At 61.1% G+C, this 113813-nt stretch carries 103 protein-coding genes (1 of these 103 cut by a window edge); 42 read left to right on the forward strand and 61 right to left on the reverse strand.

Annotated features, from left to right (window positions below):
- Positions 1–135: 135 nt before the first annotated feature.
- The 3 genes from clpB to rluD all read right to left on the reverse strand — a co-directional run bounded on the left by clpB (position 136) and on the right by rluD (position 4515).
- Positions 136–2700, reverse strand: coding sequence for an ATP-dependent chaperone ClpB (gene clpB, locus J3P79_RS22690; protein WP_434605770.1), 2565 nt, complete (start codon positions 2698–2700; stop codon positions 136–138).
- A 130-nt stretch (positions 2701–2830) separates the two neighbouring features.
- Entirely contained in the window at positions 2831–3556 is a 726-nt protein-coding gene (gene pgeF / locus J3P79_RS22695) for a peptidoglycan editing factor PgeF (protein WP_434605772.1), read from the reverse strand.
- On the reverse strand, positions 3553–4515 hold the full coding sequence (gene rluD / locus J3P79_RS22700) for a 23S rRNA pseudouridine(1911/1915/1917) synthase RluD (protein WP_434605774.1): 963 nt from the start codon (positions 4513–4515) through the stop codon (positions 3553–3555). The genes pgeF and rluD overlap by 4 nt, the downstream gene beginning before the upstream one ends.
- A gap of 151 nt (positions 4516–4666) precedes the next feature.
- Between rluD and J3P79_RS22705 the strand changes: the two genes are divergently transcribed.
- From J3P79_RS22705 to J3P79_RS22720, 4 genes are all read left to right on the forward strand, one after another.
- On the forward strand, positions 4667–5683 hold the full coding sequence (locus tag J3P79_RS22705; RefSeq protein WP_434605776.1) for an outer membrane protein assembly factor BamD: 1017 nt from the start codon (positions 4667–4669) through the stop codon (positions 5681–5683).
- 124 nt (positions 5684–5807) lie between these two features.
- The gene (locus J3P79_RS22710) at positions 5808–6041 is read left to right on the forward strand and encodes a PP0621 family protein (protein ID WP_434605777.1); all 234 of its coding nucleotides are present in this window, start codon (positions 5808–5810) and stop codon (positions 6039–6041) included.
- On the forward strand, positions 6031–7617 hold the full coding sequence (locus tag J3P79_RS22715) for a two-component system sensor histidine kinase NtrB (RefSeq protein WP_434605779.1): 1587 nt from the start codon (positions 6031–6033) through the stop codon (positions 7615–7617). Before J3P79_RS22710 ends, J3P79_RS22715 begins: the two co-directional genes overlap by 11 nt.
- 65 nt (positions 7618–7682) lie before the next feature.
- Entirely contained in the window at positions 7683–8960 is a 1278-nt protein-coding gene (locus J3P79_RS22720; RefSeq protein ID WP_434611583.1) for a sigma-54-dependent transcriptional regulator, read from the forward strand.
- Positions 8961–9144: 184 nt separating this feature from the next.
- Here the strand turns inward: J3P79_RS22720 and J3P79_RS22725 are convergent, their stop codons facing one another.
- From J3P79_RS22725 to J3P79_RS22760, 8 genes are all read right to left on the reverse strand, one after another.
- A complete protein-coding gene (locus J3P79_RS22725; protein WP_434605781.1) occupies positions 9145–9510 on the reverse strand; it encodes a DUF6124 family protein in 366 nt (121 codons plus the stop codon).
- Positions 9511–10928: 1418 nt separating this feature from the next.
- The gene (gene thiO, locus J3P79_RS22730) at positions 10929–12029 is read right to left on the reverse strand and encodes a glycine oxidase ThiO (protein WP_434605783.1); all 1101 of its coding nucleotides are present in this window, start codon (positions 12027–12029) and stop codon (positions 10929–10931) included.
- A 57-nt stretch (positions 12030–12086) separates the two neighbouring features.
- Positions 12087–12488 carry a type IV pilin protein gene (locus J3P79_RS22735; RefSeq protein WP_434605784.1) on the reverse strand — a complete coding sequence of 134 codons (402 nt, stop codon included), beginning with the start codon at positions 12486–12488 and terminating at the stop codon, positions 12087–12089.
- 10 nt (positions 12489–12498) lie between these two features.
- The gene (locus tag J3P79_RS22740; RefSeq protein WP_434605786.1) at positions 12499–15597 is read right to left on the reverse strand and encodes a pilus assembly protein; all 3099 of its coding nucleotides are present in this window, start codon (positions 15595–15597) and stop codon (positions 12499–12501) included.
- Positions 15584–16078, reverse strand: coding sequence for a pilus assembly PilX family protein (locus tag J3P79_RS22745; protein WP_434605788.1), 495 nt, complete (start codon positions 16076–16078; stop codon positions 15584–15586). Before J3P79_RS22745 ends, J3P79_RS22740 begins: the two co-directional genes overlap by 14 nt.
- Positions 16075–16788, reverse strand: coding sequence for a PilW family protein (locus J3P79_RS22750; RefSeq protein WP_434605790.1), 714 nt, complete (start codon positions 16786–16788; stop codon positions 16075–16077). Before J3P79_RS22750 ends, J3P79_RS22745 begins: the two co-directional genes overlap by 4 nt.
- Positions 16785–17246 carry a type IV pilus modification protein PilV gene (gene pilV / locus J3P79_RS22755; protein WP_434605792.1) on the reverse strand — a complete coding sequence of 154 codons (462 nt, stop codon included), beginning with the start codon at positions 17244–17246 and terminating at the stop codon, positions 16785–16787. Before pilV ends, J3P79_RS22750 begins: the two co-directional genes overlap by 4 nt.
- On the reverse strand, positions 17243–17725 hold the full coding sequence (locus tag J3P79_RS22760; protein WP_434605794.1) for a GspH/FimT family pseudopilin: 483 nt from the start codon (positions 17723–17725) through the stop codon (positions 17243–17245). Before J3P79_RS22760 ends, pilV begins: the two co-directional genes overlap by 4 nt.
- Positions 17726–17849: 124 nt before the next feature.
- Between J3P79_RS22760 and J3P79_RS22765 the strand changes: the two genes are divergently transcribed.
- Positions 17850–18389, forward strand: coding sequence for a GspH/FimT family pseudopilin (locus tag J3P79_RS22765; RefSeq protein ID WP_434605796.1), 540 nt, complete (start codon positions 17850–17852; stop codon positions 18387–18389).
- Here the strand turns inward: J3P79_RS22765 and ispH are convergent.
- From ispH to murJ, 6 genes are all read right to left on the reverse strand, one after another.
- Positions 18343–19290 carry a 4-hydroxy-3-methylbut-2-enyl diphosphate reductase gene (gene ispH / locus J3P79_RS22770; protein WP_045156987.1) on the reverse strand — a complete coding sequence of 316 codons (948 nt, stop codon included), beginning with the start codon at positions 19288–19290 and terminating at the stop codon, positions 18343–18345. The genes J3P79_RS22765 and ispH overlap by 47 nt on opposite strands.
- 192 nt (positions 19291–19482) lie before the next feature.
- Positions 19483–19920: an FKBP-type peptidyl-prolyl cis-trans isomerase gene (gene fkpB / locus J3P79_RS22775; RefSeq protein WP_434605799.1), complete on the reverse strand. Its 438-nt coding sequence runs from the start codon at positions 19918–19920 to the stop codon at positions 19483–19485.
- Entirely contained in the window at positions 19913–20425 is a 513-nt protein-coding gene (gene lspA / locus J3P79_RS22780; protein WP_039593896.1) for a signal peptidase II, read from the reverse strand. The genes fkpB and lspA overlap by 8 nt, the downstream gene beginning before the upstream one ends.
- Positions 20418–23249 carry an isoleucine--tRNA ligase gene (gene ileS / locus J3P79_RS22785; RefSeq protein ID WP_434605801.1) on the reverse strand — a complete coding sequence of 944 codons (2832 nt, stop codon included), beginning with the start codon at positions 23247–23249 and terminating at the stop codon, positions 20418–20420. Before ileS ends, lspA begins: the two co-directional genes overlap by 8 nt.
- 13 nt (positions 23250–23262) lie before the next feature.
- Positions 23263–24201: a bifunctional riboflavin kinase/FAD synthetase gene (ribF, locus tag J3P79_RS22790; protein WP_434605803.1), complete on the reverse strand. Its 939-nt coding sequence runs from the start codon at positions 24199–24201 to the stop codon at positions 23263–23265.
- A 130-nt stretch (positions 24202–24331) separates the two neighbouring features.
- Positions 24332–25870: a murein biosynthesis integral membrane protein MurJ gene (gene murJ / locus J3P79_RS22795; RefSeq protein WP_039593899.1), complete on the reverse strand. Its 1539-nt coding sequence runs from the start codon at positions 25868–25870 to the stop codon at positions 24332–24334.
- A gap of 254 nt (positions 25871–26124) precedes the next feature.
- Here murJ and rpsT point away from each other — a divergent pair, with 254 nt between their 5' ends.
- The gene (rpsT, locus tag J3P79_RS22800; protein WP_003185593.1) at positions 26125–26403 is read left to right on the forward strand and encodes a 30S ribosomal protein S20; all 279 of its coding nucleotides are present in this window, start codon (positions 26125–26127) and stop codon (positions 26401–26403) included.
- A gap of 118 nt (positions 26404–26521) precedes the next feature.
- On the opposite strand, the gene J3P79_RS22805 is transcribed toward rpsT, so the two are convergent.
- The 5 genes from J3P79_RS22805 to rplU all read right to left on the reverse strand — a co-directional run bounded on the left by J3P79_RS22805 (position 26522) and on the right by rplU (position 30333).
- On the reverse strand, positions 26522–26986 hold the full coding sequence (locus J3P79_RS22805; RefSeq protein ID WP_434605805.1) for a CreA family protein: 465 nt from the start codon (positions 26984–26986) through the stop codon (positions 26522–26524).
- A gap of 9 nt (positions 26987–26995) precedes the next feature.
- A complete protein-coding gene (gene proB / locus J3P79_RS22810; RefSeq protein WP_039593901.1) occupies positions 26996–28114 on the reverse strand; it encodes a glutamate 5-kinase in 1119 nt (372 codons plus the stop codon).
- Positions 28115–28311: 197 nt separating this feature from the next.
- Positions 28312–29535, reverse strand: coding sequence for an Obg family GTPase CgtA (gene cgtA, locus J3P79_RS22815; protein ID WP_039593902.1), 1224 nt, complete (start codon positions 29533–29535; stop codon positions 28312–28314).
- Positions 29536–29725: 190 nt separating this feature from the next.
- Positions 29726–29983 carry a 50S ribosomal protein L27 gene (rpmA, locus tag J3P79_RS22820; RefSeq protein WP_003176049.1) on the reverse strand — a complete coding sequence of 86 codons (258 nt, stop codon included), beginning with the start codon at positions 29981–29983 and terminating at the stop codon, positions 29726–29728.
- A 35-nt stretch (positions 29984–30018) separates the two neighbouring features.
- Positions 30019–30333, reverse strand: coding sequence for a 50S ribosomal protein L21 (rplU, locus tag J3P79_RS22825; protein ID WP_003176051.1), 315 nt, complete (start codon positions 30331–30333; stop codon positions 30019–30021).
- A gap of 239 nt (positions 30334–30572) precedes the next feature.
- Between rplU and J3P79_RS22830 the strand changes: the two genes are divergently transcribed.
- The 4 genes from J3P79_RS22830 (at position 30573) to J3P79_RS22845 (ending at position 33712) form a co-directional block, all read left to right on the forward strand.
- Complete coding sequence (locus J3P79_RS22830) at positions 30573–31541, forward strand: polyprenyl synthetase family protein (protein ID WP_045156989.1); 969 nt, start codon at positions 30573–30575, stop codon at positions 31539–31541.
- A gap of 121 nt (positions 31542–31662) precedes the next feature.
- Complete coding sequence (locus J3P79_RS22835; RefSeq protein WP_039593904.1) at positions 31663–32004, forward strand: zinc ribbon domain-containing protein YjdM; 342 nt, start codon at positions 31663–31665, stop codon at positions 32002–32004.
- A gap of 205 nt (positions 32005–32209) precedes the next feature.
- Positions 32210–32467 (forward strand): PA4570 family protein, encoded by a 258-nt coding sequence (locus tag J3P79_RS22840; protein ID WP_434605808.1) that lies wholly within the window; start codon positions 32210–32212, stop codon positions 32465–32467.
- Between the two features lie 297 nt (positions 32468–32764).
- Positions 32765–33712 (forward strand): IS110 family transposase, encoded by a 948-nt coding sequence (locus J3P79_RS22845; RefSeq protein ID WP_434604829.1) that lies wholly within the window; start codon positions 32765–32767, stop codon positions 33710–33712.
- A gap of 62 nt (positions 33713–33774) precedes the next feature.
- On the opposite strand, the gene J3P79_RS22850 is transcribed toward J3P79_RS22845, so the two are convergent.
- From J3P79_RS22850 to J3P79_RS22865, 4 genes are all read right to left on the reverse strand, one after another.
- Positions 33775–34392: an FKBP-type peptidyl-prolyl cis-trans isomerase gene (locus J3P79_RS22850; protein ID WP_003205746.1), complete on the reverse strand. Its 618-nt coding sequence runs from the start codon at positions 34390–34392 to the stop codon at positions 33775–33777.
- 120 nt (positions 34393–34512) lie between these two features.
- On the reverse strand, positions 34513–35001 hold the full coding sequence (locus tag J3P79_RS22855) for a TIGR00645 family protein (protein WP_039593906.1): 489 nt from the start codon (positions 34999–35001) through the stop codon (positions 34513–34515).
- Positions 35002–35110: 109 nt separating this feature from the next.
- Complete coding sequence (locus tag J3P79_RS22860; RefSeq protein WP_039593919.1) at positions 35111–35452, reverse strand: hypothetical protein; 342 nt, start codon at positions 35450–35452, stop codon at positions 35111–35113.
- A 245-nt stretch (positions 35453–35697) separates the two neighbouring features.
- Positions 35698–38136, reverse strand: a complete 2439-nt coding sequence (locus tag J3P79_RS22865; protein WP_434605810.1) for a Lon protease family protein — start codon at positions 38134–38136, stop codon at positions 35698–35700.
- Positions 38137–38410: 274 nt separating this feature from the next.
- On the opposite strand from J3P79_RS22865, the gene J3P79_RS22870 reads away from it, so the two are divergent.
- The 4 genes from J3P79_RS22870 (at position 38411) to J3P79_RS22885 (ending at position 41845) form a co-directional block, all read left to right on the forward strand.
- Complete coding sequence (locus J3P79_RS22870; RefSeq protein WP_030140293.1) at positions 38411–38899, forward strand: DUF3015 domain-containing protein; 489 nt, start codon at positions 38411–38413, stop codon at positions 38897–38899.
- Positions 38900–38987: 88 nt separating this feature from the next.
- On the forward strand, positions 38988–40841 hold the full coding sequence (locus tag J3P79_RS22875) for an Lnb N-terminal periplasmic domain-containing protein (protein ID WP_434605812.1): 1854 nt from the start codon (positions 38988–38990) through the stop codon (positions 40839–40841).
- An 86-nt stretch (positions 40842–40927) separates the two neighbouring features.
- The gene (locus J3P79_RS22880) at positions 40928–41284 is read left to right on the forward strand and encodes a hypothetical protein (RefSeq protein ID WP_434605814.1); all 357 of its coding nucleotides are present in this window, start codon (positions 40928–40930) and stop codon (positions 41282–41284) included.
- A gap of 69 nt (positions 41285–41353) precedes the next feature.
- Positions 41354–41845 (forward strand): GreA/GreB family elongation factor, encoded by a 492-nt coding sequence (locus J3P79_RS22885; RefSeq protein WP_434605816.1) that lies wholly within the window; start codon positions 41354–41356, stop codon positions 41843–41845.
- A 196-nt stretch (positions 41846–42041) separates the two neighbouring features.
- Here J3P79_RS22885 and ettA read toward each other — a convergent pair whose 3' ends face one another.
- The gene (gene ettA / locus J3P79_RS22890) at positions 42042–43706 is read right to left on the reverse strand and encodes an energy-dependent translational throttle protein EttA (protein WP_039593912.1); all 1665 of its coding nucleotides are present in this window, start codon (positions 43704–43706) and stop codon (positions 42042–42044) included.
- A 271-nt stretch (positions 43707–43977) separates the two neighbouring features.
- Here ettA and J3P79_RS22895 point away from each other — a divergent pair, with 271 nt between their 5' ends.
- From J3P79_RS22895 to J3P79_RS22905, 3 genes are all read left to right on the forward strand, one after another.
- Positions 43978–47826, forward strand: a complete 3849-nt coding sequence (locus tag J3P79_RS22895) for a sensor domain-containing protein (RefSeq protein WP_434605819.1) — start codon at positions 43978–43980, stop codon at positions 47824–47826.
- A 135-nt stretch (positions 47827–47961) separates the two neighbouring features.
- Positions 47962–49215, forward strand: coding sequence for a serine hydroxymethyltransferase (gene glyA, locus J3P79_RS22900; protein WP_039593914.1), 1254 nt, complete (start codon positions 47962–47964; stop codon positions 49213–49215).
- 199 nt (positions 49216–49414) lie between these two features.
- Complete coding sequence (locus J3P79_RS22905) at positions 49415–49942, forward strand: hypothetical protein (RefSeq protein ID WP_434605821.1); 528 nt, start codon at positions 49415–49417, stop codon at positions 49940–49942.
- A gap of 16 nt (positions 49943–49958) precedes the next feature.
- Here J3P79_RS22905 and yjiA read toward each other — a convergent pair whose 3' ends face one another.
- The 3 genes from yjiA to J3P79_RS22920 form a co-directional block, all read right to left on the reverse strand.
- Entirely contained in the window at positions 49959–50927 is a 969-nt protein-coding gene (gene yjiA, locus J3P79_RS22910; RefSeq protein ID WP_434605823.1) for a GTPase, read from the reverse strand.
- 148 nt (positions 50928–51075) lie between these two features.
- A complete protein-coding gene (locus J3P79_RS22915) occupies positions 51076–51273 on the reverse strand; it encodes a YbdD/YjiX family protein (protein WP_434605825.1) in 198 nt (65 codons plus the stop codon).
- A gap of 15 nt (positions 51274–51288) precedes the next feature.
- Complete coding sequence (locus J3P79_RS22920; protein WP_434605826.1) at positions 51289–53355, reverse strand: carbon starvation CstA family protein; 2067 nt, start codon at positions 53353–53355, stop codon at positions 51289–51291.
- 159 nt (positions 53356–53514) lie between these two features.
- Here J3P79_RS22920 and J3P79_RS22925 point away from each other — a divergent pair, with 159 nt between their 5' ends.
- Positions 53515–53871, forward strand: coding sequence for a PilZ domain-containing protein (locus tag J3P79_RS22925; protein ID WP_434605828.1), 357 nt, complete (start codon positions 53515–53517; stop codon positions 53869–53871).
- A gap of 68 nt (positions 53872–53939) precedes the next feature.
- Here J3P79_RS22925 and radA read toward each other — a convergent pair whose 3' ends face one another.
- The 3 genes from radA to katB all read right to left on the reverse strand — a co-directional run bounded on the left by radA (position 53940) and on the right by katB (position 57499).
- The gene (gene radA, locus J3P79_RS22930; protein ID WP_030140305.1) at positions 53940–55307 is read right to left on the reverse strand and encodes a DNA repair protein RadA; all 1368 of its coding nucleotides are present in this window, start codon (positions 55305–55307) and stop codon (positions 53940–53942) included.
- Between the two features lie 40 nt (positions 55308–55347).
- Positions 55348–55896 (reverse strand): ankyrin repeat domain-containing protein, encoded by a 549-nt coding sequence (locus J3P79_RS22935; RefSeq protein ID WP_434605829.1) that lies wholly within the window; start codon positions 55894–55896, stop codon positions 55348–55350.
- Between the two features lie 61 nt (positions 55897–55957).
- On the reverse strand, positions 55958–57499 hold the full coding sequence (gene katB, locus J3P79_RS22940; protein ID WP_434605831.1) for a catalase KatB: 1542 nt from the start codon (positions 57497–57499) through the stop codon (positions 55958–55960).
- A gap of 283 nt (positions 57500–57782) precedes the next feature.
- On the opposite strand from katB, the gene mscL reads away from it, so the two are divergent.
- A complete protein-coding gene (gene mscL, locus J3P79_RS22945; RefSeq protein ID WP_434605833.1) occupies positions 57783–58196 on the forward strand; it encodes a large-conductance mechanosensitive channel protein MscL in 414 nt (137 codons plus the stop codon).
- 42 nt (positions 58197–58238) lie between these two features.
- Here the strand turns inward: mscL and J3P79_RS22950 are convergent, their stop codons facing one another.
- The gene (locus J3P79_RS22950) at positions 58239–59015 is read right to left on the reverse strand and encodes a ferredoxin--NADP reductase (RefSeq protein WP_434605835.1); all 777 of its coding nucleotides are present in this window, start codon (positions 59013–59015) and stop codon (positions 58239–58241) included.
- 283 nt (positions 59016–59298) lie between these two features.
- Between J3P79_RS22950 and J3P79_RS22955 the strand changes: the two genes are divergently transcribed.
- Entirely contained in the window at positions 59299–60012 is a 714-nt protein-coding gene (locus J3P79_RS22955; protein WP_434605837.1) for an autoinducer binding domain-containing protein, read from the forward strand.
- A 175-nt stretch (positions 60013–60187) separates the two neighbouring features.
- Positions 60188–61312: a methyltransferase gene (locus tag J3P79_RS22960; protein WP_434605839.1), complete on the forward strand. Its 1125-nt coding sequence runs from the start codon at positions 60188–60190 to the stop codon at positions 61310–61312.
- 5 nt (positions 61313–61317) lie between these two features.
- On the opposite strand, the gene J3P79_RS22965 is transcribed toward J3P79_RS22960, so the two are convergent.
- From J3P79_RS22965 to J3P79_RS22975, 3 genes are read right to left on the reverse strand one after another with little or no spacing between them, the layout of a single operon-like run.
- The gene (locus tag J3P79_RS22965; RefSeq protein WP_434605841.1) at positions 61318–61482 is read right to left on the reverse strand and encodes a DUF2474 domain-containing protein; all 165 of its coding nucleotides are present in this window, start codon (positions 61480–61482) and stop codon (positions 61318–61320) included.
- A 17-nt stretch (positions 61483–61499) separates the two neighbouring features.
- Positions 61500–62507 (reverse strand): cytochrome d ubiquinol oxidase subunit II, encoded by a 1008-nt coding sequence (gene cydB, locus J3P79_RS22970; protein ID WP_039594118.1) that lies wholly within the window; start codon positions 62505–62507, stop codon positions 61500–61502.
- A 3-nt stretch (positions 62508–62510) separates the two neighbouring features.
- Positions 62511–63950 (reverse strand): cytochrome ubiquinol oxidase subunit I, encoded by a 1440-nt coding sequence (locus J3P79_RS22975; protein WP_434605843.1) that lies wholly within the window; start codon positions 63948–63950, stop codon positions 62511–62513.
- A gap of 430 nt (positions 63951–64380) precedes the next feature.
- Between J3P79_RS22975 and J3P79_RS22980 the strand changes: the two genes are divergently transcribed.
- Positions 64381–65619, forward strand: a complete 1239-nt coding sequence (locus J3P79_RS22980; RefSeq protein ID WP_434605845.1) for an MFS transporter — start codon at positions 64381–64383, stop codon at positions 65617–65619.
- On the opposite strand, the gene J3P79_RS22985 is transcribed toward J3P79_RS22980, so the two are convergent.
- The 5 genes from J3P79_RS22985 to J3P79_RS23005 all read right to left on the reverse strand — a co-directional run bounded on the left by J3P79_RS22985 (position 65616) and on the right by J3P79_RS23005 (position 70590).
- Positions 65616–67817, reverse strand: a complete 2202-nt coding sequence (locus J3P79_RS22985) for a xanthine dehydrogenase family protein molybdopterin-binding subunit (protein WP_434605847.1) — start codon at positions 67815–67817, stop codon at positions 65616–65618. The genes J3P79_RS22980 and J3P79_RS22985 overlap by 4 nt on opposite strands.
- Entirely contained in the window at positions 67814–68806 is a 993-nt protein-coding gene (locus J3P79_RS22990; protein ID WP_039594114.1) for an FAD binding domain-containing protein, read from the reverse strand. The genes J3P79_RS22985 and J3P79_RS22990 overlap by 4 nt, the downstream gene beginning before the upstream one ends.
- Positions 68803–69327, reverse strand: a complete 525-nt coding sequence (locus J3P79_RS22995; RefSeq protein ID WP_434605849.1) for a (2Fe-2S)-binding protein — start codon at positions 69325–69327, stop codon at positions 68803–68805. Before J3P79_RS22995 ends, J3P79_RS22990 begins: the two co-directional genes overlap by 4 nt.
- A gap of 178 nt (positions 69328–69505) precedes the next feature.
- Positions 69506–70072 (reverse strand): DJ-1 family glyoxalase III, encoded by a 567-nt coding sequence (locus J3P79_RS23000; RefSeq protein ID WP_434605851.1) that lies wholly within the window; start codon positions 70070–70072, stop codon positions 69506–69508.
- A gap of 77 nt (positions 70073–70149) precedes the next feature.
- The gene (locus tag J3P79_RS23005; RefSeq protein ID WP_434611585.1) at positions 70150–70590 is read right to left on the reverse strand and encodes a DUF4879 domain-containing protein; all 441 of its coding nucleotides are present in this window, start codon (positions 70588–70590) and stop codon (positions 70150–70152) included.
- Between the two features lie 218 nt (positions 70591–70808).
- Between J3P79_RS23005 and J3P79_RS23010 the strand changes: the two genes are divergently transcribed.
- The 4 genes from J3P79_RS23010 to J3P79_RS23025 all read left to right on the forward strand — a co-directional run bounded on the left by J3P79_RS23010 (position 70809) and on the right by J3P79_RS23025 (position 74690).
- On the forward strand, positions 70809–72104 hold the full coding sequence (locus J3P79_RS23010; protein ID WP_434605853.1) for an NCS2 family permease: 1296 nt from the start codon (positions 70809–70811) through the stop codon (positions 72102–72104).
- Positions 72101–73180: a tRNA (uridine(54)-C5)-methyltransferase TrmA gene (trmA, locus tag J3P79_RS23015; RefSeq protein WP_434605855.1), complete on the forward strand. Its 1080-nt coding sequence runs from the start codon at positions 72101–72103 to the stop codon at positions 73178–73180. The genes J3P79_RS23010 and trmA overlap by 4 nt, the downstream gene beginning before the upstream one ends.
- A 212-nt stretch (positions 73181–73392) precedes the next feature.
- Positions 73393–73833: a type II 3-dehydroquinate dehydratase gene (aroQ, locus tag J3P79_RS23020; RefSeq protein WP_434605857.1), complete on the forward strand. Its 441-nt coding sequence runs from the start codon at positions 73393–73395 to the stop codon at positions 73831–73833.
- 5 nt (positions 73834–73838) lie between these two features.
- Positions 73839–74690 carry a shikimate dehydrogenase gene (locus J3P79_RS23025; protein ID WP_434605858.1) on the forward strand — a complete coding sequence of 284 codons (852 nt, stop codon included), beginning with the start codon at positions 73839–73841 and terminating at the stop codon, positions 74688–74690.
- A 118-nt stretch (positions 74691–74808) separates the two neighbouring features.
- On the opposite strand, the gene J3P79_RS23030 is transcribed toward J3P79_RS23025, so the two are convergent.
- Complete coding sequence (locus J3P79_RS23030; protein ID WP_039594106.1) at positions 74809–75486, reverse strand: TetR/AcrR family transcriptional regulator; 678 nt, start codon at positions 75484–75486, stop codon at positions 74809–74811.
- Between the two features lie 103 nt (positions 75487–75589).
- On the reverse strand, positions 75590–77488 hold the full coding sequence (quiC, locus tag J3P79_RS23035; protein WP_434605860.1) for a 3-dehydroshikimate dehydratase QuiC: 1899 nt from the start codon (positions 77486–77488) through the stop codon (positions 75590–75592).
- Between the two features lie 264 nt (positions 77489–77752).
- On the opposite strand from quiC, the gene J3P79_RS23040 reads away from it, so the two are divergent.
- Positions 77753–79090, forward strand: coding sequence for an MFS transporter (locus J3P79_RS23040; RefSeq protein ID WP_434605862.1), 1338 nt, complete (start codon positions 77753–77755; stop codon positions 79088–79090).
- Between the two features lie 57 nt (positions 79091–79147).
- Here J3P79_RS23040 and J3P79_RS23045 read toward each other — a convergent pair whose 3' ends face one another.
- Positions 79148–80026, reverse strand: coding sequence for a DMT family transporter (locus tag J3P79_RS23045; protein WP_434605864.1), 879 nt, complete (start codon positions 80024–80026; stop codon positions 79148–79150).
- A gap of 253 nt (positions 80027–80279) precedes the next feature.
- On the opposite strand from J3P79_RS23045, the gene ypfJ reads away from it, so the two are divergent.
- Together ypfJ and J3P79_RS23055 are read left to right on the forward strand one after the other, a co-directional pair.
- Complete coding sequence (ypfJ, locus tag J3P79_RS23050) at positions 80280–81167, forward strand: KPN_02809 family neutral zinc metallopeptidase (RefSeq protein ID WP_434605865.1); 888 nt, start codon at positions 80280–80282, stop codon at positions 81165–81167.
- The gene (locus J3P79_RS23055; protein WP_434605867.1) at positions 81168–82115 is read left to right on the forward strand and encodes an alpha/beta hydrolase; all 948 of its coding nucleotides are present in this window, start codon (positions 81168–81170) and stop codon (positions 82113–82115) included.
- A 125-nt stretch (positions 82116–82240) separates the two neighbouring features.
- Here J3P79_RS23055 and J3P79_RS23060 read toward each other — a convergent pair whose 3' ends face one another.
- The 3 genes from J3P79_RS23060 to J3P79_RS23070 form a co-directional block, all read right to left on the reverse strand.
- The gene (locus J3P79_RS23060; protein ID WP_434605869.1) at positions 82241–82834 is read right to left on the reverse strand and encodes an HAD family hydrolase; all 594 of its coding nucleotides are present in this window, start codon (positions 82832–82834) and stop codon (positions 82241–82243) included.
- A complete protein-coding gene (gene tesB, locus J3P79_RS23065; protein WP_039594097.1) occupies positions 82831–83700 on the reverse strand; it encodes an acyl-CoA thioesterase II in 870 nt (289 codons plus the stop codon). Before tesB ends, J3P79_RS23060 begins: the two co-directional genes overlap by 4 nt.
- A 101-nt stretch (positions 83701–83801) precedes the next feature.
- Positions 83802–84371 carry a GNAT family N-acetyltransferase gene (locus J3P79_RS23070; RefSeq protein WP_434605871.1) on the reverse strand — a complete coding sequence of 190 codons (570 nt, stop codon included), beginning with the start codon at positions 84369–84371 and terminating at the stop codon, positions 83802–83804.
- 72 nt (positions 84372–84443) lie between these two features.
- On the opposite strand from J3P79_RS23070, the gene J3P79_RS23075 reads away from it, so the two are divergent.
- Together J3P79_RS23075 and J3P79_RS23080 are read left to right on the forward strand one after the other, a co-directional pair.
- Complete coding sequence (locus tag J3P79_RS23075) at positions 84444–85364, forward strand: histone deacetylase family protein (protein WP_434605874.1); 921 nt, start codon at positions 84444–84446, stop codon at positions 85362–85364.
- A 203-nt stretch (positions 85365–85567) separates the two neighbouring features.
- A complete protein-coding gene (locus J3P79_RS23080) occupies positions 85568–86809 on the forward strand; it encodes a TIGR03862 family flavoprotein (RefSeq protein ID WP_434605876.1) in 1242 nt (413 codons plus the stop codon).
- A gap of 20 nt (positions 86810–86829) precedes the next feature.
- On the opposite strand, the gene J3P79_RS23085 is transcribed toward J3P79_RS23080, so the two are convergent.
- The 5 genes from J3P79_RS23085 to J3P79_RS23105 form a co-directional block, all read right to left on the reverse strand.
- Positions 86830–88167: a DEAD/DEAH box helicase gene (locus tag J3P79_RS23085; RefSeq protein WP_434605878.1), complete on the reverse strand. Its 1338-nt coding sequence runs from the start codon at positions 88165–88167 to the stop codon at positions 86830–86832.
- A 58-nt stretch (positions 88168–88225) separates the two neighbouring features.
- Positions 88226–89128, reverse strand: coding sequence for a drug/metabolite exporter YedA (gene yedA, locus J3P79_RS23090; RefSeq protein WP_434605880.1), 903 nt, complete (start codon positions 89126–89128; stop codon positions 88226–88228).
- A gap of 144 nt (positions 89129–89272) precedes the next feature.
- A complete protein-coding gene (locus J3P79_RS23095) occupies positions 89273–89884 on the reverse strand; it encodes a 3'-5' exonuclease (protein WP_434605882.1) in 612 nt (203 codons plus the stop codon).
- Positions 89885–89905: 21 nt separating this feature from the next.
- Entirely contained in the window at positions 89906–90385 is a 480-nt protein-coding gene (locus J3P79_RS23100; RefSeq protein ID WP_030140338.1) for an NYN domain-containing protein, read from the reverse strand.
- A gap of 128 nt (positions 90386–90513) precedes the next feature.
- Positions 90514–91269: a DUF2076 domain-containing protein gene (locus J3P79_RS23105; RefSeq protein WP_434605884.1), complete on the reverse strand. Its 756-nt coding sequence runs from the start codon at positions 91267–91269 to the stop codon at positions 90514–90516.
- Positions 91270–91447: 178 nt separating this feature from the next.
- Here J3P79_RS23105 and J3P79_RS23110 point away from each other — a divergent pair, with 178 nt between their 5' ends.
- Positions 91448–92107 carry a YciC family protein gene (locus J3P79_RS23110; RefSeq protein WP_434605886.1) on the forward strand — a complete coding sequence of 220 codons (660 nt, stop codon included), beginning with the start codon at positions 91448–91450 and terminating at the stop codon, positions 92105–92107.
- Complete coding sequence (locus J3P79_RS23115; RefSeq protein WP_434605887.1) at positions 92104–93183, forward strand: endonuclease/exonuclease/phosphatase family protein; 1080 nt, start codon at positions 92104–92106, stop codon at positions 93181–93183. The genes J3P79_RS23110 and J3P79_RS23115 overlap by 4 nt, the downstream gene beginning before the upstream one ends.
- Positions 93184–93217: 34 nt before the next feature.
- Here the strand turns inward: J3P79_RS23115 and hrpB are convergent, their stop codons facing one another.
- Entirely contained in the window at positions 93218–95734 is a 2517-nt protein-coding gene (gene hrpB / locus J3P79_RS23120; RefSeq protein WP_434605889.1) for an ATP-dependent helicase HrpB, read from the reverse strand.
- 95 nt (positions 95735–95829) lie between these two features.
- Between hrpB and J3P79_RS23125 the strand changes: the two genes are divergently transcribed.
- A complete protein-coding gene (locus tag J3P79_RS23125; RefSeq protein ID WP_434605891.1) occupies positions 95830–96249 on the forward strand; it encodes a polyribonucleotide nucleotidyltransferase in 420 nt (139 codons plus the stop codon).
- 27 nt (positions 96250–96276) lie between these two features.
- Positions 96277–97170, forward strand: coding sequence for a cation diffusion facilitator family transporter (locus tag J3P79_RS23130; RefSeq protein WP_434605893.1), 894 nt, complete (start codon positions 96277–96279; stop codon positions 97168–97170).
- A 30-nt stretch (positions 97171–97200) separates the two neighbouring features.
- On the opposite strand, the gene J3P79_RS23135 is transcribed toward J3P79_RS23130, so the two are convergent.
- Entirely contained in the window at positions 97201–98208 is a 1008-nt protein-coding gene (locus J3P79_RS23135) for a DUF6515 family protein (RefSeq protein ID WP_434605894.1), read from the reverse strand.
- A gap of 413 nt (positions 98209–98621) precedes the next feature.
- On the opposite strand from J3P79_RS23135, the gene J3P79_RS23140 reads away from it, so the two are divergent.
- Together J3P79_RS23140 and J3P79_RS23145 are read left to right on the forward strand one after the other, a co-directional pair.
- Entirely contained in the window at positions 98622–99101 is a 480-nt protein-coding gene (locus J3P79_RS23140) for an Lrp/AsnC family transcriptional regulator (RefSeq protein WP_039594083.1), read from the forward strand.
- A gap of 218 nt (positions 99102–99319) precedes the next feature.
- Positions 99320–99529: a DUF2788 domain-containing protein gene (locus J3P79_RS23145; RefSeq protein WP_039594082.1), complete on the forward strand. Its 210-nt coding sequence runs from the start codon at positions 99320–99322 to the stop codon at positions 99527–99529.
- On the opposite strand, the gene J3P79_RS23150 is transcribed toward J3P79_RS23145, so the two are convergent.
- From J3P79_RS23150 to J3P79_RS23165, 4 genes are all read right to left on the reverse strand, one after another.
- On the reverse strand, positions 99524–100090 hold the full coding sequence (locus J3P79_RS23150; RefSeq protein WP_434611587.1) for a pseudouridine synthase: 567 nt from the start codon (positions 100088–100090) through the stop codon (positions 99524–99526). The genes J3P79_RS23145 and J3P79_RS23150 overlap by 6 nt on opposite strands.
- Positions 100091–100229: 139 nt before the next feature.
- On the reverse strand, positions 100230–101729 hold the full coding sequence (amn, locus tag J3P79_RS23155) for an AMP nucleosidase (RefSeq protein ID WP_434611589.1): 1500 nt from the start codon (positions 101727–101729) through the stop codon (positions 100230–100232).
- A gap of 73 nt (positions 101730–101802) precedes the next feature.
- Positions 101803–103452: an acyl-CoA dehydrogenase family protein gene (locus J3P79_RS23160; protein WP_434605896.1), complete on the reverse strand. Its 1650-nt coding sequence runs from the start codon at positions 103450–103452 to the stop codon at positions 101803–101805.
- 74 nt (positions 103453–103526) lie between these two features.
- Complete coding sequence (locus tag J3P79_RS23165) at positions 103527–105911, reverse strand: 7TM diverse intracellular signaling domain-containing protein (RefSeq protein WP_434605898.1); 2385 nt, start codon at positions 105909–105911, stop codon at positions 103527–103529.
- A 299-nt stretch (positions 105912–106210) separates the two neighbouring features.
- Between J3P79_RS23165 and J3P79_RS23170 the strand changes: the two genes are divergently transcribed.
- Genes J3P79_RS23170 through hemL form a run of 3 tightly spaced genes read left to right on the forward strand, consistent with a single transcriptional unit; the run spans position 106211 to position 108962 of the window.
- A complete protein-coding gene (locus tag J3P79_RS23170; protein WP_045157019.1) occupies positions 106211–107008 on the forward strand; it encodes a hydroxymethylpyrimidine/phosphomethylpyrimidine kinase in 798 nt (265 codons plus the stop codon).
- Positions 107009–107023: 15 nt separating this feature from the next.
- The gene (gene thiE, locus J3P79_RS23175) at positions 107024–107650 is read left to right on the forward strand and encodes a thiamine phosphate synthase (RefSeq protein ID WP_434605900.1); all 627 of its coding nucleotides are present in this window, start codon (positions 107024–107026) and stop codon (positions 107648–107650) included.
- A 28-nt stretch (positions 107651–107678) separates the two neighbouring features.
- Entirely contained in the window at positions 107679–108962 is a 1284-nt protein-coding gene (gene hemL, locus J3P79_RS23180; RefSeq protein WP_434605902.1) for a glutamate-1-semialdehyde 2,1-aminomutase, read from the forward strand.
- A gap of 210 nt (positions 108963–109172) precedes the next feature.
- Here the strand turns inward: hemL and J3P79_RS23185 are convergent, their stop codons facing one another.
- On the reverse strand, positions 109173–111956 hold the full coding sequence (locus J3P79_RS23185; protein ID WP_434605904.1) for an RHS repeat-associated core domain-containing protein: 2784 nt from the start codon (positions 111954–111956) through the stop codon (positions 109173–109175).
- 600 nt (positions 111957–112556) lie between these two features.
- On the opposite strand from J3P79_RS23185, the gene J3P79_RS23190 reads away from it, so the two are divergent.
- Positions 112557–113111, forward strand: coding sequence for a tetratricopeptide repeat protein (locus tag J3P79_RS23190; RefSeq protein WP_039594075.1), 555 nt, complete (start codon positions 112557–112559; stop codon positions 113109–113111).
- A 68-nt stretch (positions 113112–113179) separates the two neighbouring features.
- Here J3P79_RS23190 and J3P79_RS23195 read toward each other — a convergent pair whose 3' ends face one another.
- Positions 113180–113509 carry a DUF1820 family protein gene (locus J3P79_RS23195; RefSeq protein ID WP_003185742.1) on the reverse strand — a complete coding sequence of 110 codons (330 nt, stop codon included), beginning with the start codon at positions 113507–113509 and terminating at the stop codon, positions 113180–113182.
- 133 nt (positions 113510–113642) lie between these two features.
- On the opposite strand from J3P79_RS23195, the gene miaB reads away from it, so the two are divergent.
- Positions 113643–113813, forward strand: partial view of a tRNA (N6-isopentenyl adenosine(37)-C2)-methylthiotransferase MiaB gene (gene miaB / locus J3P79_RS23200; protein WP_434605906.1) — the 5' end (the start) only. 1158 nt of this gene lie beyond the right edge of the window; 171 of the gene's 1329 nt are visible here — the first part of the coding sequence; the start codon lies at positions 113643–113645; its stop codon lies beyond the right edge, outside the window.

Consider the following 113813-nt stretch of genomic DNA (forward strand, 5'->3'; position numbering starts at 1 on the left):
TCCCGGAGAGAAGTCGCCCTTGGGGTGACGTACTGCGGGGCGCACTTTACAAGTCTTTTCCTTTGAGTTCAACGGCCTGATGAAAAAAATGGCCTCGCAAGGCGAGGCCATTCCAATATCCGGCTGTGCCGGCCTTCAGTTGAAGACGATTTCGTCGTTCTCCACCGTACCGGTCACGGTTTCGCCCGGCATGAAGCGACCCGACAGAATCAACTGCGCCAACGGGTTTTCGATCCAGCGCTGGATCGCTCGTTTAAGCGGCCGTGCGCCATAGACAGGGTCGTAACCCACCGCGATCAGCTTGTCCAATGCCTCGTCGCTCAGTTGCAGCTTCAGTTCGCGCTCGGTGAGGCGGCTGCGCAGGCGACCCAGCTGGATCTCGGTAATGCCAGCGATCTGATCGCGAGCCAGCGGCTCGAAGATCACCACTTCGTCGACGCGGTTGATGAATTCCGGCCGGAAGTGCGTTGAGATCGCGTCCATGACCGCAGCACGTTGCGCCTCACGGTCTCCCACCAACTCCTGGATCTGCGTCGAGCCCAGGTTGGAGGTCATCACGATCACCGTGTTGCGGAAGTCCACCGTGCGCCCGTGGCTGTCGGTCAGGCGACCGTCCTCCAGCACCTGCAGCAGGATGTTGAACACGTCAGGGTGCGCCTTCTCGACCTCATCGAGCAGGATCACCGAATACGGCTTGCGACGCACGGCCTCGGTCAGGTAGCCGCCCTCTTCATAGCCGACATAGCCCGGCGGTGCGCCGATCAAGCGAGCCACGGAATGCTTCTCCATGAACTCGGACATGTCGATGCGCACCATTGCCTCCTCGGTATCGAAGAGGAATTCGGCCAGTGCCTTGCACAATTCGGTCTTACCCACACCGGTCGGGCCGAGAAACATGAACGAGCCGCTCGGACGGTTAGGGTCCGACAAACCGGCGCGGGACCGGCGCACGGCGTTGGACACCGCCACCACTGCTTCTTCCTGGCCAATCACACGCTGGTGCAACAGGCTTTCCATTTTCAGCAGCTTGTCACGCTCGCCCTCGAGCATCTTCGAGACCGGAATGCCGGTCCACTTGGACACCACTTCGGCAATTTCTTCCTCGGTAACCTTGCTGCGCAGCAACTGGTTTTCGCTCTTGCCGTGCTGGTCGACCATTTGCAGGCTGCGCTCCAGGTCCGGGATCACCCCGTACTGCAGCTCGGCCATGCGGTTGAGGTCGCCTTTACGACGGGCCGCTTCCAGTTCCTGGCGGGACTGTTCGATCTTCTGCTGGATCTGCGCCGAGCCCTGGACTTCGGCTTTTTCCGAGTTCCAGATTTCCTCGAGGTCGGAATACTCACGCTCGTGACGAACGATTTCTTCCTGCAACCTTTCCAGACGCTTCTTCGCCGCTTCGTCGCTTTCTTTCTTCAGGGCCTGGGACTCGACCTTGAGTTGAATCAGGCGCCGCTCCAACCGATCCAGCACTTCAGGCTTGGAGTCGATTTCCATGCGGATGCGGCTTGCGGCCTCGTCGATCAGGTCGATGGCCTTGTCCGGCAATTGACGGTCGGTGATGTAGCGATGGCTAAGCTTGGCCGCCGCGATGATCGCGCCATCGGTGATCGCCACTTTGTGGTGAACCTCGTAGCGCTCCTTCAGGCCGCGCAAGATGGCGATGGTGTCTTCTTCACTCGGCTCATCCACCAGCACTTTCTGGAAGCGCCGCTCAAGGGCAGCGTCCTTCTCGATGTACTGGCGATATTCATTGAGCGTGGTCGCACCGACACAATGGAGCTCGCCGCGGGCCAGCGCGGGCTTGAGCATGTTGCCGGCGTCCATCGAGCCCTCGCCCTTGCCGGCGCCGACCATGGTGTGCAGTTCGTCGATGAACAGGATGATCTGCCCTTCCTGCTTCGACAGTTCATTGAGCAGGGCCTTGAGCCGTTCTTCGAACTCGCCGCGATACTTGGCGCCGGCAATCAGCGCCCCCATGTCCAGGGACAACAGGCGTTTGCCCCGCAGACCATCGGGCACTTCACCGTTGATGATGCGCTGGGCCAAGCCTTCGGCAATGGCAGTCTTACCCACGCCGGGCTCGCCGATCAGTACCGGGTTGTTCTTCGTGCGCCGTTGCAAGACCTGGATGGTGCGACGGATCTCATCGTCACGGCCGATCACCGGGTCGAGCTTGCCTTCCTCGGCGCGTTTGGTCAGGTCGACCGTATATTTATCCAGGGCCTGACGGGCTTCCTCGTGGTTAGGGTCGTTGACCGCATCGCCGCCACGCAGGTTATTGATTGCATTTTCCAGGGCTTTCTTGCTCACGCCCTGGCCGAGCAACAATTTGCCGAGCTTGCTGTTTTCATCCATCGCAGCAAGCAGCACCAGCTCGCTGGAAATGAACTGGTCGCCCTTCTGCTGGGCCAGGCGGTCGGCCTGGTTGAGCAGCCGCGCCAAGTCCTGGGACATGTTCACGTCACCGGTCGGATTCTGGATTTTAGGGAGCTGGTCAAGTTCCTTGGCCAACTCTTTGCGCAGGCTGTTGACGTCAAAGCCCACTTGCATGAGCAGCGGCTTGATGGAGCCGCCCTGCTGTTCGAGCATGGCTTGCATCAAGTGCGCTGGCTCGATACTGGGATGATCCAGGCCGACGGCCAGGGACTGGGCGTCGGACAAGGCCAACTGTAATTTGCTGGTTAAACGATCAATACGCATGGGTCACCTTCCTAATAAGCAGGCCGGACCTAAAGAAACATCCTGAATGAAGAAACCTGCCAGATACCGTTATAGATGTGGTCGATTCTGGAAGATTCAAGCAGCGCGCTGTTGATACAGATCAGGGAGTCTAGCGTTCGAGCCAGATCAAGGAAGCGAAGCGACCGGTGCGGGCGTTGCGGCGGTAGGAAAAGAAGCGTGGGTCGTTCACTGTGCACAAGCCGCCACCGTACACGGCGGTAACGCCCCGTGCCGCCAGGCGCAGGCGCGCCAGCGCGTAGATATCGGCCAGGAACTTGCCGTCGTTATGGCTGGGCAGGAAGGCCCGTTCTGCGTCGGTGTGCTGCGCGATAAAGGCTTCGCGCACTTCCGGCCCGACTTCGAACGCTTGCGGACCGATGGCCGGGCCGAGCCAGGCAAGGATTTCATCCGCAGGCACTGCAAGGCTATCGAGGGTGGCTTCCAACACGCCGTTCGCCAACCCGCGCCAACCGGCGTGAGCCGCCGCGACGTGGGTTCCGGCGCGGTTGCAGAACAATACCGGCAAGCAATCCGCCGTCATTGCCGTGCAAGCGATGCCCGGCGTGGTGCTCCAGCTCGCATCGGCGGTGGCGACCCGAGCAGGATCTGCCTCGACCACGTCAATGCCGTGGACTTGCTGCAGCCAAGCCGGAGTGATCGAGAAATGATCGGTGAGGCGGCGACGGTTTTCGGCCACGGCCGCAGGGTCGTCGCCGACATGGTCGCCCAGGTTGAGGCTGTCGAACGGCGCCAGGCTGACGCCGCCCTCGCGGGTGGTGACGCAGGCCTTGACCCGGGCTGGCGCGGGCCAGTCGGGTATCAGCCAGTCATTCATCCGATGAACGCCTCGCGGTCCTGCTTGAGCAACGTCAGCAGCCAGACGAAATCATCCGGCAACGGCGATTCCCAACTCATGCGCTTGCCGGTCGTCGGGTGATCCAGCTCCAGGAAACGCGCGTGCAGCGCCTGGCGCGGGAAATTCTTCAGCGATTCGACCATGGTCTGGCTGGCGGCCGGCGGAATGCGGAAACGACCGCCGTAGGCCGGGTCGCCCACCAATGGGAAATTGATGTGGGCCATGTGCACACGGATCTGGTGGGTCCGCCCGGTTTCCAGCTTGACTCGCACGTGGGTGTGGGAACGGAAGCGTTCAAGCACGCGGTAATGGCTGACCGCCTGCTTGCCACCTTCCATCACCGCCATGCGCTGGCGTTGCTGGCCGTGACGGCCGATCGGTGCGTTGATCTTGCCGCCGGCGGTGACCACGCCGATCACGATGCACTCATAGATGCGGCTGACGCTGCGGCTTTGCAGCTGTGTGACCAACTGTGTCTGCGCCTGGATGGTCTTGGCGACCACCATCAGGCCGGTGGTGTCCTTGTCCAGACGATGCACGATACCGGCGCGTGGCACATTGATGATGCCGGGCACATGGTGCAACAAGGCGTTGAGCAAGGTCCCGTCGGCATGACCGGCCGCCGGGTGGACCACCAGGCCCGCAGGCTTGTTGATCACCAGGATGTCGTCGTCTTCATAGACGATGTCCAGGGCAATGTCCTGGGCGACCCATTCTCCCTGGGCCTCCTGTTCGGCGGTCAGCTCGAGGATGGCGCCGCCATGGACGATGTCGCGCGGACGGATCACCGCCCCGTCCACTGTCAGGCGACCGTCCTTGATCCAGGCGGAAAGGCGCGAGCGCGAGTGCTCGGCGAAGAGTTGGGCGGCGACTTGATCGAGGCGTTGGCCGCCCAAATCGGACGGCACCTCTGCGCGAAGTTCTATTTTATCGGACATGCTCGGACTGGGCGTCGGCACAGCCTTTGGTTTCGGCTGCGCGCTTGTGGTTAAATACGGCGTCTTTTGCCCCGAGGCTTTTCAACGGGGCGCTCATCATAACAGGACGGCCCCGCCCAAGACAGCGGCCGTCATAGGGACGCAAGCCGCCATGCAAGTGAAACACCTGCTGCTGATCGCCATCCTCGCATTGACTGCTGCTTGCTCGTCGAAGGAAGTCGTAGACGAAAACCTGAGCGAAGTCGAACTGTACCAACAGGCGCAGAACGACCTGGACAACAACAGCTATACCAGCGCCACCGCCAAGCTCAAGGCGCTGGAGTCGCGGTATCCGTTCGGTCGCTACGCCGACCAGGCCCAGCTGGAGTTGATCTACGCCAACTACAAGAACGCCGAGCCGGAAGCTGCCAAGTCCGCCGCCGAGCGCTTCATTCGTCTGCATCCGCAGCACCCGAACGTCGATTACGCCTACTACCTCAAGGGCCTGACCTCCTTCGACCAGGACGTCGGCCTGCTGGCGCGCTTCCTGCCGCTGGACATGACCAAGCGTGACCCGGGCGCCGCGCGCGACTCCTACAACGAGTTCGCCCAGCTGACCAGCCGCTTCCCCAACAGCCGTTATTCGCCGGATGCCAAGCAGCGCATGATCTACCTGCGTAACCTGCTGGCTTCCTACGAAATCCACGTGGCTGATTACTACCTGACTCGCCAGGCCTACGTCGCCGCCGCCAACCGTGGCCGCTACGTGGTGGAAAACTTCCAGGAAACCCCATCGGTGGGCGACGGCCTGGCGGTGATGACCGAAGCCTACCAGCGCCTGCACCTGGACGACCTCGCGGCCACCAGCCTGGAAACCCTGAAGCTGAACTACCCTGACCACCCTTCCCTGGTCGACGGCCAATTCACGCCACGCGTCGCCGAAGCCGACAACCGTTCGTGGCTGAGCAAGGCGACCCTGGGCCTGATCGAGTCCCGTCCTCCGCTGCCGCCGGGCGAAACCCGCGCCAACCAGGATGTACAGCGTCAGTTCCAGGACGCGAAGGAAGCCATCCCGGACGAGCTCAAGCCAAAAGATGAAAATGGCGACGCGATCGAGGAAGAAGAACCTGAAAGCGAGTCCAGCGACCGCTCCTGGTTCAGCTACATGACCTTCGGCGTGTTCGACTGAGACGCGGTCCGATGTAAAGAAGGAGACTTGCGAGTCTCCTTTTTTGTGCCTGGGTTTTATTGCGCTGTGCGCCGTTCCTGTCCTTGGCTAAACTGCCTGATCTCTAGCCAAAAAGCCGCCCACCATGCTTCGTCTATTGTTCTGGATCGTATTGATTGCCGCCGCGATATGGCTGTGGCGCAAGTTCAAGGGCGCCTCTTCCGCGCCCAACTCGCCCCGGGAGCAGGATGCCCCGCCGATGGTGCGCTGCGCCCATTGCGGCGTGCACCTGCCGCGGGACCGGGCGCTGGCGCTCCAGCAACAATGGTATTGCAGCCAGGCTCATCTCGAGCAAGGCCCGGGCACTCGTGATCGCTGAGGAAGAACGCCCTCGCGTCAAACAGGCGCAGCGCCTGCTGCGTCTTTATCACCTGTACCGCCTCAGCATCGGCATCACGCTGGTGCTGTTGATTTCCAGCAACATGGACAACCGCCTGCTGGAGTTCGCCAAGGACGATCTGCTGCGCAGCGGCAGCTGGTTGTACCTGATCCTGAACATCCTGTTGGTCGTATTCCTCGAGAACACTCGCCACCCCGCCCGACTGTTTGGCCTGGCACTGACCGACATCTTGCTGCTGTCTTGGTTGTTCTTCGTCGCGGGCGGCGCTCCCAGCGCCATCGGTAATTTGATCATTGTCTCGGTGGCGATCGGCAATACCTTGCTGCGAGGCCGAATCGGCCTGTTACTCGCTGCCGTGGCCACCCTCGGCATCGTCGGCTCGACCTTCGTGCTCGGACTCAGTGACTCGAGCCGGCCCAGCAGTTATCTGCAGGCGGGAACCCTGGGCGCCTTGTGCTTTGCCGCTGCCTTGCTGGTGCAACGCCTGACCCGAAGACTGGAAGCCAGCGAAACCCTCGCCGAGCAACGGGCCAGCGAAGTGCTCAGCCTCGAAGCGCTCAACGCACTTATCCTGCAACGCATGCGCACCGGCATCCTGGTCCTGGACCGCCAACGCAGGGTACAACTGGCCAACGAAAGCGCCCTGAACCTGCTGGGTATGCATGACCTGATCGGCCAGCGGATCGATGACTCAAGCGCCTTGGTCGAACGGCTGCAATTGTGGCTGAACAACCCCAGCCTGCGACCACAAAGCCTGACCATCAGCGGCAGCGGCCTGACGCTGCAGCCCAGCTTCATCGCCCTGGGATCGCAGGACCAGCAGCAGATCCTGGTATTCCTCGAAGACCTGGCCCAGGTGGCCCAACACGCCCAGCAACTGAAACTCGCCTCCCTCGGGCGCCTGACCGCCGGTATTGCACATGAAATCCGCAATCCACTGGGGGCAATCAGCCACGCCGCGCAATTGCTGCGTGAGTCCGAGGAACTGAACGACGCAGACCGGCGTCTGACGCAGATTATTCAAGATCACTCCCAACGTATGAACCGCGTCATCGAGAATGTCCTGCAGCTGTCCCGCCGCCAGCAAACCGCGCCGCAACGCCTGGATCTACGTGCCTGGTTGGAGCAATTTGTCCAACAGACCCGGGAAAGCGCCGCGCAACATCAACAACTGCACCTGGACATCGCCCCGGGTGACTACATCACCCTGATGGACCCCGACCAATTGGCCCAAGTGCTGGACAACCTGCTACGCAACGCCTGGCGCCACAGCGCGATGGCCCATGAACGGGCCGAAGCCTGGCTGGAGCTATTCTTCGACCCGCACAGCCAATTGGCGACACTGGACATCCGCGACAACGGCCCCGGCGTGACGCCCGGCCAGCAGGCGCACTTGTTCGAACCTTTTTTCACCACCAGCAACCAGGGCACCGGCCTTGGACTCTATCTGTCCCGTGAGCTGTGCGAAAGCAACCAGGCCCGCCTAGACTTCAAACCACGCCAAGGCGGCGGCTGCTTTCGCATCACCTTTGCTCACGGACGGAAACAGATTTGAATACACGCTCACGGCAACGAATCCTGATCGTCGATGACGAGCCGGACATCCGCGAACTCCTGGAAATGACCCTGGGACGGATGAAACTCGACACCCGCAGCGCCAAGAACCTGGCCGAGGCGCAATCCACGCTGGCAGACGAAACCTTCGATCTGTGCCTGACCGACATGCGCCTGCCCGATGGCACCGGCCTGGAACTGGTGAAACACATCCAACACTGTTATCCCCAACTGCCCGTGGCAATGATCACCGCCTACGGCAGCCTGGAAGTCGCCATCGATGCCCTCAAGGCCGGCGCCTTCGATTTCCTGACCAAGCCCGTCGACCTGACCCGCCTGCGCGAACTCGTCGGCAGCGCCCTGCGCTTGTCACCGGGCACCACGCCCACCGCGACCGTAGAGCGCTGCCTGCTGGGCGACTCGCCACCGATGCGCAGCGTGCGCAATCACATCGAGAAACTGGCCCGCAGCCAGGCACCGGTGTACATCAGCGGCGAGTCTGGATGCGGCAAGGAGCTGGTCGCGCGCCTGATCCACGAGCAAGGCCCCCGTGCCAGCCAGCATTTTGTGCCGGTCAACTGCGGGGCGATTCCCATGGAACTGATGGAAAGCGAGTTTTTCGGCCACCGCAAAGGCAGTTTTACCGGTGCCATCGAAGACAAACCCGGACTGTTCCAGGCCGCTCACGGCGGAACGCTGTTTCTCGACGAAGTGGCCGACCTGCCGCTGACGATGCAGGTCAAGCTCTTGCGGGCCATTCAGGAAAAAGCAGTGCGCGCCGTTGGGGGGCAGCAGGAAGAAGTGGTGGACGTACGAATTCTCTGCGCCACCCATAAAGACCTGGACGCCGAAGTCGCCGCTGGGCGCTTTCGCCAGGATCTCTATTACCGACTGAACGTCATCGAACTGCGCGTCCCGCCCCTGCGCGAACGCCGGGAAGACATTGAGCCGCTGGCTAACTACATGCTTCAGCGCCTGGCCGCCACCACTGGCAACCCGGCGGCAAAGCTGCATCCCGCCGCACTGGACGCCCTGCGCAATTACCGTTTCCCCGGCAATGTGCGTGAGTTGGAGAACATGCTGGAACGGGCCTACACCCTATGCGAACACCATCAGATCGAGGCCGATGACCTGCGCCTTGCCGAAAGCAATGGTGCTGGCGACGCGGCCAATCCCGATCTGGTACGGGTCGATAACCTGGAGGATTATCTGGAAGACGTCGAGCGCAAGGTTATTCTCCAGGCATTGGAGGAGACCCGTTGGAATCGCACGGCGGCGGCACAGCGGTTGAAGTTGTCGTTTCGGTCGATGCGGTATCGGTTGAAGAAGTTGGGGTTGGATTAGCTCATACGTGGGATCCATGCTGCCCCCGTGGCGAGGGAGCTTGCTCCCGCTGGGCTGCAACGCAGCCCTAATCTGGCAACTCGGTGTATCAGGCGGATCGAGTCGTTGCTGTTGGGGCTGCTGCGCAGCCCAGCGGGAGCAAGCTCCCTCGCCACATGGGTTGTGATTACCGCAGAGGCGTCTTCTACCGTCCGGCCACCGGCACCTGCTCGTCCAGCACTCGATTGGCGAGCAATTCACCCAGTTCAATCAGTTGCTGTACGCCCAGGGCGATTTGTCGTCGTGAGCCTTCAAGGTCGAAGGCCAGGTCGCTGATGGTGGCGTTGGCTGAGGCCAGGGTTTCGCTGAGGTTGGTGAGGAGGGATTCGGTGTCGATGCCATCCGCGACGGTGAATAGCTGGTTCGGAGCTGGTTTCTTTTTGATTTCAGGTTTCGGATCAAGGTAAGAGTCGATGGTGCGTTTGGTGGCTTCATCGAGCTGGGGGTGGTCAGGATCGCCCTGGGTTGATGAATGATCTTTTTCGGGGGGATTGGGTGTAACTTTGGCCATTTTGCATCTCCAAGTTTTGGAGCTGTCACCGGTCGCCGCGACGCGATTGGAGGTGGCAGCTGTACGCAGGTTCGCGGACCGAACTTGGAGCTTCGGCATACCCGAAGGTATCCCACGCACAGCCAGCCATGACAGAACGACAAATACCGAAGCACTGTCGTCGGCTGGAATTATGCACCAAGTTAGCGGGCCGCGACGCCCGGACGCTGAATTGGCAGCGACGGAAATAGGTTAGCGAGAGTTCTTCCCACCCGGCAACCGCCTGACCTTGTCGGATAATTCGGCTTGATTGAGGACGCTGTCCGACCATTCCCACAAATTTTGGCCAGCTGTTTAGGCCTCCATCGCTGGGGTGTATATCCGTTTCTGCGGTAACGGCTGCTGGCGGTTCCGCTCTTACAGCGGGTCACTTTTGGAAAAGCGCCAAAAGTAACCAAAAGCGCTTTGCCCCACCACTCGGCACCTCGCCTCGGCTCGGTGTGCCCTCTCTCCGGCATTGCTCCGTGCGCCCGCCGCGAAGGGCCATCCATGGCCCAGCGCGGCTATCCCGGCATCCATGCCGGGATGCCCACTACACAATGCCTGCGTTCGGCCAGCGTGGTTTAACGGGGCGTATAGATCAAAATCAAAAGCAGAGGAACAGCAACAGCAACAGCAACAGCAACAGCAACAGCAACAGCAACAGCAACAGCAACAGCGGACGGGCCAACATTAGCTCGGAAAGGTTTACAGATTTGTAGTCACCTAAACCCCTGTGGGAGCGGGCTTGCTCGCGATGGCGGTGGGTCAGCTTGCATCAACGCTGAATGTGCCGCTGTCTTCGCGAGCAAGCTCGCTCCCACCATTGAACCAAGTCGGCTAAAAGACCGCCTCGCTTTGCTCTTGCTCTTGCTCTTGCTCTTGCTCTTGCTCTTGCTCTTGCTTTTGCTTTTGATCTTGGGCGCCCCGTCAACCACGATGGCCGAACGCAGGCATTGCGCAGTGGGCATCCCGGCATGGATGCCGGGATAGCCGCGCCGGGCCATGGATGGCCCATCGCGGCGGGCCCACGGAGCAATGCCGGAGTGAGGGCACACCGAGCCTAGGCGAGGTGACGAGTGGTGGGGCGAAGCCTTTTTTGCTTACTTTTTTTGGCGTCTGAAAAAAAGTGAGCCGCCGTAAGGGCGGAACCGCCAGCGGCCGTTACCGCAGCAATGGATATGTACCCAGCCAATAAAAGCAGGGCCGACCGTCAGGCCGCCATCGCGAGCAAGCTCGCTCCCACAGGAGGTTGGCGTTCAACCGAAACCAGATCGGCAGTCCAGATCCTCGAAAACCGACCCTGCCCGTTAAAAACTGTCACCTATGTGAGTGAACTGATTTGTAACCCATGTGGGTGAGTCATACCGAAACCAAAATGGATATGTACACGACCACAACTACAACCGCCCAGCCGGCGCATAAGGCACAGGATCAACCACCGGCTCCCGCCCCAACATCAAGTCGACAAACAACCGACACGAAGCCGGCGCCAGCACCAACCCATTGCGATAATGCCCGCAGTTCAACCAAAGCCCCGCAAGCCCCAGCACTTCGCCAATATAGGGAATCCCCTCCGGCGACCCTGGCCGCAACCCCGCCCAATGCCCGACGACCTCGGCATCCGCAAGCTCAGGAATAAGCGCCACCGCCGAAGCCTTGAGACTCTCCAGCGCCGCATCGGTAGGCGTCTTGTCAAAGCCCTCGCGCTCCAGCGTACTGCCAACCAGGATGTGCCCGTCACGACGTGGAATCGCGTAGCGCCCCTTGGCCAGGACCATGCTCGGCAAAAAATCCTCCGCGCATTTGTACAGGATCATCTGCCCCTTCACGGGCTCGACCGGCAGCTTCAAGCCTAGCGTCTTGAGCAAATCACCACTCCAGGCGCCAGCGGCCAATACCACATGATCGCCACGAATCTCACCGGCAGAGCTGTCCACCCCCACCACCCGCTCGCCATCACGAATGAACCCGCTGACCTCGCAGCGCTCATGAAGCGTGACATCGGGCATCGCCAGTAAAGCCGCCTTGAGGGATTTCACCAGCCGTGGATTTCGCACGTTGGCCACGTCAGCCATGTAGATCGCCCGGGAAAATCCAGAACCCAGTACCGGCACAGCATCGTGGACCTCGGAGATATCCACAGCCCGCAGCGGACGCCCTTCCCGCTCGGCCCAGGCCAGCGCTTCGTCCTGGTCGTCGAGGTCCAGCCAATACAGCCCGGTGACATGCACCTGCGGATCAATTCCGGTAGCGGCAAACAAGCGCTCGCCCAGCTGTGGATAAAAATCCTGCGACCAATGGGCCAGCGCCGTGACCGCCGGGCTATAACGCCAGGGGTACAACGGCGAAACGATACCACCGCCGGCCCAGGACGACTCCTGGCCAACGCCGGAACGGTCCAGCAGGACCACGCGCTGCCCTTCGGAGGCGAGATTGAATGCGGTCAGCAGGCCAATGACTCCGCCGCCGACGATCACCACTTGCTGTTGCTTGGTCATGTTCTGTTTCGGCTCACAAGACAGAGGGCGCGAGACAGCGCCCGAAAAAAGAAAAACTCAGCGCCCCCAGCAATCCTTGGCGGTCACGTCGGCGGCGGCGTTGACTATGTCCCGCTTGCCGGTGTTGTTGATGGTGAAATCACCGCATTTGTCCGTCGCCATGGACGACCCGCTCCTGCGTACAGCGGTCAGAATGAAGCTCTGGTCCGTCGGTACCAGGTTAATGGTGTAGAAATCATTGCCGGAGCTCAGGCCGGTCGCGTTGGTGTAGGCGTTACTCTTCGAGTAATGACGCTCGAGGATCTGCGCCTGCTCCGATAACAGCGAGGCGATCTCGGTACGCCGGGCCTTTTTCATGTACTCGGTCAGGCTCGGATAGCCGATGGTGATCACGATACCGATGATCGCAATGACGATCATGATTTCGATCAAGGTGAAACCACGGTTGGATCTGTGCATGCCTTGCCTCTCACTGTATTTGTCGCCACATGATGCGGCGGCTGCCGCCGACGGCTTTGCCCAGCAGGTCGGTGATACCGCCACCGGAGTCGTTCACGATCATATTAGTTGCCCCATTGGCACTGACGACGGCGCTCAGGGTCGGGATACCGCCCGTGAACACCACACCGGCGGAAATCGTGTCGAGGCTGTTGAGCGAACCATCATTGTTGGTATCGAGCACCGCATAGTTGAGCATCTTACCGTTGAACGCATCCACTTCGATCAGTTTGCCGGTACCGAAGCTGGCGCAAGGGTCGGTGGTGTCCACGGCGGCGGTGGTAAAGACAACGCGTCCAAGCACCAGGTTGGCCGGGTTGATCACCCGTTCACCAGTCAACGCGTTGTTGTATATCAGCGGCAGATACCAGCCCTTTTGCGTGGGATAAGCCACGTTGTTCTGGCTCGTGGTCACGAATTGCCCAGTGGTACCGGAAAAGATACTGGTAATCGACTGGGCTTGCAGGTTCGCGACGGTCATCTGCCCCGTGCCGCCGGCAGCGTCCCAGATCGAATAAAACCCCTGCAGATCCTTGTTGAGTTTGTCGACGGACTCGTTGAACTTGCCCGTGCCGAAAAAAACCTGGATGCCGCCCTGGGGGTTCTCCGCCAGCAGGGGTTGCGCGGTGATCGGTTGCGTTGCTCCACCAGGCGCAGTGAATAACGGCTGGCCGGCAAATGCCAGGCCCCAGGTATTCGGAGAGGTACCACTGAGGTCGAATTTCCACATCCGTCCTCTCAAGTCACCACCGTAGGCGGCCTGCACCACGTTCTGCGAGTTGACCCGAAGCTTGACCGAGGACAGGCCGTTATTGGTTTCGCTGCTGTTGACGACGATTTTCCGGATCAGCGAACCGTCGCGAATATCCACCACGTACAGCGCCGCCACACCGGTGTTGCTGCCGTAACCATTGGAGATGAACGCGGCCCAGCGGCCATCCGCCAACCGTGCAACTTCGGGACGTGCGTAGGCGTAGCCCAGGTCATTGAAGGGATGTGCTGTGTTGGCGATCGTCGGCGCGCTGATTTCCCACAACGCCCGTATCGCGTTGCCCGCCGACGCGTCGAACAGTTGTACCGCATAGAACGCCCTACCACCGGCGCCGGTTCCTCCCAGGGCAAGGGTTTTCCAGACGCTGCCCAGTTGCGCATCAAAGACGCCGACCTGCCCGTCCACCAGGAATTTATGGCTCACGCCGTTGATGTAGCTGGGATCAGCGATGAACTGCAATGAGGGCAGGACGCTCGATGGCATATAAGCGTAACGCCGGGTTCCGTTCGTACTGTTGATGACGCTGAAGAAACCGTCGTTGGCGTTCACCACCAGGCTGGCGTTCATGTTCGCGGCCTTGGTCGTCAGGTAGGTGCTGTAGCTGGTGTCATTCACCAGGTCCGAAGCGGTCTGGTCGTTGGGTGAAGCCAGCACCAGCGGAGAATTGATGATGTCCCCGAGCAATACGCTGCGCACCTTCAACCCGGTCCTGTTGACACCCTTGCTCCACTCCACCAGGTCGTTGCCGGTGACACCCGTTGGCAGGCCTTGGCCCAAACTGGTCTGCTGGGCCGGCGAGAAGTTCCCGTAGGCCAGGGTTACCGGCACGTTGGTCGCGGTGTTCCAGGACTGATAGATCGGCGCCGTTGCGCCGGGCACGATGGCCGTGTCGGTGGTCCATTGTGCCGCCGCCGTGTTGACCGTTCCGGTGGAATTGAAGCCGAACGCTCTGATGGTGCCGCGCCAATCCTTGGGGTCATAGGTGGTCTGGTAGAAGCTTGAGGTGCTGGACAGCGTGGCGCCATTGCTGGTGCCGCCGCCTCCGGAACCGGCCTTGGAGGTGATGTCGCTGAGGGCCGCTGACAGCGCCGAGCTCAGGCCCTCGCTGTCGGTGGCCGGATAATATTTGCCCGCGCCATAACGAGCAGCGTCGGAGAGCATCTGGTTGGTAACGGCAAACCCTACGGTGTAGGTATTGAGATATTGCCGGCCAAATTCGGCCCCATCCCAACTTTTCCCCGTGACGTCGGTACCGGTGGAGCGCATGTCGATGTCGAAGGCGAACTTGGCGATGTCGTCCAGGTAAAGCGTGTCGCCCTCCGCATTGCCGAACGGATCGGCTCCGTCGTTGCTGCTGATACCGTCCCAATTAGGCAGGCGGGATCCGCCCTGTGGATCATTGGTCGGAAACGTTCGGTCATAAGTGGGCAGCCCGTCAGTGATCACGACACCGAAGTTCTTCTGGCAGCGGTACTGGATCGGGCTGGTGTAGGTGTTGGGGGTGCCGTTGTAATACGGCGCCATGCCGCGGAAATAGCGGGTGACTTCGTAGTAACTTTCGGCCAACGGGGTGTTTGCGACGGCGCCCAGGCCGTTGATGGCATTGATCAGGGCGCTGTAGTTGCTGTTGGCCTGGGTCTGGGTGACGCTGCCACTCACTGGCGATAGATCGCTGATGGCCCGGGCTATGTAGCCTCCCGGGCCCGAATTGCTGCTGTTGGGCGGGTTGAAGGTGGCCAGGCCGATGCGCAGGGCGCGGTTGTTGGCAACCAGGTCGGTCGAGACATTTCTTGCTACGTTTATTCGATAGTCTCTCGGTATCGAGCCGTTGGTGAAGTCCCGGCTTGAACCGTTGGCAAGGGTGACTAAGTAAGATAAATATTTAGCTGTGTAGCGAGTATTCTCGCCGCCAACCGGATCGGGTAACCGCAGGCAAACCTGACCAAAGCCAGTTCGGTAGAAGCCATACCAGCCATTTAAACAATCGCCGCGAAACAGACTCGCAAGCAAGACGTTCCCGTCATTTGCCGCAAGCAGCTCTCTGTTGTTGCTGTTACAGCTTCTGTCGTCAGTGCATATATATACCGGTGGTTGCGTCGCCGCCGGATCAAACCCCGCCGCCCAGATAATGTTGTTCATGCTCCCCGAATCATCGATCAGCAGCATCACGTTGGGCGTCACCGCCGCCGCACTCAACAAGGGGGATTCCGAAGGCGTGAAACCGTAGACCGGCGCCGTCAGGTAAAGGCTGAGCAATACTCCCCACAACCAGCCCCGCAGCGTCCTAGTACTTCGCATAGATGCTCTCCACCACGCTGCGCTGGTTGTTGCCCACCACAGCCACTGCGGTGATCCGGTACAGCGTCGCCGAGGTATTGATCGGCACGTTGACTGCCGTAACCGTCGTGCCGATGTTCTGCACGCCATAAAACCCGCCCGCGGCAGCCACCCAGAGCACGCCCGACGACGAATTGCGCCCCGCCGCGTTCACCGTCGCAGATTCGGCCGGTGGGGCACATTGGGCCGTGGTGGTGCAGACCGGCAATGAATACGTCTCGACCTGCACCGCGCTCTCCCCCACTCTCAGCGCTGCCTCGGCCAACTGGAACGACTGGTTGCGCTGCATGACGCTGCTGGTCATTTTTTCCTGGAGCGTGGCGCTCTGCATCGACGACAGGCCGATCAGCGTCAGCAGCAGCAAAAAGACCAGGCTCACCAGCAACGCCATGCCGCGCTGGCCATGCTTGAGGCTTGTCGAGTTCATCGATTGCCTCCTCATAGCAGCCGGTTGCGCAAGGCGGCAACCACGTTGAAGGTCTGGTCGCGCACGCTGTTCTTCGGATCGAACAGCGTCAGCGTCAGGCGCACGCTGCGGATCAGCGCCGGGTCGGTCGGGTTGGCGCTGTAGCTGCTGGCGGCGATGTCCGTTGCGCTGCCGGCCACGCCAAACGTCACGTCGAACGCCCGCACGTTGTCCACCAGCACCGCCATGGTCGGGTTACCTCGGCCACTGCCCAGGAGCAGTTGATTGTTGTTGAAGCCGTAGACCAGCCGACGGATCGGAAAGGCCAGTTGCCCGCTCGCCGGGATTCGTGCGTCGGTGTAGGCGGTCGCCGTGTTACGGCAATCGGAAATGATGGTCCAGGCCGGCGTGCCGCCGCTGTTGCCGATGTCGGCCGTCACCAGGGTCAACCTGCGGTTGGCGTTGTCCCAGCGAATCGGCGTGATCTGGCTGGCGGCGAAATCATTGTTCGAAGAGGCATCGGTAATGGTCGCCAGGCAGCCAAACATGCCCACCATGCGAATCTCCTGAACCATCTTGCTCAAGGCAAACCGTGCGTCTTCCTGCATCACCGCCGCAGCGTTCTGGCTGACATAGGTGTTCTTGGCCGCGATGAAAATCTGCACGACGCCCAACACGACGACCAGGCTGATCACCAGCGCGATCATCAATTCGATCAGACCGAAGCCCCGGCTGCGTCTGTTCATGGTGGCGTCGCCACCGGATCGACGGCGACGCGGCTGGTCAATACGAAGCTGCGCCGTGCTTCGGCCGCATCGGTCGTGTTGGCGGCCCGGGAGTCGTCCCAGGAAATGGTGATGGTGTAGACCCGCTGGTTCAGCGCGACAGTGCCGGTTGCCGTGGCGCCACCGAAGGCGACAATGTTGGTCTTGAAGTCATACAGGTCCTGGTCCCGGGTCACGCTGAGATTGGGCGAGCTGGGCGGTGTGATGGTGTAGTCGGCGGCGGAATTGGCGCGGATGCGATCCAGCAGGTCATAGGCTATGAAACTGGCCTGGCTGGTCATGCGCGAGCTGTCGGTGTACTTGAGCGCATTGAGCTGGACCATCGCCGCCCCCAGCAAGCCCACGCTCAGGATCAGCACCGCCACCAGCACCTCGATCAGCGTCATGCCTTCCTGTGCTCTTCTACTGCAACCCTTCATCCGCAACTTCCATCCAATACAATGCGTCCATTGAGGCAAACATTGAGCGTCCTGCTCTGCGCCCCCCGTACGTAGTTGAAGCCCACCGGCGTGGCCGGTGCCGATAATCCGCCCAGGTTGTTGAAATCGATACCGGTCACCTCTGAGGTTAGCGTCAGAGTCACGCCGCTGCCCATCGCTGGAACAACCCGCAACACATCGGTCGGGTTGGCCGGATTGCCTGTGTTGTCGTACACGATCAATTCACCGCTCCAGGCACCGCCCTGCGTCGTCGGGCGAATGCGCGTGGTAATGCCACGATTGATCGCTTCCATTCGCGCGAAGTTCAAGGCGCGGCGCAGGTCGTTGATCTCCGTATCGGCCTTGCTGCTTTGCAGCGAACCGGTGAACGACGGCACCGCCATGGTGATCAGGATCAGCAGCACGCCAAGGGCCACCAGCAGCTCGATCAGCGTGAAACCTTTTGTACGAAGATCCATCGATGCCCTCCGTTGCCGTCGGCTATACCTGCTTCTACACGCTAGAACAAACCACCGCCCTACGTGCGGTAGTTTCGGTTTATGACGCAGGATCGCGTCGTTCGTACTCCAGGGAGGAGACGTCATGTACCAACAAGGCTTCAGCCTGCTCGAACTGCTCATGGGACTGGCAATTGCCGCGATTGTTCTGCCGTGGGCCGGCTCGAGCTACAAAGAGCTGATCGAATCCATCCAGCGCGAGGACGCAGCGCAGTTGCTGCTCAGCGGATTGCGCAGCGCCCGCAGCGAAGCCATCACGCGAAACCGTCGGGTATTGATACAAGGGATAGACAACGATTGGGGCAAAGGCTGGCGGATCATGCTGGACGACAAGGAGAAGACCTTGCTGATCGAGCGCAGCGCACGCGCCCGGGTGATCGGCAACTCGCCGGTCAAACGCAGGGTGAGGTTCGGCAGTCAGGGCGAAGCGCTCCACTCTAATGGCTCGTTCCAGGCCGGCACGCTGCATGTTTGCGCCAAGCGCGGGCCGGTCAGCCATCATCAAGTGATACTGGCGCCCTCCGGCCGCGTCCGCCTGGAAAGTATCGAGGCCGAACAGGCCCTGTGCGCAAAGGGACTCAAAGCAGGGAGCGGACGCGCAGTTCCTTCGGCATCGAAAACGTAATGTTCTCCTCGCGACCGGCCAGCTCGTCAGCCCCCGTTGCCCCCCAAGCCTGCAATTGCTGGATCACACCGCGCACCAGGACTTCCGGGGCGGACGCACCGGCGGTAATGCCGATCCGCTCGACGCCGTCGAACCAACTGCGTTGCATGTCTTCGGCGCCATCGATCAGGTAGGCCGGGGTGGACATGCGCTCAGCCAGCTCGCGCAAGCGGTTGGAGTTGGAGCTGTTCGGGCTGCCGACGACCAGGACCACGTCGCATTCGTTGGCCAGTTGCTTGACCGCGTCCTGGCGGTTCTGGGTGGCGTAGCAGATGTCATCCTTGCGCGGTCCGCCAATGGCCGGGAAGCGCGAACGCAAGGCATCGATGACCCGGCTGGTATCGTCCATGGACAGGGTGGTCTGGGTGACGAAGGCGAGCTTTTCCGGGTTGCGCACCTGCAGGGCCGCCACGTCTTCCTCGTCCTCGACCAGGTAGATCGCGCCGCCGTTGCTGGCATCGTACTGGCCCATGGTGCCTTCGACTTCCGGGTGCCCCTCATGGCCGATCAGGATGCATTCGCGACCGTCGCGGCTGTAGCGCGCGACCTCGATGTGCACCTTGGTCACCAGCGGGCAAGTGGCGTCGAACACTTTCAGGCCACGGCCGGCGGCTTCGGTACGCACCGCCTGGGAGACGCCGTGGGCGCTGAAGATCACGATGACGTCATCCGGCACCTGATCCAGCTCCTCGACGAAAATGGCCCCGCGATTGCGCAGGTCCTCGACGACGAACTTGTTGTGGACCACTTCATGGCGCACGTAGATCGGCGGCCCGAAGACTTCCAGGGCGCGGTTGACGATTTCGATCGCCCGGTCCACGCCGGCGCAGAAGCCACGGGGGTTGGCGAGTTTGATTTGCATGCTGAGCCTCGTGTCTTGCGCGCAAGAAATTGAATCAGTGCTTGTTGATCGAGCAAAGAGCCCGAAAACAATGATAATCCCCTTGTCGGAGCGGGCTTGCTCGCGAAAGCGGAGGATCAGTCAGCACAGATGCTGGATGTGCCGACGCCTTCGCGAGCAAGCCCGCTCCCACACTAAATCGCATCCAGTCAGTTACAACGCCTTCACTTCGAGGATTTCCACCTCAAAACTCAAGGTTTTGCCCGCCAACGGATGGTTGAAGTCCACGGTCACCTGGGCGTCGTCGAAAGCCTTTACCACACCCGGCAATTCGGTATTGGCCGCGTCGTTGAAAATCACCAGCAGTCCCTCGGACAACTCCATGTCCTGGAACTGCGAGCGTGGCATGGTCTGCACGTTTTGCGGGTTGGGCTGACCAAAGGCGTTTTCCGGTGGCACGACCACGGTGCGCTTCTCGCCGGCCTTGAAACCGAAGATTGCCGCCTCGAAGCCCGGCAGCAGGTTGCCGTCGCCGACCTTGAACACCGCCGGTGCCTTGTCAAAGGTGCTGTCGACGGTGTCGCCGTTTTCCAGGTGCAGGGCGAAGTGAAGCTTCACTTCGGTGTTTTGAGCGATACGCTGCTCAGTCATGGACGGCTTCTCCGGTTTTCTTGCTCTTGAACATATCCAGCGCGAGCATCACGGCGCCCACGCTGATGGCGCTGTCGGCAAAGTTGAAGGCCGGGAAGTACCAGCGGTTCTGCCAATGCACCAGGATGAAATCGATCACGTGCCCCAAGGCAACCCGGTCATAGAGATTGCCCAGCGCACCACCCAGGACCAAGGCCAGCGCCACGGCAAGCCAGGTTTCGTCACGCCCCAGGCGCTTGAGCCAGACCACCAGCACGGCGCTGACCACAATGGCGATCAGGGCGAACAGCCAACGCTGCCAGCCCGAACTGTCGGCCAGGAAACTGAACGCCGCGCCGGTGTTGTAGGCCAGGGTCCAGCTGAAGTAGTCGGGAATGACCACGATCTGCTGGTACATCGTCAACGCGTTCTCGAAGTAGTACTTGCTGGCCTGGTCGATGACCAGCACCAGCAAGCTCAACCAGAGCCAGCCCAACCGACCGAAACGGCCCGCTGCATTAGGCATAGTGGCGAACCTCGCCGCTGCCGCTGATGTTGTCGACGCAACGACCGCAGATTTCCGGATGCTCCGGATTCACGCCGACGTCCTCGCGGCAATGCCAGCAACGGGCGCACTTGACGAAGCTCGACTTGACCACCTTGAGCTTCAGGCCACTCACTTCGGTAACCACGGCGTCGGCCGGAGCCTGCGCCAACGGCGCGACACTGGCGGTGGAAGTGATCAGCACGAAGCGCAGTTCGTTGCCCAGCTTGGCCAGGTCGGCGCTCAAGGCGTCTTCGGCATAGAGGGTCACTTCGGCCTGCAGGTTGCCGCCGACGGCCTTGGCCGCCCGCTGGATCTCCATTTCCTTGTTGACCGCAGCCTTGACCGCCATCACCCGATCCCAATACGCACGGTCCAGTTCGAAGCCTTGCGGCAGTTCGGTCAGGCCTTCGTACCAGGTGTTGAGCATCACCGATTCGTTGCGCTCGCCCGGCAGGTATTCCCACAGCTCGTCGGCGGTAAACGCCAGGATCGGCGCGATCCAGCGCACCAGCGCTTCGCTGATGTGGAACAGCGCGGTCTGGCACGAACGGCGCGCCTTGCTGTTGGCGCCGGTGGTGTACTGGCGATCCTTGATGATGTCGAGGTAGAAACCACCCAGTTCCTGGACGCAGAAGTTGTGAATCTTGGAGTAGACGTTCCAGAAGCGGTATTCGCCGTAGTGTTCCTGCAATTCGCGTTGCAGCAGCAGGGTACGGTCCACGGCCCAACGGTCCAGCGCGAGCATGTCTTCGGCCGGCAACAGGTCGGTCGCCGGGTTGAAGCCGGTCAGGTTCGAGAGCAGGAAACGCGCGGTGTTACGGATACGCCGGTAGGCGTCCGCGCTGCGCTGCAGGATCTGCTCGGAAACGGCCATCTCGCCGGAATAGTCGGTAGACGCAACCCACAGGCGCATGATGTCGGCGCCCAGGGTGTCGTTGACTTTCTGCGGCGCGATCACGTTGCCCAGGGACTTGGACATCTTGCGGCCGGACTCATCGACGGTGAAGCCGTGGGTCAGCAGCTCGCGGTACGGCGCGTGGTTGTCGATGGCGCAACCGGTCAGCAAGGACGAGTGGAACCAGCCACGGTGCTGGTCCGAGCCTTCCAGGTACAGATCAGCGCGCGGACCGGTTTCGTGGCCCATCGGGTGCGAACCACGCAGCACGTGCCAGTGGGTAGTGCCGGAGTCGAACCAGACGTCCAGGGTGTCGCTGATCTTGTCGTACTGTGGTGCTTCGTCGCCCAGCAGCTCGGCGGCATCCAGCTTGAACCAGGCTTCGATGCCTTCGGCTTCGACGCGCTTGGCCACTTCTTCCATCAGTTCAACGGTGCGTGGGTGCAACTCGCCGCTTTCCTTGTTCAGGAAGAACGGGATCGGCACGCCCCAGTTGCGCTGGCGGGAAATGCACCAGTCCGGACGGTTGGCGATCATCGAGTGCAGGCGCGCCTGGCCCCAGGCCGGAACGAACTGCGTTTCTTCAATGGCCTTGAGCGAACGCTGGCGCAGGGTGTCGCCGCTGGAGGGCTGCTTGTCCATGCCGATAAACCACTGCGCGGTGGCGCGGTAGATCAGCGGGGTCTTGTGGCGCCAGCAGTGCATGTAGCTGTGTTCGATGACGGTGGTGTGCAGCAGCGCGCCGACTTCGGTCAGCTTGTCGACGATGGCCGGGTTGGCCTTGAAGATGAACTGCCCGCCGAAGAACTCCAGCGACGGCGCGTAAACGCCATTGCTCTGCACCGGGTTGAGGATGTCGTCGTTGACCAGGCCGTATTTCTTGCAGATCACAAAGTCATCTACACCATAGGCAGGCGAACAGTGAACGATGCCTGTGCCGGCGCTCAGCTCAACGTAGTCAGCCAGATAGATCGGCGACAGACGGTCGTAGAACGGATGACGGAAATTGATCAGCTCCAGCGCCGAACCCGGGGCGGTGGCGAGCACCGAACCTTCCAGGTTGTAGCGGGCCAGACAGGACTCGACCAGTTCTTCGGCCAGCACCAGCAGCTTGTCGCCGACGTCGACCAGGGCGTAGTTGAATTCCGGGTGGACGTTCAGCGCCTGGTTGGCAGGGATGGTCCATGGGGTGGTGGTCCAGATCACGATCGATGCGGGTTTGGCCAGCTTGCCCAGGCCGAACGCGGCGGCGAGCTTGTCTTCATCGGCGATCGGGAACGCGACGTCGATGGTCGAGGACTTCTTGTTCTCGTACTCGACTTCCGCCTCGGCCAGGGCCGAACCGCAATCAAAGCACCAGTTCACCGGCTTGAGGCCCTTGAACACGAAGCCGCCCTCGACGATTTTCGCCAGGGCACGGATTTCACCGGCTTCGTTCTTGAAGTCCATGGTCTTGTACGGGTTGGCGAAGTCGCCCAGCACGCCAAGGCGGATGAATTCGGACTTCTGCCCTTCGATCTGCTCGGTGGCGTAGGCACGGCACAGCTCGCGGGTCTTGTCCGCGCCCAGGTTCTTGCCGTGGGTCACTTCGACCTTGTGCTCGATCGGCAAGCCATGGCAATCCCAGCCCGGGACATACGGCGCGTCAAAGCCCGACAGGGTCTTGGAGCGGATGATCATGTCCTTGAGAATCTTGTTCAGCGCGTGACCGATGTGGATGGTGCCGTTGGCGTACGGAGGGCCGTCGTGCAGGACGAACTTCGGACGATCCTTGCCAATTTCGCGCAACTTTCCGTACAGGCCAATGCTGTCCCAACGCTGCAGAATCTGTGGTTCGCGCTGAGGCAGGCCGGCCTTCATTGGGAAGGCGGTGTCCGGAAGGTTTAGCGTGGCTTTATAGTCGGTCATTTAAGGCTCTTCATTAGCGATTGGCGCTGGTTGCGACAAGGGCACGGGCGGCGGCGATATCTGCATGGATCGCCGTCTTGAGCGCCTCCAGAGAGGCAAAACGCTGCTCTTCACGCAGCTTCTGGTGGAAAACCACCGTCAAACGCCGGTCATACAGATCGCCGGCAAAATCCAGAATGTGTACTTCGAGATGGGCCTTGCCATCTCCCTGCACCGTGGGGCGTACACCGATATTGGCGACGCCGGGCCAGGTCTTGCCGTCGATGTCGACACTCACCAGGAACACCCCGGTCAGCGGCACGCGACGTCGCTTGAGCTGCACGTTGGCCGTTGGCGTACCCAATTGGCGCGCCAGCTTCTGCCCGTGCAGGATCCGCCCGGCAATCCGGTACGGGCGGCCGAGCAAGCGCTCGGCCAATTCGAAGTCGGCCGCCGCCAAGGCATTGCGGACCTGGGTGCTGCTGACGCGCAAGCCATCCATTTCGACGGTCTGCGCCGCTTCGACGGTAAACCCCCGGGCGATGCCGGCCTGTTGCAAATAGTCAAAATCCCCGGCCCGGTCGCAACCGAAACGGAAATCGTCGCCAACTTCCAGATGCTTCACGTCAAGACCGTCCACCAGGATGTTGTCGACGAACTCGGCGGCACTGAGCTTGCTCAGGCGCTGGTTGAAAGCCAGGCAAAGGACCCGATCGACGCCTTCGGCGGCCAGCAGTTGCAGCTTGTCCCGCAACCGGGCCAAACGGGCCGGGGCGGTGTCCGGGGCGAAAAATTCCCGCGGCTGCGGTTCGAAGATCACCACGCAGCTGGGCAGGCCCAACTCCAGCGCACGCTCGCGCAGCCGCGCCAGGATAGCCTGGTGGCCACGGTGGACACCGTCGAAGTTGCCAATAGTGGCGACACAGCCCCGATGCCGGGGACGCAGGTTGTGGAGGCCTCGAACCAGCTGCATAACGCGCTTCTTGCTCATAAAGTGGCCGATTATAACCACACCCGGCGGTCGGTGACAGGCAACACCGTAACCCAAAGTGATCGAACCGACAAAACCGCCGCCGGGCCTGTGATCATGGAGGAGCGCGCGCTCAGCTCAAGGCCTTGCGATTGAAGTCGCGCAAACGGAACCCCATCAGCAGCAGCATGCCGAAATATGCCACCACGCCGGCCACGACCAGCACGCCCAGGCGCAGGAAGCGCTCAAGCATCTGCCCTTCACCCCAAGCCGGCATGAAGTGCATCCCAGCCAGCAACACCGCCGACATCACCGCTACGGCGACCAGCAGCTTAAAGCCGAACTTGCCCCAGCCCGGCAGGGGTTGATACATCTTCTGCTTACGCAATTGATAAAACAGCAGCCCGGCATTCAGGCAGGCGCCCGCGCTGATCGCCAGGGCCAAACCGGCGTGGGCCAGGGGACCGATGAGCAGCAGGTTGAACAGTTGCGTCATTACCAGGGTGAACACCGCGATCTTCACCGGCGTGCGAATGTTCTGCTGGGCGTAGAAGCCCGGCGCCAGGACCTTGATCACAATGATTCCGAGCAGTCCCACCGAATAGGCGATCAGCGCTCGCTGGGTCATCAATGCGTCAAAGGCATTGAACTGACCGTATTGGAACAGCGAAACCGTCAGCGGCTCGGCGAGAATCCCCAACGCCAAGGCACAAGGCAAAACCAGCACGAAGCACAGGCGCAGGCCCCAGTCGAGGATCCGCGAATACTCATGGCGATCCTGGCTGGCGTAGGTCTTGGCCAGGGTCGGCAGCAGGATCGTGCCCAGCGCCACGCCCAGTACGCCGGATGGCAACTCCATCAAGCGGTCGGCGTAGTACATCCATGACACCGAACCGGCCACCAGGAACGAGGCAAATATGGTGTTGATGATCAGGGAAATCTGGCTCACCGAAACGCCAAGGATGGCTGGCAACATCTGTTTCATGACCCGCCACACGCCGCTGTCGCGCAAATTCAGCCGCGGCAGCACCAGCATGCCGATCTTCTTGAGGTGCGGCAATTGATAGAGCAACTGCGCCAAGCCGCCAACCAGCACCGCCCAACCCAGGGCCATTACCGGCGGATCGAAGTACGGCGTCAGGAACAACGCAAACACGATCATGCTGACATTGAGCAGCGTCGGCACGAAGGCCGGCACGGAGAACCGGTTCCAGGTGTTGAGGATCGCCCCGGCCAGCGACGACAGGGAAATCAGCAATATATAAGGAAAGGTCACCCGCAACAGATCGGAGGTGAGCTGGAATTTTTCCGGCGTATCGGTAAAGCCTGGCGCGGTGGCCCAGATCACCCAGGGTGCGGCAAGCATGCCGGCGGCCGTGACCAGCGCCAGCACCAGAGTCAGCAAACCCGTCACGTAGGCGATGAAGGTGCGGGTCGCCTCGTCGCCCTTCTGGCTTTTATATTCCGCCAGGATCGGCACGAAGGCCTGGGAAAATGCCCCTTCGGCAAAGATTCGCCGAAGCAGGTTGGGCAACTTGAACGCGATAAAGAAGGCGTCGGTGGCCATTCCGGCACCGAAGATCCGGGCAATCAGCGTATCGCGAACGAAACCCAGGATGCGGGAAAGCATCGTGATAGAGCTGACGGCAGCCAACGATTTGAGCAGGTTCATGAAAAGAGTTTTTGCCTGTCGATAAACAGCAGGCGAACAATGCGCCCACTTGTGCGATACTCCGCGCCGCTAAACAGCACAGCGCCAAAGCCCGCGAGTTTACAGGTCGCACGCCGGAAAGAAATCATTCGGTGCGCCGCACCTGCCATTCAGCGGAACGTGTCACCCGCCCTTGACAAGACCTCAACTCATCGGCATGATTCGCGGCCTATTTTGTTTGCTATTTCCTAAAAAGTCTTTCGAGGAGCTCGACGGTGGCCAACACACCTTCCGCCAAAAAACGTGCAAAACAGGCTGAGAAGCGTCGCAGCCACAACGCCAGCCTGCGTTCCATGGTCCGTACCTACATCAAGAACGTAGTCAAGGCCATCGACGCAAAAGACGCTGAAAAAGCACAAGCTGCTTACGTTCTGGCTGTGCCAGTTATCGACCGTATGGCCGATAAAGGCATCATCCACAAGAACAAGGCTGCTCGCCATAAGAGCCGCCTGAATGGCCACGTAAAGGCCTTGAACGTTGCCGCTGCTGCCTAAGCGACGCGCTCGTTAAAAAACCGACCTCAGGGTCGGTTTTTTATTGCCTGCGTTTTGTCCGCACATCGCAAAAAAACTGTGGAAGCAAGCCTGCTCGCTTCCACAGTTTTTGCGTAGGTTATTGAGCCCGCGCCCAAGGCAAGATCGGAATCGCCGTCACCGCATTCTGCGGACTGCCCTCGATCACGCGATCACTGTAGACCAGGTACACCAGCGTGTTGCGCTTCTTGTCGAGGAAACGCACCACCTGCATGGTCTTGAACACCAGCGAAGTGCGCTCACGGAACACCTCTTCGCCGTCCTTGAGCTCACCCTTGAAGCTGATCGGTCCAACCTGCCGACAGGCGATGGATGCTTCGGCACGATCCTCAGCCAGCCCAAGACCACCTTTCACCCCACCCGTCTTGGCTCGCGACAGGTAACAGGTCACACCATCGACCTTGGGATCGTCGAACGCCTCGACGACGATCCGGTCATTCGGCCCGACCAATTTGAAAACGGTCGATACCTGACCAATTTCCTCGGCCGAAGCCAGCAATGGCATCGCCAACAGCAAGCCGATCAATCCTTTTGCCACACCCATGATTTTTCCTTAGACGAGGATCAGGTTGTCACGGTGAACCAGCTCAGGCTCCGCCATATAACCCAACAGACCGACAATCGCATCAGACGATTGACCGATGATTTTCTGTGCTTCCAGCGCACTGTAATTGGCCAGGCCACGGGCGATCTCACGACCGTCCGGCGCCACGCACACGACCATTTCGCCACGGCGGAAACTGCCCTGGACCAGCTTCACACCCACCGGCAGCAAGCTCTTGTTACCCTGCGACAAGGCCGACACCGCCCCCGCATCCAGCACCAAGGTGCCACGGGTCTGCAGGTGCCCGGCCAGCCATTGCTTGCGCGCCGCCAGCATGCCGCGCTCAGGTGACAGCAATGTACCGATACGCTCGCCGGCCTTCAGGCGATCAAGCACCCGCTCCAACCGGCCACCTACGATGATCGTATGCGCCCCGGAACGAGCCGCCAGGCGCGCCGCGCGCAACTTGGTCTGCATGCCGCCACGCCCCAGCGCACCGCCGGTACCACCCGCCACGGCATCCAGCGCCGGGTCGTCGGCACGGGCTTCGTAGATCAGCTTGGCATCGGGATTGTTGCGCGGGTCGGCATCGAACATGCCGTCTCGGTCGGTGAGGATCACCAGCAAGTCCGCCTCCACCAGGTTCGCCACCAACGCCGCCAGGGTGTCGTTGTCGCCAAAACGGATCTCGTCGGTGACCACCGTGTCGTTTTCGTTGATCACCGGAATGACTTTCAGCTCCACCAGCGCCCGCAACGTACTGCGGGCATTGAGGTAGCGCTTGCGGTCGGACAGGTCGTCATGGGTCAGCAGGATCTGCGCCGTATGGCGGCCATGCTCGGCAAAGCTCGACTCCCAAGCCTGCACCAGGCCCATCTGGCCAATGGCGGCGGCAGCCTGCAGCTCATGCATCGCGCTGGGTCGCGACGTCCAGCCCAGGCGACTCATGCCGGCGGCCACGGCCCCGGAAGAGACCAATACCAGCTCAACGCCAGCCTCATGCAAGGCCACCATCTGCTCGACCCACACCGCCATTGCCTGGCGATCCAGGCCTTTGCCATCCGCTGTCAGCAGTGCACTGCCGATCTTCACGACCCAGCGCTGCGCACCCGTCACCTTGCTCCGCATTTTCTTCAACCTTTGCCAGCGAACGGCGCGACCCAGCGCCGCCCATGGGATTATTCGTATTTGCGTTCTACAGACACCAAAACGCCGCTCGATTGAGCGGCGCCTTGGAAACCGGCTGGCTGCGATGATAACACCGCACCGAAACACTTGAACCTGTGGGAGCTTGCTCCCACAGATAATGCTTCAACTGAACGATATCAGTCGCGGACGTAGATGATCTCCGGACCGTCTTCATCATCCACATCTTCTTCATCCCAATCGTCGTCACCGATATCATGGACCGACTTGACGCCACTGCGGCGCAGGGCCCGCTGGTCGTCCAGCGCCTGCAATTGGGCGCGAGCCTCATCTTCGATGCGCTGGTCGAGCTCAGCCAGCTCTTCCTTGTAGGCCGGGTCGTTGGCCAGGCGGTCGGCGCGATCTTCCAGGTAACGCATGATGTCGTGGCAGAGGCGCTCGGTGTTTTCCTTGGCGATGGCCGAGATCACATAGACCGGACCTTCCCACTCCAGGCGATCAACGATTTCCTTGACCCGCTCCTCGTGCTCCTCTTCGAGGATCTGGTCGCACTTGTTCAACACCAGCCAACGATCGCGCTCGGCCAGGGCCGGGCTGAACTTGGTCAGTTCGTTGACGATGACTTCGGCAGCATCGGCGGCACTGGTTTCATCCAGCGGCGCCATGTCGACGAGATGCAGCAACAGGCGGGTACGGGACAAGTGCTTGAGGAAGCGAATCCCCAGGCCAGCGCCTTCGGAAGCACCTTCGATCAGCCCCGGAATGTCGGCGATCACGAAGCTTTTCCAGCGGTCGACACTGACCACGCCCAGGTTAGGCACCAGGGTGGTGAACGGATAATCGGCCACTTTCGGCTTGGCCGCCGAGACCGAGCGAATGAAGGTACTTTTACCGGCGTTCGGCAGACCCAACAGGCCTACATCGGCCAATACCTTCATTTCCAGTTTCAGGTCGCGCTGCTCGCCGGGCTTTCCTGGCGTGGTCTGGCGCGGCGCACGGTTGGTGCTGGATTTGAAGCGGGTGTTGCCCAGGCCGTGCCAACCGCCATGGGCGACCAGCAGACGCTGGCCAGCCTTGGTCAGGTCGCCAATCACTTCCTGAGTGGCCGAATCGATCACCGTGGTGCCGACCGGCACACGCAGGATCAGGTCCTCGCCCTTCTTGCCAGTGCAGTCGGTGCTGCCACCGTTGGAGCCGCGCTCGGCATCGAAGTGCCGGGTGTAACGGTAGTCCACCAAGGTGTTGAGGTTTTCGTCGGCGAGCATGTAGATCGAGCCGCCATCACCCCCGTCACCGCCGTTCGGACCACCGTTTTCAATGAACTTTTCCCGACGGAAACTCATGCAACCATTGCCGCCGTCGCCAGCCTTTACTCGAATCGATACTTCATCAACAAACTTCATGACACACGCCTCTCGCCGTACGGACGAGCCGAAAAAAACAAGACATAAGACTCTTGCAAAAATGAGCGCAGCGACCTGAAAACACGCCCAACCGCAGCGCCGACAGCCCATACAAACAGTTTTGCAAGAGACTCACCCCACAAACGAAAAAGCCCCGTCGCAAGACAGGGCTTTTCCAGCGATCTCGCAATTAAGCTGCGACAACGCTCACGTAACGGCGGTTGAACGCGCCCTTTACTTCGAACTTGATCACGCCTTCGATTTTAGCGAAGAGGGTGTGATCCTTACCCATGCCAACACCGTAACCGGCGTGGAATTGGGTGCCGCGCTGACGCACGATGATGTTGCCCGGAATGATTTTCTGGCCGCCATACATCTTCACGCCAAGGCGTTTGGCTTCTGAGTCGCGACCGTTACGGGTACTACCACCAGCTTTTTTGTGTGCCATGAGTTCAATTCTCCTAGTGAGGAATTAGGCTGAAATTAAGCCTGAATACCGGTGATTTTGATCTCGGTGTACCACTGGCGGTGGCCCATGCGCTTCATGTGGTGCTTACGACGACGGAACTTGATGATGCGGACTTTATCGTGACGACCTTGGGAGATCACTTCAGCCACAACGGTAGCGCCAGCAACGACTGGAGCGCCGATATTCACGTCATCGCCATTGGCGACCAACAGAACGCGATCAAAAGTCACGGATTCGCCGGTAGCGATTTCCAGTTTTTCGATCTTCAGGTATTCACCTGGGGCGACCTTGTATTGCTTGCCACCAGTAACAATTACTGCGTACGACATGGTATTTCTCCGATAATCCTGCTCACCCAGCGCTTTATAAGAAGAGGTATTGGCTGGCATGGCTGCATGGGCTGGAAGGCCCGGATGCAATTGCGTAAGGCAGGTGCTGCCCAGGAAGTTCAGGGTGCGCGATTGTACGCAAGGCAACCGAGCCTTGCAAGTAGCCGTCCATCGCGCCTTGACAGGTCTGGGTGGGGGTCCTAGCATGCCGCGCAACCCTTCTGGAGCGCCTGTCGCTGATGCAACCCCAAGCTTTCTACCGCGCAGTGGCGGACGATTTTAGTGCCGTCGACGGTATCATCAAGAAGCAGCTGACTTCCCGAGTGCCGCTGGTATCGAAAATCGGCGACTACATCACTTCGGCGGGAGGCAAGCGCCTGCGTCCTTTATTGGTGCTGTTGTGCGGCAAGGCACTGGGTCGCGAAGGCGACGACATGCGCCTGCTGGCCGCCACCATCGAGTTCCTGCACACCGCGACCCTGCTGCACGACGACGTGGTCGACATGTCCGGCATGCGCCGTGGCCGCTCGACCGCCAACGCCATGTGGGGCAACGCCCCGAGCGTGCTGGTGGGCGATTTCCTGTACTCGCGCTCGTTTGAAATGATGGTCGAGCTGGGCTCGATGCCCGTGATGAAGATCCTGTCCCAGGCTACGCGCATCATTGCCGAAGGCGAAGTATTGCAACTGTCCAAGGTCCGCGACGCCAGCACGACCGAAGAAACCTACATGGAAGTCATCCGCGGCAAGACCGCGATGCTCTTCGAAGCCTCGACCCACAGCGCCGCCGCCCTGGCCGGTGCCACCGCCGAGCAGAGCGAAGCGCTGCGCACCTTCGGTGATCACCTGGGCGTCGCGTTCCAGTTGGTGGACGACCTGCTGGACTACAAGGGCGACGCCGAGACCCTGGGCAAGAACGTCGGTGACGACCTGGCCGAAGGCAAGCCGACCCTGCCGCTGATCTACACCATGCGCGAGGGCACGCCGGAACAGGCGGCGCTGGTGCGCCAGGCGATCCAGAAAGGCGGGATCGAAGACCTGGAAAGCATCCGTGTCGCGGTCGAAGCCTCCGGCTCGCTGGAATACACCGCGAAGCTGGCCCGAGACTACGTCGCCCGCGCAATCAAATGCCTTGATGCCCTGCCCGCCAGCGAATACCGCGATGCGCTGGTGGAGCTGAGCGAGTTTGCGGTCGCCCGTACCCATTGATGACAGAAACCCTATGGGAGTGAGCTCGCTCCCATAGTGGCATTTCACTGCTCTGCCCTCTTCGAGCTAAAACCCTATACAATGTGCGCCCTTTTGTCCTCCTGATACCCAAGGAACCCTAGTGAGCACGTTGCCTCCCTGCCCGAAATGCAATTCCGAATACACCTACGAAGATGGCACCCAACTGGTCTGCCCAGAGTGCGCCCACGAATGGTCCGCCAGCGGCGAAGTTGAAACGCCGTCCGACGACACCGTGAAGAAGGATTCGGTCGGCAACGTCCTGCAGGACGGCGACACCATCACCGTGATCAAGGACCTCAAGGTCAAGGGCACCTCACTGGTGGTCAAGGTCGGCACCAAGGTGAAGAACATCCGCCTGTGTGACGGCGACCACGACATCGACTGCAAGATCGACGGTATCGGGCCGATGAAGCTCAAATCCGAGTTCGTCAGAAAAGTCTGAACCTGTTGTACTCCCATCCCGCGCTCCGCGTGGGATGGTGCCTCACCCTCCCCGCTTCAATCCCCCTATTGTGCAAGCCCACGCGACTCAAGCCGCGCCGAGCTATCACAACCCATCGTCAGAAAAACAATCGTTGCGCCAATAGAGACTTGCTATTTAGCGAATAAGAATTATTCTCATCGAACCCATCAAGGAGATGAGAACCATGACTTATTTGATCGATGCCTGGCTGGACCGCCCACATCCCTACCTGAGGATCCTGCATCGGGAAACCGGGGAAGTCTGTGCGGTGCTTGAAGAAGAAGCCTTGAGCGAACTGCAGGACCAAGGAGACCTGGACCTCAGCAGCCTCAATTCCAGTGAGCCGCTGGTACTCAAGGAATTGGTACGAAACCTGTTCCTGTTCTGCTATGCCCGGGCGTTGCGCCCAACGGGTGATTTCAGCGGCAGGTTTCACGGATGAGCACAGAGAACCTGTGGGAGCGAGCTTGCTCGCGATGGCGGTCAGTCAGTCGACATTTTCGTTACTGACACACCGCCATCGCGAGCAAGCTCGCTTGTATGGTAGGACTTGAAGGGAGGAGGAGGGACAAGGCTCGATTCTGACTGTTCGCGCAGTACAGACCGTGGGAGATTTCGCCCCTCCTCCTTTCACCCAAGCGCCGATAAAGAATGCTTCGGCCTGGATCGACGATAGAGACAAGCCTGCGCCTCTGGGTGACCCCTTCAAGTGTTCAAACCTTAGCCCGGAGGATTTTCAATGGCAATGCCGGTTTCTGTCACAAAGCCGATCGTGGGCGTGGATGTCGCCAAGAACGAGCTGGTGATCTATCACGCAGAGCTTGATGTGTTGGAAGCGATTCCCAACGACAAGGCGGCCATCAAACGGTGGTTGAAAGTACTGCCGGGCCCCGTCGATGTGGCCATTGAGTCGACCAATACTTATCACTTGGACTTTGCTGATTTGGCCTATGAGGCCGGTTGCACAATCTACATGATGGGCGGTTATGAACTTCATCATTACCGCAAAGGCGTAAAAATCCGCGCCAAAACCGATGCGTTGGACGCCAAGCTGTTGGCTCGTTACCTGAAGAACGAAGGGCACGAGCTTCATCCATGGGCGCCGCCATCTCCGTTGTATCGCCAGCTTCTAAGCCTTTTCCGCCGTCGCGCTGCCTTGGTTCAGGCTCGAGTCGCCCTGGTACAAAGCTGGGCCAATGAGCCGCTGCTCAAGACCGCTTTCGCCGAGCAAATCGCAGCTATGCAAAGGCTTGAGGCATTGATCGAGAAGACGATCAAGGATCATCTGAAAAATGCTGGTTTGCTAGGGCAACTGAACCGTTGCCTGAAGGTCGAGGGCATCGGGTTTCTGACCGGAGCCCGCTTGCTTACGGCGTTTCAGCGGGGCGACTTCAAAAATGCAGACGCCTTTATTGCCTTCTTGGGGATGGATTTGCGAGTGTCCCAATCAGGACAAAAAGACGACCGCCGAAGCTTGAGCAAACGAGGCGATCCGGAAGTTCGTCGGCTTTTGCACAACGCAGCCATGTCGGCCAGCCGTACGCCTGCCTGGAAAGGCTTTTATGAAAGACTAAGAGCTCGAGGCTTCGCTACCACCCAGGCGTTAGTGATACTGGCACGCAAGCTTGCTCGGATCGTATTCGCTCTGCTGAAAGGGCAAAGCGAATACCAACCAAAAGCGGCTTGAGGGCTTCCCCTCAACCATAGAATCTCCCACAGTTTTTATCCGGCGGTAAACCGGACAGGGTTTTACAGTACGTCCAACAACTCGACGTCAAACACCAGCACGCTGTGCGGTGGGATGCTGCCAACGCCTTGAGCGCCGTAGGCCAGTTCGCTCGGCACGTACAGGCGCCATTTGCTGCCGGCATTCATCAATTGCAGTGCTTCGGTCCAGCCTGGGATCACGCCGCCTACCGGGAATTCAGCTGGCTGGCCACGATCGTAGGAGCTGTCGAACACAGTGCCGTCGATCAGAGTGCCATGGTAATGGGTACGCACCTGGTCTTCACGGGTCGGCTTGGCGCCTTCACCTTGGGTCAGCACTTCGAATTGCAGGCCGGAAGCCAGGGTAGTGATGCCTTCACGCTTGGCGTTTTCAGCCAGGAACGCACGGCCTTCGCCAGCAGCGGCTTCAGCCTTGGCGGCCGCTTCGGCCTGCATGATTTCGCGGATGACTTTGAAGCTGGCGGACATCTCGTCCTGGCCCACACGGCTCGGCTTGCCGGCGAACGCGTCGGTCAGGCCGGCCAGGATCGCGTCCAGGCTCACGCCCGGTGGCGGGTTGTCGCGCAGTTGGTCGCCCAACTGACGGCCAATGCCGTAGCTGACGCGGGTTTCGTCGGTGGACAGGTTAACTTCGGACATCATGCTGCTCCGCTGTGCGGACGGCCCGGAAAGTTGCCGTGCGTGCCACAGCGCCTCCCGGAGCGCCCGGAACCAAAAGGGCAAGCAGACTAGCACAGATGCCGCAGCGCGTGACGAACCTCAGTGCTTGGTCAGTTTGTCCAGGTAACCCATGGCGAATGCCGACACCACGAAGGTCATGTGGATGATCACGTACCACATCAGGTGGTCAGGATCGACGTTCTTGGCGTCCATGAAGATGCGCAGCAAGTGGATTGAGGAAATGGCAACGATCGAGGCCGCAACCTTCATCTTCAACGACGAAGAGTCCATCGTGCCCAGCCAGTTGAGCTTTTCCTTGTCGTCGCCGATGTCCAGTTGCGAGACGAAGTTCTCATAGCCGGAGATCATCACCATGACCAGCAAACCACCCACCAGCGCCATGTCGATCAACGACAGCAGCACCAGGATCAGCTCGGACTCGGCCATGGAGAACACGTTGGGGATGACGTGAAAAACTTCCTGGAAGAATTTCAGCGCCAGGGCCAGCAAGCCCAGCGACAGCCCAAAGTAGATCGGCGCCAGCAGCCAACGGGAGGCGTACATTGCATTTTCGATAAAGCGTTCCATTGAGTCTCACACCAGGGCTGAAAAAACCCGGCGAGTATATCAGCCACGACTTGACCGACAACCGCCGGGCCAACCTGCAGGTGACTGGCGGAGCGCGCCCGGAAACGATTCACTGAAGCGGACGAAACTCGAAACCGCCGACGTTGCGACAACGACCGCCGTTGATTTCCCGCAACTGCGCCTGCATGTGCAGGGACCATATCTGCGGATCGTCGGCCAGTTCATAACCGTGGGTCGTCAGGTTCTGGACGATGGTGTCGAGAATGGTTTCTGCGGCGGTCGGCCCCGGAAACGGCCCCTGGGCCTTGATAGCGGAAGGTTGTTCACCGGCCATTCCGGCGGCGAAGAGTACGGTCCACATGCCCGTGTCTCCAGCCAGCGGGCGGACAGCACATTCAATGCGGGTCACAAGACCCAGGCATTGGCGAGTGAGGCAAAGGTTGCGCGACATGGCGGCGCCCCTCGGGTAGATCCGGTGTTCAGCCCGGGAGCGGGCTGTTTCGATCCAATGATGGCTCTCGTTATCCTTGAACTGAGGATAGGAGAAAAGTTCCGGCAACGAAGGATTTCGAGACCAGAATGCGCCGAGCGGTCACAGTGTGAATATTGACGCCAAACCGGTGACACTTTTGAGAAATCACCCACAAAACACTGTGGGAGCGAGCATGCTCCCACAGTTGGATCTCCATCAGAACATCAAGCCGGCTTGGCCTCCACCAGCGCCTGCTGCGCCATTTCCTTTTCCGCTTCCTTGATGTCGTCTTCGCTGATCATCTCCGCGATGACCCGCAACCGCTCCACTACGCGAGCGTTGACGCTGCCCTCCGGGAACTCGCCATTCTCGTCCGGCTCCCCGGCGGGTTCGCCCACCAACAGGCTCAATGCCTCATCGGCCTGACGCACGGCATAGACGTGAAACTGCCCGGCGCGCACCGCGGCCAGCACTTTTTCGTCGAGCATCAGGGTCGCGACGTTGGCCTGGGGAATGATCGCCCCCTGCTCCCCCGTCAGCCCGCGGGCTTCGCAAAGGCGGAAGAACCCTTCGATCTTCTCGTTGACCCCGCCCACCGCCTGCACCTCACCGAACTGGTTGATCGAGCCGGTGATGGCGAAGCACTGCTTCAACGGAGTCTTCGACAGGGCTGAAATCAGCGTACACGCCTCGCCGAGGGATGCGCTGTCGCCGTCCACATAGCCGTAGGATTGTTCCAGGGCGATGCTGGCCGAGATCGCCAGCGGGAATTCCTGGGCATACCGGCTGCCCAGGTACCCGGTCAGAATCATCACACCCTTGGAGTGGATCGGCTGGCCGAGGTTGACCTCCCGTTCGATGTCGACGATACCGCTGCCTCCCGGGTATACCGTGGCGGAAATCCGCGCAGGCACGCCAAACGCCGAGTCGCCCACCTCCAGCACCGTGAGCCCGTTGCACTTGCCCACGGCTGCGCCATCGGTGTCGATGAGAATGATCCCCGCCAGCATGTCATCGAGGATTCGCGCCGAAACCCGCCCGGTGCGGGTGGCCTTGGCCTTGAGGGCGCGCTCGATGTGGCCGGCGTCGGTCATCTGATCGCCGGCCAGTTGACGAATGAAATCCGCCTCACTGACCAGTTGGAACAGGTCGCCGATACGCGCCGACAGGCGTCCTTGGTGCTCGGCCAGGCGCGCGCTGTAGGTGGCCAGGCGTGCCACCGCATCGGCGGTCAGCGCGGCCATGCCCTCCTCTGAGGTACGGGTCTTGAGCAACTGGGCAAACTGCTCCAGGCTCTCGTCGCCCATGGGGATGTCCTCGTCGAAATCCACCAGTACGCGAAACATTTCCTGGAAATCCGAATCCAGGTCCTGCAAGGCGTAATAGAGCTGGCGCGCCCCGATGATGACGACCTTGACCTGCAACGGGATGTGTTGTGGCGTCAGTGTCACCGTCGCCAGGCGACCCAGCTCGCCCAGCGGCGACTCCATTTTCAGCTTGCGCGATTGCAGGGCGCGCTTGAGCGCATCCCACACGAACGGCTCGCCGAGCATTTTTTCCGCTTCCAGGATCAGGAACCCGCCGTTGGCACGGTGCAGGGCACCCGGACGCAACTGCCGATACGTGGTGTAGAGCGCGCCCTGGTCGGTGCTGTACTCGATGCGCCCGAACAAGTTGTCGTAGGTCGGGTGCGGCTCGAAGACCACGGGCGCGCCACCGCTCGAATGATGGCCGACGACGAGGCTCGGCGCGTATTGCTCTTCCAGCAGCTTGCGGGCAACGGCGTCGGTCTTGCTGTCGTCCACCAGTTGCTCGACCACGGTCTTGAGCAGATAGACCTGCATGGCTTGAAGATAACCGCACACGGCGGCGTTCTCGGCGTATTTTTCCGACAACGGCGCCAGCAAGGGCTGCAAGGCCAGGGTGATGGTTTCTTCGTTGAGGTGGCGCAACTGATTGTTGGATTCGCGCTTCCACTGCGGCAGGCTGGCGAGTTCCTCATTCAAGCGCTCCTCCAGACCGGAAATGTCCTCATGGAATCGCTCGCGCTCGGCCTCCGGCAATTGGGCGAACTCCGCCTCGTCCAAGGCCTTGCCTTCGCTCATCGGTGTGAAGGCGATGTTGCTGCTGTCGCGGTACAGCGCGACGTCTTTTTCCAGCGCCAGGCGCTCGATCACATCGAGGGCGCGGTCGTAGCGCTGATTGAAGGCGCGGTCGATTGCGCTCTTTTTCTGTTGGTAGGACGGATGTTCGAACACCGCCGGAAATGTCGCCAGCAAGTTGTCGATCAGGCCGCTGATATCGCCGATGAACGTGCCCGCCGTCCCGGAGGGCAGCTCCAGTGCGCGCGGCTCGCGTGGCTCGTCGAAGTTGTTGACATAGACCCAGTCCGACGGGGTCTGCATGCGCTTGCCTTCGGCCTTGAGGTAGCGTTTGACGAACGAGAACCGGCCGGTGCCGGGCTCACCCATCACAAATACGTTGTAACCGGGGCGTGGCATCGCCACACCGAACTGCAATGCTTCGACCGCACGTTCCTGGCCAAGCACACCGCGAAAGGGCTCCAGATCATTGGTGGTAGAGAAGCTGAACTGTTCAGCGGAAAACGGACGGGTCAGCGCTTCGGGCGCTAGACGCAAGCTGGCAGCAACAGGATCAGGCATCGGGCTTCCTTACATCAGGCGGGGCAGATAGCGGCATTCTGGCGCTGCCCGTACCTGACTGGCAAGGAGCGCCTGAGACCAAAGCATAGTCGAGGGAAAAACCCTGGGCAGAGCCGCGCAAGCAATGGATTTGCCGTAATGTTTTTGCAAAATGTCACGGAACCCTCAGATCGTGCCTAAACTCCAAACTGCGCGGCTGGAACAATAACCGGCCCACTGGCTGCTGTAGGGGCCAGACCCTGTCCATTGGTATGCACATAAAGAGAACATAGCTATGAAACGGATTCTTCTCGGTACTCTCTTCACCGCTGTATCCATCAACGCCATGGCTCAGGCGCCGGGCGGCCCGGATTGCGGTTGGGGCAACATGCTGTTCGAAGGTCAGCGTGGCACCCCGGCTCACTTCCTCGCATCCACCACCAACGGCACTTCCGGCAACGCCACCTTCGGCATGACCTCCGGCACCAACGGCTGCTCGACCAACGCCGCGCTGACCTACGGCGGCAAGTCCTGGCTGGCCATGAATGGCATGATGAACGAGCTGTCCGAAGACATGGCCAAGGGTCAGGGTGAAGCGCTGACCACCTACGCCGTGGTACTGGGTGTGGCGCCGGAAGATCGCGCACACTTCTCCGCAGTTACCCATGAGCACTTCCAGCAGATCTTCAGCAAAGCTGACGTGACTGCGGAAGATGTGCATACCAATACCCTGGCCGTGCTGAAAAACGATCCTCGCCTGGCCAAGTACGCGACTCAAGCTTAAGCTCGGCATCACTCGCTCCTTTCGGGGAGCGGGTTTTCTTTTTGGGGCCCTCTCGGTCTTTATTTTTCGACTTTCCAAGTAGCCGACTATGCTCAAACGCCTTGCCTGGCTGGCGCTCTGTGTGTGCGCCCCGCTGTCCGCCGCGCCTCATATCGACCCTCAACGTTTGCAGCAACTGGCCAATGATCGCTTCTGGATTTCCCTGGGCCACTACGAAACCGCCAAGCTCGGCGGCTGGCGCAGTTACATCAGCGACAAGAAATTCTTCCTGGCACTCGACGGGAACCAGCATCCCGACCGCGAACTGACCGCCACGCTCCAAGCCTTGTACGGTCCGGCCAGCGCCGGCCAGCAACACGCCCAATGCGTGTATCCGGCGCGTACCCGCTGGCTGAAGGCGCAGCTCGACCTGAAGGACCTGCCGGCGGTCAACTGCAGCGACTACACCCAATGGTTCAAGGACGTGTCCCCCCACAGCGCGGTGATGATTTTCCCCGCCGCGTACCTGAACAGTCCGTCCTCGATGTTCGGTCACACTCTGCTGCGCATCGACCAGGCCGATGTGCAAAGCGACAAGACCGCCCTGCTCAGCTACGCAATCAACTTCGGCGCCTACATCGAAGGTTCGGACAACAGCATCCTTTACGCCTGGAAAGGCCTGATGGGCGGCTATCCCGGCCTGTTCGCCCTGGTGCCCTACCAGGAAAAACTTTCCGAATACCGTAGCCTCGAGAATCGCGACCTGTGGGAATACCGCCTCAACCTGAGCCAGGCAGAGACCGAACGTATGGTCGAGCATGTGTGGGAACTCAAGCAGATCCAGTTCGACTACTTTTTCTTCGACGAAAATTGCTCCTATCGCCTGCTTGAATTGCTGCAAGTCGCGCGCCCCAGCTTGCGCCTGACCGAACAGTTCCCGCTGACGGCGATTCCCACCGACACCGTCAAGGCGGTGAAAGAAGCCGGGCTGGTCGAAAGTATCCAGTACCGGCCGTCCCGTGAACGAGAGTTGCTCAGCCGCGCCGAGCCCTTGAGCGATGAGGAACAGCAGTGGGTGCTGAAAGTCAGCGCCGACCAACAACAATTGCAAGCTCCTGAATTCAAGGCATTACCACGCGAGCGCCAGGCATTGATCATCGATGCCGCCTATCGTCTGGAGCGCTATCGCGCCAATGGCCAGGAGCGCGACCCACAGCGGGCCCAGCGCAGTTTCGAATTGCTGCGGGCAATCAACCAGAACCCTGCGCCGGAACTCGACATCCCACAACCGGGCCTGCCGGAAGACGGCCATGAATCGCGTACCTGGCAGGCCGGCCTTGGCACCCGGGGCGACCGCGCATTCGGTGAGTACGGCCTGCGCATGGCCTATCACGACCTCAACGACAATGCCGAAAGCTTCCCGCTTGGGGCACAGATCGAAATCCTCCAATTGAAGCTGCGCCAGTACGAAGGCAACGACTGGCAGGTGCAGCAACTGGACTTGGCGACCATCCGCTCCCTGACCCCACGCAACGAGCTGTTGCAACCGCTGTCCTGGCAGGTCACCGGCGGCCTGGAGCGGGTACCGGGCAAACACGACGATGAAACCTTGGTCAGCCACGTCAATGGCGGCGCGGGTGGCACTTGGGCGCTGGGCGACGATGTGCTGGGCTTTGCCTTGGGTACCGTGCGAGTCGAGCACAACAATGACTTCGCCCAATTCATCGCCCCGGCCGCCGGATTCAACAGCGGTGTGCTGTGGAAAAACCCGCTGGGCAACCTGAGCCTGGAAGCCAAGGGCGATTATTTCGTCAACGGCGAAGTGCGCCGTAGCCTGAGCCTCAACCAGCAGTGGGAACTGTCCCGCAACCTCGGCCTGCGCCTGAGCGCCCAGCGCGAGTTCAGCCAATTGGCCTCGCCGGAGAACGAGGTGATGCTTGAAGTGAAGTGGTATCACTACTGAACGGATTGATCACCGCACTTTCACGCCTTTGTGACGAATCCACTTCTAGACTTCTGTCATGAGTGGATCGGTCGGGATGACAGCACATGTGGCGTGCGACGGTGGTAGTGGGTGTGTTGATGTTGCTCGGTGGCTGTGAAACCACCCATGAGGAGTTGATCGCCCGAGGTTATCCGCCGGCCTTCGCCGACGGCTTCGATGACGGTTGCAGCAGTGGCCGACAAGCCGCCGGCGCGATTACCGGACAATTCAGGAAGGACGTGCCGCGTTATCTCCAGGATCCGCACTACGCCGAGGGCTGGAGCGACGGCTTTCGCCAATGCCAGGCCATGCGCGAGAGTGAAGAGCGTAACGACTACCGCGACCGCCACTGGGACGATCGCGAACGTGCCTGGCAACAAGAGAAAGACCGCGACGCCGCCCGGGCTTATCGCTCGCAGTGAGTCGCCCAGAGACATTCGTCGAACCAAAACCTTGCGACCATGGCCCAAACTCCAACAGAGGAGAACCCTATGAGTCGCGCTTTCGTCAACGAAGACAACGCCGCCGCCCAGGCCGATCAACCGATCGAACGCCAGGTCAGCGCGCAACCCAACTACGTCACGCCGACAGGGCTTGTTCAATTGCAGGCACGGGTTGCCGAATTGCAACAACTGCATAGCCAAGAGACTGCCCAAGGCGAGCGGGCGGACAAGCAGCGTATCGCCGATATCGAGCGAGATCTGCGGTATTTCAATCAACGCCTGCAAAGCGCCCAGGTCGTTACGCCGAGCAATTGCGATCAAGTGCGAATCGGACACTGGGTGACTTTCGCCGATGAGCACGATCAGAAACAGCGGGTGCAATTGGTGGGTGAAGATCAAGCCGATGCGGCCAATGGATTGATCAATTGGGGCTCGCCGCTCGGGCGGGCGCTGCTGGGGGCCAAGGTTGAGGATGAGGTGGTGTGGAAGCGGCCGGCGGGGGATGCCGCGATCGAGGTGGTGGCGATAGAGCCTGGGTGAAGGGCTGGCCTCATCGCGAGCAAGCTCGCTCCCACAGCGATCGACATCAGCCAGGTATCTTGCGGCAACTCCAAGACCATTGTGGGAGCGGGCTTGCTCGCGAAAGCGGTGAATCTGTCAAAGCAATGCTGACTGATCCGACGCCTTCGCGAGCAAGCCCGCTCCCACAGGTTTTACTACTGACTGCGTGCCCGAATCAGGCCAGCTTCTTGTGCCGTACACGATGCGGCTGGGCAGCGGCTTCGCCGAGGCGTTTCTTGCGATCGGCTTCATACTCGGTGTAGTTGCCTTCGAAGAACACCGCTTGCGAGTCATCTTCGTACGCCAGGATGTGCGTCGCCACACGGTCGAGGAACCACCGATCGTGGGAGATCACAATGGCGGCGCCCGGGAAGTCCAACAAGGCTTCTTCCAGGGAACGCAGGGTTTCGACGTCGAGGTCGTTGGACGGTTCGTCGAGCAGCAGGACGTTGCCGCCCTCCTTCAAGGTCAACGCCAGGTGCAAGCGACCGCGCTCACCACCGGACAAGTCCTTGACGAACTTCTGCTGGTCGCCGCCCTTGAAGTTGAAGCGACCGACATAAGTGCGCGACGGGATTTCATAGTTGCCGATGCGGATCTGGTCGGAACCGTCGGAGATCTGCTGGAACACGGTCTTGCTGCCGTCCAGGTCCTCGCGGCTCTGGTCGACGCAAGCCAGTTGCACGGTTTCGCCGATCTCGATGGTGCCCGAATCGGGGGTTTCCTTGCCCATCAGCATGCGGAACAGCGTGGATTTACCCGCGCCGTTACCACCGATCACACCGACGATGGCGCCTTTTGGCATGGCGAACGACAGGTTGTCGATCAACACGCGGTCGCCATAACCCTTGGTGACGTTCTTGAACTCGATGACCTTGTCACCCAGGCGCGGGCCGGCCGGGATGTAGATCTCGTTGGTTTCGCTGCGCTTCTGGAATTCCTGGGATTGCATTTCCTCGAAGCGTTGCAGGCGAGCCTTGGATTTGGACTGGCGGGCCTTGGCGCCTTTGCGCACCCACTCCAGTTCTTCCTTCATGGCTTTTTCATGGGCCGACTGCTGCTTGGATTCCTGGGCCAGACGATCGGACTTGGCTTCCAGCCAACCCGAATAGTTGCCTTCGTACGGAATGCCCGCGCCGCGGTCGAGTTCCAGGATCCAGCCGGCGACGTTGTCCAGGAAGTAACGGTCGTGCGTGATCGCAACCACGGTGCCTGGGAAGTCGTGCAGGAAATGTTCGAGCCAGGCGACGGAATCAGCGTCCAGGTGGTTGGTCGGTTCGTCGAGCAGCAACATGTCCGGTGCGGACAGTAGCAGGCGGCACAGGGCCACGCGGCGCTTCTCGCCACCAGAGAGGTGTTCGACCTTCGCGTCCCAGGCCGGCAGGCGCAACGCATCGGCGGCCACTTCCAGCTGACGGTCCAGGTTGTGGCCGTCGCTGGCCTGCAGGATCGCTTCGAGCTTGGCTTGTTCGGCGGCCAGCTTGTCGAAGTCGGCGTCCGGGTCGGCGTAGGCGGCATAGACCTCGTCCAGGCGCGCCTGGGCATCCTTGATGACGCTGACCGCTTCCTCGACCACTTCACGGACGGTCTTGGTCGGGTCCAACTGGGGCTCTTGCGGCAGGTAGCCGATGTTCAGGTCCGGCATCGGACGGGCTTCGCCATCGAATTCGTTATCGACGCCGGCCATGATTTTCAGCAGCGTGGATTTACCCGAGCCGTTGAGGCCCAGCACGCCGATCTTGGCGCCGGGGAAGAAAGACAGAGAAATGTTTTTCAGGATTTCCCGCTTCGGCGGAACAACTTTGCTCAGCCGATGCATGGTGAAAACGTATTGAGCCATGGTGAACCTAGCGTCAGTGACAGGTGAAAAGAACGAGCCAGGCCATGCGCGGCGCGGGCAGTTGATGATTATCAATGCCTGCGGGCCGATAGAGCCTGGGAATCTGGAGCTGGAACGCTCTTGTTTGACCGGCAAAGCTACCTCAACCGTCGGTCAAGGTCCAGCCGCCAAGGACTGGCACTTTGCCACAAGTCAAGGCATGCTAGCCGCCCTTTGGGCGTCCGGCTTATAGTGCACGTCGCGCCAGTCCAGCAAACCGCAGGATTACAGCTTGTCCAACGTCACTTCGCCCCCGTCCCCAAGCGCACCCGTCGCTGTGCCTGGCTTGCCCCTGCGCGGGACATTGAAGGGCGCGCTGGCCTCGCTGGTGCTGTTATTGCTGGGATTACTCTTCTGGCAGTTGCTCGACCAGTTGCGCGAAACCCAGCAGCAACAACGCCAGTACACCATCGACTACACCGCCGACCTCGCCGCGCAAGTCAGCCTGAATATGGCTCTGAATGCGCAAATAGCCCTTAATCTGCTACCGATCGTCGAACAACCGCAAAGCGCCGACGAACAGCAGGCCCTGTTGCGCAAGCTCCAGCAATCATTGCCCGAACTGCGCAGCCTGGCGCTGCTGAGCCCCTCCGGCCGAGTGCTCAGTGACAGTGACGCAGGTAGCCACGACGCCGACTACCTGGTCGAGCTGGTGCGACGCAGTCACGCCCAGGCTCATTATTTCAGTAATGCCGAGGATGGCTCCGTGGTGCACCTGCTGTTGCACCAGGCCAGCGGCAGCTCTCGCGGATATTGGGCGCTGCGCCTGACGCCCAGTTTCTTTTCGACCTTGACCAAGCAAGCCGATATGGGCCTGCGCCCTCTCTGGCTGGTGGAGAACCGTCTCAACCAGCAAATCATCAGCCGCGACGAAAGCCTACCCGCGCTCACCCCGACCCAACTGACCCCGCAAGACCTGAGCAACACCGTATTGACCGTGCCCCTGAGCAGTAGCGACTGGCAACTGCGCGGGTTATTCGACCGACGCCAGGTGCTTGAGCAACTGCTCCCTGCCTTCATCGGCAAATGCCTGCTGGGGCTGGCGTTTTCGCTGTTGCCGGTGATTGCCCTGCTGAACATGCGCCGACGCCAGCGGCAGTTGCACGAAGGACGTCGTCGCTATCAGGACATCTTCGAGGGCACCGGCGTGGCCCTTTGCGTGCTTGACCTTTCCGGTCTCAAGGCATTCTTTGCCAGAGCCGGATTGCACAGCGGCGACCAGTTGCGTGCCTGGCTGGAGGTCCCGCAACAGCTCGAACAGTTGCAGCAGCAAGTCCAGGTCACCGAAGTCAACCAGATGGCGTTGAAGCTGCTCAATGTCGATTCGTGCGAACAAGCCTGGCAATTGCTGGTTGGCAACGCGGCAAAGGACAACAACCCGGTCGGTTCGAAACTGCTCGAAGCGCTGCTTGATTCACATAAACAGCTGGAACTGGAAATCAGGATCCAGGACGCCCATGGCCGAGACCAGCACTTGTGGCTGGTCTTGCGCCTGCCGGAGACGCAGCACGACTATAACGCCGTCATCCTCAGTATCAGCGATATCACCAGCCGCAAGCTGATCGAACTGTCTTTGCTCGAGCGTGAAGGGTTCTGGTCCGATGTGGTTCGCACCGTTCCGGATCATCTTTATGTGCAGGATGTGATCAGCCAGCGGATGATCTTCAGCAACCACCACCTGGGCCAGACGCTCGGTTATGACCGTACCGAACTGCACCAGATGGGCGAGTATTTCTGGGAAATCCTGCTGCACAGCGACGATGCCGATCACTACCACACGCTGCGCCAGGAACAGCGACGCGGCGGCTATACACAGTTGTTGCAATGCCAATTGCGCTTTCGTCATCGCAACGGTAAATGGCGCCGCTTCGAGGTCCGCGAACAGGCGCTGGCCCGGGACCGTTATGACCAGGTGACGCGGATCATCGGCGTGGCCAAGGACATCACCGAGCAGATCGAGGCCAGCGAATCGCTGCGCGACAGCGAACAACGCTACCGGATGCTCGCCGAAAGCATCAGTGACGTGATTTTCTCGACCGACAGCAAGCTTTCGCTCAACTATGTCAGCCCGTCCGTCCAGGCAGTGCTGGGCTACACCGCCGACTCGATCTTCCAGAACGGCTGGCAGTCAACCATCGCCAATCCACAACAACTGACCGGCATCTACAGCCTGATGGACCGGGTCAGCAAGGCTCTCGACAAGCCCGACCAGCTGACCGAGCTGCGCAACCAGATGCAGACCCAATTGTTCTTGTTCGATTGCCTGCGCGCCGATGGACGCAAGATCCCGATCGAGCTGCGGCTCGTGCTGGTGTGGGACGACAACGGCGCGTTCGAAGGCGTGCTCGGCGTCGGTCGCGACATCAGCCAGCAGCGTCGCGCCGAAAAGGACTTGCGCATGGCCGCCACGGTATTCGAGCACTCGACCTCGGCGATCCTGATCACCGACCCGGCCGGCTACATTGTCCAGGCTAACGAAGCGTTCAGTCGCGTCAGCGGTTATGCCGTCTCGCAGGTGCTGGACCAGTTGCCCAACATGCTGACCGTTGACGACCAGCAGGAAGCGCACCTGCGCTATGTGCTCAAGCAACTGGAACAGCACAGCACCTGGGAAGGCGAAGTCTGGCTCAAGCGCCGCAACGGTGAACACTACCCGGCCTGGGTCGGCATCACGGCGGTGCTCGACGACGAAGGCGACCTGGCCAGCTATGTGTGTTTCTTCAGCGATATCAGCGAACGCAAGGCCAGCGAGCAGCGCATCCATCGCCTGGCCTACTACGACGCCCTGACCCACCTGCCCAACCGCACGCTGTTCCAGGACCGCCTGCACACTGCGCTGCAATCGGCCGAGCGGCAGAAGAGCTGGGTCGTGCTGATGTTCCTCGACCTGGACCGCTTCAAGCCGATCAATGACTCACTTGGCCATGCGGCCGGTGACCGGATGCTCAAGGAAATGGCCACGCGCCTGCTTGGCTGCGTCGCCGACGACGACACCGTGGCGCGCATGGGCGGCGACGAATTCACCCTGCTGCTGCAACCGCGTGCCAGCCGCGAAATGGCACTGAACCGGGCGATCACGGTGGCCGAGCAGATCCTCGCGAGCCTGGTCCGGCCATTCGTGCTCGAAGGCCGCGAGTTTTTCGTCACTGCCAGTATCGGCATCGCCCTGAGCCCTCAGGATGGCAATGAACTCAGCCAATTGATGAAGAACGCCGACACGGCCATGTATCACGCCAAGGAACGCGGCAAGAACAACTTCCAGTTCTATCAGGCCGACATGAACGCCAGCGCCCTGGAGCGCCTGGAGCTGGAAAGCGACCTGCGCCATGCCTTGGAGCAAAATGAATTCGTGTTGTATTACCAACCGCAGTTCAGCGGCGATGGCAAACGCTTGACCGGCGCCGAAGCGCTGCTGCGCTGGCGCCATCCACGACGCGGTTTGGTGCCGCCGGGGGATTTTATCCCGGTGCTGGAAGAACTCGGGTTGGTGGTGGACGTTGGCGACTGGGTCATCAGCGAAGCCTGTCGACAACTCAGGACCTGGCACCAGACCAAGGTCCGGGTGCCGAAGGTCTCGGTCAATATTTCCGCCCGGCAATTCTCAGACGGCCAGTTGGGCACGCGCATCGCCAATATCCTGCGCAGCACCGGCCTGCCGCCGGCTTGCCTGGAGCTTGAACTGACGGAAAGTATCCTGATGCGCGAAGTCAGCGAAGCGATGCAGATCCTCGCCGGGTTGAAAAACCTGGGCTTGAGCATTGCCGTCGATGACTTCGGCACCGGTTATTCGTCGCTCAACTACCTCAAGCAATTTCCCATCGACGTCTTGAAGATCGACCGCACCTTCGTCGACGGCCTACCGTCCGGCGAGCAGGACGCGCAGATCGCCCGAGCGATCATCGCCATGGCCCACAGCCTCAACCTGGCGGTGATCGCCGAGGGCGTCGAGACCCACGAGCAACTGGACTTCCTGCGCGAACATGGCTGCGACGAAGTCCAGGGCTACCTGTTCGGCCGGCCGATGCCGGCGAATCGGTTTGAAGCGCAGTTCAGCAATGATGCGTTGTTCATGCTCGACTGAGGTCCCTCCGCACCCGGGCGACGCTGAGCCCTGCGTGAAACCCATTCGTCCAAGACATGACGCCCTTTCATATGCCTTCCAAAACCGGTTGAGGTAGAATGCCCCCCTTTTCTGCCCCGATCCTTGAGGACCGCCATGTTCAGCCGTGATTTGACTATTGCCAAGTACGACGCCGATCTCTTTGCCGCCATGGAGCAAGAAGCTCAGCGCCAGGAAGAGCACATTGAGCTGATCGCTTCGGAAAACTACACCAGCCCCGCGGTGATGGAAGCTCAAGGCTCGGTACTGACCAACAAATACGCCGAAGGCTACCCGGGCAAGCGCTACTACGGTGGTTGCGAATACGTCGACGTGGTCGAGCAACTGGCCATCGACCGTGCCAAGCAACTGTTCGGCGCCGATTACGCGAACGTCCAGCCACACGCAGGTTCCCAAGCCAACGCCGCCGTGTACCTGGCGCTGCTGTCGGCCGGAGACACCATCCTGGGCATGAGCCTGGCCCATGGCGGTCACCTGACCCACGGCGCCAGCGTTTCTTCCTCCGGCAAGCTGTACAACGCCGTCCAGTACGGTATCGACGGCAACGGCCTGATCGACTACGACGAAGTCGAGCGCCTGGCCCTCGAGCACAAGCCAAAAATGATCGTCGCCGGTTTCTCCGCCTACTCCCAAGTCCTCGACTTCCCGCGTTTCCGCGAAATCGCCGACAAGGTCGGTGCCTACCTGTTCGTCGACATGGCCCACGTGGCCGGCCTGGTTGCCGCTGGCGTGTACCCGAACCCGGTACCCTTTGCCGACGTGGTCACCACCACCACCCACAAGACCCTGCGCGGTCCACGCGGCGGCCTGATCCTGGCGCGCGCCAACGCCGACATCGAGAAGAAACTGAACTCCGCGGTATTCCCAGGCGCCCAAGGCGGCCCGCTGGAGCACGTGATCGCCGCCAAGGCGATCTGCTTCAAGGAAGCCCTGCAACCTGAGTTCAAGGCGTACCAGCAACAAGTGGTGAAGAACGCCAAGGCCATGGCCGGCGTATTCATCGAGCGCGGCTTCGACGTGGTGTCCGGCGGTACTGAAAACCACCTGTTCCTGCTCTCGCTGATCAAGCAGGAAATCTCCGGTAAAGACGCCGACGCTGCGCTGGGCAAGGCGTTCATTACCGTCAACAAGAACTCGGTGCCCAATGATCCACGCTCCCCGTTCGTCACCTCGGGCCTGCGCTTCGGCACCCCGGCCGTGACCACTCGTGGCTTCAAGGAAGCCGAGTGCAAGGAACTGGCCGGCTGGATCTGCGACATCCTGGCGGACCTGAACAACGAAGCGGTAATCGACGCCGTGCGTGAGAAGGTCAAGGCTATTTGCAAGAAGCTGCCGGTATACGGCGCTTAATTTGCTCGCCAACGCGTAGCCAAAAAGGCCCGCATCGAAAGATGCGGGCCTTTTTTTCATTGGGCCGCGAAAGACCTCTCCCAACAACTAACGCCTGCTCTTGCTTAACGTCCTGCAATACAGACGTCCCCACAAGCCACTCATAACTCCATAAGATCCAGATCGTTCTTTCACCGGCAATTAACGAGGCAACATTCACATGGACAGTGAAAACTTTCATGCCACACTCAGCGTGCTCAACGCTGACGTCAATTTACTGGAAAAACTGCATGGCAAACCCGCGATGGCGACCATCAGCTCTTTCAGTGGTGGATTTCTGACTGGCAGGCTCCAGACTCGCGACCATTCACACCTGCTTGGCATGCGTGCCGAAGATTCGAACGTGCGCAGCGAGCCATTGCGGCTGCATTTCCGGCACACCGCCAACGGCTACATCCTGACCATCAAAGATCCAGGTGATCACTACAACAAACTGATCAGCAAGCGTTGGCTTGAAGTACTTGGCGCAAAAGACCCGAACACAAAAAACCCGACTCTCTTTACTCTCAGGGATCTTCAAAACAACGTCATTACGCGCCAAAACATCACATCCGAACACACGCCGATTTCGCTCATGACTTCCCACAAAAAACATGTGGGAGGATTAAAATTCCGCGGTTCGCCTTATCTTTATCTTGCCGAGACGCAAGAGCAGTCAAAAGTGACATTCCTCCTGAGCGTGCTCTAGCACAGGCAAAACGTCGTCAATGCAGTGCGGCTTCGAAACCTGCGCGGATTTTCTCTTCGGGTAGTTCATCGGCGATAAAAACGATCACGCTTTCACGAGCTTCGCCTGGGGCCCATTCGGTGTCCCAATCGAAGCCGTACAATTTGAGCACGCCCTGGAACACCAACCGACGGGGCTCGCCCGCGATATTCAGCACCCCCTTGTAGCGCAGCAATTGCTTACCATGCTCTTCGAGAAGTTGGTTCATGAAGTCGCTGAGCTTGTCGATGTCCAGCGGCTTGTCGGTGCGCAGGACCAGGCTGCTGATGCGATCGCCCGTGGTTGCCTTGCCGACCGGACGAAGGCTGAGCCCGGCGCCCAAATCCGCATTGAGATTGAACCCACGGATATCCAGCAGCTCGGCCAGGTCGATCTTGCCGTGTTCGACCACTCGGATCGGTGCCCGCCGGTTGATGCGCATCAGGCGCTCGCCAAGGGCCTCGACGTGCGCCGCGTCGACGAGGTCGGTCTTGCTCAGCAGCAAGCGATCGGCAAATCCGACCTGGGCCTGGGCTATGGCCTGGGTCAGGTGGGTGTCTGCGTGGGCTGCATCCACCAAGGTCAGGATGCCATCGAGTATGTAGCGCTCACGCAGGTCTTCGTCGATGAAAAACGTCTGTGCTACCGGTGCAGGATCGGCAAGACCGGTGCACTCGATCACCAAACGGTCGAAATGGATTTCGCCGCTGTCCAGCCGTTCGAGCAACAGGTACAGGGCCTTGGTCAGGTCGGTGTGGATCGTGCAGCAAACGCAGCCGTTGGCCAGCGTCATGACCTGCACCGGCTCTTCGCCCAGCAACTGGGTGTCGATACCGGCATCGCTGAATTCGTTCTCGATCACGGCAATTTTCAGTCCGTGCTCGGCCTTGAGCAGATGACGCAGCAACGTGGTCTTGCCCGCGCCAAGGAAGCCGCTGAGGATCGTGACCGGGATGGGAGAGGACAAACTGGATCTCCTGCTTGGAAATTAGAGAAAAGCACAAACCAATGTGGGAGCGAGCTTGCTCGCGAAGGCGTCGGTGCAGTCAGATCATCATTAACTGACTCTCCGCTATCGCGTGCAGGCTCGCTCCCACAAGGGAATTGACCTCAGTTCAACAACACTTCGGCCCACCCTTGCCGCCGTAACGGGCCTCCTGGCGCTCTCGGAAGAACGCCTCGTAGTCCATCAGCGGCTTGTCCGGGTGTTTGGTTTGCATGTGCTCGACGTAGTTGTCGTAGTCGGGTATGCCGACCATCAGGCGGGCGGCCTGACCGAGGTATTTACCGAGGCGACTCAAGTCATTGAACATCGTTGCAATCCTCTATCAAGCGTCCGGCAGGGCCTGGAATGGCGCTTCTTTGTCCGTGCGCTCTTTCGTGCCCCAGGCGGCGATGCCGACCTTGAGCGCGTAGAACAGGATGCTGAAGACCACGAACAGGAACAACACCGTCAGCGTTGCGTTGGTGTAGGCGTTGAACACCACATGCTGCATCTGCTCGACGCTCTTGGCCGGGGCCAGGATCTGGCCGGCGGCCAGGGCATCGTTGTATTTGCGCGCCAGGGCCAGGAAGCCGATCGCCGGGTTGGCGTCGAACAGCTTGATCAGGCCCGCGGTGGTGGTGCAGATCAGCAGCCAGCTCGCCGGCAGCAGCGTGACCCAGACGTAGCGCTGGCGCTTCATCTTGATCAGCACCACGGTGGCGAGCATCAGGGCGATACCGGCCAGCATCTGGTTGGAAATGCCGAACAGCGGCCACAAGGTATTGATGCCGCCCAGCGGATCGATCACGCCCTGGTACAGCAAGTAGCCCCACAGCGCGACGCAGCCGGCGGTGGCGATCAGGTTGGCGGTCCAGGATTCGGTGCGCTTGAGGGCCGGCACGAACGAGCCGAGCAGGTCCTGCAGCATGAACCGCCCGGCACGGGTGCCGGCATCCACCGCGGTGAGGATGAACAGCGCTTCGAACAGGATCGCGAAGTGGTACCAGAACGCCATGGTGTTCTCACCCGGCAGCACCGAGTGCAGGATCTGCGCGATACCGACCGCCAGGGTCGGCGCACCGCCGGCACGGGCCAGGATGGTGGTTTCGCCGATGTCCTTGGCCACCGCTTGCAGCGCCTCGGGGGTGATTGCAAAGCCCCAACTGCTGACGGTCTGGGCCACGGCCACCACGTCGGTGCCGACGATGGCGCCCGGGCTGTTCATGGCGAAGTACACGCCCGGCTCGATCACCGAGGCCGCGACCATCGCCATGATCGCCACGAAGGATTCCATCAGCATGCCGCCGTAACCGATGTAGCGGGCGTTGGTTTCGTTATCCAGCAGCTTGGGCGTGGTGCCCGAGGAAATCAGTGCGTGGAAACCCGAGACCGCGCCGCAGGCGATGGTGATGAACAGGAACGGGAACAGCCCGCCCTTCCACACCGGCCCGGTGCCGTCTGTGAACTGGGTCAGCGCCGGCATTTTCAGCTCGGGCATGGTGACCAGGATGCCGATCGCCAGGGCGACGATGGTGCCGATCTTGAGGAAAGTCGACAGGTAGTCCCGTGGCGCGAGGATCAGCCACACCGGCAGCACCGCCGCGACAAAACCGTAGCCGATCAGCATCCAGGTGATCTGGATCCCGGTGAAGGTGAAGGCCTTGGCCCACACCGGATCGGCGGCGATCTGCCCGCCCAGCCAGATCGAGCCCAGCAGCAACAGCACGCCGATGATCGAGATCTCGCCGATGCGGCCCGGACGGATGTAGCGCATGTAGATGCCCATGAACATCGCGATCGGGATGGTCGCCATCACCGTGAAGATGCCCCACGGGCTCTCGGCCAGGGCCTTGACCACGATCAGCGCCAGCACCGCGAGGATGATGATCATGATCAGGAAGCAGCCGAACAGCGCGATGGTGCCGGGAATGCGGCCCATTTCCTCGCGCACCATGTCGCCCAGGGAGCGACCGTTGCGGCGGGTGGAGAGGAACAGGACCATGAAGTCCTGCACCGCACCGGCCAGCACCACGCCGGCGATCAGCCAGAGCGTGCCGGGCAAATAGCCCATCTGCGCCGCCAGCACCGGCCCGACCAACGGCCCCGCGCCGGCAATGGCCGCGAAGTGGTGGCCGAAAAGGATGTGTTTGTTGGTCGGGACGTAGTCCAGGCCATCGTTGTTGAGCACGGCAGGCGTGGCCCGGCGCGCGTCGAGTTGCATCACGTTGTTGGCGATGAAGAGGCTGTAGTAGCGGTAGGCGACCAGGTAAATGGCCACGGCTGCGACGACGATCCAGAGGGCGTTGATCGCCTCGCCTCGACGCAATGCCACGACGCCCAAGGCGCACGCTCCTAAGACGGCCAGCAGTAGCCAGGGCAAATGGCGTAGCAGGCTATTATTGTTTTTCATTTTTATATTCCGGCCAGGGTGGACAAGAAAGACAGCCACTGGAGTTTAGCGCTAACCCGCGCAAAGGCCATACCCCGACATTTGTCGGCCACTGGCCGAACGGCAACGATGGCGCGCCAGTTGGGTCTATAGTCAGTGAATCATCAGGGGGAATGAGTAATGAGCGAACGCCGCCGCTTCGTACGAATTGAATTCCATGCCAAGACCGAGCTGAGCCAGGGGCCGTTCATCTGGCCGGTGAAGTTGCTGGATCTGTCCCTCAAGGGGCTATTGATCGAAAAACCCCAGCCTTGGCTCGGCGATCCCGAAGAACCTTTCATGGCTGACATCCACCTGAGCCCCGAAGCGGAGGTCCGGATGGAAGTCAGGCTGGCTCACGACGATCATGGCCACCTGGGTTTTGTCTGCGAGCACATCGACCTGGAATCCATCGCCCATTTGCGTCGACTGGTGGAACTCAATCTGGCCGACCATGATGAACTGGAGCGGGAACTGGCGGCGTTGATCCACATCTGAATACGCCCCAGCCCCCTGCGGCGAGGAAGCTTGCTCCCTCGCCACAAAGGCCCGGACCAGTCTTTGTTTCATTCGAACAACGCATCCAACGCCTGCTCCAGGCGTGTCACCGCGATGATCTGCAGCCCCGCCGGCGCTTCCTTCGGGGCGTTACCCTTGGGCACGATGGCACGCTTGAAGCCGTGCTTGGCCGCTTCCTTGAGCCGCTCCTGCCCACTGGGCACCGGCCGCACTTCCCCGGACAATCCCACTTCACCAAACACCAACAAATCGTGGGGCAATGGCCGGTTGCGCAGGCTGGACATGACCGCCGCCATCAAGGCCAAGTCAGACGCGGTCTCCAGCACCTTGACCCCGCCCACTACGTTGAGGAATACGTCCTGGTCGTGGGTAGGAATCCCGCCGTGCCGGTGCAGGACGGCCAACAACATCGCTAACCGGTTCTGGTCCAGCCCCAACGTCACGCGACGTGGATTCGCCAGATGGCTGTCATCCACCAGCGCTTGCACTTCGACCAACATCGGCCGGGTGCCTTCCCACGTCGCCATGACCACACTGCCAGGAACTTCTTCCTGGGCGCGCGTCAGAAAAATCGCCGAGGGGTTGGAGACTTCTTTCAACCCCCGGTCGGTCATGCCGAATACACCCAGTTCGTTGACCGCGCCAAAGCGATTCTTCACCGCCCGCAACAAACGCAGGCGACCATCGGATTCGCCTTCGAAATACAACACGGTGTCGACCATGTGCTCCAACACCCGCGGCCCCGCCAACGCGCCTTCCTTGGTGACGTGCCCTACAAGGAAAATCGCCGTGCCGCTTTGCTTGGCATAGCGCACCAGCAAGGCCGCGCTTTCGCGTACTTGCGATACGCCGCCCGGGGCCGACTGCAGTTGCTCGGTGAAAATCGTCTGGATCGAGTCGATCACCATCACCTTGGGTTTTTCCAGGCGGGCCGTGGCGATGATGGTTTCGATGCAGGTCTCGGTCATGACCCGCAACTGATCCTGGGGCAATCCGAGGCGTCGGGCGCGCATGGCCACTTGCTGCTGGGATTCTTCGCCGGTGACATACAGTGCAGGCATGCGTGTGGCGAGGTTGCACAAGGTTTGCAGCAGGATGGTGGATTTGCCGATGCCCGGATCGCCGCCGATCAACACCACTGAACCGTCCACCAGGCCGCCACCCAGCACTCGGTCCAGTTCACCGGACGCCGTGGAGAAACGCGGGATTTCTTCAACACTGACTTCGGCCAGGGTCTTGATCTGCGCCTGCTGGCCGGCCCAGCCCGTGCGACCGGTGGGCGCGGCTGCGCCGCCGCTTTCCACCATGGTTTCGGTCAGCGTGTTCCAAGCGCCGCACTCGCTGCACTGGCCGGCCCATTTGGGAAAGGTCGAGCCGCACTCGGTGCAGCCGTACATGCGCTTTGCCTTGGCCATCTGAACTCCGGGTAAAAACCGCGATGATAACAGTCGGGCTTTATTGCGGGGCCGGCATTCTGATTTCACCGTTCGCCAGATCCACCGGGGTATTGCCCAGCGGATCCCTCGCCTCCAGGTCGGCGCCCTTGGCTTTCAAGGCATCGAGCAACTCGCCACGCTTGAACAGACCGGCATACATCGCTGCGGTTTGCCCCGCACCGTTGCGCTGGTCCGGGCTGCAATCGGTGGACAACAAACGACGGGCGATCTGCACTTCGCCCTTGAAGATCGCTCCCATCAACGCAGTGTTGCCACGTTTGTCCTGGGCACACGCATCCGCCCCGGCGGCCAACAGGCGCTCAACTGCCGGACCATGACCGTGATAAGCCGCCAGGATCAGCGCGGTGTAGCCCTTCTCGTCCCGCGTGTCGAGCGAGTAGCCGGCCTCGATGAAGGTCTCGAGCATCGGCACATCGCCCCGGCGGGCGGCATCGAAATAATAATCTTGCAGCTGTGCCCGCACCTCTTCCGCATCGGCGCTCGGAGCCTGATCGGCCAGCGCAGCCCATGACCCGGTGATGAATATCAACAAAACGAATCTGCGCATCATGCCTCTCCATGGGATTCAAGATTGTGGGAGCCGAACCCGCTCGGCTCCCACAAGCGAATCAGTCGCTCAGCTTCTCGGCCAGCGCCTTGACCCGCGCCAGGTCACCCTTGGCAACACGGGCCACACCGGTCCCGTATTCAGGATCGGCCTTGTAGAGGAACGACAGGATGATGTGCTTGCTCTCCTCATCGGTGGTCGCCAGAGACCCACCGAAACTCTCGATCAAGTCATTGCGCTCCTTTTGGTTGAACGAGCGGTACAGGTCGCCGGCCTGCTTGAAATTCTGCTCACGCTGGATCTTCGCCTGCTGGGTACTGCCGGTCAGCTCGGCCTGGCTATAACGCCCCGAAGGCTGTTCTTCACGTGGCATCAAGCGGCTCGGTTGATAGTTCACGCCGGTGCTGGTCTTGCCAGAATTCATCGCGCCGTCCTGGTTGCCGTTGTTGACAGCGACCTTGGGGGCATTGATCGGCAACTGCAGCGCGTTCGGCCCAACCCGGTACATTTGCGTATCGGCATAGGAAAACACCCGGCCCTGCAACAACCGATCTTCCGAAGGCTCGATACCCGGCACCAGGTTCGCCGGCGCCATTGCCACCTGCTCGGTTTCCTGGAAAACATTCGCCGGATTACGGTTCAAGACCATTTGTCCGACTTTTCGCTCAGGAACATCCGGCCAGATCTTGGTTGCGTCCAATGGGTCGAAGTCAAACTTCGACAAGTCCTGTGGCTTGAGCACCTGAACGTACAGATCCCACTTGGGAAAGTCCCCCTTGTTGATATGGCTGACCAAGTCGTTGGTCATATGGCTGTAATCCTGCCCTTGTACCTTCACAACTTCTTTCGGATCGAGATTTTTAATACCCTGTAAACTTTTCCAATGAAACTTTACATAACTGACTTCGCCCTTGGCATTGATCAGTTTGTAAGCATGCACGCCATTGCCATCCATCTCTCGATAACTGGCTGGCGTTCCGGAGTTGGAATACAACTCGGTCAGGGTACGAGTCGCCTCTGGAACATGGGAAAAGAAATCAAAACGACGGGAATCGTCATCCAGGTTGGTTCGCGGGTCGGGTTTGAACGCATGAACCATGTCAGGAAACTTGATTGCGTCGCGAATGAAAAACGTCGGGAAGTTATTACCCACCAAATCCCAGTTGCCATCCGCCGTATAGAACTTGGTGGCGAAGCCACGCGGGTCGCGCAACGTTTCAGGCGAGTGGTTGCCATGCACCACGGCGGAAAACCGCACGAACACCGGCGTGACCTGGCCTGCCGCGAAGACCTTGGCCTTGGTCAGGTCGCCCAGGTCGTTAGACACGGTAAATTCACCATGCGCACCGGTACCACGGGCATGCACGACACGCTCGGGAATACGTTCGCGGTCGAACCGCTGGAGTTTCTGGATCAGTTGCACGTCCTGCAACAAGGTCGGGCCATTGGGGCCCGCGGTTTGCGAGTTCTGGTTGTCGCCTACCGCCGCACCGTTGTCGCGGGTCAGCGTGGCGGCATTGACGGACAGGGAAAACAGGCTGGCGGTCAGGACGACAAGGGAACGGCGACCGGACATAGCGCCGAGGCCAAGGGAAGTGTTCATTGAAGTTTCCTCTAATTTTATAAGCGCATCCATGTGCGCCTTTTAGAGGCTAGTGCTCGAAAAATGAAAACCTAAATAGAAATACCGTACCATCCTGATAGAAAAAACAATGTAGGGAATTGGTCCGAAACCACGTATCACGCGCGATTGGTGGCACTTTGTAAACTTTTTGCGGGGGCACGGGTCGATAAACAGGCAAGCGGTGTAAGACGTCATGTCGAGCGAGACACCGATGGCTGGCTTACACTGCGGGTTTCAACTCATCTGTCACAAGGAACAACTCATGGGCGTGCTAAGCGAGTTCAAGGCCTTCGCGGTCAAAGGCAATGTCGTCGACATGGCCGTCGGGATCATCATCGGTGCCGCTTTTGGCAAGATCGTTTCGTCATTCGTGGGTGACGTGATCATGCCCCCGATCGGCCTCCTGATCGGCGGGGTGGACTTCAGTGATCTGGCCATCACGCTCAAGGCCGCCCAAGGCGACACGCCGGCAGTTGTGCTGGCCTACGGCAAATTCATCCAGAGCACGGTTGATTTCATCATCGTCGCGTTCGCGATCTTCATGGGCGTCAAGGCCATCAACCGGCTCAAGCGCGAAGAAGCCGTCGCTCCGAGCGCGCCCCCTGTGCCGACCAAGGAAGAACAACTGTTAAGCGAGATCCGTGACTTGCTCAAGGCCCAGAACGAACGGCCCTGATCATTCCCGTATTGAAATGGCGTCCACGGGACGCCATTTTTTCTACCAATAGTTTTCCACCGCCACCTGGCCAGGCCGACGGGTCAGGCTGAGTTGCAAGCCCCTGGCCTTGAGCAGCTTGCGCGTATCGTCAATCATCTGGGGATTGCCGCAGAGCATGACCCGGGAATGCTCAGGCGTCAGCGCGACACCGGCGACCCGTTCCAGCTCGCCATTTTCGATCAGCGTGGTAATGCGCCCATTGAGCGTATCCGGAACTTGCTCACGAGTGACCGTGGCGATGAACCTGAACTTATGTGCGTACTCGGCCAGGTAATCTCGCTGTGACAACTCATCTATAAGCTTCTGATATGCCAGTTCCCTGGCCTCGCGCACGCTGTAGACGAGGATGATCCGCTCGAATTTCTCCCACACTTCGAAATCCTGCAAGATCGAAAGAAACGGCGCGACGCCTGTCCCGGTGGACAACAGCCACAAATCGCGACCGTCGACAAAACGGTCCAGCGTCAGGTAACCGAAGGCCTGGCGCTCCACCAGCAGGCTATCCCCTGGCTTCAAGCGGCTCAGTTCGCTGGTGAATTCGCCGCCTGGGACGACGATCGAAAAGAACTCGAGAAACTCGTCGAACGGCGAGGACACCATGGAGTAAGCGCGCCAGACGGTACTTCCATCTGACTTGACGACTCCGAGCCGGGCAAACTGTCCCGCCCGGAAACGAAAACCACGATCCCTGGTGGTTCGTAGAGTAAACAAGTGAGGCGTCAATGGTTGTACATCGACCAATGTCTGGCGGGTAAACTTGTCTGCGTTGTCGGTCATGGGGTACTCCAATCGAACAATGCCCACAGTGTCCCGCAAAGTGAGGATATTAACCACCTTCGAAAGCTGATAGCGTTAAGCCATAACGACTTGTACATGGCCCGATAAAGTTCTACAAACCAACTAGGCATGTATCGAAACACTGTTAGTTAAGTCCCTTCCTCAATAGCCACAAATACCTGACAAAAGAAAAAAATCTAACTGCACGTTAGGAAAAGTCCTACACTCAGTTGCGCGTCACTGATTGGATCCACCTCGTTGATGAGCCCTAAGGAGAATGACAATGGACGAGTGGAAGCACCTGCAATTAAGAAAACTATCCTGTGAAAAGGACTTGCAGAGAGCCTATCGCCTGGTATTGGATTTCTTTAATTATCAAGGCTTTGAATATTGCGCGTTTGCCGCTTATTCAGGTGCCCCTGATCGATATGCCAGCAAGATCAACATCAACAATTACCCGTATGGGTGGGACAGACTCTATGAAAAAAACGGCTACGCTTCAAATGACCCGATAGTAGCGCATTGCAATCATTCTTCATTGCCAATCCTGTGGAGCGAGAATGTCTTCTCCGAAGCCCCCCGATTATGGCAAGAACTTAATCGACAAGGCCTCGCACACCGCTGGACCCAAGCCGTGCATGATGAGCACGGTTCCCACTACAGTCTGTTCAGCCTCGCCAGGACCCATTGTCCCATCGATGCCGAAGAACACTATGGCAATCTTGGCTACGCCATCTTCGCTAGCCAAAGATTGCACGCGTTGGCTGGCAAGAAGTTATCCGACCATAGGACGCCCCCGCTGACGTGTCATCTCTCGCCCCGGGAGATCGAAGTGCTGAGGTGGTCCGCCGAAGGAAAGACTGCGTCGGAAGTGGGCCGGATTCTCTGTCTGTCCGAGCGCACCGTTAACTTCCACGTCTGCAGCTGCATGCGAAAACTGAACGTGACCAATAAAATCTCGGCGGTAGCGAAAGCTGCGCACATCCATGTGATCTAGCTGAACAGCTCAGCCTGAAAAAACCTGCGAGTAATGCCTGGCAAAAAAACGTACCATTCACGGCCCCACTTGAATGATGACGCGCCTAGTCCGCGACGTAGTTCATTCAGGAGGTCCCGCTGACAGACCTGCCCCCAAGGCAGCGGGACACTCGTTGATTGCCAGAGTCCCAGCCATGCCTTTGCTCGATACTCCCTTCGCCCAACTCGACCTGATCCGCCAACCCGAACAGCAGAACGAACCGTTGCAGGCATTCGACGCGGCCGATGAATACCTGCTTGCGTACCTGGCCGAACAACAACCGGGCGCGCAGACCCGGGTGTTGGTACTCAACGATGGCTTCGGCGCCCTGGCGGCGAGCCTTGCAGGCAAGGTCCAGGTCACCAGCAGCGGTGATTCGTTCCTGGCGCTGCAGGCCTTGGAAAAGAATCTGGTACGCAACGGCCAGCCCTTCGATGCGGTACCGATCGTGCCGGCCAGCGAAGCATTCGCAGGGCCGTTCGACCGCGTCCTGGTCAAGGTGCCCAAGACCCTGGCCCTACTGGAAGAACAACTGATCCGGCTGCAAGGGCAACTGGCTCCAGGCGCCCAGGTCATCGCTGGCGCAATGGTCAAGCATTTGCCCCGGGCCGCAGGGGACCTGATGGAGCGCTACGTCGGCTCGGTGCAAGCGTCATTGGCGGTAAAGAAGGCGCGCCTGTTGATTGCCACGCCGCAAACCAGGACTCCGGCCGTCTCCCCCTACCCCACGCGTTATAAGCTGGATGAGCCGAACATCGAGCTGGTCAACCATGCCAACGTGTTCTGCCGTGAAGGGCTGGACATCGGTACCCGTGCCTTCCTGCCACACCTGCCAAAAAACCTGGGGTCTGCGCGTGTAGCGGACTTGGGTTGCGGCAACGGCGTATTGGCCATTGCCAGTGCGCTGCAAAATCCGGAGGCCCGCTACACCCTGGTGGACGAGTCGTACATGGCGGTGCAATCGGCCGCCGAAAACTGGCGAGCCGCCCTGGGCGAGCGCGAGGCGGTCGTGAGGGCCGGCGATGGCCTGGCCGGGCAAGACGCACAGTCCCTGGATGTGGTGCTGTGCAACCCGCCGTTTCATCAACAGCAGGTGGTGGGCGATTTCCTCGCCTGGAGAATGTTCCAGCAGGCCCGCGAAGCGCTGGTGGTCGGCGGCGCGCTGTACATCGTCGGCAACCGCCACCTGGGTTACCACAGCAAACTGGCGCGGCTGTTCCGCGGTGTCGAACAGGTCGCCGCCACGCCGAAGTTCGTGATCCTCAAGGCCCGTAAATAGCCACTTCAGTGGGTGGTCAACCCTGCCGCATTCATGAACATTCGCATCAGGCTGGCGACGATGAACAATGCCAGCACGCTGCCGGCCCAAATCGCCACCAGCCAACCGAGCCGCTGCCATAACGGCTTTTTTTCAGCGGCCTCGATGTCTTTCAAGTCAGGCTTGGCCATCCTCGGCACCTCCCGGGTCAATGATAGCCATCGTCATGGGTCACCTTGCCGCGGAACACGTAGTAGCTCCAGAAGGTGTACACCAGGATCAACGGAATGATGAACAACGTGCCGACCAGCATGAAGCCTTGGCTCTGTGGCGGTGACGCGGCGTCCCAGATCGAAATGGACGGCGGCACAATGTTCGGCCACAGGCTGATGCCAAGGCCGCTGTAGCCCAGGAAGATCAGCACCAACGTCAGGATGAATGGCGTGTAGTTGGCATTGCGTGCCACGGCGCGGAACAACCCGTACATGGTCACCAACACCAGGATCGGCACCGGCAAGAACCAGAACAGGTTCGGCAGGGTGAACCAGCGCGCCGCAATATCGGCGTGAGCCAGCGGCGTCCAGATACTGACGATGCCGATCACCGCCAACACCACGAACGCCAGCGGCCTGGCCAAGTCGTGCATCTGCTCTTGCAGCTTGCCTTCGGTCTTCATGATCAGCCAGGTACAGCCGAGCAAGGCATAGGCGGCAATCAGCGCCAGTCCGCAGAAGATCGTGAATGGCGTGAACCAGTCCAGGGAGCCGCCGGCATACTGCCGATTGACCACCTCGAAGCCATCAATGAAGGCCCCCAGAGCAACCCCCTGGAAGAACGTCGCGGTCAGCGAACCACCGATGAACGCCTTGTCCCACAGGTGCCGCTTCTCGGCCCTGGCCTTGAAGCGGAACTCGAACGCCACGCCCCGGAAAATCAAGCCGATGAGCATGAGAATCAGCGGCAGGTACAAGGCCGAGAGGACCACCGAATACGCCAGCGGAAACGCGCCGAACAGCCCGGCCCCGCCCAACACCAGCCAGGTTTCGTTACCGTCCCAGACCGGCGCGACCGTGTTCATCATCACGTCGCGATCCCGCTCGCCCTTGATGAAAGGGAAAAGAATGCCGATCCCCAGGTCGAAGCCGTCCATGATCACGTACATCATGATGCCGAAGATGATGACCACGGCCCAGATCAGCGGAAGATCAATACCCATGACTCAATTCCCCTTGTTCGAGCTGTCGTTGTGGTCCACTTCGTCGTCGCCTTCGTTGGCGGCCGACAATGGACGGGCCGGGGTACGTTTCTGGCCCGGACCGCCATCCGTCGGCTCGGCTTCGTGAGCCACCGGCCCCTTGCGCACCAGGCGCATCATGTAGCTCAGCCCTGCGCCGAACAGCGCGAAATAGACCACCACAAACATGACCAGGGTAAAGCTCATTTGCGCAAAGCTGTGACCGGACGAAGCATCGGCCGTGCGCATCAGGCCGTAGACCACCCACGGCTGGCGCCCGATCTCCGTGGTGAACCAGCCGGCGAGAATGGCGATCAGCCCGGACGGTCCCATCCACAGCACCAGGTGCAGGAACGGGCGAGATTGGTAGAGACGTTCGCCGCGGCGCAGCCAGAGGCTGCACAGGCCGGTAAAGATCATCAGCAGCCCCAGGCCCACCATGACCCGGAACGACCAGAACACGATGGTCGAATTCGGTCGATCCTCAGGAGGGAACTCCTTCAACGCCGGCACTTGGTCGGTCAGCGAGTGGGTGAGGATCAAGCTGCCCAGGTACGGGATCTCCACGGCGAACTTGGTTTCCTCGGCCTTCATGTCCGGCCAGCCGAACAGAATCAGCGGCGTGGGTTCGTCACCGACGTTCTCCCAATGTCCTTCGATGGCAGCAATTTTTGCCGGCTGGTGCTTGAGTGTGTTGAGACCATGGAAATCACCGATAACCGCCTGCACGGGTGCAACCAGCAAGGCCATCCACATCGCCATCGACAGCATGCGGCGCACGGCCGGGTTGTCGCGACCGCGAAGCAGATGCCAGGCCGCTGAAGAGCCGACGAAAAATGCCGTGGCCACGAACGCGGCGACCGACATGTGCAGCAGTCGATACGGGAACGAGGGGTTGAACACCACCGCCAGCCAATCCACCGGAATGACCCGGCCATCGACGATTTCGTACCCTTGCGGGGTTTGCATCCAGCTGTTGGAGGACAGGATCCAGAAGGTCGAGATCAGCGTACCGACGGCCACCATGACCGTGGAAAAGAAGTGCAAGCCACGCCCCACACGGTTCCAGCCGAACAGCATCACGCCGAGGAAGCCCGCTTCGAGGAAGAATGCCGTGAGCACCTCATACGTCAGCAGCGGCCCGGTGACCGCCCCGGCAAAGTCGGAAAAGCGGCTCCAGTTGGTGCCGAATTGATAAGCCATGACCAGCCCGGACACCACGCCCATGCCGAAGTTGACGGCGAAAATCTTCGACCAGAAGTGATACAGGTCGCGGTAGGTGTCGTCGTGTGTCTTCAGCCACAGGCCTTCGAGCACTGCCAGGTAACTCGCCAGGCCAATGGTGATGGCCGGGAACAGGATGTGGAACGAGATGGTGAATGCAAACTGGATTCGGGCGAGATCGAGCGCCTCCAAACCGAACATAAGTCTTCCTCTGTCAGGTAAAACCGGCTGCGGGCGGGGCTTGCATCACAGCCCCCAGGGATATGGAGTGCGATGCTTTTCAAATCGTTCTTTTTAAACCGTCACAACGCAGGACTTTGGCCGCATGGCCGCCAGCACAACACCCCAGAAGGGAATTGACCTGGGTCAAGCAATGCTCAAAGAGTAGTCCCAATATTGCCGATGGATGGCGTGGTCTTTTGTCGCGTGACAGGTTGCCTCAGTGCCAGATACCGCACCAAGCCTAGGGCTCCCAAACCTTCATGACCCCCGGGGCGAGGGAGCAAGTCCCTCGCCCCAAAAGCCCCCATCCGTTGAATTGATGTTTGGCTAACTATTTTTCTCGCCACCGCAACTTCCAGTTACAGTCGGGTGATAATCTCGATGCCTTCATCACCGGACCCTGTCACAGATGCCCAGCCAAGCGCCTTTGCTGCTCCGTCACCATCGCCCCTTCATCGCCTTCTGGCTGGCCCGGATATTCACCGCCAGCGGTTTCCAGATGCTGACCGTGGCCATCGGCTGGAACCTCTACCAATTGACCGGCAACGTCCTGGACCTCGGGCTCGTCGGCCTCGTGGAATTTGCCCCGCGGGTGCTGTTCATGCTGCACACCGGGCATGTGGCGGATCGATATGATCGACGCAAGGTTGCCGCGATCTGCCAGACGTTGCAGGCGCTGATCGCCCTGGCCCTGGTCATCGGCAGCGCCACCGACAACGTCACGCGGGAGATGATTTTCATCCTTGCGTTCCTGCTCGGCGCCGCCCGATCCTTCGAGATGCCGACCACCCAAGCATTGCTACCGAGCATCGTGCCTGCTGCACTCTTCCCCCGAGCGGTGGCCGCCGCGCAATCAGCCCAGCAGTCGGCCACCATCGTTGCCCCGGCCCTTGGCGGTTTGCTGTATGCCTTCGGCAGCGTCTGGGTCTATGGGCCGACCGTGCTGCTCTATGTCATTGCTTGCTGCCTCATGCTCAATCTGCCTGCCCGACAGACACCACTGAACAAAGGCAAGGCGACCCTTGACTCATTGCTGGCGGGTATCCGCTTCATTCGCAGCCGCCCGGACATCCTGGGAGCGATTTCCCTGGACCTGTTCGCGGTGCTGCTGGGCGGCGCCACCGCCCTGTTGCCGGTGTTCGCCAAGGACATCCTGCTCACCGGCCCCTGGGGCCTGGGCCTGCTGCGTTCGGCGCCGGCGGTGGGGGCCTTGCTGATGTCGTTGTGGCTGGCGCGCTTTGCCGTCGAACGCAAGGTCGGCCGGGTGATGTTCACTGCGGTAGGCGTGTTCGGCGTTGCCACCATTGCGTTCGGACTTTCCACGTCGTTCTGGTTTTCCCTCGCGGTACTGGTGGTGCTGGGCGCGGCGGACATGATCAGCATGGTGATCCGCGCCTCCTTCGTGCAGCTGGAAACGCCGGACGAAATGCGCGGTCGGGTCAGTGCCGTGAATGGCTTGTTTATCGGCGCCTCGAACCAGTTGGGCGAGTTCGAGTCGGGCCTCACCGCCCATTGGTTCGGCACCGTGCCGGCGGTGGTCATGGGCGGCGTCGGCACGCTGCTGGTGACCGGGGCCTGGATCAAATTGTTCCCGACCCTGGCCAACCGCGACCGAATGCACGAACCGATGGACGAGGCGAAAGCCTAGAGCAGCTTGTCGAGGGTGATCGGGAAATCCCGCACCCGTTTGCCCGTGGCGTGGTAGATCGCATTCGCCACCGCCGCAGCCACGCCGACAATCCCGATTTCCCCGACGCCCTTGGATCCGAGGGCGTTGACGATCTCATCGTGCTCCTCGACGAAGATTACATCGATATCACCCATGTCAGCGTTGACCGGCACGTGATACTCGGCCAGGTTGTGGTTCATGTGCCGGCCCAGGGCATGGTCGGTCAGGGTTTCTTCATGCAACGCCATCCCGACACCCCAGACCACCCCGCCGAGAATCTGGCTGCGGGCAGTCTTCGGATTGACCACCCGCCCGGCGGCGATGGCGCTGACCACCCGATTGACCTTTACGGTGCCGAGATCTTCGTCCACCAACACCTCGACAAAGACCGCCGAATGAGTGGCGGTCGCATAAGCCTGGCGCTTTTCGTCCGGCCCGGTGGAAACCTCCGCCTGCAACGGCATTTCGCCGCTTTTTTGCGCCAGTTCCGCCAATGCGACGCGGGCTTCACCCATGCGCAGCTCACCGTCGGCAAAGGTCGCTTGCTCCAGGGTCGCACCGCTGAAGGCGGGACAAGACTGACGGGCCACGGCGAGTAGCTTCTCCCTGAGCGCCTCACAGGCTTGCTGCACTGCGGTGCCCACCGACGAGACAGTGAACGAGCCGCCCTGCAACGGTGCAGTCGGCAACGACGAGTCACCAAGAACAAAGGTGACATCCTCAAGGGAAACGCCTGACGCCTCGGCGGCGATTTGAGTCATGACCGTGTAGGTGCCGGTGCCGATGTCGGTCGTTGCGCTGCTGACGGTCAGCTTGCCGTTGGCATCCAATGAGGCGCGGGCGCTGGCTTTCTGTTGCATGGCCTCCCACACGCCGCCAGCCATGCCCCAACCCACCAGTTGTCGGCCGTTGCGCATGCTGCGTGGTTCGGGGTTGCGATTGCTCCAACCGAAACGCTCGGCGCCCTGGGCGTAACAGGCACGCAGTTCCTTGCTGGAATAGGGCTTGCCTTCGTTTTCGTTGCGTTCGGCGTAGTTGATCAGGCGCAGTTGCACCGGGTCGATCGCCAGGGCGCAGGCCAACTCGTCCATGGCGCATTCCAGCCCGATCAATCCCAAGGCCGCGCCGGGCGCGCGCATGTCCAACGGCGTGTAGACGTCCAGCGGTGCCAGTCTGTACGTCAACGTCACGTTATCGCAGTGATAGAGCATGCCGCTCCACTCCACCACGTGCTCGGTAAAATCTTCGAAACGCGAGGTCTGGCCGACGGCGGTGTGCGCTACGGCGAGCAACCTTCCGTTGGCCGCAGCGCCCAGCTGTACGCGCTGGAATGTCCGTGGGCGATAGCCGAAAGTGAACATCTGCTGACGCGTCAGGCTGACTCGCACCGAACGCTTGAGGGCCAGCGCGGCCATGACCGCGAGCGCCAATTGGTATTGCGGGCGCAGGCCGGAGCCGAACGCGCCGCCCACGTAGGCGGCGAACACGCGCACCTGCTCCTTCTCCAGCCCGAACACTTTTTGCACATACGCTTGGCAGTTCTGAGTGCCTTGGGTCTTGTCGTGGATGTGCAGGCTTGCGTCAGGTTGGTACAACACAGTAGAGGCATGGGGCTCCATCGGGTTGTGATGCTCTATCGGTGTGCTGTAGGACACATCCACACTCAAGGCGGCACTCGCATACTCGCCCTGAAAATTCCCACGTGGCTTAGGCAGTTCGGCCGGCGCTGGATGGGCTTCGTTTTGCAGGATTGTCAGATCGGTCTGATGCTCCTCGGCCTCGTATTCAATTTCAACCAGCGAGCCGGCATAACGGGCCAGTTCCAGATTCTCGGCCACCACCAGCGCCAGCGGCTGGCCACTGTAGAGGATCTGGTCATTGAATAATGGCCGGAACGGCGAGCCCTCCGCCGCGTCGGCATCCTGGTAGGGTTCGTCGTAGCTGGCGACCTTCGGCCGATTGGTGTGATCGATCACCGCGACGACGCCCGGTAGCGCCAAGGCGCGTGAAGCATCGATGCCCACCACGCGTCCCCGGGCGATCGCGCTGGACACGACACTGCCGTGCAACAAGCCGTCTTCCGGATATTCCCCGGCATAACGGCCGCGACCGGTCACCTTGAGCAGGCCGTCGACCCGATCCAGCGGCTTGCCTATGGATTTGCTCGGTGCATTCATCGGGCGGTTCCTCCCACCAGTGCGGCATCGCTCAGGGCGCGGACAATCGCCCGGCGCGCCAACTTGACCTTGAAGCCGTTGTGTTCCAGCGGTTCGGCGCCCTGCAACAGCGCATCCGCGGCCGCCGTGAAGGTCTCGCGGCTGACCACCTGGCCCGCCAGCCAGCTCTCGACGGCTCGATCGCGCCAAGGCTTGTGCGCCACGCCGCCCAAGGCCAGGCGGGCCTGGCGAATCACCGGCCCGTCCAGCTCCAGCGCGGCCGCGACCGACACCAGCGCGAAGGCATAGGACGCGCGGTCACGGATCTTCAAGTAATGGCTGTGTTCGGCGAAACCGGCGGGCGGCAGCTCGATATAGGTGATCAGCTCGTCATCGGCCAGTTGATTGTCCCGGTCCGGGGCGTCGCCGGGAAGGCGATGGAAGTCAGCGAACTCGATGGTCCGAGGACCACCGCGCCCCAGCACATGGACCACCGCATCAAGGGCCGCCAGGGCCACGCACATGTCGGAGGGGTGAGTCGCGACACATTGATCGCTCGCGCCAAGTATCGCGTGAATCCGGTTCAAGCCGCTTCGGGCTGGGCAGCCGCTGCCGGGCCTGCGTTTGTTGCACGGCACGCTGGCGTCATAAAAATAGTAACAACGGGTGCGCTGCAACAGATTGCCACCGGTACTGGCCATGTTGCGTAGCTGTGGCGAAGCACCCGCGAGGATGGCCTGGGAAAGCAACGGATAACGACGCTCGATCCAAGGGTGCCAGGCCAGGTCGGCATTGCTCACCAACGCGCCGATCATGACCCCGCCCGAGGGCGTTTCGCTGAGGTCGGCCAAGGGCAGTCCGGTGATATCGATCAAATGCTCGGGGCGGGTGAGGTTTTCCTTCATCAGATCGAGCAGGTTGGTACCGCCAGCGATGAAACGTGAATGGGCACTCGACAGCTCCACGGCGGCCTGCAGCGTGTCGGGCTTGCTGTAGCGAAAGGGATTCACGACTCACCTCCCGTCTGCTGGCAGAGCGGCAGGGCTTCTTCGATGGCATCGCGGATGTTGTTGTAGGCGCCGCATCGGCAGAGATTGCCGCTCATCAGCTCGCTGATTTCGGCGCCCGTCCGCGCCCGTCCCTCGTTGGCCAGCGCCACCGCCGAACAGATCTGCCCGGGCGTGCAATAGCCGCACTGGAACGCGTCATGCTTGATGAACGCCCGCTGCATGGGATGCAACTCGTCGCCGTTCGCCAGGCCCTCGACAGTGGTCAACTCGGCGCCATCACACATCACCGCCAGGGTCAGGCAAGCGTTTATCCGCTTGCCATCGCGCAGCACCGTGCAGGCCCCGCATTGGCCGTGGTCGCAGCCTTTTTTGCTGCCTGCCAGGTCCAGTTGCTCGCGCAGCAAATCCAGCAACGTAGTCCAGGGCAGCACCTGCAACTCACGCACCGCGCCATTGAGTGTCAGACGTATCGGATGACGGACGAAGGACGCCTGCGTCGCTTCGGACAAGGTCGCGCTCATGGAACACCTCACGGTTGGTCGTACACGCGGCGTTTTGGAAAACCGCCGTCATAAGGGGTACGACTTCGGGGTGGGGTGAGCGTTCAAGGCGATTGAATGACGAAACACCGGCGTCTGCTGCGCAGCCGAGCGGGAGCAAGCTCCCCCGCCACAGGGTGGTTACGAATCCTGGAAAATGTCAGGCCAGCAATTCCGCCGCCACTACGTTTTTCACGCCTTTGCCGGCGAGTTGCTCCACCAGCGTCAAGGCAAACACAAGGGCGGCCGCCGAGCCCTGGGCGGTAATGCAATTGCCGTCCACCACCACCGGTTGGTCGACAAAACTGCACCCGGACAGTTGCTGGCTGACCGCGGGCAGGCAGGTCATGCGACGCTGGCGCAGCACGCCGAACGCCTGGAGCACCAACGCCGGGGCTTCGGCGATCGCGGCGAAGAAGCGCCCGGCAGCCGCCTGGTCCTTGACCAGTTGCTGCAAAGGTTGGTGGGCGGCCAAGTGTTGCGCGCCGATGATGCCGCCCGGCAAGACGACCAAGTCGAAATCCTGCACCAGCACGTCCACCAGCATGCCATCGGCGGTCAGGCGCGTGCCGCGTGCACAGGTGAGCATGCGACGGCCCTCGATACTCGCCACGACGACTTCAAGCTGCGCCCGGCGCAACACGTCGATCAGTGTCACCGTCTGCAGATCGTCGACGCCTTCCGCCACGGCAATCAGGATTCGGGGGATCTTGGTTCCAGGAATCATGGGCACTCTCCGCTGGGTGATCTCTCAAGACTAGTCAGCTTTGCCGGGCCCTGTCAGCTGAAGCTCGCCCAGCCATGTCATTTGATGTACAGCTGGGTCGACATCCGGTTGCCGGGCGGGTTGATCGACACGTTACTGAAGCTGAACGTGCCTTCCTGCTTGCCCTTCAGATCGAAGATGTACAAATAGCCGACCGTTCGCCGGGCTCCGCTCGAGCAGTCATTGAGGTTGCCATTATCAAATGCACACACCGGTGAACGGGTGCCGTCGACCTCAAAGCCGTCCAGCGTGACATTCGGCTGGTGGCCTATGCCGAGTTCCAGCACGTAGACCTTGATATGCGGGCCACTGTGGTCGCAACGGGTTTGCGCCTGTTGCGCAGAGACGTCCTCGAAACCACAGGCCAGCGACTCGACCTTGAGCACCTTGACCTCGCTCAGCGGTGGCGCCGACGCGGCATGCGCGGCCGCGACGGACAGCCCCAGGCCGAACGCGCAGGCCAATGCAATGTTCTTCATGCAATTCATACTGACCTCCCGGAATCGCGCGCAGTATGGCCCAACTTTTGCCTCTGCACACTTTTGCGACGCACACCGAGGATCGCAGCCAGTTCGCCGCGCTGCTATGATGCGCGGCTTTTTCCGACCGACATAAAAACCCGGGCGCCATCGGCGCCCTGTGCTTTGCTGTTGAGGTCGATACATTCACGGCGCCGAGCGCGCCACGGGGAGCAGACATGCTGGAAAGGCTGTTTCAACTCAAGGCACACAAAACCAACGTGCGGACCGAGATCCTGGCGGGCGTCACGACGTTCCTGGCCATGGCCTACATTCTGTTCGTCAACCCGAGCATCCTCGGCGAAACCGGCATGGACAAGGGCGCGGTGTTTGTCGCCACCTGCCTGGCGGCGGCCATTGGCTCGACGGTCATGGGCCTGATCGCCAACTACCCGATCGCCCTCGCGCCGGGCATGGGCCTGAACGCCTTCTTCACCTACACCGTGGTCCTGCACATGGGCCATACCTGGCAAGTGGCGCTGGGCGCGGTGTTCATCTCCGCCGTACTGTTCTTCCTGTTGTCGATCTTCCGCATCCGTGAATGGATCATCAACAGCATCCCGCTGCCGCTGCGCTCGGCCATCGCTGCCGGTATCGGCCTGTTCCTGGCGCTGATCGCCCTGAATAATGCCGGCATCGTGGTGAAGAACCCGGCGACCATGGTCGGCCTTGGCGACTTGAAGCAACCGGCGCCGATCCTGGCAACCCTCGGCTTCGTCCTGATCGTCGCCCTGGAAGCGCTTAAAGTGCGCGGTGCGGTGCTGATCGGCATCCTCGCGGTCACTGTCGTCTCGATCCTGATGGGCTTTACGCCTTTCGGCGGCATCGTTTCCGCACCACCATCCCTGGCCCCGACGTTCCTGCAACTGGACATCATGGGCGCCCTGGACATCGGCCTGGTGAGCGTGATCTTCGCCTTCCTGTTCGTCGATCTGTTCGACAACTCCGGCACCCTGATCGGCGTCGCCAAGCGCGCCGGGCTGATGGGCAAGGACGGCCACATGCCCAAAATGGGCCGCGCGCTGATTGCCGACAGTACCGCCGCCATGGCCGGTTCGCTGCTGGGCACTTCGACGACCACCAGCTACATCGAATCGGCGGCGGGCGTCAGCGCCGGCGGCCGCACCGGCCTGACCGCCATCGTGGTCGCGTTCCTGTTCCTGCTGGCACTGTTTTTCTCGCCGCTGGCCGCCAGCGTCCCGGCCTTCGCCACCGCTCCGGCGCTGCTGTTCGTCGCGGTATTGATGGCGTCCGGCCTGGCAGAAATCGACTGGGACGACATCACCGTGGCCGCTCCGGTGGTGATCACGGCCCTGGCGATGCCCTTCACCTATTCCATCGCCAACGGCATCGCCTTCGGCTTCATCACCTGGACCGCCATTAAACTGGTGTCCGGCCGTGGCCGTGAGCTGAACCCGGCGCTGGTCATCCTGTCGATCCTGTTCGTTATCAAGTTGGGTTGGTTCAACGCATGACTTTTGATTCCCAGGCCTATGCCGCCCAGTTGCAGGGCAAGGTCGCCCGTCTGCGCGACTTGTTGGCTCCGTTCGATGCACCCGAGCCGCAGGTGTTTGACTCACCGCTGGAGAACTTCCGCCTGCGAGCCGAGTTCCGTCTGTGGCGCGAGGCCGGCGAACGCCATTACGCGATGTTTTCCCAGGACGACAAGCGCACGCCGATCCTCATCGAGGAGTTCCCCATCGCCAGCGGGCGCATCAACCAATTGATGCCGCAACTCAAGGCCGTCTGGCAAGCCAGCGCGCCCTTGAGCCACAAGCTGTTCCAGGTGGAGTTCCTGACCACCCTCGCCGGCGACGCGATGATCACCCTGTGTTACCACCGCCCGCTGGACGAGCACTGGCACGCTGCCGCGTCGAAACTGGCGACCGACCTGGGCGTCAGCATCATTGGTCGCTCCAAGGGCAAGCGCGAAGTGATCGGCCATGATTACGTGGTGGAGAAACTTGAGGTGGGCGGTCGCACCTTCAGTTATCGCCAACCCGAAGGCGCCTTCACCCAGCCCAACGGCACGGTGAACCAGAAGATGCTCAATTGGGCTTATGAAGCCCTGGGCGATCGCAATGACGACCTGCTGGAGTTGTATTGCGGCAACGGCAACTTCACCCTGCCGCTGGCCACTCGAGTGCGAAAAGTCCTCGCCACCGAAATCAGCAAGACCTCGGTCAACGCCGCGCTGAGCAACCTCAGCGAGAACGCGGTGGATAACGTCATGCTGGTGCGCCTTTCCGCAGAAGAGTTGACCGAAGCCTTGAACGAAGTCCGGCCGTTCCGTCGCTTGCAGGGCATAGACCTCAAAAGCTATGAATTCGGCAGCGTCTTCGTCGACCCGCCTCGCGCCGGCATGGACCCGGACACGTGCGAACTGACGAGGCGGTTCGACAACATCCTGTACATTTCCTGCAACCCGGAAACCCTCGCCGCGAACATCGCGCAACTGAACGACACCCACCGCATCACGCGCTGCGCGTTGTTCGATCAATTCCCTTGGACCCATCACATGGAGTCCGGCGTGTTGTTGACCCGGCGTTAAGCCAACACATACCTCTGTGGCGAGGGAGCTTGCTCCCTCGCCACAATGCCCTCCTGCAGATTGATCTGGTCAAAAAGAGCAATGTTCGATCATCGAACACATATTGCCCGGCGACGGCTGCTTTATTTGACCAAATTAACCATCTAGTACAATTTATCTCCACCGGCTGAAACCTCGCCGAAACCAACAATAAAAATCGTGGAGAAATTGCGATGCCTCCGATCGTTCTGGTGCTCAACGGCCCGAACCTGAACCTGCTCGGGACCCGCGAGCCGGCGACCTACGGCTACGAAACCCTGGCTGATATTTCCGCGCTGTGCGGCCGCGCCGCCGAAGAATTCGGCCTGGCCGTGGAGTTTCGCCAGACCAATCAGGAAGGCGAACTGCTCGACTGGATTCACGGCGCCCGAGGCCGGTGCGGCGGTATCGTCATCAACCCGGCAGCCTGGACCCACACCTCGGCGGCGATCCGCGACGCCCTGGTGGCAAGCGAAGTACCGGTCATCGAAGTCCATCTGTCCAACGTCCACGCCCGTGAAACCTTTCGCCACCACTCCTTCGTCTCATCCGTCGCCATTGGCGTGATGTGCGGGTTTGGCAGCCATGGTTATCGCCTGGCCCTTGAACATTTCAGTCAGCGGTTGAAGGGTTGATGCGCATGTCGAACGTCACTGTACTGGCCGGCCTGATCGGGGCGGGTATCCAGGCGTCCCGCACGCCGGCGCTGCATGAGTGCGAAGGCGATGCCCAAGGCATGCGTTACCTTTATCGATTGATCGATCTGGATGCACTGAAGCTCGACAGCAGCGCCCTGCCCGACTTGCTGATGGCCGCCGAGCGCATGGACTTCACCGGCCTGAACATCACTTTCCCTTGCAAGCAGGCGGTCATCCCGCTGCTGGACGAGTTATCTCCCGAGGCCCGCGGGATCGGTGCGGTGAATACCGTGGTGCTCAAGGATGGCAAGCGCATCGGCCACAACACCGATTGCCTGGGGTTCGCCGAAGGTTTTCGTCGTGGCTTGGGCGATGTCGCGCGCAAGCGGGTCGTGCAGATGGGGGCTGGTGGCGCCGGCGCGGCGGTGGCCCATGCGTTGCTTCTGGAGGGTGTGGAGACATTGAGCATTTTTGACGTCGAGATCAGCCGTGCCGAAGCACTGGCCAACAACTTGAATCAACACTTCGGCGCAGGCCGTGCTCGTGCCGGGCATGACCTGCCCACGGCCATGGCCGAAGCCGACGGTTTGGTGAACACCACGCCCATGGGCATGGCGAAACTGCCGGGCACACCGGTGCCAGCCGAGCTGTTGCGGGGCGATCTGTGGGTGGCGGAAATCGTTTACTTCCCGCTGGAAACCGAACTGCTGCGCAACGCCCGCGCCCTCGGCTGCCGCACGCTGGACGGCGGCAACATGGCGGTATTCCAGGCGGTGAAGGCGTTCGAACTGTTCAGCGGCGTGGCGCCGGATGCGCAGCGGATGCTGGCGCATTTCCAGAGCATGAATCACTAAAGCCTGGTGATAAGCCCTTGTGGGAGCGAGCTTGCTCGCGATGGCGGTGTGTCAGTCGCAATCGATGCTGGCTGACGACCGCTATCGCGAGCAAGCTCGCTCCCACAAGGGGTCAAGGTCAGGCTTGCAGATAGCGCAACACCGACTCACACACCATCTGCCGGTGCCGCTGCTTGACCGCTTCGTCCGACAGGTCGATCTGAAAGATCTCACCAAACGTCTGGCGGTTGGACACCCGATAGAAGCAGAACGAGCTGATCAGCAGGTGCACATCCAGTGGCTCGAGGCCGGCACGGAACACGCCCTCTTCGGCGCCGCGACGCAGGATCACGCCCAGGGAATCGAGGATGGTATTGGTCATCGCCTTGATCGCACCGGACTGTTTCACGTATTCAGCGTTGTGGATGTTCTCGATGCAGACAATGCGCACGAAATCCACGTTGCGGTCGTGGTGGTCGAAGGTGAATTCCACCAGGCGTCGGATCGCGTCGACCGGTGCCAGCTCCGCCAGGTGCAGGCGGCTTTCGGTCGTGCGGATATCACCGTAGAGTTTTTCCAGCACTTCGACGTACAGCTGCTCCTTGCTGCCGAAGTAGTAGTAGATCATGCGCTTGGAGGTGTGGATGCGCTCGGCGATGGCGTCGACCCGGGCGCCGGCCAGGCCTTGCTGGACGAATTCGACGATGGCTTCCTGAAGAATGTTTTCCCGGGTCTTTTCCGGGTTGTTCTTGCGACTCTTGCGCGGCGTGGCGACAGGTTCGTCGAGCGCTGCGGAAAGCTCTGGATTCATAGTCATTGCGGGGCTCACGGCCATCACTGCACAGGCTGGCGATTATGGGCCGCACCGTGCACTGAAGGAAGCCACGACACAGCCCATTACCGCAGCGTTTACGATTTCCCTACAACTTGGCATGCCGCAAGCCACCGCTACGGGACTTGGCCATCGCCGCCAGGCGCACCGCGACGTTGGCGGCGCCATAACCGGCGTAACCGTTCTTGCGTTGGATGATCTCAAAGAAAAACCGCCCTTCGAACGGCTCGGTATAGACATGAAACAGCTCGCCACCCTGGGCGTCACGGTCATATAGCACGTTGAAATAGGCCAGTTCGCTGAGGAACTCGTCATCGAAATCGAAACGCGCCGCCAAGTCGTCGTAGTAATTGAGCGGGATGTCGAGCAACGGCACCCCGGCCTCCTTGGCGTGACTGACCTGGGCAAAGATGTCATCGCAATCGAAGGCGATGTGATGCACGCCGGAACCGCGATAACTCGACAGCGCATGTGAGATCGCGGTGTTGCGGTTCTCGGAAATATTCAGCGGCAGGCGAATCGAACTGCAACGGCTGCGCAAGGCACGGCTTTTCACCAGGCCATAAGGGTCGGGCAACACCACTTCGTCGTCAGCCTCGAAATCCAGCAGGCTCTTGTAGAACAGTACCCAACTGTCGAGGCTATCGGCCGGCAGCGCCATCGCCATGTGGTCGATGCGCTTGAGCCCGGCGCCGATGGCGGCAGCGGGTTGCAGGTTGAAATCGGTGCCGTAGACGTCGGCGTCCTGGTCCACCAGGTAGATCAGGCTGCTGTCCGGTGCGCGCACCGCCGCCAGCTCCAGTTCGTTGGGCCCGACGAGGCCGCGATACGGCTGGCCTTTGTAGGCCACGGCCCGTTTCAAGGCACTGGCGCTGTCCTTGACCCGCACCGCCATGGCGCACAACGACGGACCATGGGCTTCGAAGAAGCTATGGGCGAAGGAGTACGGCTCGCAATTGAGGATCAGATTGATATCACCCTGGCGCAACAAGCTGACGTTCTTGGAACGATGCTGGCCGGCCTTGACGAAACCCAGGCGCTCCAGCCAATGGGCGAGTTTGGCGCCCAGGTTATCGTCCACGGCGAATTCGAGGAACTCGATGCCGTCGTATTCGCTGGCCGGCGCTGTCTCAAAAAGAATGTCAGGCTTTTGCGCGGGCGCTTGTTCGGCCAGGCGCTGGCGGGTTTTTTCTTCCAGGTACAGCAACGAACGCAAACCGTCGGCCGCATTCGCCCTGGGCGGCGCGGCGCGGAAACCGTCGTTGAAGATCTCCAGCGACAGCGGCCCGGTGTAGCCACTCTGGATGATCGGCGCGAGGAAACCCGGCAAATCGAATTCACCCTGGCCCGGAAAACAGCGGAAATGCCGGCTCCATTCCAGGACGTCCATCGCCAGGATCGGCGCATCGGCCATTTGCACAAAGAAAATCTTATCGCCGGGAATCGCGGCGATGGCGCTCGGATCGCCCTTGAGGGACAAGGTGTGAAAGCTGTCGAGCAGCACGCCGAGGCTGGGATGATCGGCCTGGCGAACAATGTTCCAGACCTGCTGATACGTATTGACGTGCCGGCCCCAGGCCAACGCCTCGTAACCAATGCGCAAGCCCCGCGCGCCGGCCCGCTCGGCCAGCAGGCGCAGATCGTCGATCAGGATCTGCTCATCGCCGACGCTGTCAGCCGATGCATTGCTGCACACCAGCACCAGGTCGGTGCCAAGCTCCTGCATCAAATCGAATTTGCGCTCGGCCCGTTCCAGGTTGCGCGCCAGGCGATCGCGACGGCAGCCTTCAAAATCGCGAAAGGGTTGGAACAGCGTGATGGCGATACCCAGGTCGGCGCACATCTGCCTGATTTCCCGAGGGCTGCCATCGTAGTAGAGAAGGTCATTCTCGAAAATTTCCACGCCGTCGAAACCGGCGGCGGCAATGGCTTCGAGTTTTTCCGGCAGGGTACCGCTCAACGAAACGGTGGCAATGGAACGCTGCATGACTTCGGCTCCCGGGACAGGCGTCGGCTACAAAAAATGCGCCGCTTTTAAAAGAGTCAGGGGATTATTGAGCTGGAGGTTTCTTTGGGCAATTTAATATGTACCGTCTGGTTAGTTTTTTGGGCGATTATCGAACACAATGCCCGATCAGCGAATTGACGATTTTTTGTCCACTGCCCACCATCGGCCCCACATTGACGCCTGACTTCGGGTTCAATGCAGACCCAGACCACACCATAAGAATTTCAAGAACGGGTACACCTTATGATTCCTTCCCAAAGTTCCCGCCTGGCCCACGGCCCGGTTGCCGCCAGCGGTAGCATCGGTGACAAGATCCGTGGCGCGATGGCCGTGGGCAAGACCCGTTGGGGCATGCTCGCCCTGGTGTTTTTCGCCACCACGCTGAACTACATCGACCGCGCCGCCCTTGGGGTGATGCAACCGATACTGGCCAAGGAAATGAGCTGGACGGCGATGGACTACGCCAATATCAATTTCTGGTTCCAGGTCGGTTATGCGGTCGGCTTCGTGCTGCAGGGCCGCTTGATCGACCGGATCGGCGTCAAACGCGTGTTCTTCTGCGCCGTGCTGCTCTGGAGCCTGGCGACCGGCGCCCACGGCTTGGCCACCTCGGCAGTGGGCTTCATGGTTTGCCGCTTCATCCTCGGCCTGACCGAAGCCGCCAACTATCCCGCCTGTGTAAAAACCACGCGGCTGTGGTTCCCGGCCGGCGAACGGGCCGTGGCCACCGGCATCTTCAATGCCGGGACCAACGTCGGCGCGATGTTCACTCCGATGTTGTTGCCGCTGGTCTTGCACGTGTGGGGCTGGCAGGCCGCGTTCCTGTGCATGGCCGCTCTCGGCGGGATCTGGCTGGTGTTCTGGGCCCTGAAGTACTTCAACCCGGAAGACCACCCGAGCGTGAAACAGTCGGAACTGGACTACATCCAGGCCCAGGACGAACCGGATCAGGCCCGCGTGCCCTTCTCTCGAATCCTGCGCATGCGCGGCACCTGGGCGTTCGCCCTGGCCTACTCGATCACTGCGCCGGTGTTCTGGTTCTATCTCTACTGGCTGCCGCCGTTCCTGAACCAGCAATACAACCTGGGCATCAACGTGACCCAGATGGGCATTCCACTGATCATCATCTACCTGACCGCCGATTTCGGCAGCGTCGGCGGCGGGATCCTGTCGTCATTCCTGATTGGCCGCGGGGTCAATCCGATCAAGGCGCGACTGATGTCCATGCTGCTGTTCGCCTGCTGCATCGTCGGCGTGATCATGGCCGCCGGCTCCAGCAGCCTGTGGGTGGCGGTGTTTGCGATTTCCCTGGCGATTGGCGCGCACCAGGCCTGGACTGCGAACATCTGGAGCCTGGTGATGGACTACACGCCCAAGCACATGATGAGCACAGTGTTTGGCTTCGGCGGCATGTGCGCGGCCATCGGCGGGATGTTCATGACTCAGTTGGTGGGGCACATCCTCACGATCACGAACAACAATTACACCGTGCTGTTCACCCTGATCCCGGCGATGTACTTCATCGCGCTGGCCTGGATGTACTTCATGGCGCCGCGCAAGGTGCCGACGCTGGAAAGCTGAAGCCGAACCCTGTGGCGAGGGGTTTATCCCCTCGCCACAGGCAACGTATGCAGGCAATCACTTGCGCCGCTGTTGCCACGCCGCCGCCAACCCACTCAAGCAGATCAAGGTGATGCCCACCACGGTGGTCAACGTCGGCGTATGGCTGAACAACAACCAGCCCAGCAGCCCGGCGAAGACAATCTGGCAGTACCCGAACGGCGCCAGCAGCGCCGGGGCGGCGAAACGGAAGGCCTGGGTCAGCATCAAGTGCGCAGTCATCCCGCATGCCCCCAGCGCGAGCATCATCAACCCGTGGGTCACGCTCGGCACCTGCCAGAAGAACGGCACCAACGCGCTCATCACCAGCGTATTGCACAACCCTGCAAAAAAATTGCTGGTCGTGGGGCTGTCGATCTCGGCGAGCTTGCGGGTGAGCAGTTGGTAGAAACAGAAAAACAGCGCCGAACAGAACGGCAACAGCACCGCGGGCGTGAACAGATCGCCACCGGGATGAACGATGATCAATACCCCGATAAAACCGAAGATCACCGCAATCCACTGGCCGCGCGTCACGTGCTCGCCCAGCAACGGTACCGATAATGCAGTGACCAGCACGGGGGCGAGGAAGTTGACCGCCGTCGCCTCCGCCAAGGGGATGTACATCAGCGCCGTGGTGAAGAACAGACTGGTGCCTAACAGGCACAACGCCCGGGCAACCTGCCACAACGGACGCTTGGTACGCAGAACCCGCAGTCCCGAGCGCGGCAGGAAAATCCCTGCCATCAACAAGGTGTGCACCACGTAACGGGCCCAGACCACCATGATGATCGGATAAAAACCCGAGAGATATTTGGACAACGCGTCGTGACTGGAGAACAGGAACGTTGCGACCAGGATAAGCACGATGCCCTTGAAAGCCTGATTGACGCCGGAGAGCGGAGTGCTGAGGGTCATGAAGGAAACCTGCGTTGCTTGATGTCGAGGCCGCGATGCACAGTGCAGTTATTGGGCCAGCGAGGGTTCCGATAAGTTCTGGATCCCAAGTGTAATGAAAATTGCGCGGCCGGACAGGATTGGCTCGCCGATGAACCAAAATCCTTCGCAGTTGCCTGACAGCTCAAGCGCGGCGCGCACCTTGGGCGTCGGAAAGCTAGACTCATCGCCACGGCAGTCATCTCTTCGCAGGGCCATTCAGAGGATTTCCCACATGTTATGGAAAAAAGGTCGCCGCAGTGACAACGTGGTGGACGCCCGTGGTGACGGTGGGGGCGGTGGCGGGATGCGGTTCGGCGGTGGCAAGGGCTTGAGCCTGACGGCCATCCTGCTGATCGTCGGCATTGGCTGGATCACCGGCCAGGACCCCATGCAGATCCTGGGACAACTCGCCGGGCAAATGGACCAGGGTTCCGCTCCCACCTCCTCGCAAACCCGCCAGGCGCCCCCGGCCAACGATGAGCAGGCCGAATTCGTGCGCTCCATCCTCGGCGACACCGAGGATACCTGGGGCCAGGTCTTCCAGCAGGCCGGACGCCAATACCAACAACCCAAACTGGTGCTGTTCAGCGGTCGGGTCAACTCGGCGTGCGGCCTGGCGTCCTCGGCGACCGGCCCGTTTTATTGCCCGGCGGACCGGCAGGTCTACCTGGACATGAGTTTCTTCCAGGAAATGTCCCAGCGCTTCTCCGCCGCCGGCGACTTCGCCCAGGCTTACGTCATCGCCCATGAGGTCGGCCACCACGTGCAGACGCTGCTCGGCGTCTCGGCAAAGATCCAGGAGGCGCGCCAGCAAGGCCGGCAGATGGAAGGTGACGGCGGTTTGCTGGTGCGCCAGGAACTTCAGGCCGATTGCCTGGCCGGTGTCTGGGCCAACCACGCGCAAAAACGCCTGAACTGGCTTGAGCCGGGGGACATCGAGGAAGCCTTGACCGCCGCCAATGCCATCGGCGACGACCGCCTGCAGCAGCAAGGCCAGGGCCGCGTGGTGCCGGACTCCTTCACCCATGGCACGTCGGCGCAACGGATGCGCTGGTTCAAGACCGGTTTCGCCCAGGGCCAGGTCAGCCAGTGCGACACCTTTGCGGCGAAAAACCTGTAGATGAAGTGGATGGCGCTGATCTGGCTGGTGCTCTGTAGCACCGTTGTCCAGGCCGAAGAACACGCCGTCAAGACGGTCGCCCAGGGTCGCCTGCTGTTCAAGGGCGGGATCATGGCCGTTGCCGTGAGCCCGCCGCCGGCGTCGATCCAACGGGTGCTGATCATCGTCCACGGTCGGCTGCGCAATGCCGACACGTATCTTCGCAGCGGCGAAAAGGCCGCTGCGCAGGCCGGTCAAACCGCAACGACATTGGTCATCGCCCCGCAGTTTCTCAACGAACTGGACGTGGCCCGCCATCAACTGCCCGCCGAACTCCTGCGCTGGCAAGGCAACGATTGGATGGCCGGCGGGCTGTCCACAGGGCCCAATCCGGTCAGTTCATTCCAGGTGCTGGACGATATCGTGGCGCGGGTCAGCGACCGGCAGCAATTTCCGGAAGTGAAGGAGATCGTGATTGCCGGTCATTCCGGTGGCGCCCAGGTCGTGCAGCGCTATGCCCTGCTTGCCCATGGCACGTATCGCATCACGCCACGGTTCGTCATTGCCAATCCATCATCGTATGCCTACTTGGACGCCCAACGGCCCATGGCATTCGCACCTGCCAGTTGCCCCTCCTTCAACCGTTGGAAATACGGCCTGGAGCACCTGCCCGCCTATGCTGCCGGGCAAACAGCCGCGCAACTCGAGGATCACTACATCAAGCGCGACATCACTTATTTGCTGGGACAACAGGACATCGACCCCGAACACCCAGCGCTGGATAAAGGTTGCGAAGCACAGACCCAGGGCGCGTATCGACTGCTGCGCGGGCATTTCTTTTTCGATTACCTGACGCGGCGCCATCCGCAGGGGCTGAACCAGCGACTGATCGAAGTGCCCGGGGTCGGGCATGATGGGGATGGAATGTTCAATTCGCCGGAGGGGCTGAGGGTTTTGTTTGGGCAGTGAGTTTTGTGTCGACTGATAGGGCCTCATCGCGAGCAAGCTCGCTCCCACAGGGTTTTCCTGTTCGCCACACATCCACTGTGGGAGCGAGCTTGCTCGCGATGGCGGCTAGCCAGCGAATATCAATCTCACGCCGACAACATCCGCCGCAACTCAAGGCAATCCCGCGCATGCCAATCCGTCAGCTCCGGCCAGGGATTATCCGGCAGATTCACCAACACCGTCCGCGCCCCCGCCGCACGACCGCAGTCCAGATCAAAGCGGTAGTCCCCCACCATCACCATCGTGTCTGGCGCCACGTTCCAGGCCTCAGCCAGTTTCAACAGGCCGCCGGGATGCGGCTTGGGCGGTGCCTCGTCGCGGCCCAGCACGTCCTCTACCGCGAAACAATCCGCCAGGCCGATCGCTTCGAGGGTGATGTGGGCCAGCTCGCGAGCGTTGCGGGTCAGGATGCCCAGGCGGTACCCACGCCCGGCCAGCTCACGCACCAACTCGACCGCCCCCGGCGCAGGCTTTGAGCCCAGCGCCAGATCCCGTTCGTGGTCCAGCAGCCAGGCGTGCTTGGCGGCGGCTTCTTGCGAGGGTAACGCCGCCAGGTGCGTAAGGATGTCGTCCTCGGCCGGAATTGCCAGGGCCACGCGGATCGCAGCGAAGTCATGCACAGCGACGGTCAGCGTGCCGTCCATGTCGAATACCCAATGCCGTACATCGGCCAGGCTCATGCCCAGTCCTTGCGATGGCGGATCAGGCCTTCCTGGGTCACCGAGGCCACCAACTGGCCGGCGCGATTGAACACGCTGCCCCTGGAAAACCCACGGGAATTACCGGCCCACGGGCTGTCCATCGCATAGAGCAACCAGTCATCGGCGCGCAGGTCGGCATGGAACCACAGCGCGTGGTCAAGGCTGGCGACCTGCATATCCTTCTGCCATACCGATTTGCCGTGGGGCAGCATCGAGGTGGTCAACAGGCCGAAGTCCGACGCGTAGGCCAGCAGGTATTTGTGCAGGGCCGGGATGTCCGCCAAGGCACCATCGGCACGGAACCAGACGTATTTGACCGGATCGGCCGGTTGCGGGTTGTAAGGGTCTTTTTCAGTGACCGGGCGCACCTCGATCGGCTTGGGGCACAGCAGTTTTTCGCGCATGTGCTCAGGCAACAGATGCGCTCGCTGCTGGGTCAGTTCCAACTCGGAGGGCAGGTTCTCCGGCCCGACAACCTGGGGCATGGTGCTCTGGTGCTCGAAACCCTGCTCGTCATACTGGAACGAGGCGCTGCAGGTGAAGATCGGGTTGCCCTTCTGGATCGCCGTGACCCGACGGGTGCTGAAGCTGCCGCCGTCCCGCACGCGATCGACCTGGTAGACCACCGGCAGTGCCGCATCCCCCGGACGCAGGAAATAACCGTGCATCGAATGCACGTGGCGCGCCTCTTCCACGGTCTGGCTGGCCGCCGACAATGATTGGCCCAACACCTGGCCGCCGAACAACTGGCGAAACCCGAGGTCCTGGCTGCGTCCGCGAAACAGGTTCTCTTCGATCGGTTCCAGGGTCAGCAGGTCGACCAGATCTTCCAACACGTGGCTCATTCAGACTTTCCTCACACAGCGCAAAAACCGCGCAGTCTCTGCTGCGACGGATCGATAATTGGCCCGGGCCATTTTGGCGGGCATTGTAACGTCCGTGTCGGCTAACCGTGCAGAGTCTGCAACCACTGCTCACGATCGATGCGATAGAGCACATGGTGACGCAATGGATGCCCGACCGCGAGTTTTGGATGTTCGAAGTCATCCGCCGGATCATGCTGCATGCCGATGGCCTGCATGACCTTCTGCGACGGCAGGTTATCCACAGCGGTAAACGCCACCACTTCGTCCAGGCCCAGGCGATCGAAGGCACAGCGCAACGCCGTCCACGCTGCTTCGCTGGCATAACCCAACCCCCAATGTTCGCGGGCCAGGCGCCAGCCGATTTCCACCGCAGGGGTGAAATGCGCATCAAACCCGACCACGCCCAGCCCGGTGAAACCAATGAAAGCGCCGGTGTCCTTGCGCTCCAAGGCCCACAAACCAAAACCATGCTCGGCAAAATGCCCGCGCACGCGGCCGATCAACGCAGCGCTTTCCAGGCGACTCAAGGGCGCCGGAAAATAACGCATCACTTGCGGATCGGCAGACATGGCTGCAAATGCCGGCAAATCATCGTCACGCCACTGTCGCAGAATCAGCCGTGCGCTTTCCAGTTCCAGTATCGGCTCCATCTTCACTCCCTTTCCATGCCCAGAGTCTACATCGCTGGTAGGATCCTTCACTCATTCACCGCTGAAAACACCATGCCCCTGCCGCTTATCTACCACGAAGACTACAGCCCCGAATTCCCAGCGGAACACCGCTTCCCCATGGACAAGTTCCGCCTGCTGCGCGATCACCTGGTGGAGACCGGCCTGACCACGGATGCGGACTTGCTGCGTCCCGCCCTGTGCCCGCCGGACATTCTCGCCCTGGCCCATGACCGCGCTTATATCGAACGCTACATGGATGGCGAGTTGTCCCGCGAAGACCAACGGCGACTCGGCCTGCCCTGGAGCGAAGCCTTGGCGCGAAGAACGGTACGCGCCGTGGGCGGTTCACTCCTTGCCGCTGAACAAGCCCTCGAACACGGACTGGCCTGTCACCTGGCCGGCGGCACCCATCATGCCCACTACGACCACCCGGCCGGCTTTTGTATCTTCAATGACCTGGCGGTGATCAGTCGCTACTTCCTGGCCAGCGGCCGGGTCTCGCGGGTGCTGATTTTCGACTGCGACGTGCACCAGGGCGACGGTACGGCCCGAATACTCCATGACACCCCGGACGCCGTGACAGTTTCCCTGCACTGCGAAAAGAATTTTCCCGCACGCAAGGCGCAAAGCGATTGGGACATTCCGCTGCCGATGGGCATGGACGATGCCGCTTACCTTAAAGTCGTGGACGATGCGCTCAATTACCTGCTGCCGCTCTACCAGCCAGACCTGGTGCTGTATGACGCCGGTGTCGACGTGCACAAGGACGACGCCCTCGGCTACCTCAAACTGACCGATGAAGGCCTCGCCGCCCGGGATGAGAGTGTCATGCGCCATTGCCTGGGACGGGACATTCCAGTGGTTGGCGTCATCGGCGGTGGCTACAGCAAGGACCGCAAGGCCCTGGCCCGACGCCACGGGATCCTGCATCACAGCGCACAAAAGGTCTGGACGTCATCAGGCTGTCATTGAAATCTGGGCGCGTTACCCACAATGCCTGTGGAGCGGCCTGTGGATAACCTGAGCGAAACGGCTCGCAGCCGTTGCTGCCTATAGCTTGCAGGGGCTTGGTTGTTTTTTGATCACCTTATCGGAACACACCACCTAGCCCGCAGGGATATCAGTGACCTGTGCTGGTAGAATGCCTGGCCTATTCCAGCCCCGCAGTCCAAACCATGACCTTGACCACCCCATCTCGCCCCCCAAACATCGCCATCATCGGCGGCGGCCCCGCCGGCTTGATGGCGGCCGAGGTGTTGAGCCAGGCCGGTGTCCGGGTCGATCTGTACGACGGCATGCCCTCGGTGGGCAGGAAGTTTCTCCTGGCGGGTGTCGGCGGCATGAACATCACCCACTCGGAAGCCTTCCCGGCATTTCTCTCCCGCTACGGCGAGCGCGCGCCGAATATCGCCCCGCTGCTGCGAGCATTCGGCGCGGATGAGTTGTGCCAATGGATTCATGGTCTGGGCATCGACACCTTCGTCGGCAGCTCCGGGCGCGTGTTCCCGACCGACATGAAAGCCGCCCCGCTGCTGCGCGCCTGGCTCAAGCGTCTACGAGAGGCCGGCGTGGCGATCCACACCCGCCACCGCTGGCTGGGTTGGAATCCGGACGGCAGCCTGCGCATCGCCAGCCCGGAGGGTGAGAAGAGTCTTGCGCCCGAGGCAACCTTACTGGCACTGGGCGGCGGCAGCTGGTCGCGCCTGGGCTCCGATGGCGCCTGGATGCTGCCGCTGGAACAGCGCGGCGTGGCCCTGGCGCCCTTGCAGCCGAGCAATTGCGGCTTCGACGTCGACGGCTGGAGCGACCTGATGATCGGTAAGTTCGCCGGTGCCCCGCTGAAGAACATCGCCATCGGTCTCAACGACGATGTACCGCGCCTCGGCGAATGCGTCATCACCGCCACCGGCATCGAAGGCAGCCTGATCTACGCGCTGTCGGCCGGGATACGCGAGGCCATCAACCAGCACGGCCGCGCGGCCATTCATCTGGACCTGCTGCCGGGCCGGCCTGTGGACAAGATTGTCCAGGCCTTGAACAAACCACGCGGGTCACGCTCGATGGCCAAGCACTTGCACAGCCAACTTGGGCTCGACGGGGTCAAAGCGGCGCTGTTGCGCGAGCTGGCGCCTGCCGATTGCTTCGTCGATATGACGCGGCTGGCGGAAGCGATCAAGGCGTTGCCAGTCACGCTGGTGAAAACCCGTCCACTGGACGAAGCCATCAGCAGCGCCGGCGGCGTGACGTTCGAAGCCTTGGACGAACGGCTGATGCTCAAGCAGCTCCCCGGGGTTTTCTGCGCCGGGGAGATGCTCGACTGGGAAGCGCCGACTGGCGGTTATCTGCTCACGGCATGCTTTGCCAGTGGCCGGGCGGCGGGGCTAGGAATGCTTGAGTGGTTACAGCGCCCGGATTGAAACCGAGGCGCGGCAGATCATCAAGGCTTGCGCTTGCGCGGCCCGGTATTGAACACCGGCACTTTTCGCACAGGCTTGACCGATGGTTCCACCGGCGCCGCGTCACCGCTGTCCACCCACTTGCCCAGGTTGCGCTTGCCGCCGCTGCCCTGGGTTTTTGGTTTCTTCGGCTTTTTCGGTTTCTTGATGACCTGACCGCTGGCATCGGTTTCCGGTACGCGGTGTTCCGGTTCGAAATCCTGTTCCATCTGCCGGGGCAGTGTCTGACGGGTCAAGGTCTCGATGGCCGACAGCAGGTTCACTTCATCGGCGCAGACCAGGGAAATCGCCTGCCCGGTAGCACCCGCCCGACCGGTCCGGCCGATGCGGTGGATGTAGTCCTCGGCGACGATCGGCAGGTCGAAGTTCACTACCAACGGCAAATCTTCGATATCCAAGCCACGGGCGGCCACGTCGGTGGCCACCAGAATCTGCACTTCGCTGGCCTTGAAGCGATCCAGCGCACGCTGGCGGGTCGCCTGGGGCTTGTCACCGTGGATGCCATCGGCATTCACACCCAGGCCCTGGAGCTTTTCCACCAGCGCATCGACGCCATTACGGGTCTTTGCGAACACCAGGACTTGCTTCCACTTGTGCTTGCGCATCAAGTGAACAAACAATTCCGGCTTGCGCTTCTTGTCCACCGTCACCACCCATTGCTTGACGGTATTGGCGGCGACGTTGCGCGGGCTCACTTCGATGCTCAGCGGGTCGTTGAGCATCTGCCCGGCCAACAAGCGGATGGCATCGGAGAACGTAGCGGAGAACAGCAGCGTCTGGCGCTTCTTCGGCAGGGCCTTGTAGATATTCGCCAGTTCTTCGGAGAAACCCAGGTCGAGCATGCGGTCGGCTTCGTCCAGCACCAGGGTCTGCAATTGGTTGAACTTCAGCGCGTTCTGGCGGAACAGGTCGAGCAAGCGGCCCGGCGTGGCCACCAGCAAGTCGACGCCTTTGCGCAGCTTCATCATCTGCGGATTGATACTGACGCCGCCGTACACAGCGTAGGTGCTCAATGGCAGGTTCTGCGCATACTGGCGCACGCTTTCGTGGACCTGCTCGGCCAGCTCGCGGGTCGGCACCAGGATCAACGCACGCACCGAGTTGGCGGCGACTTTCGGCCCTTCGGTGGTCAGCAACTGCAACAGCGGCACGGCGAAACCGGCGGTCTTGCCAGTGCCGGTCTGGGCCGCGGCCATGAGGTCGCGCCCGGCGAGCACGGCCGGCATGGCTTGGGCCTGGACCGGGGTCGGAGTCTGGTAGCCGAGCGTCTCGAGGGCGCGCAGCAGGGGTTCGATCAGGCCAAGGGTGGCGAAAGTCATGGAGGTACCGTAGGAAAAATCAGCGCAGGGTGTGCAATGCGCGGCAGTTTACCCTAAATCAGGATTCGGCCGGTGCAGGCTTGGGCTTGCGCCACTGCGGCAAGCCGATCAACACCACAGCACTGATGATCACCAGCATCGCCAAGGCTTCCTCGATGCCGATGGTTTCACCGGCGAAAACGATCCCCAGCAACACCGCCACCGCCGGGTTGACGTAGGCATAGCTGGTGGCCGCTGCCGGACGCACATGCTTGAGCAGGTACATGTAGGCATTGAAGGCGATGATCGAACCAAAACCGATCAGGTACACCAGCGCGAACCAGCCTTCCAGCGGCGGCATGCTTTCCAGGCGCTCGCCACTGGCGAAGCTGCCGATCAACAGCACCACGCCGGCCACCAGCATTTCCACGGCGCTGGCCATCGCCCCCGCCGGCAACGGCAGGTGTTTGCTCAACACCGAACCGAAGGCCCAGGAAGCCGCCGCAAACACCAGCAAGGCCGCCCCCATCGGGCTCGATTGCAGGTTCGAACCGAGGTTGAGCATGGCGATGCCGATCAGCCCCAATACAATCCCGGCCCATTCCAGACGGGTATTACGCGCGCCCCAGAAATATCCGCAGAGCAAGGTAAACAAAGGCACCGTCGCCACGGCCAACGCCGCCACGCCGGATGCCACCCCCGTATGTTCGGCGACACTCACCGCGCCATTGCCAAAAGTGAGCAGCAACACGCCAATCAGCGCCCCGGCCTTCCACTGCGCCCAGGTCGGTGCCGGTGCCCCGCGCCAGCGCAGGAAGCCGTACATCAGCGATCCGGCAATCACGAAACGAATCCCCGCCAGCAACAACGGCGGCCAATGCTCGACGCCAATGCGAATCACCAGGTAGGTCGAACCCCAGATGACGTACAAGGCGAAGAAGGCAGCGATCAACGGCAAGGGAAAACGGCGTGTGCCAGGCATGTTCAACTCGAAGTCAGGACGATGAAACCCGTCATTCTAAAAAGGCGCTCGACAGAAATTAAGTTACAAAACCTGTTTATCCGAGCCATACACTTTTCAATCTGGGAGCGGGCTTGCCCGCCCCCACGGGGTTTCCCAGCGCCTTCAGAACCCGCGATGCCGCTTGAGGTGCTCGTTGATCTTCGCCGCCGGCACTTTCTGCAAACTGCACAGCAGGTCGTGGGACAGTTCCCGCAGCCCATGCTTCTGGCGTAATTCCGCGGCGAGGTGCGCGGTGAGGTTGGCGGCCATTTCGGCATCGGCCATGGCCCGGTGAGCCTGGCCGGTGTGGGGAAGACAGGCGAAGGCGTTGAGCGTGCCGAGCTTGTGGTTCGGTGCCGATGGCATCAAGCGTCGGGCCAGCAACAATGAACAGGCAAAGTTCTGCAGGCGGGTGCGCTTGATGCGCCCGAGTTCGAAGTCCCAGAACTTCTGGTCGAACGCGGCGTTATGCGCCAGCAGCGGCGTGATGCCGACAAACTCGTTGACCTCATTCATCACCTTTTCAGCCGCAGGTGCGTTGCGCAGCATGGCGTTGCTGATGCCGGTCAGTTGCTCGATAAACGCAGGGACGCGCACACCGGCATTCATCAGGCTCTGATAACGGTCGACGATTCGGCCTTGTTCAAGGATCACCACGGCGATTTCCGTGGCCCGGCAACTGCTGCTCGGGGTGATGCCGGTGGTTTCAAAGTCGATGACTGCGATGCGTTCCAAACCTGTGGGGCTCCTTGAAGATCAATTCTTGAGCAGCAGCGCGCCTTCGATGGGCACGTAGCGGCTGGCGGCGCGGATCAGTGAATTGGCGGTCAGCCCCGGCACACCGTAGGCCACCGCTTGCACGCCGTGCTTGCTGATGATGCGTTCGAGCAACATGTCGAAATCGCCATCGCCTGAGGCCAGCACCACCTCATCGACGTGATCGGCGGCGTCCATGATGTCGAGGGTAATGCCCACGTCCCAGTCGCCCTTGGCCGAGCCGTCGCTGCGCTGGATATAGGGCTTGAGCTTCACAGTGAAACCCAGGTTGCGCAGGATCTGCTGGAACTGCTGTTGCTTGCTGTCGCCGCGATCGATCGCGTAGGCATAGGCCTCGACGATCTGCCCCTGCTTGCTGACATCAGCCCACAGCGCCGCATAGTTGAAATGGCAGCCATAGGCTTGGCGTACGGTGTAGTAGAGGTTCTGGACATCGGCGAACACTGCAATTTTTTTCACCGCGTTTCCTCGTTGATACGCACGCGCGCAGGCCACCCGGCCCGAAAAGTCGCCCAGTATGCCAGCCTCGAGGAATGTTCTGCGAGTAATCGCCTCGAGGCGCCAGGGCGCCCCGGACGAATGGCGGGTCAGACGAAGGAGTCGTCGTCGCCGAAGAAAGATGAATCGTCGCTGTAATCCGCGTCGCTAAACCCGCCTTGGTCATTGCCATAGGTGTCGTTGTCAGCCACGCGCGGCTCGTCACTCCAGCCATTGTCGCCACTGTTGGCAGTGTCGTTGACGGGTTGGGCCGGTTCCTCCTTGAGAACCTCGACGATTTCCTGGGGTTGATTGCTGTAGAACAGGCTGCTGATGCCTTGAGCCAACATCACGCCACCGGCCACGCCCGCTGCGGTCTTCAGCGCTCCGCCGAGGAAGCTGCCCGCCGCCGGGGCTTGCTGCGGCGGCGCACCATAGTTGCCCGGCGCGGCGCCGAAGCCCTGCTGTGTCGGCGCATTGAAAGATGGGCGCGCCGGTTCGCGCCAGCCGCCTCCGCTGGAGGCCGGCGCGCTCGCGGGGCGGGAATCGCGGTTACTGCCGCCGAAGATGCTCGAGAGGAAACCACCGCCACCGCTTGGGGCAGATGCCTGGCTGCGGGACTGCTGCAACTGCGCTTGCAGTTGTTCGATCTGCTGGGTGAGCTGGGTGTTCTGCTCGTCCAGGCGCTTGATCGCCGCCTCTTGCACCAGGATCGCCTGGGCCATGAAATAACCTGCCGCAGGCTGCTTGGCCAAATGTTCCTTGATCCGCGCCTCGGCCTGGGCGTCGCGTGGGGCTGAATCCTTTTCGGCCTGTTGCAGCCGTGAAAACAGTCCATCGATCAGGGTTTGTTCTTCGCTGTTCATGGCGACCTCATCAGATTGCCGGATAAAAAACCAAGCCGGTCCGCATAAGACCGGTGCCCGTCAGTAATGGGGTCCGCCAAGACGCTTTCAACGCTCTTTACCTGATGTTTACGTTTGTTTATGCGGGCGGCTGATGGGTAAAGTGTCGGACCGCTTTTCTGAATTGCGATACCGACCCATGAATCCGTTAGAAGTACTGCGTGACTCCTTGTATTTTTTCAAGCGCCATCTGGGCCGCATCGCCCAGTTGTGCCTGCCGCTGGTGATACTCGAGGCGGTGCTGCAGCAAGGGGTGGACAGCGCCGTCGGGGCCGACGATTTTTCCGGCTACAGCGTGATCGTCGGGTTATTGGTGTACCCGCTGTACACGGCGGCGTTGATTCTGTTTCTCGACGCCCGCAGTCGTGGCGAAGCCCCTCGCCCCCGCGATCTGTTAGCGGCGTCGCTCCTGCAATGGCCACGCTTCGCCTTGCTGACCGCCCTCAATACGCTGCTGATCCTGATTGGCATCTCGTTGTATTTCCTGCCGGGACTATGGCTGATGGTCGTCCTCGCCTTCGGTGAATACCTGTTGGTGCTCAAAGGCATGGCGCCACTGGCTGCGATGAAGGAAAGCCTGCGCATGAGTCGCGGTCATTTCTGGCGAATCCTGCTGTGCATCCTGGCCGTGATGATCCCGTTGTGGCTGCTCAAGGGCGCCAGCGTCTCGGTGTATCCGCCGCCGCAGAACCCCTTGGTCAGTTTGCTGATCGACAGCATCCACAGCTTCCTGCAACTGTTCACCACGGTGGTGCTGTTCCGCATGTTCATGTTGATTGCGGAAAAACCTGAATCATGACCCGTCTGCTGCGATACGCCCTGCTGGGCCTGTTGTTGATTATCGGCATCGGCGCCTTTTCGGTTTATGGCCTGACATGGCGTCCCCAGGCCCGGGAAACGCTGCCCGTCAGCTGTGCCGCGAACGCCGCGTCGTTGATGCCAGGCCAAGCCTTGAAGGTGATGACCTGGAACGTGCAATTCCTGGCCGGCAAGCGCTACGTGTTCTGGCACGACCTGGCCCGCGGCAACGATGAAAGCCCGACCCCGGAAGACATGGCCTTCAGCCTGGACGAAGTGGCCCGGGTCATTCGCGACGAGCAACCGGATGTGGTGTTGCTCCAGGAACTCGACAACGGCGCCAAGGCCAGCGCCTACCAGGACCAGCTCAAGCTGTTGCAGGAACGCCTGGCCGACCTCTACCCGTGCGGCACCAGCGCGTTCGATTGGAAAGCCGATTTCATCCCCAACCCGAGGATCTTCGGCAGCGTCGGCCGGCAGTTGGCGACGCTGAGCCGCTACCGCATCGACCACGCCGAGCGAGTGCAATTGCCGGTGGCTGATGAGAACTTCATCAGCCGCCAGTTCCAGCCGAAAAACGCCCTGCTCGTGAGCTACCTGCCCCTGGACGGCGGGGGGCAGCTGGCAGTGCTCAATACGCACCTGGAGCGGGCCACGCAACCGGACGACACCGCGCAGAAACAGATCGGTGCCGTGTCCAAGTCCCTCGACAAGCTGGAGTCGGCCGGCACGCCCTGGCTGATCGGTGGCGATTTCAACCTGTTGCCCCTGGGCCAATACAGGCGCCTGGCATCCGAACAGCGCTCGCCCTACTCCGCCGACAGTGAGCTGCACCTGTTGTGGGATAAATACCCGATGATCCCCACCAACAACGAGGCCAGTGGCATCGACCGCGCACACTGGCTGACCCACTACCCCAACGACCCGGGCCTCAACGGCCCCGACCGGACCGTCGACTACCTGTTCTACAGTCCGCGCCTCAAGCGGGTCGAAGCCCAGGTCCGGCAGGACGACACGTTGCGAATCTCCGACCATTTGCCGGTGATTGCGCGGTTTCTGTTGCCGGCGATGCCTTAGTCAGACTCGCCTTGCCCACTGCGGTGGAATCAGGTTATTTGCGCGGCTTGGCCCGCGCCGTCGCTTCCGCCACCAGCGGATCATCCGGCCAGTAATGCTTGGGATAACGCCCCTTGAGGTCTTTCTTCACCTCGGCATAGGTGCTGCGCCAGAAGTTCGCCAAATCCTGGGTGACCTGCACCGGTCGACGTGCCGGCGATAACAAGTGCAGCTTGACCACCTGCCGTCCGCCGGCGATGCGCGGGGTGTCGGACAGGCCGAAGAGTTCCTGCAAGCGCACCGCCAGGATCGGTGGATGTTCGCTGTAGTCCAGGCGAATCGACGACCCGGAAGGCACGCTCAAATGGTGCGGCGCCTGTTCGTCCAAGCGTTGCGGCAGTGGCCAGGGCAGCAGGTTGTGGACGATGCTCGACAGATCCAGGTTGGCGAAATGACTGAGTCGCGACACCCGCCCCAGGAAAGGCATCAACCAGTGCTCGAGGCTCTCCAGCAACGCCGCATCGCTGACGTCCGGCCATTCGCTTTCGCCCTTGCTCTCCCTATCGAGCCGACGCAACAGCGCCACGCGCGCCTGCCATTGCCGCAACTCCGGCGTCCACGGCAGCAGTTCGAGGCCTTTGCGCCGGACCAGATTGACCAGTGCCTGGCTGCGGGCCGCCTCATCCAGGCCGGTCATCGGCTCGCGGCTGAGCACCAGTTCGCCGACCTTGCGCTGACGCTCAGCCCGCAGCACGCCTTCGCGCTCGTCCCAGTCCAGTTGATCGACCGTATGCACCTGTTCGGCCAGCACTGAATCAAACAGGGACGGGTCGAAATCCGTCGCCAGGTAGATCCGCTCTTCCCGCTGGCCCTGGCGGCTGCCCAAATCGGCGATGACCAGCCAGGGTTGTTTCATCAGGCTGTCGGCCTCGGCGAACAGCGCCGCACGGCCGTTGGCCAGGCGATATTCCGCGCCGCCGGGGCGCCGTTGCTGGGCGACACGATCCGGATAGGCCAACGCCAACAATGCACCGAGCCAGCGTGGATGATCGGGATCGGCGACGGCTTCCTCGGCCTTGCCCCGCAGATAGCCGCGATATTGCCGGGCCAATTGCCGCGCTCGCTGAACGCCACCCTGGGCGCCGCGTGCTGCTCGCTCTTCACCGGACAACAAGACCAGACGGCTGTGCAGATCCGCCCCGGCGCCGCGCAGGATGTCGCGCTCGCCCAGCAGCGCCGCCACGTTGCAGGCCATGTCCGCCAACCCCAGCGCCTGGCCACGCAACAGTAAGTGTGCGATTCGCGGATGGGCCGGCAGTTCGGCCATAGACTGGCCGTGGCGGGTCAGTTGGCCGCCGTCGAGTGCGCCGAGACGTTGCAGCAGGTCCTGGGCCTGGGCATACGCGGCAGTCGGCGGAACGTCTAGCCACACCAACTGCTGCGGCGTCACGCCCCAGCGTCCCAATTGCAGGGCCAACCCGGCCAGGTCCGCCGAGAGAATCTCGGCACTGCCGTAGGCGGCCAACTGTTCGTGCTGGTCTTCGGACCACAGCCGATAGCACACCCCCGGCTCCAGGCGCCCGGCACGACCGGCCCGCTGGGTCGCGCTGGCGCGGGAGATGCGCTGGGTGTCGAGACGGGTCATGCCGCTGCCCGGATCGAATCGCGGCACGCGGGCAAGGCCGGCGTCCACCACTACCCGCACACCGTTGATGGTCAGGCTCGTCTCGGCAATGTTGGTGGCCAGCACGACTTTGCGTTGGCCGGGCGGTGCCGGATCGATGGCGGCGCGCTGGGCAGCGAGGTCCAGTTCGCCATGCAACGGGCATAGCAAGACGTTGCCGCCGTCACCGAGGGCCTCGGCCAACTGTTGATGAACGCGACGAATCTCCGCCTGCCCGGGCAGGAACACAAGCACGCTGCCGGTCTCGTCGTGCAGCGCTTCGAGCACGGTCTGCACCAGTCGTGGCTCGATGAACTCGCCGGGCTGGAACGGCCGGCCCCAACGCACCGACACCGGAAACATACGTCCTTCGCTGCGCAGGATCGGCGCGTCGTCCAACAGCCCGGCCAGGCGCTCGCCTTCCAGGGTCGCGGACATCAGCAGGATTTTCAGCGGCTGGTCTTCGCGAAACAGCTCGCGGCCATTGAGGCTCAGGGCCAGGGCGAGGTCGGCGTCGAGGCTGCGCTCATGGAACTCATCGAAGATCAGCAGCCCCACGTCTTCCAGTGCCGGATCATCCTGCAGGCGGCGGGTGAGGATGCCTTCGGTGACCACTTCGATGCGCGTAGTGGGGCCAACCTTGCTGTCGAGGCGAATCCGGTAGCCGACGGTTTCACCGATTTTTTCCCCCAGCTCGCTGGCCAGGCGCTCGGCCGCCGCCCGTGCCGCCAGGCGCCGGGGTTCGAGCATGAGGATGGTCTGCCCGGCCAGCCAGGGCTCGTTCAGCAGGGCCAGAGGAACACGGGTGGTTTTACCGGCGCCGGGGGGGGCTTCGAGCACCGCTTCGTGGCGCGAGGCCAGGGCTTGGCGCAGCGCGGGTAAAACTTCATCAATCGGCAAAGAAATCATGCTGGCTCCAAAACAGAGGGCCGAGTATAACGGCGAACTGTTTGGCGTGGTCTGGACTCCAACCAGCAACGCCCATACCTGCTCAGGAGATTGCTATGCGTATTCCCTTTCGCGTGATCGGCGGCGTCCTGGTCGCCACCCTGCTGACCCAGATCAGCGCGTGTGGCTCGATCTTCTACCCGGACCGTCGCGGCCAGATCGAAGGCAAGATCGACCCGGCCATCGCCGCCCTCGATGCCGTCGGCCTGCTGTTCTATATCATCCCCGGCCTGATCGCCTTCGCCGTCGACTTCGCCACTGGCGCGATCTATTTCGAACCGGGCCGCAGCGTCCAGATCGAGCCGGAGAAACTCAAGCCGGCCATCAACCCCGACGGCACGATCAATAACCAAAAGCTGCAAGCGATCCTGGAAAGCGAGTTGGGCCGCAGCTTCCCGCTGGACGACCCTCGCCTTATCCAGCACAAGGGCAACGTCCAGCAATTGGCCGCGTTCGGTCTCATACCCGCCGCATAACAGGCGTAACCCAAGGAAGACCGCGCCATGACCACCAGCATCGAACACGCTCGCCTGTTGCGCCTGGCCACCCGGGCGTCGGTGGCCGTGGCATTTGTCTTGATCGTCGCCAAGGCGTTGGCCTGGTGGCTCAGCGGCTCGGTGAGCATGCTCGCCGGCCTGACCGACTCGGCGCTGGACGGCGTCACCTCGCTGCTCAATCTGCTGGCGGTGCATTACGCGCTGCGCCCTGCCGATGACGATCATCGCTACGGGCATGGCAAGGCCGAATCCCTGGCCGGCATGGCCCAGGCCCTGTTTATCGGTGGCAGTGCGGTACTGATCGCGTTGCAGGCCTTCGAGCGGCTGAAAAACCCGGTGCCCGTGGATGCGCCCTGGCTCAGTGTCGGCGTGATCGTGTTTTCCCTGGTCATGACCCTTGCCCTGTTGGCGCTGCAGCATCGGGTCATCCGCGCCACCGGCTCCAATGCCGTGCGCGCCGATTCGCTGCATTACCGCTCGGATTTGTTGCTCAACGGCAGCATCCTGGTGGCGCTGGTCCTGGCTGGGCTCGGCTGGTACCGATTCGACGCCTGGTTCGGCCTGGGCATCGCGGCGTACATCTTGTGGAGCGCCATCCAGATCGCCCGGGAAAGCTTCGCCGTGCTGATGGATGAAGAGCTGCCGCCCGACGTCAGCCGGCACATGCTGGAGCTGGCCTGTGCGGTGCCCGGCGTGCTCGGCGCCCATGACCTGCGTACGCGGATCTCCGGCAACCATTGGTTTGTCCAACTGCACCTGGAATTGCCCGGGGAATTGACCCTGTCAGTGGCCCACGGCATCAGCGATCAGGCCGCCGATGCGATACATCGCGCTTATCCGAAGGCCGAAGTGCTGGTGCATGCAGATCCGTCGGAAGTGGTGAAGCGCGCCAGCGCTTGATGCCGAACCCCGTGTTTCTGCTTCGAGTGATCAGTACGTCACCTGATACCCACGACTACTCAAGCAATTGCCCTGCGCCTGGCGATAGGCCTGCACCACTTCCGGCGCCGGCGGGTAGGTGTAGTTGCGCGGGTCGAACCCACTCTGCTGCACCGCCCAGCGGTAGCAATCGTAGCCGTCCTGATTGACCTGCTCCCGGGACTGGCCGTTCGCCGGGTAAGCCACCACATCAAAACTGTTGCCCTGCGGTTGCGGCTGCGGGTTGGCGACCGGCGCGTCGACCACAACGTAATCCTGCGTATTGGCTTCATAGATGTAGTAGGCGCCGGCGGCGAGGAAGAACAGCGAGCTGCCGATCCAGACCTCACGGGCATAGTCGGGCAGGTAGCGGGTACGAATGCCCCGTGGCGGCTGGACCACGACATAACGTGGCCCTTGGGGGCGATACCAGTAGCCACCGGAGTAGAAATAATCGTGGCCGCGATAGGGCACGCGATAATTGCGATCAGGGAAACGGTCGATTACATACCCCGGGCGATATTGAGGTCCCGGCCCCCAGCCGTTGCCATGGCCATCGGGCCGGCCAGGCCAATGCTGGTCGGGACGACCATCGTGCCCGGGTCGTGGGCCCGAGTTCGGGTAGCCATCGTTGCGACGCGGGATGTCGCGATAGTAGCCCGGTTGCGGTTCACGGGTCTGGGTCACGCTGTCGGGCCGGCCCTGGATCGGCAGGTTATTACCGGATTGTTGTTGCGGCGGGCGATCGTAAGCATTGGGATCTTGTGGTGGACGATCATACTGCTGCCCACCCGGATTTTGCGGCCGGACCTCGAACTGTCGACTGTTGTCGCCCCGGATGATCTCGTTGCTTTGCTGCCGGGGCTGGCCTGGATAACCCTGGCCATTGCCACCTCGTCCGTTCTGCCCCGGGCCGCCTTCCGGGCCGCCACGGTTTTGCTGATCGTCGGCCATTCCCTGCGCACTGACACTTGCCCACAACAGACCAACACCTGCCAAACGCCAGATGCGCGACTTCATGAAATTCCTCACAACGGTTCGGGGCCTGAAAGTAAGACTGGGAAAGCCCAGGCCGGTTCTGCGACAGGTTATCAGGCGCGAGGTTTATTTCGCAGGCATAAAAAAGGGAGGCCCGTCGGCCTCCCCTTGAGAACTTCGTCCGTGCGCGACGCTTTTGACGTCGGCTCACCTCACGCCGTCTTCTGGACAGTGTGCAGCTCGGGGGTCTGCCAGTACCGGTGGGTACTGCGACCGCAGCCGGCCGGATTGGGCGGGCTGCACTGGACTGTTTGTCCGAGCAGTGATCTTGGTGGTAAGCATAGGCCCGAGGCGCCAGCAGGGGATTGCGAAGATTGCTTGAATAAACTCCACTTGCGCAATTTTTAGCCTTGGAAGGATAATCTCACGCAATTAACCGAATAAAGGCCCGCTCGATGAGCAAACTCGACCGTTACGACCTGAGTATTCTGGCGGAATTGCAGCGCGACGCGCGTATCTCCAACCAGGAATTGGCCGAACGCATCGGCCTGTCACCCTCGCCGTGCTCGCGGCGGGTCAAGCAGTTGGAAGACGACGGCTACATCACCCGTCAGGTCGCCCTGCTCGACCGCAAGATGCTGGGCCTGAGCCTGACCGCCTACGTGCTGATCGGCATGGACCGCCACACCCCCGATCGCTTCGAAACCTTCGAAGCCGCGATCCGCAACCTGCCGCAAGTGCAGGAGTGCAGCCTGGTCACCGGCATTGATGCGGACTACCAGCTCAAGGTGGTGGTACCGGACATGGACCATTACCAGAAACTGCTGTTGGGGCATCTGACGCGGATCGAAGGGGTCACCAGCGTGCGGTCAAGTTTCGTGCTGAACCAGGTGCTCAACAGCACTGAGCTGCCGCTGACGCATCTGCGCAGCTGAAGCCGCCATCGCGAGCAAGCTCGCTCCCACATGGGATCCAGGCGAACGCAACATCTGCGAGCGCCCCAAGTCCCTGTGGGAGCGAGCTTGCTCGCGATGGCGTCAGCCCAGGCGATGGATAGCTGCGACACACCGCCGCAGCCCAATCCTGCACCCCGCCCCCATGCCGTATACTCGCCCCGCCTTTTTTACAACCGCGTCCACGCCGGAGTGCCCCGATGGATCCTGCTGTTTTCGAAGAGTGGATGATGACCGGCCTGGTCAGCATCCTGATCATTTTCATGGGCTTTATCGTCTGGGACCTGGCGAAGAAGTCCAAGGCCGGACGCTTTGGTTCGTTCATCCTGTTTTTCGTGCTGGGCCTGGGCGTGGCGGCGTTCATCATCAAGAGCGTGGTGATCGGCCTGATCGAATCCGGCACGCTATAGACGCGCTGGCACTTGCTTCCACTGGCCTTGGTCGAGTCCTTCGATTGTCCAGTCGCCAATCCTGACGCGCACCAGGCGCAAGGTCGGCAACCCCACGGCGGCAGTCATGCGTCGCACCTGGCGGTTGCGCCCTTCGCGAATGACCAATTCCAGCCAAGACGTCGGTACGCTTTTACGAAAGCGCACCGGTGGATTGCGCGGCCACAATTGCGGTTCTTCCAATTGGCGGGCCTCGGCCGGCAGCGTCATGCCATCGTTCAGCTCCACACCGGCACGCAGGCGCTGCAACTGTTCGTCGCTCGGCTCCCCCTCGACTTGGACCCAGTACGTCTTGGCCAGTTTGTGCTTGGGGTCGGCGATGCGCGCCTGCAACTGTCCATCGTTGGTGAGCAACAACAGCCCTTCGCTGTCACGGTCCAGGCGACCGGCCGGGTAGATGCCGGGCACGTCGATAAAATCCTTGAGCGTGGCGCGCCCTTCACCGTCGCTGAATTGCGTCAGTACATCGAAGGGTTTGTTGAACAGGATCAGTTTCGGCTCGGTCGGAGGCGCCTTGGCCACGCGGCGCGGGGCGGAGGCTGGAGGCTTCGCGCCAGGGCGGCGGGAAACGGGACGGGGCGGACGGGGCATGGCAGCGACAACATCTAACGGTCTGGGCCGACCATGCTAGTGGCCCGACCGTTAAATGACCACTACCCGATCAGCGGAACGGCGGCTCGTCGAAGCTGCGCAGTTTTCGCGAATGCAACGAATTGAGTTCGTTACGCAACAGGTCCAGCGCGGCGATCCCGATCTTCAGGTGCTGGTTGACCGCCCGCTCGTAGAACGCGTTGGCGGAACCCGGTAGCTTGATCTCGCTGTGCAGCGGCTTGTCCGAAACACAAAGCAACGTGCCATAAGGCACCCGCAGCCGATAACCCTGGGCGGCGATGGTGCCGCTTTCCATGTCCACCGCAACCGCGCGGGAGAGGTTGATCAGCGGCCGTTCCTGGGCCCAGCGCAATTCCCAGTTGCGATCGTCGTAGGTCAGCACAGTGCCGGTGCGCAAGCGTTTTTTCAGCTCGTCGCCTTTTTCGCCGGTGATGTTCGCCGCCGCCTGCTGGAGTGCCAGTTGCACTTCGGCCAGGGCCGGGATCGGGATGTTCGGCGGCACCACGCGGTCGAGAATGCCATCGCGGCGCATGTAGGCATGGGCCAGCACGTAGTCGCCGATGGTCTGGGACTGCCGCAGCCCGCCACAGTGACCGATCATCAGCCAGCAATGCGGACGGAGCACGGCCAGGTGGTCGGTGATGTTCTTGGCGTTGGACGGACCGACGCCGATGTTCACCAGGGTCACGCCATGGCCATCGCTGGCCTGCAAGTGATAGGCCGGCATCTGGTAGCGGTGCCAGACCACGCCCGCGGCGATGGCAGAGGCTTCGCCGTGATCCATGTTCTTGTCGATGATCACGTTGCCCGGCAACACCATCCGCACGAAGCGCGGGTCACTGCGCAATTGCTCAAGGCCGTGGACAATGAACTGGTCGACATAACGGTGGTAGTTGGTGAGCAGGATCCACGGCTGCACATGGCGCCAGTCGCTGCCGGTGTAGTGCACCAGCCGGCGCAAGGAGAAATCCACCCGCGCGGCGTCGAACAGCGCCAGGGGCAGCGGGTCGGTGTTTTCCCAATCGTAGAGACCGTCGGCGATGCCATCGGTGGCAGCTGACAGATCGGTGCTGGGGAAGACTCGCGCCAGCACCGCGGCAGTCACACCGGAGCCGGCGAGCTCGTCGCCCTGCTCCACCACGTACGGGTACGGAATGTTCTGCTCGCTGACACCCACCTCGACGGTGACGGTGAAGTCGTGCATCAACGGCACGAGCTGTTCCAGCAGGTATTTGCGAAACGCGGCCGGGTGGGTGACGGTGACGCTGTAAGTGCCCGGCAGCTGGACCTTGGCGTAGGCGCGAGTGGTTTGCGGGACTTCGCCGTGACAATGATAGGTCAAGCGCAGGGCCGGGTAGCGAAACAAGGCCCGTTGCTCGGCATCCGGCTCGACGCGATCCTTGAGATAACGCTTGAGCGCCTGGTTCAGCGCAGTGGTCGCACGCTCGTGCAGGGCCGCCAGCCGATCCACGGCTTGTTCGGCGGTTTGAACGACAATAAACGCTTCGGTCACGATCAGCTTCCTGTGTTCTGACTTGCAGGCCTTCATCTTGCCTGCATCGCCGCCGGACGGGAACAGTGGCGTAGTGGACTCGATCGTTCCCACAATAGGTAGGGTTGTTTCAGAAACCCTGCGGGGTCGAGCGGGCGACGATCGCCTCGACATTCAAGCCCCGAGGCAGGGCACCGTAGACCCGACCGGTCGAGCCCAGGCGACTGGCGATGAAGGCATCGCTGACTTCGCTATTGCCCGCCTCGAGCAGCAGTCTCGCTTGCAGGCCGACGGCGATGTCTTCGGTCAATTGCCGGGCGCGGTACTGGATGTCGTCGGTGTCCTTGAATGCCGCGTGCAACTGGTCGATGTGGCGAGCCAGGCGTTTGTCGCCATGGCCGTCGCCCAATTCGTTGAACAGCACCTCGAGTACGCCCGGTTCCTTGGACAGAGCCCGCAGCACATCCAGGCACTGCACGTTGCCGGAACCCTCCCACGTCGAATTGACCGGCGCTTCACGGTACAGGCGCGGCAGGATGCTGTCTTCGACGTAGCCGGCCCCGCCCATGCATTCCGCGGCTTCGTTGATCATCGCGGGGGCGCGCTTGCAGATCCAATACTTGCCCACCGCCGTCACCAGCCTAGCGAACTTGGCTTCGTGTTCGTCGTCGAGCTGATCCAGCGCCCGCCCCATGCGCAGGCTCAGCGCCAACGCGGCTTCGCTTTCCAAGGCCAGGTCGGCGAGCACGTTTTGCATCAGCGGCTGCTCACTCAACACCTTGCCGCCAACCAGGCGGTGCGCGCAGTGGTGGCTGGCCTGGGTCAAGGCCTGGCGCATCAGTGCGCTGGAGCCGACCATGCAATCGAAACGGGTCATGGCGACCATCTCGATGATCGTCGGCACGCCTCGGCCCTCTTCGCCGACCATCCAGGCCAGGGCGCCACGGAACTCGACTTCGCTGGACGCGTTGGAACAGTTTCCCAGTTTGTTTTTCAGCCGCTGGATATAAAACTGATTGCGCGTGTCATCCGGGCGATGACGCGGCAGCAGGAAACAGGTCAGGCCCTTGTCGGTCTGGGCCAGGGTGAGGAAGGCGTCGCACATCGGTGCCGAGCAAAACCATTTATGCCCCACCAGTTCGTAGGCCTGGCCAGGCCCGCTGGCGCCCACCGGGTAGGCCTTGGTGGTGTTGGCCCGTACGTCCGTGCCGCCTTGTTTTTCGGTCATCGCCATGCCAATCGTCACCCCGGCCTTATGGGCCATGCCGACGTTGCGCGAGTCGTATTGTGTGGCGAGCACTTTTGGCACCCAATGCTCGGCCAGATCAGGTTGCAGGCGCAGCGCCGGCACGCTCGCGAAAGTCATGGTCAGCGGGCAACCGGTTCCGGCTTCGGCTTGGCTGTGCAGGTAAGTCATCGAAGCGCGGGCGACATGGGCGCCAGGCTGCGGATGGGCCCACGGCAGGCTGGGCAAGCCGTGCTCGATGGCGGTACGCATCAGCTGGTGATACGCGGGATGAAACTCCACCAGGTCGACACGGTGGCCGTAGCGGTCGTGACTGGAAAATACCGGCTTGTTCTGGTTGGCCAGGAATCCCGCTTCCATCAACGGCCCGCCGGCCAGCGCACCGTAGGCGTCGATCCGCGCCTGCGCCCAATCAGCACCGAAGCGCCGAGACCACTGTTGCAGCGGCAGATCGATGCGGTACAGGTTGGCACCGTCCAGGGACGGCGGTTGATTGGTGACGTCGTGGGTTTCGGCGAACTGATGCAGGTTCATGACGGGGCTCCTCGGTCGGCCAGCAGGGATCCAGTTAAGCACCGCCCCCTGGCCGATCAAAGTGGCATATCCGCCTAAATATCGGCGCTTTCACCCTGTTTCGGACAAAGCACGCGTCGCTGCAGAATCGCCTGGAGCACCTCGAATTTCACCGGTTTGCTCAAGTAATCGACCAAGGCTCCGGAGGGGCAACGCTCCTGCTCGAGGTTCGGGCTGACCACCAGCACCGGCAAATCCTCGCAACCGGACAGCGCGCGGATCTGGCAGCAGAGAGAAACGCCGTCCGGCGGCGCCGATTGGCAATCGAGGAGCACCGCGTCAAAACTGTCGCTCTGTAGCAGGTCCAGGGCGGCTCGACCGTTGTCGGCGGTGCGCACCCGATAACCCAATTTCAGCAGCATGCCGCGCATGACCAACTGATCGATGGTGTTGTCGTCCGCCAGCAGCACCGTGCAATCCTGAGGCTGGCGCGAATCCCGGCGTCCGTTGAAGGAAAATGGCGTCGGGATGGCCACTGGCAACGCAATGTCGAATTCAACGTCGAGCTGGAAACGGCTGCCGCGCCCCGGCTCGGAAATATGGGTCAGGCGCCCGCCGAGCAGTTCGACCAACTGGCGGCAGATCGCCAAGCCCACGCCAAGGCCGCCGTATTCGCGCGTCATCGAGCCGTCGAGCTGGAAGAAGCGCTGGTACAACGTCGCCTCGCCGAGATCGGTGAAACCGATGCCGGTATCGATCACCGCGAATGACAGCACCAGGCGATCCAGCTCCGACGGCCGCCCGCTGACCCGCAGCGCAACGCCACCCGAGCGGGTGAACTTGATGGCGTTGTCCAACAGGCATTCCAGGCACTGGGCCAGTTTACCGCTGTCACCGACCAATCGATCCGCCAGGCCGGGGCCAATGTCGACCTTGAAATCCAGGCCCTTGGCCGCCGCGTTGGCACCAAACTGCACCTGCAAGGCGTCAGTCACACCGCGCAGGCTGAACGGTGCCGGGTAGACCTTGAGCTTGCCGGCCTGCAACTCGGTGAGCGTGAGCATACCGTTGACCATGCGCATCATGTCCCGCGCCGAACCGGCCGCAGTCTGTTGATACTGCGTGAGCTCCTCGTCCATCTCGACGGTTTCCATCAACTCCAGGGAGCCAATCACACCGTTCATTGGCGTGCGCAACTCGTGGGTCAGGGTGGCGAGGAATTCGTCCTTGAGTTTGTTGCCCTGGGCCAACTGCTGGTTGAGCACTTCGAGTTTCTGACCGGCGTCGAACAGCGTCTGGGCTTGCTGCTCGCGCATCGCGTTGATGCGATCCGCCAGGGCCAGCGACAACAGCGCTACTTCGATAGCAGAACCGATCTGGCTGGCGTACATGGTCAGGAAAATGTTCGGCAGGTAACCCAACACCATCAGCGTGTTGACGATGCCTCCCAGCAGGAACGCCGACCAGGCGATGATGAAATAACGCGCGACCCGCAGGCCACGCCACCAGACGAATAGCCCGGCGGCAAAGATCACCACGGTAAACACCAGGGCCAACGCCGTCGCCAGGCGTAGCGCCAGGGCATAGCTGGTCATCAACGACAGCCCCACCACCACGGCGCCGTAGGCAATCAGCACAAGCAATACTCGATCGACCCAACGACTGTATTGCGCGGTCTGCAGGAAACTGCGGGCGAACTGGCTGCCGAACAGGCCCGCGCAGCCGATGAAGAATGGTGTCGCAGCGTTGGCCCACCAAGGATTGTCCGGCCAGAAATACTCCACCGCCGCGCCGTTGACCGACAGCTGATACAGGCCGAACGAGGCGATATAAAAGATGTAATACAAATAGCTGGTGTCGCGCACGCTCAGGTAAATGAACAGGTTGTAGACCAGCATCCCCAGCAACACGCCATAAATGGTCCCCAACACATACAGGCGCACCGGCTGCTGCTCCAGGTACGCGGTGCTCGACCACAGCGTCAACGGCGCCTGGATCGAGCCCTGGCTCTGCAGGCGCAAATACACGGTCTGGCGTTGTTCCGGTTGGAAATCCAGGCTGAAAAGGTAATTGTTCTGGCGAACCTCGCGGCTGGCAAACGGCAGTGCATCGCCCGTCTGGCGAACCAGGCGATACGCCCCGGTGCCGTCGGCCAAGTACAAGTCCAAGTGATCCAGCGGCGGATACGCCAGTTCCAGCAGCCAGGTTCGCTGGGCGTCGGGATTGGCCGGACGATAATGCAGATCCACTTTCAACCAGAATGCCGACCGTGAGTAACCGGCATTCAGCGTTGCCTTGTCATGGGATTTGAAACGACCGGACGTGGCCTGGGCCAGGACGTCATCGATGGAGGCCGTGCCGCTGGCATCTTCAAAAACCTGCAAGGCATGGCCCAAAGGCAGGCTTTGGGTAGATTCATCAAATTCGAGCGCACTCGCCAAGGGGGACAAGCACAGCAGCAACATCAGCAAATAGCGCATTTAAGCCCCAGCGTGGCCTGTCCGGTTGAGTCAGGAAGCCCCCCATTCCCTGAGTAGACGTAAAACCGGCATTACCTGTTATTGGTTGGATCCATCCCTAGCATAGCCGTTGATGGCCAATTTGCACCACGGAAATTTTTCCGACAAAAGGCTCTAGGACGGGCGTCTCAGCGCCAAGCATTGAGATAGAGCTGTTGCTTTGGTCAAGTTGACGATTGGCGGACCACAAAAATAATCGCCAGCAAAACCCTTTGAGCCCGATCACCGATAAAAGAGGTTTGGTGATAAGCTCGCGCACCATGAATATCTACAGCTCTCGCCCCGTTGTCCTCTGTCTCTCCGGCCACGACCCAAGTGGTGGCGCCGGCTTGCAGGCAGATATCGAAGCCCTGCTCGCCCAGGGATGTCACGCCGCCCCGGCCGTTACCGCGCTGACTGTGCAAGACACGGTCAACGTCAGCGATTTTCGCGTGCTCGACCGCGAGTGGGTGCTGGCGCAAGCCAATGCCGTGCTCAACGATTCGCCCGTCGCGGCGGTCAAGCTGGGGATGCTCGGCTCATTGGAGATGGTCGACACAGTGGTCGAGTTGCTGAAGGCGCACCCACAATTGCCGATGGTCTGCGATCCGGTGCTGCGCGCCGGCGGTGGCGGACGGTTGGGCAAGGATGAAGTCGGCTACGCCATGCGCGAACGCCTGCTGCCCCTGGCCATCATCGCCACACCTAACCTGCCTGAAGCGCGCATCCTCGCCGAGTTGCCCGAAGGCAGCGCCGATGAATGCGCAGAAAAATTGCTGCCCTTCGTCAAGCACCTGCTGATCACCGGCGGCCACGGCGACGAGCATGAAGTCCATAATCGCCTGTACAGCCGTGACGGACACCGCGAGACGTTTACCTGCCAGCGCTTGCCCGGCAGCTATCACGGCTCCGGCTGCACCCTTGCCAGCGCCATCGCCGGCCGGTTGGCCCAGGGCGAACAGCTCGCCAGCGCGGTCAAGACAGCGCTGGACTATACCTGGCGCACCCTGCGCGATGCCGAACAACTGGGCAAAGGCCAGTTCGTACCGCGTCGCCTGCCGCTGGATTTCTGCTCGTAGCACAGGAGCTGTGGAATGAAATTACGTGGCCTTTATGCCGTGACCGACAGCCAACTGCTGGCCGGCAAGTTCCTCGCGTATGTCGAAGCCGCGCTGGAAGGTGGCGTGACCCTGCTGCAGTACCGCGATAAAAGCAGCGACGAGGCCCGGCGCCTGCGCGAGGCCGAGGCACTGCGCAACTTGTGCGAGCGCTACAAGACCCAACTGATCATCAACGATGACGCCGAATTGGCCGCGCGCCTTGGCGTCGGTGTCCACCTCGGCCAGACCGATGGCCCGTTGGCGCCGGTGCGGGCGTTGCTGGGCCACAAGGCAATCGTCGGCTCCACTTGCCACGCCAGCCTGGAGCTGGCCGAACAGGCCATCAACGAAGGCGCCAGCTACGTCGCGTTCGGGCGCTTTTTCAACTCCAGCACCAAGCCCGGGGCGCCCAGCGCAAACCTTGAACTGCTCGAACAGGCCCGCATCAAACTGCATGTACCGATTTGCGCCATCGGCGGCATCACCTTGGAAAACGCCGCCCCGCTGGTGGCCCATGGGGTCGATCTGCTCGCGGTGGTCCACGGCCTGTTCGGCGCCGACAGCACCGCTGACGTGACGCGCCGCGCCCGCGCCTTCAACGACCTGCTGCACACCAAATAGTCATTTTTCCGTTTTCGAGAGCCCTGCCATGTCCCGTTCCGAAACCCTGTTTGCCAACGCCCAGAAACACATCCCCGGCGGCGTGAACTCGCCCGTTCGTGCGTTCAAGAGCGTCGGCGGCACCCCGCTGTTCTTCAAGCACGCCGAAGGCGCCTATGTCACCGATGAAGACGACAAGCGCTACGTTGACTATGTCGGCTCGTGGGGCCCGATGATCCTGGGCCACAGCCATCCGGACGTGCTGGATGCGGTGCGCAAGCAGCTGGAACACGGCCTGTCCTACGGCGCCCCGACCGCGATGGAAACCGAGATGGCGGACCTGGTCTGTTCCATCGTGCCGTCGATGGAAATGGTGCGCATGGTCAGCTCTGGCACCGAAGCGACCATGAGTGCGATCCGCCTGGCCCGCGGCTACACCGGCCGCGACAGCATCATCAAATTCGAAGGCTGCTACCACGGCCACTCCGACAGCCTGCTGGTCAAGGCCGGTTCCGGCGCGTTGACCCAAGGCGTGCCAAGCTCGGCGGGCGTGCCGGCGGCGTTCGCCAAACACACCCTGACATTGCCGTTCAACGATCTTGAAGAAGTCGAGAAGATGCTCGGCGAAGTCGGCCAGGAAGTGGCGTGCATCATCGTCGAGCCGGTGGCCGGCAATATGAACTGCGTGCCGCCGGCACCGGGTTTCCTCGAAGGCCTGCGCAGCCTGTGCGACCAGCACGGCGTGGTGTTGATTTTCGATGAAGTGATGACCGGCTTCCGCGTCGCCCTCGGCGGCGCCCAGGCCCACTACGGCGTGACGCCGGACTTGAGCACCTTTGGCAAGATCATCGGCGGCGGCATGCCGGTGGGCTGCTTCGGTGGCAAGCGCGCGATCATGGAATGCATCGCGCCACTGGGCCCGGTCTACCAGGCCGGCACGCTGTCGGGCAACCCGTTGGCGATGGCCGCCGGCCTGACCACCCTGCGCCTGATCAGCCGCCCGGGCTTCCACGCCGAACTGACCGACTTCACCACGCGCCTGCTCGACGGGCTGCAAGTGCGCGCCGACGCAGCGGGCATTCCGTTCGTCACCACCCAGGCCGGCGGCATGTTCGGCCTGTATTTCAGCGGCGCCGATGACATCGTGACTTTCGAGGACGTGATGGCCAGCGACGCCGACCGCTTCAAGCGCTTCTTCCATCTGATGCTCGAAGGCGGCGTCTACCTGGCGCCAAGCGCGTTCGAAGCCGGCTTCACCTCCATCGCCCATGGCGAGGCGGAACTGAAGATCACGCTCGACGCGGCCGAGCGGGCCTTCATGGCGCTGAGATAAGGCACTGCCTGTTGTTTCTCTGGCCACTTTGGAAAGATGCCTGGGTGGCCCCGCTCCGAGTGGAGGTGCGCCATGAGCCAAGTGCAACGCTTGGCTGCTGCCCTCAGCTTCAACGGCTTACAGATCAATTCAAACAATGATCATCTTTGACGCTTGTTGTTTTCGTCAATGTCTCAAGCGCAACGTTAAGCCTATGCGAACCTGCGTATATTAAAGGCGCGGCCTTCTCATCGGCTGGCGTGACACGGGCGCCGGTGGGGGCGGCGGTGGGGGCGGCAGCGCGGTCGTAATTGGAGTCACTTGACCAAAGATGTTGGGGTTTTTGTTTGATATTCCAAACTCTTCCTTCAGGCGTTGATGAATAGCATTCGCCCATCGTTCAGGAAGAACACCAACGAGATGCGTAAACTCAACTAAAGCATCGCGCCTGACAAATTTGAATTTTTCAAAATCGCTTGGGGAACTCACAGCGTCGGCATCTTCGACAAGCGGGGTATTCTGACTTGACCTGGAAGTGTATCCCATACTGTAGATCGTCCCCCCTACCCCTTTTATTACCGAGAAACCAACCAAATATCTCTGATCAACTCCAACCATGCTGGCTAACTGAGTGTGGCTCGGTATAGGTTTCGCCGGATCGTTATGCGTAATGGGCGGGGCTTTTATTATTTCGCCCCTTATATTCGTTACCTTTGCGTTGTCCCAGGTTCTGTTTGTATGAGGCATGGAACGCCCGCTGGCGCGCAATGGAGCAAGATATATTACACCGGTGTGAATATGCGCCACGCCAGTGAATGCGGCCCCCTCCGCAGCTTCGCTAAATGTTTCTCGACTCGCGCTGTCAAGTGAAAAAGCTTCTGGCGGTTCGATTGAATGAAGTAAATCATCGTCGTTTATGGGCGCCGCATTACCGGCTGGTCTAATGTCTTTCATTTCATTTATCGATGCCAGACCTATCGGAAGATATCGGTAGTCATCCGGAGCCTCGCCAACGACCGGTAATGCACCAAGTCCCTGTTTATCCACCAGGCCGATGGGATTGCCCTTTACCATCCTGAACAGATTCAACCCATCAACCGCCCCAGCCGGGTCCGGGTTCAACCATTTCTGCAGCCACGGGATATAGTAACGAAGGCCATAGTATAAAAGTCCCGTCTGATCACGCTCCTGACCCGAATAACGAGTGACCTTGTATTTTACTTCTATGGCATTTCTTGCTGCCCGCCACGCCGTGCCGCCGTACGGATAGTATCCCTCCTGGCTCATCAGTCGGCCCTGATCATCAACCTCCAGGACTGCGCTGCCCAAATGGTCATTTATCAGATAACGCAGCTGATCGTTGGGTATGCCCGGCGGCCGCCCCGCATGCCAGCGCAGCGCCCGCACCCGAGTCAGGCCAGTCGATACCGTGACCACATCCAACACCTCTCCCGTTGCCGTGTCGGTTCGCAGCTCCAATCCCGGTAGATAACGCACCTCTGCGGCGTGAGTGATGGTTCGTGCCTGACGCAAGGTGACCTTGCGTACTCGCTGTTGATTGCTGTCATAGATATAGCGTTCTCGGTCCGCAGCCCCATCCTCGCGCGGCAATTGGCTCGCCTGCTGTAACTGGTTACGTACCCCCCACTCAAGTGCCTGGCCCTCCAAGCACTTCAGATTGCCGTTGGCGTCAAAGCCGCTTTCAACGTCCGGCTCGGGGGCATCTTGCGCCCAGGGCAGACTGCGGTTGCTCGCCGGGGAGACGGCGACGCGCCTGCCCCAGTTCTGCAGCCCTTGGTGTGTCAACGAGGTGAGGTTACCGCCGGTATCGTAGACATAACGTTCACTGTAGGGAGTGAGTATGCTGGGATCTCCGGTGCCAGGCAGCGGAATGGTTCCCGGCAACCCAGGACTAACGCCGCCGCCCGGGGTCTCACGCCCCGTCGCCTCGATCAGTTGGTACAGGCTGTCGTAGACATAGGTGTTGATCCCGTCACTCTCGCGATTGGCGAAATAAGTGAGCGCCGCGGTGCCATCCTCAATGCGCAACACATTGCCCACCTGATCGTAAAAATAGCTCAGTGCCTGCAGCACGGCGCCGCCGGGGCGGCTGGCCGCCAAGTGCAGCAGGCGGCCGTCCGCCGGATCGTAGATGGCTGTGCTACGCACGTCGTTGCCCGCGACCTGGGACTCGACCTGGCCGAAGGCGTTGTAGGCCAACTCGTCCACCAGGCGCAGCGCGGGGCCTCCCGAGAGGGTCAGCACGCTTTCCCTGAGCTGTCCTGCAACCGTGTAGGCCTGGCGCTGCTCGTGACCACGCGCATCGACCTGGATGAGCACTGCGCCCGACACGTCGTGAGACCAGGTCGTGGTAAAGACCTCTGGCTCGAGCAGCGCATCGCGCTCAATCTCGTCCTCGGGCCAGTCCACAATCTCCAGCGTCTGCAGGAAGGCGCGGCTCTCGGCCAATGCCTTTCCCCGCAGGCTGAAGCTTGGCCAGCGTCGCGTGCCGGCGGGGTCGTCGTGACGCAGCAGTTGGCCGCAACGGTTGCTGTCGGCTTTCGCGGGGTCGCCATAGACCAGTCGCTCCACGCAGCGCTCGGCCTCGCCGGCGACCTGCTCGTATGCCGCCACCGGGCGCAGCAGGCCATCAAATACGCAGCGGGTGTGACTGCCGCGCCCGTCCCAAGCCTCCCGCACCTGTCCGGCTTCGCCCGGCAGCGTCACTCGCCACCCCGCGTCTACACTCACAGTCGCCAGCGCCTGCCCTGACAGACTGAAGGTTGTAACCTGGTTCGGTGCTACTGCCTCGCCGGCCTCGTGCCGGGACCAAAGTCGCGCGTCCCATTGCGCCACCCCACGCCCGGCAGCGTTGAATACCACGCGCTCCACGCGCACCCCAGCATCTCGCACTGATGGCGTGCGGCAGTAGCGCACCGTGCGGGACGGCAGGCCCCGTGGGTCGATGACGGCCAGAGTGGGCGTATGGCGGTGTAGCGAACCAGCCGTAGCCATTTTCAGCTCCTTCCAAATAGCCTGTTCAGCGCCCACAGCGGCAAACCGTCGGTCCCGGGTTATCTCGAACGGTTCGTATAGCGAATGTGCAGAACGATGTCGTTGAGCGCCTCCAACATTGCCTTTTGGGTCCGTTCAGTAGGCAAGCCGTAACCGGTCCCTCCAGGATCCAGCCCGTACCGCACTGGCCATTCCCAGCGGCTTCGATAATCGAGGCTAAAATAGGGCGAATGACCGCACCCCGGCAGTCTGCCGACCCGCTTCGTGGGGAAACGCTAACAAGGGATGCGAAATGCCGCTACTGTCAGACCTGACAGTTAACTTCTGTATGGGACAAGAATCGAACATGACCGGGACGGGGAGGGGAATCGCTCATGAGCAGCCAGGAATAACGGACGTTGGCTGACATCAACACCGATGATCTATCCATTGCCCTAGATACATCTTTTCCGCTTATTTAACCGACAAACGGCTGCCGTCGCCTTCTCGCAGTAGAAAAACGAGTAAAGACTTTGTAAGGATGGCCCCGCTTATTTCATAATGCGCGCTTATTGGATCCCCCGGAGGATCCACGCGCCCCTCAGAGGTAAGTCGATTCCCATGAACCGCACCGGCCGCACCCTTGCCTTGGGCTGCCTGTTGCTCCTTCAGCCCCTGCTCGTTCATGCACAGGCAGGCGGTAACTCGTTGTTGATCCCGGCGATGGGCCGTTGCACCCTCAACACCCAGCCACAAGATCTCGCACCGGCACTCGACGCCTGTCAAAAAGCGGCCGACGCGGGCGACGCGCAAGCGCAATACGAGTTGGGCGAGTTCTACTACGACGGCAAGGCCGCGCCCCGCGACCTCAAGCAAGCCCTCAACTATTTCGAAAAAGCCTCGCTGCAAGGCCATGCCCAAGCGCAATTCAAGCTCGGCGGCATGTTCTTCCATGGCGAAGGCGTGCCGGCCAACAATGTCCAGGCTTATATCGTCTTGAAGATGGCAGCGGTCAATGGTGCCGAAGAAGCCCTGGACACCGCCGACGAAGTCGCCGAGCAGATGCCTCGCGATGAGTTGGAAGTGGCCACCCAGGTGCTGGGGCAGATCTTTCGCAAATACCTGATGGAATTGCAGAACGCCGATGGGCGTACGCCCTTCTCACCGCTGCCTTGATTATTGCGCAGGCTTTAATGGCCTCATCGCGAGCAAGCTCGCGATTGAGGGAAACTCGGTTCTAAGGTCTACTTCTCAGGCATCGGCATCGGAAACGGCATCACATTGCCGACCGCGCCACGGGCTTCGCTGATTTTCGGCGTGCCCAGGCGCTCGACTTCATCGATGCGCACAATCGAATGCATCGGCACGAAGCTGCGCACCACGCCTTCGAACTGCGCCTTGAGCTTTTCTTCGCTCGGGTCGACGACCACTTGCGTGCGCTCGCCAAAGACGAATTCCTCGACTTCCAGGAAACCCCACAGATCGCTCTGATAGATCTGCTTGGCGTACATTTCGAACACCTGGCCCTGGTTGAGGAAAATCACCTTGTAGATTGGAGCTTCACGTTTGGTCATGGCTGGCGAAACACATCGGCGGGTAAAAATGAGGGCGCGAACTATAGCATAGCCACTGCTCGCGAAGCGGTAGGAACAGCGGGACTTGTTCCCTATAATGCGCGGTTCTTTGAATCACGTGATGAACCCGTCCATGGCCAAGAAGCTTTACATCGAAACCCACGGTTGCCAGATGAACGAGTACGACAGCTCGCGCATGGTCGATCTGCTGGGCGAACACCAGGCCCTGGAAGTTACCGCCCGCGCCGAAGACGCGGACGTGATCCTGCTCAACACCTGCTCGATCCGCGAGCGCGCCCAGGAC

The sequence above is a fragment of the Pseudomonas sp. R1-7 genome, from assembly GCF_051132105.1.
Classification (GTDB): domain Bacteria; phylum Pseudomonadota; class Gammaproteobacteria; order Pseudomonadales; family Pseudomonadaceae; genus Aquipseudomonas.

Coding starts and splice junctions, on each gene's coding strand:
- J3P79_RS22710 (WP_434605777.1), top strand. CDS start 5,808: ATGCTTCGTCTATTGTTCTGGATCGTATTGATTGCCGCCGCGATATGG.
- radA (WP_030140305.1), bottom strand. CDS start 55,307: ATGGCCAAGGCAAAGCGCATGTACGGCTGCACCGAGTGCGGCTCGACC.
- rluD (WP_434605774.1), bottom strand. CDS start 4,515: ATGTCCGATAAAATAGAACTTCGCGCAGAGGTGCCGTCCGATTTGGGC.
- J3P79_RS23145 (WP_039594082.1), top strand. CDS start 99,320: ATGGATCCTGCTGTTTTCGAAGAGTGGATGATGACCGGCCTGGTCAGC.
- ribF (WP_434605803.1), bottom strand. CDS start 24,201: ATGCAGCTGGTTCGAGGCCTCCACAACCTGCGTCCCCGGCATCGGGGC.
- J3P79_RS23195 (WP_003185742.1), bottom strand. CDS start 113,509: ATGACCAAACGTGAAGCTCCAATCTACAAGGTGATTTTCCTCAACCAG.
- J3P79_RS22760 (WP_434605794.1), bottom strand. CDS start 17,725: ATGGATCTTCGTACAAAAGGTTTCACGCTGATCGAGCTGCTGGTGGCC.
- cydB (WP_039594118.1), bottom strand. CDS start 62,507: ATGGGTATTGATCTTCCGCTGATCTGGGCCGTGGTCATCATCTTCGGC.
- hrpB (WP_434605889.1), bottom strand. CDS start 95,734: ATGATTTCTTTGCCGATTGATGAAGTTTTACCCGCGCTGCGCCAAGCC.
- pilV (WP_434605792.1), bottom strand. CDS start 17,246: ATGAAGGGTTGCAGTAGAAGAGCACAGGAAGGCATGACGCTGATCGAG.
- J3P79_RS23040 (WP_434605862.1), top strand. CDS start 77,753: ATGATTCCTTCCCAAAGTTCCCGCCTGGCCCACGGCCCGGTTGCCGCC.
- J3P79_RS23025 (WP_434605858.1), top strand. CDS start 73,839: ATGTCGAACGTCACTGTACTGGCCGGCCTGATCGGGGCGGGTATCCAG.
- J3P79_RS22950 (WP_434605835.1), bottom strand. CDS start 59,015: ATGACCGACAACGCAGACAAGTTTACCCGCCAGACATTGGTCGATGTA.
- J3P79_RS23105 (WP_434605884.1), bottom strand. CDS start 91,269: ATGAACAGCGAAGAACAAACCCTGATCGATGGACTGTTTTCACGGCTG.
- J3P79_RS22720 (WP_434611583.1), top strand. CDS start 7,683: ATGACCCTGGGACGGATGAAACTCGACACCCGCAGCGCCAAGAACCTG.
- thiO (WP_434605783.1), bottom strand. CDS start 12,029: ATGACCAAGCAACAGCAAGTGGTGATCGTCGGCGGCGGAGTCATTGGC.
- J3P79_RS22765 (WP_434605796.1), top strand. CDS start 17,850: ATGTACCAACAAGGCTTCAGCCTGCTCGAACTGCTCATGGGACTGGCA.
- J3P79_RS22935 (WP_434605829.1), bottom strand. CDS start 55,896: ATGCGCAGATTCGTTTTGTTGATATTCATCACCGGGTCATGGGCTGCG.
- ispH (WP_045156987.1), bottom strand. CDS start 19,290: ATGCAAATCAAACTCGCCAACCCCCGTGGCTTCTGCGCCGGCGTGGAC.
- J3P79_RS22865 (WP_434605810.1), bottom strand. CDS start 38,136: ATGCCTGATCCTGTTGCTGCCAGCTTGCGTCTAGCGCCCGAAGCGCTG.
- J3P79_RS23115 (WP_434605887.1), top strand. CDS start 92,104: ATGACCCGTCTGCTGCGATACGCCCTGCTGGGCCTGTTGTTGATTATC.
- J3P79_RS22975 (WP_434605843.1), bottom strand. CDS start 63,950: ATGTTCGGTTTGGAGGCGCTCGATCTCGCCCGAATCCAGTTTGCATTC.
- glyA (WP_039593914.1), top strand. CDS start 47,962: ATGTTCAGCCGTGATTTGACTATTGCCAAGTACGACGCCGATCTCTTT.
- lspA (WP_039593896.1), bottom strand. CDS start 20,425: ATGCCTAATGCAGCGGGCCGTTTCGGTCGGTTGGGCTGGCTCTGGTTG.
- J3P79_RS22750 (WP_434605790.1), bottom strand. CDS start 16,788: ATGAACAGACGCAGCCGGGGCTTCGGTCTGATCGAATTGATGATCGCG.
- J3P79_RS22885 (WP_434605816.1), top strand. CDS start 41,354: ATGAGTCGCGCTTTCGTCAACGAAGACAACGCCGCCGCCCAGGCCGAT.
- J3P79_RS22840 (WP_434605808.1), top strand. CDS start 32,210: ATGACTTATTTGATCGATGCCTGGCTGGACCGCCCACATCCCTACCTG.
- J3P79_RS22870 (WP_030140293.1), top strand. CDS start 38,411: ATGAAACGGATTCTTCTCGGTACTCTCTTCACCGCTGTATCCATCAAC.
- quiC (WP_434605860.1), bottom strand. CDS start 77,488: ATGCAGCGTTCCATTGCCACCGTTTCGTTGAGCGGTACCCTGCCGGAA.
- J3P79_RS23185 (WP_434605904.1), bottom strand. CDS start 111,956: ATGGCTACGGCTGGTTCGCTACACCGCCATACGCCCACTCTGGCCGTC.
- J3P79_RS23060 (WP_434605869.1), bottom strand. CDS start 82,834: ATGAGCCTGGCCGATGTACGGCATTGGGTATTCGACATGGACGGCACG.
- J3P79_RS22920 (WP_434605826.1), bottom strand. CDS start 53,355: ATGAAAAACAATAATAGCCTGCTACGCCATTTGCCCTGGCTACTGCTG.
- J3P79_RS22805 (WP_434605805.1), bottom strand. CDS start 26,986: ATGGGTGTGGCAAAAGGATTGATCGGCTTGCTGTTGGCGATGCCATTG.
- mscL (WP_434605833.1), top strand. CDS start 57,783: ATGGGCGTGCTAAGCGAGTTCAAGGCCTTCGCGGTCAAAGGCAATGTC.
- J3P79_RS23000 (WP_434605851.1), bottom strand. CDS start 70,072: ATGATTCCTGGAACCAAGATCCCCCGAATCCTGATTGCCGTGGCGGAA.
- J3P79_RS23085 (WP_434605878.1), bottom strand. CDS start 88,167: ATGACTTTCGCCACCCTTGGCCTGATCGAACCCCTGCTGCGCGCCCTC.
- J3P79_RS22915 (WP_434605825.1), bottom strand. CDS start 51,273: ATGTTCAATGACTTGAGTCGCCTCGGTAAATACCTCGGTCAGGCCGCC.
- J3P79_RS22880 (WP_434605814.1), top strand. CDS start 40,928: ATGTGGCGTGCGACGGTGGTAGTGGGTGTGTTGATGTTGCTCGGTGGC.
- J3P79_RS22905 (WP_434605821.1), top strand. CDS start 49,415: ATGGACAGTGAAAACTTTCATGCCACACTCAGCGTGCTCAACGCTGAC.
- J3P79_RS23030 (WP_039594106.1), bottom strand. CDS start 75,486: ATGACTATGAATCCAGAGCTTTCCGCAGCGCTCGACGAACCTGTCGCC.
- J3P79_RS22735 (WP_434605784.1), bottom strand. CDS start 12,488: ATGCACAGATCCAACCGTGGTTTCACCTTGATCGAAATCATGATCGTC.
- yedA (WP_434605880.1), bottom strand. CDS start 89,128: ATGCCTGGCACACGCCGTTTTCCCTTGCCGTTGATCGCTGCCTTCTTC.
- cgtA (WP_039593902.1), bottom strand. CDS start 29,535: ATGAAGTTTGTTGATGAAGTATCGATTCGAGTAAAGGCTGGCGACGGC.
- J3P79_RS23055 (WP_434605867.1), top strand. CDS start 81,168: ATGAAGTGGATGGCGCTGATCTGGCTGGTGCTCTGTAGCACCGTTGTC.
- J3P79_RS23125 (WP_434605891.1), top strand. CDS start 95,830: ATGCGTATTCCCTTTCGCGTGATCGGCGGCGTCCTGGTCGCCACCCTG.
- J3P79_RS23045 (WP_434605864.1), bottom strand. CDS start 80,026: ATGACCCTCAGCACTCCGCTCTCCGGCGTCAATCAGGCTTTCAAGGGC.
- ypfJ (WP_434605865.1), top strand. CDS start 80,280: ATGTTATGGAAAAAAGGTCGCCGCAGTGACAACGTGGTGGACGCCCGT.
- J3P79_RS22855 (WP_039593906.1), bottom strand. CDS start 35,001: ATGGAACGCTTTATCGAAAATGCAATGTACGCCTCCCGTTGGCTGCTG.
- fkpB (WP_434605799.1), bottom strand. CDS start 19,920: ATGACTGAGCAGCGTATCGCTCAAAACACCGAAGTGAAGCTTCACTTC.
- J3P79_RS22960 (WP_434605839.1), top strand. CDS start 60,188: ATGCCTTTGCTCGATACTCCCTTCGCCCAACTCGACCTGATCCGCCAA.
- J3P79_RS22725 (WP_434605781.1), bottom strand. CDS start 9,510: ATGGCCAAAGTTACACCCAATCCCCCCGAAAAAGATCATTCATCAACC.
- J3P79_RS22980 (WP_434605845.1), top strand. CDS start 64,381: ATGCCCAGCCAAGCGCCTTTGCTGCTCCGTCACCATCGCCCCTTCATC.
- ileS (WP_434605801.1), bottom strand. CDS start 23,249: ATGACCGACTATAAAGCCACGCTAAACCTTCCGGACACCGCCTTCCCA.
- katB (WP_434605831.1), bottom strand. CDS start 57,499: ATGAACACTTCCCTTGGCCTCGGCGCTATGTCCGGTCGCCGTTCCCTT.
- tesB (WP_039594097.1), bottom strand. CDS start 83,700: ATGAGCCACGTGTTGGAAGATCTGGTCGACCTGCTGACCCTGGAACCG.
- J3P79_RS23070 (WP_434605871.1), bottom strand. CDS start 84,371: ATGGAGCCGATACTGGAACTGGAAAGCGCACGGCTGATTCTGCGACAG.
- J3P79_RS22745 (WP_434605788.1), bottom strand. CDS start 16,078: ATGAGGAGGCAATCGATGAACTCGACAAGCCTCAAGCATGGCCAGCGC.
- rpmA (WP_003176049.1), bottom strand. CDS start 29,983: ATGGCACACAAAAAAGCTGGTGGTAGTACCCGTAACGGTCGCGACTCA.
- J3P79_RS23075 (WP_434605874.1), top strand. CDS start 84,444: ATGCCCCTGCCGCTTATCTACCACGAAGACTACAGCCCCGAATTCCCA.
- J3P79_RS22875 (WP_434605812.1), top strand. CDS start 38,988: ATGCTCAAACGCCTTGCCTGGCTGGCGCTCTGTGTGTGCGCCCCGCTG.
- J3P79_RS22860 (WP_039593919.1), bottom strand. CDS start 35,452: ATGTCGCGCAACCTTTGCCTCACTCGCCAATGCCTGGGTCTTGTGACC.
- J3P79_RS22740 (WP_434605786.1), bottom strand. CDS start 15,597: ATGCGAAGTACTAGGACGCTGCGGGGCTGGTTGTGGGGAGTATTGCTC.
- J3P79_RS23170 (WP_045157019.1), top strand. CDS start 106,211: ATGAATATCTACAGCTCTCGCCCCGTTGTCCTCTGTCTCTCCGGCCAC.
- trmA (WP_434605855.1), top strand. CDS start 72,101: ATGACTTTTGATTCCCAGGCCTATGCCGCCCAGTTGCAGGGCAAGGTC.
- J3P79_RS23010 (WP_434605853.1), top strand. CDS start 70,809: ATGCTGGAAAGGCTGTTTCAACTCAAGGCACACAAAACCAACGTGCGG.
- clpB (WP_434605770.1), bottom strand. CDS start 2,700: ATGCGTATTGATCGTTTAACCAGCAAATTACAGTTGGCCTTGTCCGAC.
- hemL (WP_434605902.1), top strand. CDS start 107,679: ATGTCCCGTTCCGAAACCCTGTTTGCCAACGCCCAGAAACACATCCCC.
- J3P79_RS22850 (WP_003205746.1), bottom strand. CDS start 34,392: ATGTCCGAAGTTAACCTGTCCACCGACGAAACCCGCGTCAGCTACGGC.
- rplU (WP_003176051.1), bottom strand. CDS start 30,333: ATGTCGTACGCAGTAATTGTTACTGGTGGCAAGCAATACAAGGTCGCC.
- J3P79_RS22705 (WP_434605776.1), top strand. CDS start 4,667: ATGCAAGTGAAACACCTGCTGCTGATCGCCATCCTCGCATTGACTGCT.
- J3P79_RS22985 (WP_434605847.1), bottom strand. CDS start 67,817: ATGAATGCACCGAGCAAATCCATAGGCAAGCCGCTGGATCGGGTCGAC.
- ettA (WP_039593912.1), bottom strand. CDS start 43,706: ATGGCTCAATACGTTTTCACCATGCATCGGCTGAGCAAAGTTGTTCCG.
- thiE (WP_434605900.1), top strand. CDS start 107,024: ATGAAATTACGTGGCCTTTATGCCGTGACCGACAGCCAACTGCTGGCC.
- proB (WP_039593901.1), bottom strand. CDS start 28,114: ATGCGGAGCAAGGTGACGGGTGCGCAGCGCTGGGTCGTGAAGATCGGC.
- aroQ (WP_434605857.1), top strand. CDS start 73,393: ATGCCTCCGATCGTTCTGGTGCTCAACGGCCCGAACCTGAACCTGCTC.
- J3P79_RS23160 (WP_434605896.1), bottom strand. CDS start 103,452: ATGAACCTGCATCAGTTCGCCGAAACCCACGACGTCACCAATCAACCG.
- J3P79_RS23110 (WP_434605886.1), top strand. CDS start 91,448: ATGAATCCGTTAGAAGTACTGCGTGACTCCTTGTATTTTTTCAAGCGC.
- J3P79_RS23080 (WP_434605876.1), top strand. CDS start 85,568: ATGACCTTGACCACCCCATCTCGCCCCCCAAACATCGCCATCATCGGC.
- J3P79_RS22995 (WP_434605849.1), bottom strand. CDS start 69,327: ATGAGCGCGACCTTGTCCGAAGCGACGCAGGCGTCCTTCGTCCGTCAT.
- J3P79_RS22925 (WP_434605828.1), top strand. CDS start 53,515: ATGAGCGAACGCCGCCGCTTCGTACGAATTGAATTCCATGCCAAGACC.
- J3P79_RS22955 (WP_434605837.1), top strand. CDS start 59,299: ATGGACGAGTGGAAGCACCTGCAATTAAGAAAACTATCCTGTGAAAAG.
- J3P79_RS23190 (WP_039594075.1), top strand. CDS start 112,557: ATGAACCGCACCGGCCGCACCCTTGCCTTGGGCTGCCTGTTGCTCCTT.
- J3P79_RS23130 (WP_434605893.1), top strand. CDS start 96,277: ATGACCACCAGCATCGAACACGCTCGCCTGTTGCGCCTGGCCACCCGG.
- J3P79_RS23165 (WP_434605898.1), bottom strand. CDS start 105,911: ATGCGCTATTTGCTGATGTTGCTGCTGTGCTTGTCCCCCTTGGCGAGT.
- J3P79_RS22965 (WP_434605841.1), bottom strand. CDS start 61,482: ATGGCCAAGCCTGACTTGAAAGACATCGAGGCCGCTGAAAAAAAGCCG.
- J3P79_RS23135 (WP_434605894.1), bottom strand. CDS start 98,208: ATGAAGTCGCGCATCTGGCGTTTGGCAGGTGTTGGTCTGTTGTGGGCA.
- murJ (WP_039593899.1), bottom strand. CDS start 25,870: ATGAACCTGCTCAAATCGTTGGCTGCCGTCAGCTCTATCACGATGCTT.
- J3P79_RS23005 (WP_434611585.1), bottom strand. CDS start 70,590: ATGAAGAACATTGCATTGGCCTGCGCGTTCGGCCTGGGGCTGTCCGTC.
- J3P79_RS23140 (WP_039594083.1), top strand. CDS start 98,622: ATGAGCAAACTCGACCGTTACGACCTGAGTATTCTGGCGGAATTGCAG.
- J3P79_RS22830 (WP_045156989.1), top strand. CDS start 30,573: ATGCAACCCCAAGCTTTCTACCGCGCAGTGGCGGACGATTTTAGTGCC.
- J3P79_RS22845 (WP_434604829.1), top strand. CDS start 32,765: ATGGCAATGCCGGTTTCTGTCACAAAGCCGATCGTGGGCGTGGATGTC.
- pgeF (WP_434605772.1), bottom strand. CDS start 3,556: ATGAATGACTGGCTGATACCCGACTGGCCCGCGCCAGCCCGGGTCAAG.
- amn (WP_434611589.1), bottom strand. CDS start 101,729: ATGAAGGCCTGCAAGTCAGAACACAGGAAGCTGATCGTGACCGAAGCG.